At 64.9% G+C, this 110,365-nt stretch carries 111 protein-coding genes and 1 riboswitch (2 of these 112 running past the window's edge); of the genes, 49 read left to right on the top strand and 62 right to left on the bottom strand.

What is annotated here, in order from left to right:
• The 4 genes in view from SxD43FB_RS05085 to SxD43FB_RS05100 are tightly spaced (at most 15 nt apart) and all read left to right on the top strand, a layout consistent with a single transcriptional unit that may run on beyond the window.
• Window positions 1–1,111 carry the 3' portion of a monovalent cation/H+ antiporter subunit D gene (locus tag SxD43FB_RS05085; protein WP_096061258.1) on the top strand. 401 nt of this gene lie to the left of the window's left edge, so the window shows 1,111 of its 1,512 coding nt (coding positions 402–1,512); the start codon falls outside the window, past its left edge; the stop codon is at window positions 1,109–1,111.
• Window positions 1,108–1,596, top strand: coding sequence for a Na+/H+ antiporter subunit E (locus SxD43FB_RS05090; RefSeq protein ID WP_096061259.1), 489 nt, complete (start codon window positions 1,108–1,110; stop codon window positions 1,594–1,596). The genes SxD43FB_RS05085 and SxD43FB_RS05090 overlap by 4 nt, the downstream gene beginning before the upstream one ends.
• The gene (locus SxD43FB_RS05095) at window positions 1,593–1,862 is read left to right on the top strand and encodes a K+/H+ antiporter subunit F (protein ID WP_096061260.1); all 270 of its coding nucleotides are present in this window, start codon (window positions 1,593–1,595) and stop codon (window positions 1,860–1,862) included. Before SxD43FB_RS05090 ends, SxD43FB_RS05095 begins: the two co-directional genes overlap by 4 nt.
• Before the next feature lie 15 nt (window positions 1,863–1,877).
• Window positions 1,878–2,306 carry a Na+/H+ antiporter subunit G gene (locus tag SxD43FB_RS05100; RefSeq protein WP_096061261.1) on the top strand — a complete coding sequence of 143 codons (429 nt, stop codon included), beginning with the start codon at window positions 1,878–1,880 and terminating at the stop codon, window positions 2,304–2,306.
• On the opposite strand, the gene SxD43FB_RS05105 is transcribed toward SxD43FB_RS05100, so the two are convergent.
• The 4 genes from SxD43FB_RS05105 to ruvA form a co-directional block, all read right to left on the bottom strand.
• The gene (locus SxD43FB_RS05105; protein WP_096061262.1) at window positions 2,294–4,036 is read right to left on the bottom strand and encodes an AMP-dependent synthetase/ligase; all 1,743 of its coding nucleotides are present in this window, start codon (window positions 4,034–4,036) and stop codon (window positions 2,294–2,296) included. The genes SxD43FB_RS05100 and SxD43FB_RS05105 overlap by 13 nt on opposite strands.
• A gap of 133 nt (window positions 4,037–4,169) precedes the next feature.
• Complete coding sequence (gene ruvB, locus SxD43FB_RS05110; RefSeq protein ID WP_069065663.1) at window positions 4,170–5,192, bottom strand: Holliday junction branch migration DNA helicase RuvB; 1,023 nt, start codon at window positions 5,190–5,192, stop codon at window positions 4,170–4,172.
• Window positions 5,189–5,569, bottom strand: coding sequence for a hypothetical protein (locus SxD43FB_RS24630; protein WP_141249457.1), 381 nt, complete (start codon window positions 5,567–5,569; stop codon window positions 5,189–5,191). Before SxD43FB_RS24630 ends, ruvB begins: the two co-directional genes overlap by 4 nt.
• Window positions 5,570–5,599: 30 nt before the next feature.
• On the bottom strand, window positions 5,600–6,208 hold the full coding sequence (gene ruvA, locus SxD43FB_RS05115) for a Holliday junction branch migration protein RuvA (protein WP_096061263.1): 609 nt from the start codon (window positions 6,206–6,208) through the stop codon (window positions 5,600–5,602).
• Window positions 6,209–6,347: 139 nt separating this feature from the next.
• Between ruvA and SxD43FB_RS05120 the strand changes: the two genes are divergently transcribed.
• Together SxD43FB_RS05120 and SxD43FB_RS05125 are read left to right on the top strand one after the other, a co-directional pair.
• The gene (locus tag SxD43FB_RS05120; protein ID WP_037478187.1) at window positions 6,348–6,923 is read left to right on the top strand and encodes a hypothetical protein; all 576 of its coding nucleotides are present in this window, start codon (window positions 6,348–6,350) and stop codon (window positions 6,921–6,923) included.
• A gap of 42 nt (window positions 6,924–6,965) precedes the next feature.
• Window positions 6,966–7,601: a DUF1345 domain-containing protein gene (locus SxD43FB_RS05125; protein ID WP_096061264.1), complete on the top strand. Its 636-nt coding sequence runs from the start codon at window positions 6,966–6,968 to the stop codon at window positions 7,599–7,601.
• Between the two features lie 4 nt (window positions 7,602–7,605).
• Here SxD43FB_RS05125 and SxD43FB_RS05130 read toward each other — a convergent pair whose 3' ends face one another.
• On the bottom strand, window positions 7,606–7,935 hold the full coding sequence (locus SxD43FB_RS05130) for a hypothetical protein (protein WP_176482675.1): 330 nt from the start codon (window positions 7,933–7,935) through the stop codon (window positions 7,606–7,608).
• A gap of 153 nt (window positions 7,936–8,088) precedes the next feature.
• Here SxD43FB_RS05130 and SxD43FB_RS05135 point away from each other — a divergent pair, with 153 nt between their 5' ends.
• The gene (locus SxD43FB_RS05135) at window positions 8,089–9,402 is read left to right on the top strand and encodes a DUF1295 domain-containing protein (protein WP_096061265.1); all 1,314 of its coding nucleotides are present in this window, start codon (window positions 8,089–8,091) and stop codon (window positions 9,400–9,402) included.
• On the opposite strand, the gene SxD43FB_RS05140 is transcribed toward SxD43FB_RS05135, so the two are convergent.
• Both SxD43FB_RS05140 and SxD43FB_RS05145 read right to left on the bottom strand, forming a co-directional pair.
• A complete protein-coding gene (locus tag SxD43FB_RS05140; RefSeq protein WP_096061266.1) occupies window positions 9,399–10,772 on the bottom strand; it encodes a glutamate--cysteine ligase in 1,374 nt (457 codons plus the stop codon). The two genes, SxD43FB_RS05135 and SxD43FB_RS05140, sit on opposite strands and share 4 nt — an antisense overlap.
• Before the next feature lie 99 nt (window positions 10,773–10,871).
• Window positions 10,872–11,618, bottom strand: a complete 747-nt coding sequence (locus SxD43FB_RS05145) for a 16S rRNA (uracil(1498)-N(3))-methyltransferase (protein WP_096061267.1) — start codon at window positions 11,616–11,618, stop codon at window positions 10,872–10,874.
• 94 nt (window positions 11,619–11,712) lie between these two features.
• Between SxD43FB_RS05145 and ubiA the strand changes: the two genes are divergently transcribed.
• Window positions 11,713–12,615 carry a 4-hydroxybenzoate octaprenyltransferase gene (gene ubiA / locus SxD43FB_RS05150; protein WP_096061268.1) on the top strand — a complete coding sequence of 301 codons (903 nt, stop codon included), beginning with the start codon at window positions 11,713–11,715 and terminating at the stop codon, window positions 12,613–12,615.
• Window positions 12,612–14,081: a phospholipase D-like domain-containing protein gene (locus SxD43FB_RS05155; protein WP_096061269.1), complete on the top strand. Its 1,470-nt coding sequence runs from the start codon at window positions 12,612–12,614 to the stop codon at window positions 14,079–14,081. The genes ubiA and SxD43FB_RS05155 overlap by 4 nt, the downstream gene beginning before the upstream one ends.
• Before the next feature lie 115 nt (window positions 14,082–14,196).
• Here SxD43FB_RS05155 and SxD43FB_RS05160 read toward each other — a convergent pair whose 3' ends face one another.
• From SxD43FB_RS05160 to SxD43FB_RS05185, 6 genes are all read right to left on the bottom strand, one after another.
• Window positions 14,197–14,478: a BrnA antitoxin family protein gene (locus SxD43FB_RS05160; protein WP_255245603.1), complete on the bottom strand. Its 282-nt coding sequence runs from the start codon at window positions 14,476–14,478 to the stop codon at window positions 14,197–14,199.
• Window positions 14,429–14,710 carry a BrnT family toxin gene (locus SxD43FB_RS05165; RefSeq protein WP_096061271.1) on the bottom strand — a complete coding sequence of 94 codons (282 nt, stop codon included), beginning with the start codon at window positions 14,708–14,710 and terminating at the stop codon, window positions 14,429–14,431. Before SxD43FB_RS05165 ends, SxD43FB_RS05160 begins: the two co-directional genes overlap by 50 nt.
• A 110-nt stretch (window positions 14,711–14,820) precedes the next feature.
• The gene (locus tag SxD43FB_RS05170; RefSeq protein ID WP_096061272.1) at window positions 14,821–18,264 is read right to left on the bottom strand and encodes an AAA family ATPase; all 3,444 of its coding nucleotides are present in this window, start codon (window positions 18,262–18,264) and stop codon (window positions 14,821–14,823) included.
• Between the two features lie 68 nt (window positions 18,265–18,332).
• Window positions 18,333–19,067 (bottom strand): thioredoxin domain-containing protein, encoded by a 735-nt coding sequence (locus SxD43FB_RS05175; protein WP_096061273.1) that lies wholly within the window; start codon window positions 19,065–19,067, stop codon window positions 18,333–18,335.
• A 45-nt stretch (window positions 19,068–19,112) separates the two neighbouring features.
• Window positions 19,113–19,784, bottom strand: coding sequence for a thioredoxin domain-containing protein (locus tag SxD43FB_RS05180; RefSeq protein ID WP_096061274.1), 672 nt, complete (start codon window positions 19,782–19,784; stop codon window positions 19,113–19,115).
• Window positions 19,785–19,831: 47 nt separating this feature from the next.
• A complete protein-coding gene (locus tag SxD43FB_RS05185; protein ID WP_043153727.1) occupies window positions 19,832–20,374 on the bottom strand; it encodes a DUF721 domain-containing protein in 543 nt (180 codons plus the stop codon).
• A 26-nt stretch (window positions 20,375–20,400) separates the two neighbouring features.
• Here SxD43FB_RS05185 and SxD43FB_RS05190 point away from each other — a divergent pair, with 26 nt between their 5' ends.
• Genes SxD43FB_RS05190 through SxD43FB_RS05205 form a run of 4 tightly spaced genes read left to right on the top strand, consistent with a single transcriptional unit; the run spans window position 20,401 to window position 24,557 of the window.
• A complete protein-coding gene (locus SxD43FB_RS05190; protein ID WP_096061275.1) occupies window positions 20,401–21,474 on the top strand; it encodes an A/G-specific adenine glycosylase in 1,074 nt (357 codons plus the stop codon).
• Complete coding sequence (gene nudC / locus SxD43FB_RS05195) at window positions 21,461–22,378, top strand: NAD(+) diphosphatase (protein WP_096061276.1); 918 nt, start codon at window positions 21,461–21,463, stop codon at window positions 22,376–22,378. Before SxD43FB_RS05190 ends, nudC begins: the two co-directional genes overlap by 14 nt.
• 42 nt (window positions 22,379–22,420) lie before the next feature.
• Entirely contained in the window at window positions 22,421–23,767 is a 1,347-nt protein-coding gene (locus SxD43FB_RS05200) for a TldD/PmbA family protein (RefSeq protein ID WP_096061277.1), read from the top strand.
• Window positions 23,754–24,557: a 3'(2'),5'-bisphosphate nucleotidase CysQ gene (locus tag SxD43FB_RS05205; RefSeq protein ID WP_096061278.1), complete on the top strand. Its 804-nt coding sequence runs from the start codon at window positions 23,754–23,756 to the stop codon at window positions 24,555–24,557. The genes SxD43FB_RS05200 and SxD43FB_RS05205 overlap by 14 nt, the downstream gene beginning before the upstream one ends.
• Window positions 24,558–24,567: 10 nt before the next feature.
• Here SxD43FB_RS05205 and SxD43FB_RS05210 read toward each other — a convergent pair whose 3' ends face one another.
• Together SxD43FB_RS05210 and purD are read right to left on the bottom strand one after the other, a co-directional pair.
• Window positions 24,568–25,092, bottom strand: coding sequence for a hypothetical protein (locus SxD43FB_RS05210; protein ID WP_096061279.1), 525 nt, complete (start codon window positions 25,090–25,092; stop codon window positions 24,568–24,570).
• A gap of 61 nt (window positions 25,093–25,153) precedes the next feature.
• On the bottom strand, window positions 25,154–26,431 hold the full coding sequence (purD, locus tag SxD43FB_RS05215; protein ID WP_096061373.1) for a phosphoribosylamine--glycine ligase: 1,278 nt from the start codon (window positions 26,429–26,431) through the stop codon (window positions 25,154–25,156).
• 7 nt (window positions 26,432–26,438) lie between these two features.
• Here purD and xseA point away from each other — a divergent pair, with 7 nt between their 5' ends.
• The 3 genes from xseA to SxD43FB_RS05230 are packed head-to-tail and all read left to right on the top strand — an operon-like array spanning window position 26,439 to window position 29,001.
• Complete coding sequence (gene xseA, locus SxD43FB_RS05220; protein ID WP_096061280.1) at window positions 26,439–27,935, top strand: exodeoxyribonuclease VII large subunit; 1,497 nt, start codon at window positions 26,439–26,441, stop codon at window positions 27,933–27,935.
• Between the two features lie 20 nt (window positions 27,936–27,955).
• Window positions 27,956–28,168, top strand: coding sequence for a DUF2093 domain-containing protein (locus SxD43FB_RS05225; protein WP_069065681.1), 213 nt, complete (start codon window positions 27,956–27,958; stop codon window positions 28,166–28,168).
• A complete protein-coding gene (locus tag SxD43FB_RS05230) occupies window positions 28,165–29,001 on the top strand; it encodes a M23 family metallopeptidase (protein WP_096061281.1) in 837 nt (278 codons plus the stop codon). The genes SxD43FB_RS05225 and SxD43FB_RS05230 overlap by 4 nt, the downstream gene beginning before the upstream one ends.
• A 19-nt stretch (window positions 29,002–29,020) precedes the next feature.
• Here the strand turns inward: SxD43FB_RS05230 and SxD43FB_RS05235 are convergent, their stop codons facing one another.
• The gene (locus SxD43FB_RS05235) at window positions 29,021–29,569 is read right to left on the bottom strand and encodes a hypothetical protein (protein WP_176482676.1); all 549 of its coding nucleotides are present in this window, start codon (window positions 29,567–29,569) and stop codon (window positions 29,021–29,023) included.
• A gap of 393 nt (window positions 29,570–29,962) precedes the next feature.
• Between SxD43FB_RS05235 and SxD43FB_RS05240 the strand changes: the two genes are divergently transcribed.
• Window positions 29,963–32,983, top strand: a complete 3,021-nt coding sequence (locus tag SxD43FB_RS05240; RefSeq protein ID WP_096061282.1) for a TonB-dependent receptor — start codon at window positions 29,963–29,965, stop codon at window positions 32,981–32,983.
• A 108-nt stretch (window positions 32,984–33,091) separates the two neighbouring features.
• Here SxD43FB_RS05240 and SxD43FB_RS05245 read toward each other — a convergent pair whose 3' ends face one another.
• Entirely contained in the window at window positions 33,092–34,132 is a 1,041-nt protein-coding gene (locus tag SxD43FB_RS05245; RefSeq protein WP_255245604.1) for a hypothetical protein, read from the bottom strand.
• Window positions 34,133–34,235: 103 nt separating this feature from the next.
• On the opposite strand from SxD43FB_RS05245, the gene SxD43FB_RS05250 reads away from it, so the two are divergent.
• Window positions 34,236–35,516, top strand: coding sequence for an aspartyl/asparaginyl beta-hydroxylase domain-containing protein (locus SxD43FB_RS05250; protein WP_176482677.1), 1,281 nt, complete (start codon window positions 34,236–34,238; stop codon window positions 35,514–35,516).
• A 65-nt stretch (window positions 35,517–35,581) separates the two neighbouring features.
• On the top strand, window positions 35,582–35,839 hold the full coding sequence (locus tag SxD43FB_RS05255) for a hypothetical protein (protein WP_255245605.1): 258 nt from the start codon (window positions 35,582–35,584) through the stop codon (window positions 35,837–35,839).
• 46 nt (window positions 35,840–35,885) lie between these two features.
• Here SxD43FB_RS05255 and clpB read toward each other — a convergent pair whose 3' ends face one another.
• Both clpB and SxD43FB_RS05265 read right to left on the bottom strand, forming a co-directional pair.
• Window positions 35,886–38,465: an ATP-dependent chaperone ClpB gene (gene clpB, locus SxD43FB_RS05260; protein ID WP_096061285.1), complete on the bottom strand. Its 2,580-nt coding sequence runs from the start codon at window positions 38,463–38,465 to the stop codon at window positions 35,886–35,888.
• Window positions 38,466–38,551: 86 nt separating this feature from the next.
• Window positions 38,552–40,174, bottom strand: a complete 1,623-nt coding sequence (locus tag SxD43FB_RS05265) for a M28 family metallopeptidase (RefSeq protein WP_096061286.1) — start codon at window positions 40,172–40,174, stop codon at window positions 38,552–38,554.
• A gap of 153 nt (window positions 40,175–40,327) precedes the next feature.
• Here SxD43FB_RS05265 and SxD43FB_RS05270 point away from each other — a divergent pair, with 153 nt between their 5' ends.
• From SxD43FB_RS05270 to SxD43FB_RS05280, 3 genes are all read left to right on the top strand, one after another.
• A complete protein-coding gene (locus SxD43FB_RS05270) occupies window positions 40,328–43,195 on the top strand; it encodes a pitrilysin family protein (RefSeq protein WP_096061287.1) in 2,868 nt (955 codons plus the stop codon).
• A 25-nt stretch (window positions 43,196–43,220) separates the two neighbouring features.
• On the top strand, window positions 43,221–43,523 hold the full coding sequence (locus SxD43FB_RS05275) for a hypothetical protein (RefSeq protein WP_037474835.1): 303 nt from the start codon (window positions 43,221–43,223) through the stop codon (window positions 43,521–43,523).
• A 102-nt stretch (window positions 43,524–43,625) separates the two neighbouring features.
• Window positions 43,626–44,078 (top strand): MarR family transcriptional regulator, encoded by a 453-nt coding sequence (locus SxD43FB_RS05280; RefSeq protein WP_096061288.1) that lies wholly within the window; start codon window positions 43,626–43,628, stop codon window positions 44,076–44,078.
• Window positions 44,079–44,537: 459 nt separating this feature from the next.
• Here the strand turns inward: SxD43FB_RS05280 and pal are convergent, their stop codons facing one another.
• From pal to SxD43FB_RS05310, 6 genes are all read right to left on the bottom strand, one after another.
• The gene (gene pal / locus SxD43FB_RS05285) at window positions 44,538–45,050 is read right to left on the bottom strand and encodes a peptidoglycan-associated lipoprotein Pal (RefSeq protein ID WP_096061289.1); all 513 of its coding nucleotides are present in this window, start codon (window positions 45,048–45,050) and stop codon (window positions 44,538–44,540) included.
• Between the two features lie 119 nt (window positions 45,051–45,169).
• On the bottom strand, window positions 45,170–46,504 hold the full coding sequence (gene tolB / locus SxD43FB_RS05290; RefSeq protein WP_096061290.1) for a Tol-Pal system beta propeller repeat protein TolB: 1,335 nt from the start codon (window positions 46,502–46,504) through the stop codon (window positions 45,170–45,172).
• Window positions 46,501–47,487 carry a cell envelope biogenesis protein TolA gene (locus tag SxD43FB_RS05295; RefSeq protein ID WP_096061291.1) on the bottom strand — a complete coding sequence of 329 codons (987 nt, stop codon included), beginning with the start codon at window positions 47,485–47,487 and terminating at the stop codon, window positions 46,501–46,503. The genes tolB and SxD43FB_RS05295 overlap by 4 nt, the downstream gene beginning before the upstream one ends.
• 10 nt (window positions 47,488–47,497) lie before the next feature.
• Complete coding sequence (gene tolR / locus SxD43FB_RS05300; RefSeq protein WP_069065693.1) at window positions 47,498–47,965, bottom strand: protein TolR; 468 nt, start codon at window positions 47,963–47,965, stop codon at window positions 47,498–47,500.
• 106 nt (window positions 47,966–48,071) lie between these two features.
• Window positions 48,072–48,779, bottom strand: a complete 708-nt coding sequence (gene tolQ / locus SxD43FB_RS05305; RefSeq protein ID WP_043152101.1) for a protein TolQ — start codon at window positions 48,777–48,779, stop codon at window positions 48,072–48,074.
• Window positions 48,776–49,246: a YbgC/FadM family acyl-CoA thioesterase gene (locus SxD43FB_RS05310; protein WP_096061292.1), complete on the bottom strand. Its 471-nt coding sequence runs from the start codon at window positions 49,244–49,246 to the stop codon at window positions 48,776–48,778. Before SxD43FB_RS05310 ends, tolQ begins: the two co-directional genes overlap by 4 nt.
• A gap of 170 nt (window positions 49,247–49,416) precedes the next feature.
• Between SxD43FB_RS05310 and SxD43FB_RS05315 the strand changes: the two genes are divergently transcribed.
• A complete protein-coding gene (locus SxD43FB_RS05315) occupies window positions 49,417–50,295 on the top strand; it encodes a 3-hydroxyacyl-CoA dehydrogenase NAD-binding domain-containing protein (protein ID WP_096061293.1) in 879 nt (292 codons plus the stop codon).
• A gap of 197 nt (window positions 50,296–50,492) precedes the next feature.
• Here the strand turns inward: SxD43FB_RS05315 and pspF are convergent, their stop codons facing one another.
• Window positions 50,493–51,515 carry a phage shock protein operon transcriptional activator gene (pspF, locus tag SxD43FB_RS05320; protein WP_037474268.1) on the bottom strand — a complete coding sequence of 341 codons (1,023 nt, stop codon included), beginning with the start codon at window positions 51,513–51,515 and terminating at the stop codon, window positions 50,493–50,495.
• A 185-nt stretch (window positions 51,516–51,700) separates the two neighbouring features.
• Between pspF and SxD43FB_RS25130 the strand changes: the two genes are divergently transcribed.
• The 8 genes from SxD43FB_RS25130 to SxD43FB_RS05360 are packed head-to-tail and all read left to right on the top strand — an operon-like array spanning window position 51,701 to window position 54,450.
• A complete protein-coding gene (locus tag SxD43FB_RS25130; RefSeq protein ID WP_176482678.1) occupies window positions 51,701–51,877 on the top strand; it encodes a hypothetical protein in 177 nt (58 codons plus the stop codon).
• 47 nt (window positions 51,878–51,924) lie between these two features.
• Window positions 51,925–52,593 carry a phage shock protein PspA gene (pspA, locus tag SxD43FB_RS05330; RefSeq protein WP_096061295.1) on the top strand — a complete coding sequence of 223 codons (669 nt, stop codon included), beginning with the start codon at window positions 51,925–51,927 and terminating at the stop codon, window positions 52,591–52,593.
• A 4-nt stretch (window positions 52,594–52,597) separates the two neighbouring features.
• The gene (gene pspB, locus SxD43FB_RS05335; protein WP_037474273.1) at window positions 52,598–52,864 is read left to right on the top strand and encodes an envelope stress response membrane protein PspB; all 267 of its coding nucleotides are present in this window, start codon (window positions 52,598–52,600) and stop codon (window positions 52,862–52,864) included.
• A 1-nt stretch (window position 52,865) separates the two neighbouring features.
• A complete protein-coding gene (gene pspC / locus SxD43FB_RS05340) occupies window positions 52,866–53,246 on the top strand; it encodes an envelope stress response membrane protein PspC (RefSeq protein ID WP_037474275.1) in 381 nt (126 codons plus the stop codon).
• Window positions 53,247–53,276: 30 nt separating this feature from the next.
• Window positions 53,277–53,567: a hypothetical protein gene (locus SxD43FB_RS05345; protein WP_037474277.1), complete on the top strand. Its 291-nt coding sequence runs from the start codon at window positions 53,277–53,279 to the stop codon at window positions 53,565–53,567.
• A gap of 27 nt (window positions 53,568–53,594) precedes the next feature.
• On the top strand, window positions 53,595–53,906 hold the full coding sequence (locus tag SxD43FB_RS05350) for a hypothetical protein (RefSeq protein ID WP_037474280.1): 312 nt from the start codon (window positions 53,595–53,597) through the stop codon (window positions 53,904–53,906).
• 29 nt (window positions 53,907–53,935) lie between these two features.
• The gene (locus SxD43FB_RS05355) at window positions 53,936–54,187 is read left to right on the top strand and encodes a hypothetical protein (RefSeq protein WP_037474283.1); all 252 of its coding nucleotides are present in this window, start codon (window positions 53,936–53,938) and stop codon (window positions 54,185–54,187) included.
• A gap of 29 nt (window positions 54,188–54,216) precedes the next feature.
• The gene (locus SxD43FB_RS05360) at window positions 54,217–54,450 is read left to right on the top strand and encodes a hypothetical protein (protein ID WP_096061296.1); all 234 of its coding nucleotides are present in this window, start codon (window positions 54,217–54,219) and stop codon (window positions 54,448–54,450) included.
• 355 nt (window positions 54,451–54,805) lie between these two features.
• On the opposite strand, the gene SxD43FB_RS05365 is transcribed toward SxD43FB_RS05360, so the two are convergent.
• Window positions 54,806–56,383 carry a peptide chain release factor 3 gene (locus tag SxD43FB_RS05365; protein WP_096061297.1) on the bottom strand — a complete coding sequence of 526 codons (1,578 nt, stop codon included), beginning with the start codon at window positions 56,381–56,383 and terminating at the stop codon, window positions 54,806–54,808.
• 143 nt (window positions 56,384–56,526) lie between these two features.
• Window positions 56,527–57,411 (bottom strand): aldose 1-epimerase family protein, encoded by an 885-nt coding sequence (locus tag SxD43FB_RS05370; protein ID WP_096061376.1) that lies wholly within the window; start codon window positions 57,409–57,411, stop codon window positions 56,527–56,529.
• 121 nt (window positions 57,412–57,532) lie between these two features.
• Here SxD43FB_RS05370 and SxD43FB_RS05375 point away from each other — a divergent pair, with 121 nt between their 5' ends.
• Complete coding sequence (locus tag SxD43FB_RS05375; protein ID WP_096061298.1) at window positions 57,533–58,072, top strand: hypothetical protein; 540 nt, start codon at window positions 57,533–57,535, stop codon at window positions 58,070–58,072.
• 91 nt (window positions 58,073–58,163) lie between these two features.
• Here SxD43FB_RS05375 and pheT read toward each other — a convergent pair whose 3' ends face one another.
• From pheT to rpmI, 6 genes are all read right to left on the bottom strand, one after another.
• Window positions 58,164–60,581, bottom strand: coding sequence for a phenylalanine--tRNA ligase subunit beta (gene pheT, locus SxD43FB_RS05380; protein WP_096061299.1), 2,418 nt, complete (start codon window positions 60,579–60,581; stop codon window positions 58,164–58,166).
• Window positions 60,578–61,669 (bottom strand): phenylalanine--tRNA ligase subunit alpha, encoded by a 1,092-nt coding sequence (gene pheS / locus SxD43FB_RS05385; RefSeq protein WP_096061377.1) that lies wholly within the window; start codon window positions 61,667–61,669, stop codon window positions 60,578–60,580. Before pheS ends, pheT begins: the two co-directional genes overlap by 4 nt.
• 65 nt (window positions 61,670–61,734) lie before the next feature.
• Window positions 61,735–62,061, bottom strand: coding sequence for a GIY-YIG nuclease family protein (locus SxD43FB_RS05390; protein ID WP_096061300.1), 327 nt, complete (start codon window positions 62,059–62,061; stop codon window positions 61,735–61,737).
• A gap of 101 nt (window positions 62,062–62,162) precedes the next feature.
• Window positions 62,163–62,777, bottom strand: a complete 615-nt coding sequence (locus SxD43FB_RS05395; RefSeq protein WP_096061301.1) for a LysE family translocator — start codon at window positions 62,775–62,777, stop codon at window positions 62,163–62,165.
• A 191-nt stretch (window positions 62,778–62,968) separates the two neighbouring features.
• Window positions 62,969–63,331, bottom strand: a complete 363-nt coding sequence (rplT, locus tag SxD43FB_RS05400; RefSeq protein WP_037474806.1) for a 50S ribosomal protein L20 — start codon at window positions 63,329–63,331, stop codon at window positions 62,969–62,971.
• A gap of 13 nt (window positions 63,332–63,344) precedes the next feature.
• On the bottom strand, window positions 63,345–63,548 hold the full coding sequence (gene rpmI, locus SxD43FB_RS05405) for a 50S ribosomal protein L35 (protein ID WP_004208916.1): 204 nt from the start codon (window positions 63,546–63,548) through the stop codon (window positions 63,345–63,347).
• A gap of 177 nt (window positions 63,549–63,725) precedes the next feature.
• On the opposite strand from rpmI, the gene SxD43FB_RS05410 reads away from it, so the two are divergent.
• Window positions 63,726–65,888 (top strand): AsmA family protein, encoded by a 2,163-nt coding sequence (locus tag SxD43FB_RS05410; RefSeq protein WP_096061302.1) that lies wholly within the window; start codon window positions 63,726–63,728, stop codon window positions 65,886–65,888.
• Window positions 65,889–66,143: 255 nt separating this feature from the next.
• On the opposite strand, the gene hisN is transcribed toward SxD43FB_RS05410, so the two are convergent.
• The 9 genes from hisN to SxD43FB_RS05455 are packed head-to-tail and all read right to left on the bottom strand — an operon-like array spanning window position 66,144 to window position 73,545.
• The gene (hisN, locus tag SxD43FB_RS05415; protein WP_037472295.1) at window positions 66,144–66,965 is read right to left on the bottom strand and encodes a histidinol-phosphatase; all 822 of its coding nucleotides are present in this window, start codon (window positions 66,963–66,965) and stop codon (window positions 66,144–66,146) included.
• An 11-nt stretch (window positions 66,966–66,976) separates the two neighbouring features.
• Window positions 66,977–67,528 (bottom strand): bifunctional adenosylcobinamide kinase/adenosylcobinamide-phosphate guanylyltransferase, encoded by a 552-nt coding sequence (cobU, locus tag SxD43FB_RS05420; protein WP_096061303.1) that lies wholly within the window; start codon window positions 67,526–67,528, stop codon window positions 66,977–66,979.
• A gap of 13 nt (window positions 67,529–67,541) precedes the next feature.
• Window positions 67,542–68,480 carry an adenosylcobinamide-phosphate synthase CbiB gene (gene cbiB, locus SxD43FB_RS05425; protein WP_096061378.1) on the bottom strand — a complete coding sequence of 313 codons (939 nt, stop codon included), beginning with the start codon at window positions 68,478–68,480 and terminating at the stop codon, window positions 67,542–67,544.
• Complete coding sequence (locus SxD43FB_RS05430) at window positions 68,473–69,450, bottom strand: threonine-phosphate decarboxylase (protein WP_096061304.1); 978 nt, start codon at window positions 69,448–69,450, stop codon at window positions 68,473–68,475. The genes cbiB and SxD43FB_RS05430 overlap by 8 nt, the downstream gene beginning before the upstream one ends.
• Complete coding sequence (cobS, locus tag SxD43FB_RS05435; RefSeq protein WP_096061305.1) at window positions 69,447–70,151, bottom strand: adenosylcobinamide-GDP ribazoletransferase; 705 nt, start codon at window positions 70,149–70,151, stop codon at window positions 69,447–69,449. Before cobS ends, SxD43FB_RS05430 begins: the two co-directional genes overlap by 4 nt.
• The gene (locus tag SxD43FB_RS05440; protein ID WP_096061306.1) at window positions 70,148–70,717 is read right to left on the bottom strand and encodes a histidine phosphatase family protein; all 570 of its coding nucleotides are present in this window, start codon (window positions 70,715–70,717) and stop codon (window positions 70,148–70,150) included. The genes cobS and SxD43FB_RS05440 overlap by 4 nt, the downstream gene beginning before the upstream one ends.
• Window positions 70,714–71,739 carry a nicotinate-nucleotide--dimethylbenzimidazole phosphoribosyltransferase gene (gene cobT, locus SxD43FB_RS05445; RefSeq protein WP_096061307.1) on the bottom strand — a complete coding sequence of 342 codons (1,026 nt, stop codon included), beginning with the start codon at window positions 71,737–71,739 and terminating at the stop codon, window positions 70,714–70,716. Before cobT ends, SxD43FB_RS05440 begins: the two co-directional genes overlap by 4 nt.
• 1 nt (window position 71,740) lies before the next feature.
• Window positions 71,741–72,538: an ABC transporter ATP-binding protein gene (locus SxD43FB_RS05450; protein WP_096061308.1), complete on the bottom strand. Its 798-nt coding sequence runs from the start codon at window positions 72,536–72,538 to the stop codon at window positions 71,741–71,743.
• Window positions 72,532–73,545 (bottom strand): iron ABC transporter permease, encoded by a 1,014-nt coding sequence (locus tag SxD43FB_RS05455; RefSeq protein WP_096061309.1) that lies wholly within the window; start codon window positions 73,543–73,545, stop codon window positions 72,532–72,534. Before SxD43FB_RS05455 ends, SxD43FB_RS05450 begins: the two co-directional genes overlap by 7 nt.
• A 53-nt stretch (window positions 73,546–73,598) precedes the next feature.
• On the opposite strand from SxD43FB_RS05455, the gene SxD43FB_RS05460 reads away from it, so the two are divergent.
• Window positions 73,599–74,435, top strand: coding sequence for an ABC transporter substrate-binding protein (locus SxD43FB_RS05460; RefSeq protein ID WP_255245606.1), 837 nt, complete (start codon window positions 73,599–73,601; stop codon window positions 74,433–74,435).
• Window positions 74,436–74,511: 76 nt separating this feature from the next.
• Here SxD43FB_RS05460 and SxD43FB_RS05465 read toward each other — a convergent pair whose 3' ends face one another.
• Both SxD43FB_RS05465 and SxD43FB_RS05470 read right to left on the bottom strand, forming a co-directional pair.
• Window positions 74,512–76,389, bottom strand: a complete 1,878-nt coding sequence (locus SxD43FB_RS05465; protein ID WP_096061310.1) for a TonB-dependent receptor — start codon at window positions 76,387–76,389, stop codon at window positions 74,512–74,514.
• Between the two features lie 205 nt (window positions 76,390–76,594).
• Window positions 76,595–76,825: riboswitch (cobalamin riboswitch) on the bottom strand.
• An 88-nt stretch (window positions 76,826–76,913) separates the two neighbouring features.
• The gene (locus SxD43FB_RS05470) at window positions 76,914–77,849 is read right to left on the bottom strand and encodes a ribose-phosphate pyrophosphokinase (RefSeq protein WP_096061311.1); all 936 of its coding nucleotides are present in this window, start codon (window positions 77,847–77,849) and stop codon (window positions 76,914–76,916) included.
• A 134-nt stretch (window positions 77,850–77,983) separates the two neighbouring features.
• Here SxD43FB_RS05470 and SxD43FB_RS05475 point away from each other — a divergent pair, with 134 nt between their 5' ends.
• From SxD43FB_RS05475 to metW, 7 genes are all read left to right on the top strand, one after another.
• On the top strand, window positions 77,984–79,645 hold the full coding sequence (locus SxD43FB_RS05475; protein ID WP_096061312.1) for an NAD+ synthase: 1,662 nt from the start codon (window positions 77,984–77,986) through the stop codon (window positions 79,643–79,645).
• 75 nt (window positions 79,646–79,720) lie between these two features.
• Entirely contained in the window at window positions 79,721–81,049 is a 1,329-nt protein-coding gene (gltX, locus tag SxD43FB_RS05480) for a glutamate--tRNA ligase (protein ID WP_096061313.1), read from the top strand.
• A gap of 88 nt (window positions 81,050–81,137) precedes the next feature.
• Window positions 81,138–81,425: a hypothetical protein gene (locus SxD43FB_RS05485; protein ID WP_096061314.1), complete on the top strand. Its 288-nt coding sequence runs from the start codon at window positions 81,138–81,140 to the stop codon at window positions 81,423–81,425.
• Window positions 81,422–81,736, top strand: a complete 315-nt coding sequence (locus SxD43FB_RS05490) for a type II toxin-antitoxin system RelE/ParE family toxin (protein ID WP_096061315.1) — start codon at window positions 81,422–81,424, stop codon at window positions 81,734–81,736. The genes SxD43FB_RS05485 and SxD43FB_RS05490 overlap by 4 nt, the downstream gene beginning before the upstream one ends.
• An 89-nt stretch (window positions 81,737–81,825) precedes the next feature.
• Window positions 81,826–82,341: a hypothetical protein gene (locus SxD43FB_RS05495; RefSeq protein WP_141249458.1), complete on the top strand. Its 516-nt coding sequence runs from the start codon at window positions 81,826–81,828 to the stop codon at window positions 82,339–82,341.
• A gap of 621 nt (window positions 82,342–82,962) precedes the next feature.
• Window positions 82,963–84,099, top strand: coding sequence for a homoserine O-acetyltransferase (locus SxD43FB_RS05500; RefSeq protein WP_096061317.1), 1,137 nt, complete (start codon window positions 82,963–82,965; stop codon window positions 84,097–84,099).
• On the top strand, window positions 84,096–84,689 hold the full coding sequence (gene metW, locus SxD43FB_RS05505) for a methionine biosynthesis protein MetW (protein WP_043150159.1): 594 nt from the start codon (window positions 84,096–84,098) through the stop codon (window positions 84,687–84,689). Before SxD43FB_RS05500 ends, metW begins: the two co-directional genes overlap by 4 nt.
• Window positions 84,690–84,698: 9 nt before the next feature.
• Here metW and SxD43FB_RS05510 read toward each other — a convergent pair whose 3' ends face one another.
• The 3 genes from SxD43FB_RS05510 to SxD43FB_RS05520 form a co-directional block, all read right to left on the bottom strand.
• Complete coding sequence (locus tag SxD43FB_RS05510; protein ID WP_069065700.1) at window positions 84,699–85,367, bottom strand: hypothetical protein; 669 nt, start codon at window positions 85,365–85,367, stop codon at window positions 84,699–84,701.
• 141 nt (window positions 85,368–85,508) lie between these two features.
• The gene (locus SxD43FB_RS05515; protein ID WP_096061318.1) at window positions 85,509–86,666 is read right to left on the bottom strand and encodes a GGDEF domain-containing protein; all 1,158 of its coding nucleotides are present in this window, start codon (window positions 86,664–86,666) and stop codon (window positions 85,509–85,511) included.
• 86 nt (window positions 86,667–86,752) lie between these two features.
• The gene (locus SxD43FB_RS05520) at window positions 86,753–87,637 is read right to left on the bottom strand and encodes a LysR substrate-binding domain-containing protein (protein ID WP_069065702.1); all 885 of its coding nucleotides are present in this window, start codon (window positions 87,635–87,637) and stop codon (window positions 86,753–86,755) included.
• A gap of 336 nt (window positions 87,638–87,973) precedes the next feature.
• On the opposite strand from SxD43FB_RS05520, the gene SxD43FB_RS05525 reads away from it, so the two are divergent.
• From SxD43FB_RS05525 to SxD43FB_RS05535, 3 genes are all read left to right on the top strand, one after another.
• On the top strand, window positions 87,974–90,265 hold the full coding sequence (locus SxD43FB_RS05525; protein WP_096061319.1) for a CDC48 family AAA ATPase: 2,292 nt from the start codon (window positions 87,974–87,976) through the stop codon (window positions 90,263–90,265).
• Between the two features lie 143 nt (window positions 90,266–90,408).
• The gene (locus tag SxD43FB_RS05530; RefSeq protein ID WP_096061380.1) at window positions 90,409–91,044 is read left to right on the top strand and encodes a methyltransferase; all 636 of its coding nucleotides are present in this window, start codon (window positions 90,409–90,411) and stop codon (window positions 91,042–91,044) included.
• Window positions 91,045–91,117: 73 nt separating this feature from the next.
• Entirely contained in the window at window positions 91,118–92,383 is a 1,266-nt protein-coding gene (locus SxD43FB_RS05535; RefSeq protein WP_096061381.1) for a glutamate-5-semialdehyde dehydrogenase, read from the top strand.
• An 83-nt stretch (window positions 92,384–92,466) separates the two neighbouring features.
• Here SxD43FB_RS05535 and queG read toward each other — a convergent pair whose 3' ends face one another.
• Window positions 92,467–93,606 carry a tRNA epoxyqueuosine(34) reductase QueG gene (queG, locus tag SxD43FB_RS05540; RefSeq protein ID WP_096061382.1) on the bottom strand — a complete coding sequence of 380 codons (1,140 nt, stop codon included), beginning with the start codon at window positions 93,604–93,606 and terminating at the stop codon, window positions 92,467–92,469.
• Between the two features lie 43 nt (window positions 93,607–93,649).
• On the opposite strand from queG, the gene SxD43FB_RS05545 reads away from it, so the two are divergent.
• The 3 genes from SxD43FB_RS05545 to msrB are packed head-to-tail and all read left to right on the top strand — an operon-like array spanning window position 93,650 to window position 96,320.
• A complete protein-coding gene (locus SxD43FB_RS05545) occupies window positions 93,650–94,621 on the top strand; it encodes an ATP-binding cassette domain-containing protein (RefSeq protein ID WP_096061320.1) in 972 nt (323 codons plus the stop codon).
• 13 nt (window positions 94,622–94,634) lie between these two features.
• Entirely contained in the window at window positions 94,635–95,825 is a 1,191-nt protein-coding gene (locus tag SxD43FB_RS05550; protein ID WP_096061321.1) for an ABC transporter permease, read from the top strand.
• 18 nt (window positions 95,826–95,843) lie between these two features.
• Window positions 95,844–96,320, top strand: a complete 477-nt coding sequence (msrB, locus tag SxD43FB_RS05555; RefSeq protein ID WP_096061322.1) for a peptide-methionine (R)-S-oxide reductase MsrB — start codon at window positions 95,844–95,846, stop codon at window positions 96,318–96,320.
• On the opposite strand, the gene SxD43FB_RS05560 is transcribed toward msrB, so the two are convergent.
• The 11 genes from SxD43FB_RS05560 to mgtE form a co-directional block, all read right to left on the bottom strand.
• A complete protein-coding gene (locus tag SxD43FB_RS05560; protein ID WP_176482679.1) occupies window positions 96,307–98,064 on the bottom strand; it encodes a hypothetical protein in 1,758 nt (585 codons plus the stop codon). The two genes, msrB and SxD43FB_RS05560, sit on opposite strands and share 14 nt — an antisense overlap.
• Window positions 98,042–98,449: a GtrA family protein gene (locus tag SxD43FB_RS05565; protein ID WP_176482680.1), complete on the bottom strand. Its 408-nt coding sequence runs from the start codon at window positions 98,447–98,449 to the stop codon at window positions 98,042–98,044. Before SxD43FB_RS05565 ends, SxD43FB_RS05560 begins: the two co-directional genes overlap by 23 nt.
• Window positions 98,450–98,453: 4 nt before the next feature.
• A complete protein-coding gene (locus tag SxD43FB_RS05570) occupies window positions 98,454–99,989 on the bottom strand; it encodes an NAD(P)/FAD-dependent oxidoreductase (protein WP_096061323.1) in 1,536 nt (511 codons plus the stop codon).
• A gap of 177 nt (window positions 99,990–100,166) precedes the next feature.
• Window positions 100,167–100,499, bottom strand: coding sequence for a UrcA family protein (locus tag SxD43FB_RS05575; RefSeq protein WP_096061324.1), 333 nt, complete (start codon window positions 100,497–100,499; stop codon window positions 100,167–100,169).
• A gap of 221 nt (window positions 100,500–100,720) precedes the next feature.
• Entirely contained in the window at window positions 100,721–102,310 is a 1,590-nt protein-coding gene (gene purH / locus SxD43FB_RS05580) for a bifunctional phosphoribosylaminoimidazolecarboxamide formyltransferase/IMP cyclohydrolase (RefSeq protein WP_096061385.1), read from the bottom strand.
• An 80-nt stretch (window positions 102,311–102,390) separates the two neighbouring features.
• Entirely contained in the window at window positions 102,391–103,794 is a 1,404-nt protein-coding gene (locus SxD43FB_RS05585) for a UdgX family uracil-DNA binding protein (RefSeq protein WP_096061325.1), read from the bottom strand.
• Between the two features lie 10 nt (window positions 103,795–103,804).
• The gene (locus SxD43FB_RS05590) at window positions 103,805–104,266 is read right to left on the bottom strand and encodes a hemerythrin domain-containing protein (RefSeq protein WP_069065826.1); all 462 of its coding nucleotides are present in this window, start codon (window positions 104,264–104,266) and stop codon (window positions 103,805–103,807) included.
• Window positions 104,267–104,332: 66 nt separating this feature from the next.
• Window positions 104,333–104,686 (bottom strand): hypothetical protein, encoded by a 354-nt coding sequence (locus tag SxD43FB_RS05595; protein ID WP_037477345.1) that lies wholly within the window; start codon window positions 104,684–104,686, stop codon window positions 104,333–104,335.
• 74 nt (window positions 104,687–104,760) lie between these two features.
• Complete coding sequence (locus tag SxD43FB_RS05600) at window positions 104,761–106,005, bottom strand: putative DNA modification/repair radical SAM protein (protein ID WP_096061326.1); 1,245 nt, start codon at window positions 106,003–106,005, stop codon at window positions 104,761–104,763.
• 58 nt (window positions 106,006–106,063) lie between these two features.
• A complete protein-coding gene (locus SxD43FB_RS05605) occupies window positions 106,064–106,462 on the bottom strand; it encodes a DUF1489 domain-containing protein (RefSeq protein WP_096061327.1) in 399 nt (132 codons plus the stop codon).
• A gap of 31 nt (window positions 106,463–106,493) precedes the next feature.
• Window positions 106,494–107,927 carry a magnesium transporter gene (mgtE, locus tag SxD43FB_RS05610; RefSeq protein WP_096061328.1) on the bottom strand — a complete coding sequence of 478 codons (1,434 nt, stop codon included), beginning with the start codon at window positions 107,925–107,927 and terminating at the stop codon, window positions 106,494–106,496.
• 168 nt (window positions 107,928–108,095) lie between these two features.
• Here mgtE and SxD43FB_RS05615 point away from each other — a divergent pair, with 168 nt between their 5' ends.
• The gene (locus SxD43FB_RS05615) at window positions 108,096–108,548 is read left to right on the top strand and encodes a peptidylprolyl isomerase (RefSeq protein ID WP_043152197.1); all 453 of its coding nucleotides are present in this window, start codon (window positions 108,096–108,098) and stop codon (window positions 108,546–108,548) included.
• A gap of 79 nt (window positions 108,549–108,627) precedes the next feature.
• Here SxD43FB_RS05615 and SxD43FB_RS05620 read toward each other — a convergent pair whose 3' ends face one another.
• Together SxD43FB_RS05620 and SxD43FB_RS05625 are read right to left on the bottom strand one after the other, a co-directional pair.
• Window positions 108,628–109,314: a hypothetical protein gene (locus tag SxD43FB_RS05620; protein ID WP_096061329.1), complete on the bottom strand. Its 687-nt coding sequence runs from the start codon at window positions 109,312–109,314 to the stop codon at window positions 108,628–108,630.
• Window positions 109,314–109,997 (bottom strand): peptidase, encoded by a 684-nt coding sequence (locus SxD43FB_RS05625; protein WP_096061330.1) that lies wholly within the window; start codon window positions 109,995–109,997, stop codon window positions 109,314–109,316. Before SxD43FB_RS05625 ends, SxD43FB_RS05620 begins: the two co-directional genes overlap by 1 nt.
• 314 nt (window positions 109,998–110,311) lie before the next feature.
• Between SxD43FB_RS05625 and SxD43FB_RS05630 the strand changes: the two genes are divergently transcribed.
• A protein-coding gene (locus SxD43FB_RS05630; protein WP_037480083.1) for an outer membrane beta-barrel protein crosses the window boundary here: on the top strand, window positions 110,312–110,365 show its beginning. Its footprint extends 501 nt past the window's final position; 54 of the gene's 555 nt are visible here — the first part of the coding sequence; its start codon is at window positions 110,312–110,314; its stop codon lies off the right edge, out of view.

The following is a 110,365-nucleotide window of genomic DNA, read 5'->3' on the forward strand; positions in this document are numbered from 1 at the left end:
CGTCTTCTTCGAAGTGCTGCTGATCGCCTCCTATGGCCTGATGCTGCACGGGCAGGGCGCGCAGCGGCTTACGGCGGGCGTGCAATATGTGATCGTCAATCTCATTGGCTCCACCCTGTTCCTGATCGCCCTTGGTCTGCTGTATGGGATCACCGGTACGCTCAACATGGCCGACATGGCAGTGCGCGCTGCTGCCTTGCCGCCGGCGGATATGGGGCTGTTGCGCGCGGGCGGGCTGCTGCTGGTCACGGTGTTCGCGCTCAAGGCGGCGCTTGCGCCGTTGCACCTCTGGCTCCCGCGCACCTATGGATCGACAGCCCCCGCCGTCGCCGCGCTGTTCGCGATCATGACCAAGGTCGGCGCCTATGCCATCATCCGCACCGTACCGCTGATCTTTGGCGACTGGGTCGGGCAGTTGCTGCTGCCTGCAGCACTGGTCGCGATGCTGCTCGGATTTGTCGGCTTGCTGGCCGCGCGGGGCTTGCGCGATATGGCGGCGTTCGGCCTGATCGGATCGACCGCCACTCTGCTGGTCGCAATCGCCCAGTTCGATCAGCGCGCCATGGCTGCCGCACTTTTCTACCTGCCGCATACCACTCTGGCCGCTGCGCTGCTGTTCCTGACGATCGATCTCGTTATCCGCTGGCGTCCGGCCGAAGGCGACTCGATTGTGCCGACCTCGGCTTTTGCCGGGCAGGGCAGGCTGTCCCTGCTGTTCCTGGCGGCAGCCGTCGCCCTGGCAGGCCTGCCGCCGCTGTCGGGTTTCATCGGCAAATTGCTCATCCTTCAGGCATCGCTGACATCGCCCTATGTCATCGCCATCTGGGCGCTCGTGCTGGGGACCAGCCTGCTCGCAGTGGTCGGCATGGCACGGGCCGGGACCACCGTGTTCTGGAAACAAGGCAGCTGCCCACCCACGTCCAAGAACCGCACCGCCTTTCGCGCAATCGAAGCATTGCCGGCCTTTTTCCTGCTCGCCATGCTGGGCGTGCTGACCGTGGCCGCTGGCCCGGCCACGGCCTATGCCGACGCCACCAGCCGCCAACTGTTCGACGTGCCCGCTTATGTCCGCGCCGTGCTGGGGTCAGATGCACCGGGAGCCGCCCGATGAAACGCCTGCTGCCCCATCCCGGCCTTACGCTCCTGCTGGTTACCATGTGGATGCTGGTGCTCAACAGCCTCAGCATAGGCGGTTTTCTGCTCGGCCTCTTCTTCGCCATCGTCGTGCCGCTCTTCACCGCGCCCTTCTGGCCGGACCGGCCGCAAATGCGCCTCGGCCTGCCTTTGCTCGGCTATGCCTTTCTGGTGCTGTGGGACATCGTCGTCGCCAATTTCCAAGTTGCGCGGCTGATCCTGTTCCGGCGCAACCGCGATTTCCGCTCCTGCTGGCTCAGCATACCGCTGGAATTGCGCTCGGCCGAGGCCATCACTTTGCTCGCTGGCACGATCAGCCTGACGCCCGGCACCGTCTCCACCGATATTTCGACCGACGGCCGCCATCTGCTGGTCCATGCGCTGGATACCGGCGATGCGGCGGGCGAAATCACGCGCATCAAGACGCGCTATGAACGCCGCCTGCTGGAGATTTTCCGATGATAGAGACCGCTCTGTCGATCGCGATGGGCTGCGTGGCGCTGGCGATGCTGCTCAACCTCTATCGCCTGCTGCGGGGGCCAACCGCGCCGGATCGCATCCTGGCGCTCGATACGATGGTCATCAATGCCATCGCGCTCATCATCCTGTTCGGCATATTGGAAGAAAGCGGCGCCTATTTCGAAGCGGCGCTGTTGCTGGCGATGGTCGGCTTCGTCGGCACGGTCGCCTATACCAAATTCCTGCTGCGCGGCGACATTGTGGAATAGGATGGACCAGCCGGAATGACCGCCTTGATCGACATCTTCATCGCCTTCCTAATCCTGCTCGGCGGTGCCTTCGCGCTGATCGGCAGCTGGGGACTAGCGCGCCTGCCATCGCTGATGACCCGCCTGCACGGCCCGACCAAAGCGACCACGCTGGGCGTTGGCGGCTGCCTGATGGCGTCGATGCTCTATTTCCCGACCCATGGCCTCAGCTGGTCGGCGCATGAACTGCTGATCACGCTCTTCCTGTTCATCACCGCGCCGATTTCGGCCAATATGATCGCCAAAGCCTATATCCATCGGCGGCACAGCGAAACCCGGATGACGGTCGAAACGGCCAGGATGCTGCCCGAATCGCCTGCCGGGGCTGCGGAATGGGCGACATTCGGCGTTGCCGACGCTGATCGGCCGAACCAGCCTTCAGGCGAACCCGCTCAGCCCTTGTAAAGCGCGTCCAACCGGTCGGCATAGCGTTTGCGGATGACATGGCGGCGGATCTTGATTGACGGGGTCATTTCCTCATTCTCGATCGTGAACGGTTCGTCGGCCAGGATGAAGCGACGAACCCGCTCGGTCACCGACAGGTCGCTATTCACCCGGTCCACCGCCGCACGTAGCGCCGCCATATAGGCCGGATCGGCGCGCGCCTCCGCCAGCGTCAAACCCTTGGCCTGCGCCCATTCCAGCGTCCATTCGGCATCCGGCACGATCAGCCCGACCAGATAGGGCCGCCGGTCGCCATGGACCATCGCCTGCCCGATCTCGGCCTGCAGCGTCAGCATCCCCTCGACCTTCTGGGGCGCGACATTGTCGCCCTTGTCGTTGACGATCAGGTCTTTCTTGCGGTCGGTGATGCGGATGCGCCCCTTGGCATCGAATTCGCCGATGTCGCCGGTGTGGAGCCAACCATCCTTCAACACCTTTTCCGTTTCCGCCGGATTGCGCCAATAGCCGTGCATGACCAATTCGCCCCGGACCAGAATTTCGCCATCCTCGGCGATCCGCACTTCCACGCCATCAAGCGGCGGGCCGACCGTGTCCATGGCAATGCCCGCGCGCGGGCGATTGCAGCTCACCACCGGCCCTGCCTCAGTCTGGCCATAGCCCTGAAGCAACGTTAGGCCCATCGCGTCGAAGAACAGGCCGACATCGGGATTGAGCGGCGCGCCGCCCGATACCAGCGCCTTCAACCGGCCGCCGAACCGGGCACGGATCTTGGGAATCAAGGTGCGGGCGAGCAGCGCCTTCATCGGCCGATCGAGCAGGGATTTGCGCCCATGCTGCTCTTTCGCCGCAATGCGCAGCGCCTGCGCCATCAGATAATTGGGAAATTTGCCCTGCTTTTCGATCGACTTCATGATCCGCGCGCGCAGCACTTCGAACAGGCGGGGCACGACCACCATGATGGTCGGCCGCGTTTCCTCGATATTGCTGGCGAGCTTTTCCAGCCCTTCCGAATAATAGATTTGCCCGCCCAGCAGCATCGGCAGAAATTGCCCGCCACTATGTTCATAGGCATGCGACAGCGGCAGGAAGGACAGGAAAACCTCCTCCCCCCAACCAAAATCCTCCGCCACGACCGCGCCTGCCCCTTCGGCATTGAGCAGGATCGCGCCATGATGCTGCATCACCCCGCGCGGCGCGCCGCCGGTGCCGCTGGTGTGGATGATGCAGGCCTGGTCCTGGCGCGTTGCGGTCTGGGCGGCGGCGCAAGTGGCGACATCGACCGGGTGAGCCGCAATCAGCTCATCCCACATATGGCAGGCGATCTGCCCCTGCGTCCCGCGCAACGGCTCCATCCCGACGATGAAGTCGGCCTGCGACCGGACGACAGCCGGCATCAGCACCTGCGCCAGCTTGGCGGTCGAAACGATGACCGCGCGCGCGCCGCTATCGGTCAATATATGCTGATGATCGCGCGTGGTGTTGGTGGTGTAGGTCGGCACGGTGATGCACCCCGCCGCCATGATGGCGAGGTCGGCGATGCAGAATTCCGGGCGATTTTCGCTGACCAACATCACCGGATCGCCCGGCTTCAACCCCTGCGCCCTGAGCGCGGCGGACAGGGCGGCGACCTGCTGCGCCACCATGGTCCAGCTTAACGATTGCCAGGCGCCGTCCTTTTTGCGCCACAGGAACGGCGCGTCGCCCCTCTCGCCCGCACGGGCGAAGAACATGGTCACCAGATTGGGGAATTTTTCGATGGCCCTCAAGGCTCTGCTCCTGCGGTTCCGGCGCGTCTGCTGCGCACCTGCTCATCGTCAGGCTATAGCTCCGCCTTGCCGTAACGGCCATCGACTTTATCAGGTTTCATCCATCGAAAAGCCCGTTCTGCACATCCTGCGGCGGATTGAGGCCCAGATGCTTCCACCCCGGCCCGTTGAGGCATCGGCCGCGCGCCGTGCGGGCGATGAGGCCAAGCTGGATGAGGTAAGGCTCGATCACTTCCTCGATCGTATCGCGCGCTTCGGAAAGCCCCGCCGCCAACGTTTCGACCCCCACCGGCCCACCACGATAAATATCCGCGATCATCATCAGATAGCGCCGGTCCATCAGGTCCAGCCCCAACTCATCGACCTCCAGCCGCCGGAGCGAGGCATCGGCAACCTTAGCGTCCACGGCCGCGACGCCCGCGACATTGGCGAAATCGCGCACCCGGCGCAGCAGCCGCCCGGCAATGCGCGGCGTCCCCCGCGATCGCCGCGCAATCTCCATCGCGCCGTCTGGCGTAATGGCAAGGTCGAGCAATCGCGCCGCGCGCCGCACCACCAGTTCCAGCTCGTCCACCGTGTAGAATTGCAACCGCACGGGAATGCCGAACCGGTCGCGCAGCGGCGTCGTCAGCAAGCCTTGCCGCGTCGTGGCCCCTACCAGCGTGAAAGGCGGCAGGTCGATGCGCACCGATCGCGCCGACGGCCCCTCGCCGATCATCAGGTCGAGCGCGCGGTCCTCCATCGCCGGGTAGAGCACTTCCTCGACCGCCGGATTGAGCCGATGGATTTCATCGACGAACAGCACGTCGCCCTCATCCAGATTGGTGAGCAAAGCCGCCAGATCGCCCGACTTGGCGATGACCGGCCCGGACGTGGCGCGAAAGCCCACGCCCATTTCCTTGGCGACGATCTGCGCGAGCGTCGTCTTGCCAAGGCCGGGCGGCCCGAAAAACAACACATGATCGAGCGCCTCGCCGCGCGCCTTCGCCGCCTCGATAAACACGCGCAAATTCCCGCGCGCTGCTTCCTGCCCGATAAATTCGTCAAGCGACTTGGGACGCAGTGCCGCATCGACATCCTCGACGCGGCGGGCGGGGGTTAGGAGGCGGTCGTCAGTCATGGAGTGCAAAGCTGCTCCCATGTTTTGTCCATTTCACCGGGAGCCATTTCTGATTCCAAAACAGTTATGACATCTCCGGCCGCAATAAATCTCTCATAGCCCCCATAGCCGCCGAAGCCATTTTTAGCATTAACCTTACCGCACGAAACGGGCGTCTTTCCAAAGGCTAGATGAAATTTCACATCCTGAAATTCGGCACTCGTCGGATCTCTCAACTTAGCTTTAATAGCTTCCTTGCCTGCGTCATTCCAAGTAGCTTGCTTACCCAGATCAGCATAAGGGGATGTTGGCTGTCCTGCTTGATCTTCCTCATCAGGACGGTCCCCACATGAAGACAGTAGACATACAATGCTTAAGGCCAGAACTGCATTACGCATGATTTTCTCCCATGGTGAACATCAGCACCATCACTTCGCCGCCTTCCGCAGCGCCAGCCGCACCAGCGCATCCAGGCTGGCGTCGTCACCCAGTTCCGCTTCGGCCGCCGCGACGGCGGTGCTGGCTTCATAGGGTTTGAAGCCCAGATTCTGCAGCGCGGACAGCGCGTCGGCGGCGAAGCTGCCGGTCGGCAGCACGGCCACGCCGCCCGCGCCGATCGGACTGCCGACCGGGGCTGCGCCGATCTTGTCCTTCAATTCATTGACGATGCGCTGGGCCAGCTTGGGGCCAACACCGTTGGCGCGGGCGATCATCGCCTTGTCTCCCATGGCGACGGCCCGGTGCAGTTCCAGCGGTTCGAGCGCCGACAATATCGCCAGCGCCACGCGCGATCCGACGCCCTGCACATGGGTCAGCAACCGATACCAGTCGCGCTCTTCCGCGCGGGCGAACCCGACCAGACGGATCGAGTCTGCCGCCACCAGCATTTCGGTGTGGATCGTCACCGCTTCCCCCACCGGACCCAGAGCCGCCAGCGTGCGCGACGATGCGCCGACCAGATAGCCGACGCCGCCCACATCAATGATGGCATGGTCGATGCCCGCGCTGTCCAGCAGCCCCTTGAGTTTCGCGATCATGCCCGCTGCCCTTTGGTCATGATCTGTTCTTTACAGCCTGTCGCGCGGCGCGCCAGTCAAAAGAATGAGCGCATGAGGCAGCTTTTCCGCGCGCCATGCGTAATGCTGCCCAAACCCATTCCATATCAAGGCGATTATGATGCAAATGACCGCGCCGATGCTCGGCCCCAAGGACTTCGAATATCCCGCGATCATGCTTTCGGGCGTGGTTGACCATGGCATGTATCTTCATTTCAAGAATTGCCTGTCCACCGCGCCGCAGCAGGGGCTGGTGGTGGTGGAAATCTCCACCCTGGGCGGCGACCCCGAAATCGCCCGTCTGATGGGTGAGGATATCCGTTTCCATTCCGATCTCTACCCCGAACGGCGTCTGGTGTTTCTCGGCCGCACGGCGGTTTATTCGGCGGGCGCGACCTTCATGAGCTTCTTCGCAACCGAAAACCGCTATGTCACGCGGGGTACGCGCCTCATGATCCACGAGCGGCTGATCACCAAGACGATCCAGCTCGCGGGGCCACTGTCCACCTGCATCGCTACGCTCAAGGGAACGCTCAACGAAATCCAGTCGTCGATCGCGATTCAGAATGAAGGCTTTCACAATCTGATCCTGGGATCGGATATCACCATGGAAGAGCTGCTCGAAAAAGCGCCAGAAAACTGGTATCTTGAAGCCAATGAAGCGCGCGCACGGGGGCTGATCGCCGCGGTGCTGTGATCGTCCCTTGCGCGGCCCGCTAATTGCGGGTTGATATCCGACATGAACCGCATTCGATCAGGATCGCCGATCTTTCCCTGGCGCTATGGCATGTTCCTGACGTTTCTGGCGACGATCGCGCCGTTGGCTCTGGGGCTCCCGTGGCATCAGGCGGTAATGGCAGGGTTTGATATTGCCGCGGTCGCGTTCATGCTGTCGGTAACGTCGCTCATCCGGGCCGACGCCGCCGCCATGCGGCGCAAGGCGGCGGCGAACGATGCTAATCGCGAGCTGATGCTGCTGATCACCGCGATCGTCAGCCTGGTCGTACTGGTCGCCGTGGGCGTGGCCGTGGGGGAGCAGGGCGGACATAAGGGTGGCACCGTCGCGCTGCTGCTGATCACCTTGCTGGTGGCCTGGCTATTTTCCAACCTCGTCTACGCCATGCACTATGCGCATATCTTCTATCGCGCCGGACCGCAGGGAGAGGATAGCGGCGGCCTCGACTTCCCGGATACGCAGGAGCCGGGTTATTGGGACTTTCTCTATTTTGCTTTCACGCTCGGCATGACGTTCCAGACATCCGACGTATCCGTGACGAGCAGCATCATGCGCCGCACGGCGCTATTTCAGAGCCTCGCCGCATTCCTGTTCAACCTTGGCATATTGGCATTCACGATCAACGTGTTGGGCGGGTAGTGCCTCAAGCGGCGTTGCCCCAGCCGGACCGTTGGCGCTGACGCTGGCTACGCCCTGTTTTGGTCGGACCAACGGCCTTCCCGGCATCCTCCTCCATATAGGCCACCGACCGCCACCATTCCGCTACGACTGGGCGCAAGGCGGACAGGCTACCGGAGCGCGGCATCGCGTACCAGTTTTGGCCATGACGATGAAAGGTCCAGTTGGAATCGCAATTGAGCGGAACGCGCTCGAACCGCGGCGAGGCTGTGGCACCGGGGGAATCGCTGATCTCCCGCAATTGGGCAGGCACATTCTGGATGCTGCCATCGGGAAACCGCACCGCGATCGTCATCTCCTGCCTCCATCATTATCGGTTGATGAGGGGGTAACGCATTGAGATAAAATGGGTTCATGACCTTGCTGCAGGTTAAGCAGTTTGTCTGCAACGGTCCAGCCACCAAAGCCTTCACCGCTTGCTTACCAAATTTTGCTAGGGCTTGCCGCCATGCGCGACTCTGACGATCCCTGCCCCAAATCCGACGTCAGCCATGGCGTCGGCATCGCTGGTTTGGTGGGCCTTGGCCTCTGGACCCTGGTCGCGCGCCATTATGGCATGAACGGTCCCCATGCCGGGCTGGCTGCGGTCGTCGCCTGCGGCGTGCCGATGGTGCTGTGGTCGCTCTTCATCGACAAGGTGCATCGCAATGCCTCGACCGGCATAGACTGGCACGCGCCCGCCCGTCCGGTCCGCAGCGTGCTGGACATCAGCATCGTCAAGATCGCCGGTCTATGGGCGACCTGGCTCGCCATTGCCATCTTCTATTGCGTCGCGCGCTGGTATTGGAGCGGCAATTACCGCTTCTCGATGGACCTGTTCACCAGCGCCGCGCCATGGCTGCTGGCACTTTCCATCCCCTATGTCATCTGGATCGACCGGCGGATGGTCGATCCAAAGGATGCCTCCTACAGCTTTGGCCAATGGGTGATCGGCGGCGCGGCGGGCGCGCCCGACATGGTACAGGTCGCGCATCACGCTCGCGCTTGGGCGGTCAAGGGCTTCTTCCTGGCCTTCATGGTGTCGATCGTACCGGGTAATTTTTCAAGCGTGGTCGAATGGCGGATCGCCGACGCGCTGGCCAATCCGATCGCGCTCGCCGGATTCCTGATCGCGGTCATGTTCATGATCGACGTCTGTCTGGCGACGGTCGGTTATATCCTGACCTTCAAGCCGCTCGATTCGCATATCCGCACCGCCAATCCCTATCTTGCCGGCTGGCTGGCTGCCCTGATCTGCTACCCGCCTTTCGTCCTGATGGGCGGCGGCGGGCCGCTCGATTATCATGCGGGCGGCGCGGAATGGGATTATTGGACGCAAGGATCGACGACGCTGCAATGGCTGCTGGGCGGGTGGCTGGTGCTGCTCACTGCCATCTATGCCTGGGCGACGATGGCGTTCGGCCTGCGCTTTTCCAACCTTACCCATCGCGGCATACTGACCCATGGTCCTTATCGCTGGACCCGGCACCCGGCCTATTTGTCGAAAAACCTCTTCTGGTGGTTTTCAGCGCTGCCCTTCCTCAGCGTCAGCGGGTCGATCACCGACATCGTGCGCAATTGCGCGATGCTGGGCCTCACCAACGCCGTCTATTATTGGCGCGCCCGGACGGAGGAGCAGCATCTGTCCGCCGACCCCGACTATCGCGCCTATAGCGACTGGATGGAACGCAACGCCCCGGTGCCCCGCTTCTTCGCCTGGGTCACCGGGCGCAAGCGGGAAGCGACTGTGGTGGCACAGACGGCGGAGCAGCCCGCCGCCTAGAAGCTTTCCTCGGCATAAACTTTGCTGACATCGCCGCCCCATTCGCCATGATAGCGATCGAGCAGCCGTTCGGCGTGCGTCTTGCCGGATGACACGACCTCTTCCAGATCGGACAGATAGCCCGTTTCATTGTCGCCCGCGGCATTCAACCGACCGCGTGCGGCAAGCCCCGACCGGGCAATGTCCAGCGCTGGCTTGGCAATGTCGCGCAGCGTGCGACCGCCGCCGACCGGTGCGTCCAAGCCGAGCTTGGGCACGGAATCACGCAAAATCTGCCGATCCTCCATGCTCCAGTCCTTGACCAGATCCCACGCCGCATCGAGCGCGCCCTGATCATAAAGCAGGCCGACCCACAAGGCGGGCAGGGCACAGATGCGGCCCCATGGACCGCCATCCGAGCCGCGCATTTCGAGAAAACTCTTCAGCCGCACTTCGGGGAAGGCGGTGGAGAGATGGTCCTCCCAATCCTTCTCGGTCGGCTTTTCACCCGGCAGGACGGACAGTTTGCCGTTGAGGAAATCGCGGAAGCTGAGGCCCGACGCATCGATATATTTGCCGTCGCGAAAGACGAAATACATCGGCACGTCGAGCGCATAGTCGGCGTAACGCTCATAGCCAAAGCCATCCTCGAACACGAAGGGCAGCATCCCCGTGCGCTTGGGGTCGGTATCTGACCAGATATGGCTGCGATAGGACAGGAAGCCATTGGGCTTGCCCTCGGTAAAGGGCGAATTGGCGAACAAAGCCGTGCCAAGCGGCTGTAGCGCCAGCGAGACGCGGAACTTCTTGGCCATGTCGGCTTCGCTGCCATAATCCAGGTTGGTCTGAATGGTGCAGGTGCGCAACATCATGTCCAGGCCCATCGATCCCACGCGGGGCATGTGCCGCAGCATGATCTCGTAACGGCCCTTGGGCATGATCGGCAACTCGGCGCGGGTCTTGTCGGGCCACATGCCAAGACCCAGGAAACCCAAGCCCAGCATGTCGCCGACATGCTTCACCTGTTCAAGATGCCGCCCGGTTTCAGCGCAGGTCTGGTGCAGATTGTCGAGCGGCGCACCCGACAGTTCGAGTTGCCCGGCGGGTTCCAGGCTGATCGTGCCATCGTCCCCCGACAAAGCGATGATATTCTCGCCTTCGAACACTGGCTTCCAGCCATAGCGGGTCAGGCCGATCAACAGCGTGTGGATGCCACCCTTTTCCTCATAGGATGGGGCGTGATGATCCTTGCGGCTGTAGACGAATTTCTCATGTTCGGTGCCGATGCGCCAGCGGTTCTTGGGCTTTTCGCCCTTGGCAAAGGCCGCGATCAGCTGGTCGCGGCTTTCGATGACGGGATCTTGGCCCGCTGAGTCGGTTCTTGTGCTCATGCCCCGCCCTTACTGCTTCCCCTCTGCCCGTCAAACAGCGGCGGGCTTCGGTCAAATAGGCTGTGTTGCTATCGGGTTCAATCCAATAGCGAAATGAAACTATTTCCAGTCGCCATTGATCGTCATCCACGCCGCCGTAGCGGCGATGGCGGCGGTTTCCGCGCGCAGGATGCGGGGGCCAAGAGAGACGGGTACGGCTTGAGGATGCGCGCGGATCGCGTCACGTTCGGCGGGGTCGAATCCGCCCTCCGGCCCGATCAGGAAAGCCGCCGCGCCGGGATGGGTAGCAAAGGCCTCCGTCAATGGCGCACCCCCAGTCTCGTCAGCGAAAAACAGATGCCGCCCCTGCGGCCAATCGCGCAACAGCGTATCCAGCTTCACCATGGCGGCAAGTTCGGGCAGCGCGGTGCGCCCGCATTGTTCAGCAGCCTCGACCAGATGCGCGTGCAGCCGGTCGAGGTTGAGCTTGTCCACCACCGCGCGGCGAGTCAGCACGGGCTGCAACTTCGCCACCCCCAATTCGCAAGCCTTTTCCGCGATCAGATCGATGCGTCCCTTCTTGATCGGCGCGCAGCACAGCCAGAAATCCGGTACCGTCTCCGGCCCCTTGGTCTGCGTCACGCATTCCAGCACCAGATCACGCTTGCGGATGTCGCGCGCGCGCGCGGCCCACTCGCCCGACCGCCCATCGAACAGCAGCACGATATCATCGGGCCTCACCCGCATGACGGCGATCAGATAATGGGCCGGATTGCCGTCGATCGACACCACCACGCCTTCGCCCAACTGGGTTTCGACATGCAGGCGCGGGGCGCTTTGCGGCGGCCAGGCGGGGGTAGCGGTCATTTCGGTCTTTCCGTATGGCGATGCGACCCCTAATGCCGTTCCTGTCGAAGCAAGTCGAGACGCGCCCCTCGATCAGCGGCGAAACGGAGATAGTGTGAGTAGTAGCATCGTCCCCGACACCCAAGCGCGCGGTCTGCTGTCGCGCCTGCCGGATACGCCGCGCGGCCTTGCGCTGCTGGCACGGTTCGACCGGCCGATCGGCTGGTGGCTGCTCTTCTGGCCAGGGGCCTGGGCCGTGGCGCTGGCCGGGGGTGGCTTTGTCCGCTGGCCGCTCATCCTGTGGTTTCTGCTGGGCAGCATCGCGATGCGCGGCGCGGGCTGCGTGTTCAACGATATCGTCGATCGCGATCTCGACGCGAAGGTCGCGCGCACGGCTTCGCGCCCGCTTGCCAGCGGCGCGATCTCGCTCAGAACCGCTTGGCTCTGGCTGTTGGTCCTTTGCGCGGTCGGGCTTGTCGTACTGCTGCAATTGCGGTCCTATGCGCAGGTCGTGGCGCTTGCGTCGCTGGCGTTGGTCGCGGCCTATCCTTTCATGAAGCGGATTACCGGCTGGCCGCAAATCTGGCTGGGCCTCGTCTTTTCCTGGGCCGCCTTGGTCGGATGGAGCGAAGTGGCCGGTACGCTGACCATCCCTGGCCTGTTGCTCTACGCCGGAACCATTTTCTGGGTCGTGGGCTATGACACCATCTACGCGCTGCAGGATCGGGAGGATGACGCGCTGATCGGGATCGGTTCCAGCGCCTTGTCCATGGGACGCCATGTGCGCGCGGGCGTTGCGCTATGCTATGTGCTAGCGCTTGGCCTCTGGGCGACGGCCATCTGGCAGGTGCGGCCCGACAGCCTGGCGCTTGTCGCTCTTTTGCCGATGGCCGCGCATCTGCTGTGGCAGGTTGCGACCTTGCGCGAAGACGGCGTAGATCCGCTCACCAAGTTTCGCGCCAATCGCTTTGCGGGGTTGTTGATGTTCCTGGCTTGTCTGGTAGTAGGCAGCGCATGAGCGCGCATCCCACAGGTCCAGTGCCCGGCGACGATTGCTGGCGCATCGAGACAGCCACCCGCGCCAGCGTCATCATCGACGCGGACACCTATTTCCGCCACGCCCGCGCCGCGATGCTCAAGGCACGCAAGCGGATCATGCTGATCGGCTGGGATTTCGATGCCGCGATCAGCCTGGTGCGCGACGATGAGGTCGGAGACGGCGCACCCGCCGTCATTGGCGATTTCATCAGCTGGCTGGTCAATCGCTCGCCCGACCTCGAAATCTTCCTCCTGCGCTGGGATGTCGGCGCGATGAAGTCGATGGTCAGCCCCGTCAACCTCTTCACCACGCTCAAATGGATGGCGCATCCGCGCGTCACGGTGAAGCTGGACGGGCATCATCCGCCTGCGGCCTCCCACCATCAGAAGATCGTCGTGATCGACGATTGTTTCGCTTTTTGCGGCGGTATCGACATGACCGGCGACCGCTGGGACACCCGCCATCATCGCGACGATGAAGCCGGGCGTCATCATCCCGACGGTTCGCCCTATGGTCCATGGCACGATGCGACCACGGCCTTGGCCGGGCCGGTTGCCGCCGCGCTCGGCGCCCATGCGCGTATGCGCTGGAAGATGGCGGGTGGTGATGATCTAGAGCCGGTGGAAGGCGGCGAGGATTGCTGGCCTGATCGTCTCCCCGTGCAGTTTGAAGGGGTGGATGTCGCCATTTCCCGATCCGCGCCGCAAATGGACGATCAGGATGGCGTGACGGAGATTGAAAATCTCTATTGCCACCAGATCGCTGCCGCAAAACGCTGCATCTATGCCGAGAGCCAATATTTCGCCTCCCGCCGCATCGCCGAGGCCATCGCCAAGCGGCTGGCCGAACCCGATGGCCCGGATATCGTCATCGTCAACCCAGAGCATGCCGATGGCTGGCTGGAACAGCAGGCGATGGATACGGCGCGCGCGCGCCTCTACGAAGCGCTCAAGGCGCGCGATACCCATGGCCGCTTCCGCATCTATCACGCCTTCACCACGCGCGGCGTGCCCATCTACATCCATGCCAAGATCTTGATCGTCGATGATCGGCTGATCCGGGTCGGCTCCTCCAACATGAACAACCGGTCGATGCGGCTCGACACCGAATGCGATGTGACGATCGACACGATCCTGCCCGCCAACGCTGGTCGGCAGGACCGTATATTGGCCATTCGCAACGACCTGATCGCCGAACATCTCGACATGCCGGTCGAGCGCGTCGCCGCCGTGATTGCGGAGCGCGGGCTGGTCGCGGGGATCGAGGAAATGCGCCAGAAGCCGGGGCGGACGCTACGCCCCTATGTCACCCCGGATCTGAACGATGTTCAGACTTGGCTCGCCGATCATGAAGTGCTCGACCCCGAAGGCCCCGAAGAAATGTTCGAATCGATCAGCGAACGAGGCCTGTTCCGCCGGATGAAGGGCTGGTTCGGGCGGGGGTAAGTGCAGCGACTCTGGGGCGCATCACCCAGACCCGTACGTTTCGAGCGAAGTCGAGAAACACCGCGTACTGGCTTCTCGACTTCGCTCGAAACGAACGGGTCAAGGTCAGGTCACTCTACAGGCCAAGCGCCTTGCGCAGTTCGGCGTTGATCCGGCTTTGCCAGCCGGGACCAGTCGCACGGAAGCCGTCCAGAACAGCCGCATCGAGTCGGAGCGTAACCTGCTGCTTGGGATCGTCGGATTTGGGACGGCCGACTTTGGTAAGTGTCCCGGTTGCAGGACGAATAACCTTTCCGCCGATACGAAATTCGGCATGGGCGAAAAAATGCTCGTCCAATTCTGGTGCATCATCCGGATCGACCCAAAGCGGCTTCGTATCGTGATCTTTCCCGGTCATTTGCATGTCTCATCGAAATTATGCGCCGCCCGTCATCGCGCGGCGTCCATACCAAAATCACCGCCCGGCCCTTCAGATAACCATAGGTTACAAAGCGATCCTCGCCATAGTCTCTGCGGTCGTCAGACGCCGTAAGCTCAGGCCCTTCAAACACCTCAAGCGCATCGGCGAAGTCCACGCCACGCTCTTCCAATGCTACCTGCCGTTTAGCCGGGTCAAAACTGATATTCATACGTACGCCACCTTAAAAGCCAGCACGAAAGGCGTCCAAGGTGGAAGAAAACGCCATCGACTATTTCTCATAACTACAGAAGTTCGTCAAGCATTTTTGTAACTACAAAATTACTCCGCCGCCAGCAGGGCCTCCGCGCTCTGGAGGTTGACCGAGACCAGACGGCTGACGCCTTGTTCGACCATGGTGACGCCGAACAGACGGTGCATGCGTGCCATGCTGACGGCATTATGGGTCACGATCAGATAGCGGGTCTGGGTCTGCGCGACCATCGCGTCGAGCAGGTCGCAGAAGCGTTCCACATTGGCGTCGTCCAGCGGTGCATCGACTTCGTCCAGCACGCAGATGGGCGCGGGGTTGGTCAGGAACAGGCCGAAGATCAGCGCCACCGCCGTCAAAGCCTGCTCGCCGCCCGATAGCAAAGTCAGCGCGGCCAGCTTCTTGCCCGGCGGCTGCGCCATGATTTCCAGCCCCGCCTCCAGCGGATCGTCGCTATCGATCAGTTCCAGATGCGCCTGCCCGCCGTTGAACAGCGTGGTGAAAAGGCGACGGAAATGGCCGTCCACTGCCTCGAACGCAGCGAGCAGCCGTTGGCGTCCTTCGCGATTGAGGCTGCCGATCGACCCGCGCAGCCGGTGGATGGCTTGCGTCAATTCTTCGCTCTCCGCGCGGCTGGCCGCTTGGCTGGCTTCCAGCTCGCCCAGTTCCTGCGCCGCAACCAGATTGACCGGACCAATCCGTTCCCGCTCGGCGACGAAGCGGTCATGCTCGGCCTGTTCGGTCTGGGCGATGCGGATGTCGGCGCTGGCAAAACCCAGCTTCTCCGGTAACAGCGGCGGCGGACATTCGAACCGTTCGCCCGACAGCCGATTGGTTTCGATGCGCTTTTCATCGGCGGCTTCCGCGCGGGCGACGGCCGTAGCGCGTGCCTCGCGTGCTGCGGCCAGCACTTCACCCGTCTGCGCTGCACGATGTTCGGCAGTGCGCAGCGTCGCTTCCGCCTCATATTCCGCGCGCCGCGCTGCTTCGGCGGCCTCCGCCAGTGCCGCACCCTGATCATCCAATGCGGCGATGGCCTGCGCCAGGGAATCGGGCTGATCCTCGATCGTCGTGCGTTCGGTAGCGATCGCCTCGCCGCGCGCGACCATCGCCCCAATACGCTTGGCCGCTTCGCCCGCCCGTCCGCGCCAGCTCTTGATCTCCGCCTCGGCCGCCGCCTGCCGTTCGCGGTCGCTCGACAGTGCGCGGTCAGCCAAGGCCTGGTCGGCCTGCAACTGGCTGACGGCCGCGCGTGCCTTCTCGCTCGCCTGCGTCAGCGCAGCAACCAGCGCCCGCGTGTCCGCCCCATCGGGCATCGCCGTGCGCGCGGTCTGTGCCATATCCTGCTCGGTGTGGGCCGAATCGCAATCACGCCGGGCTTCGATCAGCCGCTCCTCTATCCCTTCGCGCCGTCCCGACAGGCGCTCCAGCGCCGTCGTCGCCTCGTCGGCTGTACGTAGCGCGGCGCGCTGCTGCTGCTCCGCCTGGGTCAGTCGCGTGCGTCCCGCCGCCAGGGCATCGCTCGCCGCCTGTTCGGATGCCCGCGCGGCCTGCTCTGCTTCCTGGGCCGCATCCACCTCGGTCGCAATCGCGGGCCGGGCCGCCATGATCGCCTCCAGCCGGTTGAGCCGGATCAAACGTTCGGCCGCCGCCGCGCCGCCTTCGATGGCGACATAGCCGTCCCACCGCCGCATCTGCCCGTCGCGGGTGACCAACCGCTGGCCAACGCGCAACATCTGCCCCGCATCCTGCTCGGTAAAACCAATCTGGGCCAGGCGGCGCGCCAGTTCGGGCGGCGCGCTGATATGGTCGGCAAGTGACTCGCAGCCATCAGGCAGCGCCGGATCATTGGACTGCGCCTGCGCGCCCGCCCAGCGGCGCTTGCCTTCCGTCGCAATGGGGCTTTCCAGATCATCGCCCAAGGCCGCCGCCAAGGCGCGTTCATAACCGGGCGCAGCCTTCACTTGGTCCAGCGCCCGCGCCCGCCCGCCCGAACCACTATCGACGGCACGACGCAACGCTACCGCTTCACTGTCCAGCGCCGCCAGTGCCGCGCGCGCGGATGACAGCGCCGCTTGCGCTAACGCCCGCGCCTCGCTTGCAGACTGACGCGCGGCTTCCGCTTCGCGGATCATCGCCTCGGCCGCATCCCGATCCAGGCTGGCCTGCTGTTGCCGCGCGACCGCCTCGGCGCGCTGCGCCTCCAACGGTGCCGCATCGGGCAGCGCCGCCGCTTCGGCGGCCAGGCGAGACGCCTCGCGCTCCGCCCGCTCCAACCGCGTGCGCGCGGCCACCAGCGCGGCTTCCGCCACCCGCAGTTCAGCCTGCTCGCCCGCCTGCTTCGCCATCGCCTTGGCCAGATCCAACTCGGCATCGCGTGCGCCACTCTCGGCAGCGGCGATCCGTGCCGCAAAATCGGGTCGCAATGTCTCGGTCTCGGCGATCCGCGCCTTGAGCGTACCAATCTCCGCCGTCAGTCGCGCAATCGCCTCGGCCGCGTCATTGGCGAGCGTCCCTTCCCGCGCCCGATCCTCTTCCAGTCGTACGCTTTGCTGTACGAGATCCTGCAAACGTCGCACCACCGCATCGCGCTGCGTCCGCAATGTCTGAAGCCTATGCCCCGCTTCGCTGGCATCCTCGCGCGCCTGCTGCGCGGCAGCACGCTTGTCCGCCAACAGGGCCACCGCTTCCTGCGCCTGGGCTACGGCTGCCACCTGCGCCTGCTGCGCGACGAGCACGCCATGATCGGCCTGTTTCGCGTCGGCGCGGGCGGCTTCCGCGCTGGCATTGGCCTCGCGCCAGCGTGCGAACAAAACGCGCGCCTCGGCCACCCGGATCTGGTCGGACAGGCGGATATAGCGTTCCGCCGCGCGCGCCTGTCGCCGCAGGCTGTTGGCGCGGGCATCCATGTCGATCAATATTTCGTCGAGCCGCGTCAAATTGGCTTCGGCAGCGCGCAATTTCTGTTCGGCGTCCTTCCGACGGACATGCAGGCCCGCAATCCCGGCCGCTTCCTCCAGCATCGCACGCCGCTCCTGCGGCCGCGCGGCGATGACGGCGGCAATCCGCCCCTGGCTGACCAGCGCCGGGCTATGCGGCCCGGTGGCGGCATCGGCGAAGATCAGCGCGACGTCACGCGCGCGGACATCCTTGCCATTGGCGCGATAGGCGCTGCCCGCGCCGCGCTCGATCCGGCGGGTGACTTCCAGTTCGCCATCCGCGCCGACATCGACGGCGCTGAACAATTCGCCCTGTTCCTGCACCGTCAGCAGCGACACTTGCGCGAAATCGCGCTGCGGTCGGGTCGCGGTGCCCGCGAAGATCACATCTTCCATCCCGCCGCCGCGCATCGACCGGGCGCTCGATTCGCCCATCACCCAGCGGATGGCTTCCAGCAGGTTGGATTTGCCACAGCCATTGGGGCCGACGATGCCCGTCAGGCCCGGTTCGATCCGCAATTCGGTCGCATCGACGAAGCTTTTGAAGCCGGAGAGTTTGAGCCGCTTTATCTGCACGGGATCGGACCGGGGCGATGCATCGCTCCGGTTCCTTCAAGCGCCGATGTCCGCCCCCCGGCCGGCAATCAGAGTCCCGCTGCCTTGAGCTTGGGCTGGAGCGAGGCCCAGTTTGCGGCATTGTCGACCAGCACGCCGTTGATCAGGAAGCTTGGCGTTCCGGTAATCTGATACTGGCTGTTGGCCGTCTCTACGCCCTTCGCCAGCTTTTCGGCTGCGGCCGTGTCGGCCAGACACTGCTTGGCCTGATCTGCCGAAATGCCGCGCTGCTGGGCAAATTCGACGAGGCCCAAATCATTTGCCAACTGTCCGAATCGCTGTGCGGGCGGCGCGTTCATCACCGCCTGATAGCGCGCATCGCCCATCGCCTGCGCCTTGTCGAACATCGCGGTCTGATTGGCAAAGAACTGCTCCGACAGCGGATAATAAATATCCTTGCCGCCGCAACGCGCCAGCAAGGCCGTCGAAATGTCGATGGGATCACGCACATAGGGGCGGAACTCGAAGCTCATCTTGCCGGTGTCGACCAGTTTGTTGATTTCTTCCGACGCTTCGGCGGTGAAATCCTTGCAATGGCTGCACGTATAGGAACCGAATTCGACCAGCTTCACCTTCGCGGCGGGATTGCCCATCAGATAATAGCCATCCGGCGTTTCGGCGACCGTCTGCGACCAGCTGGTGCCGGCAGGCGGCGCAACCGCGGCAACCGATTCGCCGGTGGGCGTGGCACCTTCCTCGCTCTTGCCGCACGCGGCGAGGGTCAGGCTGAGAGCGACAAGGGCAAGACCGGAAAAGGCTTTCACGACGGGCAAGGCTCCGATGATGGATGATTGAAAAACAAGTCTAGATCAGCGCGCGGCTGGCGGCAATGCGGCCTGAAGGATGGCCCAGGTCGATCCCTCGACCCGCGTGCCGTTGACGGTAAAACCGGGCGTGCCGGTGATCTTCACCTTGTTCCACGCATCGTCGGTCATCGCCATTACCTGCTTCATCGCCATCGGGCTGGCGATGCAGGCGTCGAGCTGCGCGGGCTTGTAGCCGCGCTTGCCCATCAGCGTGTACAGCCCGGTCTTCTGGCCGATATCGCGCAGCGCGGCGATCTGGTCGGTCGGCTTGGTCGCGTCGCGATCATAGGTTTCGATCTGCGCCATCCAAGCATCCTGATTGGCGAACAGCGCTTCGTGATTGCCCATGAAGCGGGCCGGGCCGCCGCAACGCGCAAGCAGCGCGGCGGTCAGGTCATATTTGTCGCGCACCGCATTGCGCACCTCGACGCTGACCTTGCCGCCCTTCACATAGCCGGTCTTGAGCGGCCCGCTCGCTTGCCCCACGAATTGGGCGCAATGGTTGCAGGTATAGCTCACATATTCGACCAGCTTGGTCGTGGCGGACGGATTGCCCATCACATGCCCGCCGACCGGCGAGATGACGACGCGGTTCACCCAGTTGGTGGCAGGCGCGGCAACCAAGGCAGTGGGCAGGGCGATGAGGGCGAGGGGCAGGAAGCGGGCGATGGTCATGGGGACGGGTTCCTGGCAGATATCGGCTGAACGACAGCGTAACGGCATCAGCCGATCTTGGGCGGGCCGCTGCTGTTGGCAAGCCCCTGTGCCAGCGATTCCAGCACGGTGCGCAATTCGGGATCGCCGATGCCGCGCAACGAATCGCCCAGTTCGACCGGGATCGGTCGCAAATTGCGCGGTGGCGGACGGCGTTCGGCGGTTGCTGGCAGAATATCGCCCTGCCGCATCGCCACCTTGGCGACGGCGGCATAGCCAAAGAAGCGGTTCACCCGCTCGATCATGTCGGGCAGCATATGCTGCACCATTGGTCCATGGCCGCTCATCACCGTCAGTTGCAATGTGCCGCCCGCCTTCTTGCCGACCGGGAAGCGAATCGATTCGGGCGCGGTGATCGCGGCATAATGGCTGCCGACAATCTCGGTCCAGCGGGTGACGATGCTCGACTGAACGAAGCCGAACTTGCGGAACGCCGCGCGGCCGATGTCGGGCATCAGGTCGGCAATCTGGCGGCTCGCACCGATCCGGGGCCGCTCCACGGGCAAGGCGGCGCGGCTTTTCACTTTCGGCACTGGGGGGCGTTCCGTCATCGCCCGCACCATGGCATAGGGCCGCCATGCGCGTCGAGGGTAGAGAGTCAAAAATCGCGAGTGACCTGCTCGCCCATTATGATGTCCATGCCCGTCGCCTGCCCTGGCGCGCGCCGCCGGGGAGCAATGCGACCGATCCCTATCGCGTCTGGCTGTCCGAAGTGATGCTGCAACAGACCACGGTGGCGGCGGTCGGCCCCTATTTCGCGAAGTTCACCGAACGCTGGCCGAACGTAGAGGCGCTGGCGGCTACGCCGGATGCCGATCTGATGGCCGCCTGGGCCGGGCTTGGCTATTATGCCCGCGCCCGCAACCTGCTCGCCTGCGCGCGCGCGGTGGCGACCGAGCATGGCGGCGCGTTTCCCGATACGGAAGAAGGCCTGCGCGCGCTGCCGGGCGTGGGTGCCTATACCGCTGCCGCTGTCGCCGCGATCGCCTTTGGCCGCCGCGCCGTGGTGGTGGATGCCAATGTCGAGCGCGTCGTCGCCCGGCTGTTCGCGATCACCACCCCGCTGCCTGCTGCCCGCCCAGCGATCCGCGAAGCGGCGGACAGAATCACGCCCGATGCCCGTGCCGGGGATTTTGCCCAGGCGATGATGGATCTGGGCGCGACCATCTGCACCTCGCGCAACCCCGCCTGCGGCATCTGCCCCTTGCGCGCCGATTGCGCCGCCGTCCTGACCGCCGACCCTGCCGCCTTTCCGGTAAAGGCCGCGAAAAAGGCCAAGCCGCATCGGCTGGGCCACGCCTTCTGGATCGCGCGGGCGGACGGTCATGTTTGGCTGGTGCGCCGCCCGGACAAGGGATTGCTGGGCGGGATGCGCGGCTTGCTCGGATCAGGGTGGGGCGACGCGCCTGATCCGACCCCGCCCTTCGCCGGACCATGGCGAAGGCTGGAGCCGCCGGTCGCCCATGTCTTCACCCATTTCTCGCTGGCATTGACGGTCCATGCGATCCAGGTGAATCAGGATCATGTGCCGTCAGGTGCAGGCGAATGGTGGCCGATCGATCGACTGGCGGAGGCGGGATTGCCGACGCTGTTCGTGCGCGCGGCTGAAACGGCCATGAAGAAAGAGGATGTCAGCGATGCACGGCACTAATCCGGTCATAAAGAAACTGCCCGGTTTCGCTGGCGGCACGATCGATCGGGTGGACCATATCCGCTCCAACCCGGCCAAGCTGGCGGAAGCCTTTGCTGACCCTGCCGCGCGGCTACTCGTGCTTGACGGTCTGGAGCCGGTCGAGGTGGACGGCCATCTGCTGCTGGAGCCGCTGGCGGCGGACGCGCATGTCGCGGATCATGTGCTGCTCGGCATCGACCCTGCCGGACAGCCGATCTTCGCGCGCTTGGTCGCCGATCTCGGTCCCAACCTCATTCCTACCCCGCGCAGTCGCGCCATCGCCGGGCTGGTGCCAGCGGCGGAGGTCGCGCTCTACGGCACCGCGCGCAGCTTGGTCCATTGGCATGCGCGCCATCGCTTCTGCTCGGTTTGCGGCGGGCCGACCCAGCCGGTGAAGGCAGGCTGGTCGCGGCGTTGCGATCTTTGCGTCGCCGAACATTTCCCGCGCACCGATCCGGTCGTTATCATGCTCGCGGAATATCGGGGCCGGGTGCTGGTCGGGCGGCAACATGCCTGGCCGCAGGGGCGCTATTCGGCGCTGGCGGGCTTTGTCGAACCGGGTGAGACGATCGAGGAAGCCGTAGCGCGCGAACTGTTCGAGGAAGCAGGCATCCGTGTCCGCGACGTGCGCTATGTCATGAGCCAGCCCTGGCCCTTTCCCTCTTCGCTGATGATCGCCTGCATCGCGCAGGCGGAGGACGACGCGCTGACGCTCGATCCGACCGAGATTGAGGATGCCTTCTGGTGCGATGCCGACGCCGTTCGCGCGGCGATAGCGGAGGAGCCCGGCGCACCTTTCCTCGCGCCGCCGAAGATGGCAGTCGCCTGGCACCTGTTCGACCGCTGGCTGGCGGGCGTTGCCCCATCGGATGCAAGCGCGTAAGGCCACAGGCTCCTCTTATCGTTTCGGGAAACCCACGCCTCCATGCTCAGCCTAGAAGAAGCCCAGTCGCGCGCGCAGGATCTGGTCAGCGCCGCGCGCAAGGCAGGGGCGGATGCGGCCGACGCCATCTATGCCTGCAACGCTTCGACCAATGTGTCGGTGCGGCTCGGCCTGCTGGAGGATGTCGAACGGTCGGAGGGCGAGGAGATCGGCCTGCGCGTCTTCATTGGCAGCCGGTCGGCCAGCATTTCGGCGTCAGACATGAACCCCGCGACGCTGGCCACGCTGGTCGATCGCGCCGTTGCCATGGCGCGCGAAGCCCCGGAAGACCCTTATGCGGGTCTCGCACCCGAAGATCGCCTCATGAAGAAGCGCCCCGCTGCGCTCGACCTGACCGATGAGCAAGAGCCCGAACCCGCTGCGCTGCGCGAACGCGCGCTGCTGGCGGAGGAAGCTGCGCGATCGGTGCCTGGCATCACCAACAGCGAAGGCGGCGGCGCGTCGAATGGTCGCAGCCAAGTGGCGCTGGCGACCAGCCATGGCTTTGCCGGTGCCTATGCGGGCACCAATCACTCGACCTGGGCCAGCGTGCTGGCGGGCGCTGGGTCCGACATGCAGCGCGACCATGCCAGCCATAGCATGCGCCATCTGGAGGATCTGGACAATGCCGAGGCGATCGGCATGCGCGCAGGCCAGCGCGCGGTCGCCCGGCTCAATCCGGTGAAGGTGGAAAGTGGCGTCATGCCGGTGATCTTCGATCCGCGTATCGGCTCCAGCCTGCTTGGCCATCTAATCGGCGGCATGGTCGGCCCAGCGATCGCGCGCCGGTCGAGCTTCCTGCTCGAATCGCTGGGCGAAGCGCTGTTCGACGCGGGCGTCACCATCATCGACAATCCGCAGGTGCCACGAGGGCTCCGCTCGCGCCCCTTCGATGGCGAAGGGCTGCCGGTCGCGCCGCGCGCGCTGATCGACCGGGGCGTGTTGACTGGCTGGCTGATGGACAGCGCTTCGGCACGGCAATTGGGCCTGGAACCCACCGGCCATGCGAGCCGGGGCGGCAGCGGCGCACCGGGCGTCAGCATTACCAACGTCCATATGGAGGCGGGCACGGTGTCGCCGGGCGACCTGATGGCCGACGTAAAACGCGGCCTCTATGTCACCGAACTGATCGGCATGGGCGTCAATGGCGTTACCGGCGACTATAGCCGGGGGGCGGCTGGCTTTCTGATCGAAAATGGCGCGGTCGCCCATGCGGTGTCGGAAATCACCATAGCCAGCAATTTGAAGGCTATGTTCCGTGCGCTCATCCCCGCCAATGACCTGCATTTCCGCTATGCCATGAACGTCCCGACGCTGCGCGTGGATGGAATGACCGTTGCCGGGGGCTGAGATAGATCTGCGCGCGATCGTGTCGGCGGTCGCCGATGCGGCCGATCATGCGCTGACCCTCTGGGCGGGCGGCGATACCCGCGTGCGTCAATGGGAAAAAGTGCCGGGCCATCCGGTATGCGAGGCCGATCTGGAAGTCGATGCGCTGTTGCGCGAGCGGCTCGGCCAGATCGACCCGGAAGCGGGCTGGCTGTCGGAGGAGACGGCCGACACGGTCCATCGCCTGGGCGTGCCGCGCGTCTGGGTGGTCGATCCCATCGACGGCACCCGCGATTATCTGCGGGGACGGCCCGGATGGGCGGTCTCGGTCGCGCTGATCGAGGATGGCGCTGTCCGGCTCGGTATATTGGCCGCACCTGCCCGCAATGAACTGTGGATCGCGCAGGCGGATGGCCCCGCGACGCGCAACGGACAGACGCTGCGCGCGGGCGACCGCACGACGCTGCCGGGTGCCCGCGTGCCCGCCGATCAACTGCCGCGCATCGACCGCGATCTGGTGACGGTCGAAAAACCCAACAGCATCGCGCTGCGCATGGCGATGGTGGCCGCCGACGAGGCCGATCTGGTCGCCACGGTGCGCTGGGGCAATGAGTGGGATGTCGCCGCCGCCGCGCTGATCTGTCAGCGGGCCGGGGCGACGGTCACCGACGCCTTGGGTGCGCCCATGCGCTTCAACCGCCCCAAACCGACCGCTTTCGGCCTGCTTTGCGCTGCGCCCGGCATTCATGCTGCTGCGACGGATCGGCTGGCGCCCCGCGCCCGCGAAATATTGGGGGGTGCGCCGGGCTGACGCTCAGGCTTTACAATTTGCCATATTGCGCTTCGAATCCGGCAATATCGCCCGCTGCCAGATATTTCGCCTGATCAACCCACTGGTCGCGGATCGGACGGCCCTTGAAATTGCCCAGCCTTGCGTCGATCGCGGCAATGTCCGTGTCGGTCCAAGCAGCGATCTGCGCAAAGCGGGTGATGCCCAGTTCGTTCAGCAACGCCTTGAGCTTGGGGCCGACCCCTTTCATGCGCAGCAGGTCATCCTCGCCTGCTTCCGATGTCACGGCAGCCACGGGCGCAGGCGCTTTCGCTTCGACCACCGCCACAGGCTCTACCGCAATCGGCTCTACCGCCACGGGTTCGACGGCCACCGGTTCAATCACCACGGGCGGGACGACCGGCACGGCTGCAACTGGGATTGTTTTCACCTCAACGGCAGCAGGCGGCGCAATCTCCTTCGTCTTACCCTTGCCCGACAACAGGAAGACAAGGCCGATGATCACCAGCAGACCGACCAGCAACCACAGCCCATAGTCCATGAAAAATTCCTGCATCACGCGCCTCCCTGAATATCGTGCGGCTATGTAGGGACGCTTTGTCCCGAACGGCAAGCCTTCACGCCTGTTCGCGCTTAACCTCGCGCCAGCCAATGTCGCGACGGCAGAAGCCGGTCGGAAAATCGATCGCATCGACGGCGGCATAGGCGGCCGCCTGCGCTGCGCCGACGCTCTCCCCCGTTGCGGTCACATTGAGAACGCGTCCGCCATTGGCGACCAGCGCGCCACCCTGTTGCGCCGTCCCGGCGTGGAACACCATCGCCCCCTGCGCCTGCGCCGCATCAATCCCCTGTATCGCGCCGCCCTTTTCCGGCGTGCCTGGATAGCCATTGGCGGCCATCACGACGGTCAGCGCCGTCCGCTCGGCCAGTTGCACCGGCCCCTGCTCGGCCAACGTCCCCTGCGCGACGCTCAGCAACAAATCGACCAGGTCGCCATCGAAGCGCATCATCAGCACCTGGCATTCGGGGTCGCCGAAACGGGCATTATATTCGATCAGCTTTGGTCCCTGGTCGGTCAGCATCAGCCCGGCATAAAGGACGCCGGAATAGGGCATCCCTTCCGCCGCCATCGTCGCCACTGTCGGTTTGATGATCGTGTCGATCACCTGGCGCTCCAGTTCGGGCGTCAGCACGCGCGCGGGGCTATAGGCACCCATCCCCCCGGTATTGGGCCCGGTGTCGCCATCGCCCACCCGCTTATGATCCTGCGCCGATCCGAAGGGCAGGATGGCGCTGCCATCGGTCAGCGCAAAGAAGCTGGCCTCCTCGCCGGTCATGAACTCTTCCAGCACCACTTCCTCACCGGCCGCGCCGAACGCGCCGGAGAACATGATGTCGAGCGCATCGAGCGCCGCTTGCCGCGTTTCGGCGATGATGACGCCCTTGCCCGCGGCCAGCCCATCGGCCTTGATCACCACCGGCAGCGTGAAATCGTCGAGCGCGGCGATCGCGCCGTCCTTGGACGTGACGCGCTGATAGGCGGCGGTCGGGATGTTTGCGCGCTGACACAGATCCTTGGTGAACCCTTTGGACCCCTCCAATTGCGCGGCCTTCTTGTTGGGGCCGAACACCGGAACCCCCATGGTGCGCAGATTATCGGCCAGCCCGTCCACCAGCGGCGCTTCGGGACCGATCACCACCAGACCGATCGAATGGCGGATGCAGAAATCCAGCACCGTGCGATGATCCGTCGCGTCGAGGTCGACCAACGTCGCTTGCTCGGCTATGCCGGGGTTGCCCGGCGCGGCGTAGAGCGTATCGAGCCGGGGCGATTGCGCCAGCTTCCACGCCAGCGCATGTTCGCGGCCACCGCCGCCAAGCAAAAGGATATTCATGTCGCCCATGTCCCCGGATTTCGATGCCTATGACAGTATGGGCCGCCTGTTAGCGGAGGAACGCGCAGGGGACAACGCGCCGCCGCTCTCGGTCAGTGAATTGTCAGGGATGCTCAAGCGCACGGTCGAGGACCGCTTCGGCCATGTCCGGTTGCGCGGCGAGATTTCCGGTTTCAAGCGGGCGGCTTCGGGGCATCTCTATCTCGCGCTCAAGGACGATAATGCCGTGCTGGACGGCGTGATGTGGAAGGGCGGGGCGCAACGCCTCGCCTTTTCCCCGCAGGACGGGGTGGAGGTGATCGCCACCGGCAAGCTGACTACTTATCCCGGCCGCTCCAAATATCAGATCGTGATCGAGCGGATGGAACTGGCGGGCGAAGGCGCGCTGATGGCGCTGCTCGAAAAGCTCAAGGCGAAACTCGCTGCCGAAGGCCTGTTCGCAGCCGAGCGCAAGCGGCCTTTGCCCTTTCTGCCTCGCACCATCGGCGTTGTCACCTCGCCCACCGGCGCTGTGATCCGCGACATTCTCCATCGCCTTGCCGACCGCTGCCCCACCAACGTCCTGGTCTGGCCGGTATTGGTGCAGGGCAATGGTGCTGCCGAGCAGATCGCGCGGGCAGTGCGCGGCTTTTCCGCCATGGACGGCAACGGCCCTGTGCCCCGGCCCGACCTCGTCATCGTCGCGCGTGGCGGCGGGTCGATCGAGGATTTGTGGAGTTTCAACGAGGAAATCGTCGTCCGCGCCGTCGCCGATTGCACCATCCCGATCATTTCGGCGGTCGGGCATGAGACCGACACGACGCTGTGCGATCATGCCGCCGATCGCCGTGCGCCTACGCCGACCGCAGCGGCGGAGATGGCGGTACCGGTGCGCGCCGACCTGCTCGCCACCCTCGCTGAAATGGGCCTGCGGGCGGGACGCGCGGTTCGCCGCAACGCCGCGCAGGCGAAAGAGCGCCTCGACATGCAGGCGCGGCTGATGCCCACCCCCGACATGCTGCTTGCGCCGCAGCGTCAGCGGCTCGATCAATTGTCCGAAGCCCTGGCCAGCGGCCTGCGCCACCGGATCGCCGACGCCCGCGCGCAACTGGGGCAGGCGGGCGGTGCGTTGCGACCGGCGCTGCTCCAGCAGCAACTCGCCCGTGCAAGTGAGCGGCTCGAACGGTTGCGGCCGCGTCCCGATTATCTGGCGCGGGTCTTGACCGATCGCGCGACGGCCTTCGACCGGGTGTCGCGTCATTTCACCTCGCTTGATCCCGACCGGCCGCTGGCGCGCGGCTATGCCCGCGTGATGGCAGGGGGGCGGCTCGTCCAATCCGTCGCGGCGGCGCAGGCTGCAGGCGCGGTGACGCTGCATTTCAAGGATGGAACGGTCGATGCGACGGTCGGGCAGGGCGCAGCCTTGCTTGAGAAGCCGGACCCTGCCGCTATATCGTCCACACCACGCCAGTCCCGCAAACCGCGCAGCGCCGACGCACCGCCGCAGCAGGATCTTTTCTCCTGACCTTCTGAAAGGCCCGACCGATGCTCATGTCCAACCGCGACCGGATCGCCCGGCTTCATTATATGCCCTACAGCTTCCGCGTGTTGCAGGCGGGCGATCATGTGCTGTGCGCGGTCACGGGGCAGAAGATCGCGCTCGAAGATCTGCGCTATTGGAGCATCGCCCGCCAGGAACCCTATGCCAGCGCGGAAGCCTCGGTTCAGGCGGAGCGCGCGGCGAAACGCATTCCATGAATCGTCTCGCCTTCCTTCTGTTGCCTGCCGTCTTGGGAACAACGATAGCGGCGGCACCGCCCCTGTCCGACGACCTCCGCCTTACCGGCACGATGACGCAGGGCGGCGTGGTGGCTGGCACCGCGCCTGCCGATACAGTCTCGCTTCGGCTGGGAGAGGAGGTCGTGCCGGTCGATGCCGATGGCCGCTTCCTGATCGCCTTCGACCGCGACGCCGCGCCCACCACCCGACTGACGGCGCAGCTCGCCAACGGGCGGACGATCGAAAAAAGCCTGACCATCGCGCCCCGCCCCTGGCGGATCGAGCGCATCAACGCGCCGATGCGCCCCACCAAAAGCACGGAAGCCTTCCTGGCGCTGCGTCGGCCCGAACTGGCCCAGATCGCTGCCGCCCGTAGGCTCAACACCGATGCCAGGGGCTGGCGGCAACGCTTCATCTGGCCAGCGATGGGGCGTATTTCCGGCCTGTTCGGATCGCAGCGTGTCTATCAGGGGCAGCCGGGCGCCTATCATGGCGGCGTCGATGTGGCGGGCGCGACCGGCACGCCGGTTGTCGCGCCTGCCGATGGCGTGGTGATCCTGGCGGCGGCCAAGCCCTTTACGCTGGAAGGGCATTTGCTGATGATCGACCATGGCCATGGCCTCAACAGCGCCTTCCTGCATCTGTCGCGAATCGATGTGAAGCCCGGCGACACTGTGACCCAGGGGCAACGCATCGGCGCGATTGGCGCGACCGGCCGCGCCACCGGCCCGCATCTTCATTGGGGCATGAAGTGGAACGACGCGCGCATCGACCCGCTGCTGGTCGCGGGGCCGATGCCGCAGGGACGGTGAAGAGGGGCGATGAAGCGGTTTAGCTGACCCGCTTCATCCGCACTGCGCGGCCGCCTTCGACCTTGCCCATGAAACTGCCCATGGCGGCGCGTTTGAGTTCGATCTTCTGTCCGACCTTGGGGTCGCGCGCGCTGATCGCTTCGGTGGTGGCCCACACAGCGCCATCTTCCAGCCCGATCTGCCACTTGCCATAGCCCAGGCTGCGGACCGACGTGATCACCGCCTCGATCTGATCGACGCCGTCCACCTTCGCCTCGCCACTGTCATCCTCTTCGCCGCCACCCAGAAATGGCAGCTTGGGGAAGGAAAAACCGAATAGCGTCTTGCGCGTCTTGTTAAGTTCGCTCTTGTCCAACACCACCACTTCGTCGCGCTGCGCAGCGGCGTCGATCGCGCCGACCTGACGGTCGAAACAGGCCAATCGCTCTGCATCCTGCGTGATGGATCGGCATTGCAGCAGGTCGGTGAAAATCTCCGGCCGGGGCTGCTGACGCTGCGGCGCGGCGCTCGCGCTGACCGTAGTGAGGCACAAAAACACGCCCATCAGTCCGGTGTTCAAGCGCTTCATGCCGTCTCTCCTCTTCAATCGACCCGTCCACGCCCTAGCATGCATCGGCTGAAAACAAGGTCAATATATCGCAGGATCGCCACGGTCAGTCGCGTCTGCGCCATTTTCAGTCGAGCAGGATCGACGCGCAGACATCAATGGATCGCAACAGGGCGCATTCGCGAAATTATGTTACTAATCAGCCGTAAAACAGCTCTAGCACGCGCTTGTTGCATTTATGATACAGCCCCATTCAAAAGCGGTGAATGCCCTTTTCCCGCGCTTTACAGCGCCCTGCTCCCCGCGCAGTTTCGCGGCCATGCATATGGGGGGATCGCTGTCGGGCACCTTATCCCTCCGTAGGTACATAGAGTGGCAGGTCATCTGCCAACCTCCAGAGCAAGGGACTGGACCGTGAAGACATTTTCAAAGAGGGCACTTCTGCGTGCCAGCGCCGCACCGGCGATCCTGGGCGCGTCGCTGATCGCAACCGCCGCATTCGCACAGGAAGCGCCGCAGGCCGCTGGTGCAGAAGCGGGCGACACCATCATCGTTACCGGTTCGTTGATCCGCAATCCGAACCTGGTACGTTCGACCCCGGTAACGGCGACCACCGCCGACCAGATCGAACTGAAGCAGAACAACACCGCTGAAGAAGTTCTCCGCGAAATTCCGGGTATCGTTCCCAGCGTCGGTTCGGCCGTCAACAACGGCAATGGCGGCGCTTCGTTCGTCAACCTTCGCAACCTGGGTGAAAACCGCAACGTCGTGCTGATCGATGGCAACCGTCTGGTTCCCGCCGAACTGAACGGCCTGTTCGATCTTAACAACATCCCGCTGGCCCTGATCGAGCGCGTCGAAGTGCTGACCGGTGGTGCATCGACCACCTATGGCGCGGATGCGATCTCCGGCGTGGTGAACTTCATCACCAAGTCCGACTTTGCCGGCATGGAAGCCAATATTGCCAATCAGATCACCGAACAGGGTGATGGCAATTACGTGCGCGCCGACCTGACCTTGGGTGCGAATTTCGACGATGGCCGCGGCAACGTCGTGTTCTCGGTCGGCTATCAGCAGTCCGACCCAGTCTATCAGGGCGATCGTCCTTTCGCCGTCTCCGCGATCGATTCGTTCAGCGGTGCAAGCGGTGGTTCGGGCACGTCGACCCCTTCGCGTTTCACCAACGTCAACACGACCGGCGCTGATTCGATCACCACGGGTTGCGGTGAAGCAGGCCAGGTTGCGTGTAACGCTGTCCAGGGCAACCGTCAGGTTACTGCCGCTGGTGGCGCGTTCCGTCCGACTTCGGCGTTCGATGCCTACAACTTCAACCCCTTCAACATCTTCCAGACGCCGTTCGAACGTTTCAACATGTACGCTGCGGGTCGCTACGAAGTCAGCGACGCGGTGGAAGTCTACTCGCGCGGTATCTTCTCGAAGAACACCGTCAGCACGATCATTGCCCCGTCCGGTGCCTTCGGCATCGCGGTCGATGTTCCGCTGAGCAATCCTTATCTATCGGCTGCACAGCGTAACGCATTCTGCGCATTCGATACCAATCCCGGTGTCGGTTACACGGCACGCTTCACGCAAGCCCAGTGCGATGCCGCAGCGACGGCTCAGCCGACCCTGGCCGACGGCACGGCTAACCCAGACTATCGCACGGTTTCCACCGTACTGTCGCGTCGCGCGACAGAATTGGGCCCGCGCATTTCGGACTTCACCACCACTTTCTTCGATTACAAGATCGGCGCGCGTGGCGGTATCACCGATTCGATCGATTGGGATGTTTCGGGTGCCTATGGCGAATCCGAAAACGTGCAGACCCAGCAGGGTTACTGGCTGAACTCGCGCGTGCGTCAGGCGGTGCAGGCTACCAATACAACGACCTGCCTTGATGACTCCAACGGTTGCGTCCCGCTCAACATCTTCGGCCCTGACGGTTCGATCACCGACGAACAGAATGCTTTTCTGAACGCGGACAGCCAGATCATCACCAAGACCTCGCTGGCGCAGGTCAAGGGAACCATCAGCGGCGATGTTGGCTTCGCTGCGCCTTGGGCGAGCGATCAGGTCGCCTTCGCGATCGGCGGCGAATATCGCAAATATGGTGCCAGCCAGGTATCCGATCTGCTCTCGCAGTCGGGCGATCTGGGCGGTGCTGGCGGTGCGGCTCCGAACATCGACGGCGGCTACGAAGTCTATGAAGCCTTTGGTGAGTTGATCTTGCCGCTGGTTCAGGACAAGCCGTTCTTCCAGGATCTGACGCTCGAAGCCGGTATCCGCTATTCGGATTACAAGATCGATGCCGCAGGTGCTTCGGGCTACAACACCACGACCTGGAAAGCTGGCGGTAGCTGGACCCCGGTTGATGGTATCAAGATCCGCGGCAACTATGCTCGTGCGGTTCGTGCGCCTAACATTGCCGAATTGTTCGCGCCGTTGAACACGGTTCTCACCAACTTGGACGTCGATCCTTGCGCTGGTTCGGCACCGGCCCAGAATGCGGACCTGCGCGCAGTGTGTATTGCACAAGGCGCTCCTGCCGCACTGATCGGTTCGATCACGAACGATCCTGCTGGTCAGGTGAATACGACGACGGGCGGCAACCTCAACGTTGGTCCTGAAAAGTCGAACAGCTACACCATCGGCGCTGTTCTCCAGCCGACCTTCGCGCCCGGTCTCAGCCTGACGGTCGACTATTACAACATCAAGATCACTGGTGCGATCACCAGCCCGACCCCTGGTGACGTAATCGATGCGTGCTTCGACAATGTCACTGCTGCCAGCGCGACCAGCGAGGCCTGCACGGTCATCCGTCGTAACCCGGCCACGGGTGAACTGTTCGGTGAAGCTGCGACCACGCCCGGCCTGTTCCAGCCCTTGTCGAACCTTGGCAAGCTGGCAACCGACGGCATCGACGTCTCGCTGAACTACAACAAGGACCTGGGCTTCACCAACTGGGCGCTGGCTGCCACCGGCAACTGGACGAACAGCTCGACCTTCCAGGCGACCCCGACCTCGATCAACCGCGAATGCGTTGGCCTCTATTCGGTCAACTGCGCGTCGATCCAGCCGGAATTCTCCTGGTCGGTTCGCAACACCTTCAGCTTCAAGTCGTTCGACTTGTCGGTGCTGTGGCGCTATATCGATGGCGTGAAGTATGAAGACGGCGACGCCTTCGTTGGCACGCTGAACGGCAAGGATGTGGACTTCAACACCATCCCGGCCGAGCATTATTTCGACCTCACCGGTCGTTTCCATGCTTCGGATGAAGTCACGATCACGATGACCGTTCAGAACCTGCTCGACAACCAGCCCAAGGTTGTCGGTAACTCGATCGGCTCGACCAGCTACAACAGCGGCAACGTCTATCCGTCGACCTACGACGCGCTGGGCCGTCGCTTCACCGTGGCTGCCAAGCTGCGCTTCTGATCCTTTTGGATCGAGCATGAAAAGAAAGGGGCCGGTGGCGACACCGGCCCCTTTTCTTATGGGCTGACAACTGTGGTTGACGTGACGATTGATCCGTTCGGTTGATGTCTAGGGAAGCAGCGGCCGTGGCAATGCTTCTGAAATGCCGATATTGTGCGCGATCACGCGCGCCCAATGACCCACTTTTTCAACTTCGTCAGCATATAGGCTGATAGCCTGTTGCGCATCGCGCTGACGTTGCCCGGTGCCAAACTCGCTCCCCGTTTTGGCATCCCGCGTAAATACCGGCCCGCTCACGATCGCGGCGATGGTGTCCGCGTCGATGGCGAGGTCGAACAATTTTGCCAAACTTGCAAGAACGTCCTGCGGCCGTGAGATCAGGACGTCGCTGTTAAGCGTAGCGACCCTGGAACCCAGCTTGTCGCATAAAGACTGAAACTGGAGCTGTTGGGCGAGCCAGCCTGCGGCCGCGACCTGTATATCGGTCAGGCCAAGATAGTCCGTAGGCGCTATCCCCAAGGCTTTGAGCATTCCCTCATTCATCAGCTTGCCGAACAGGTCGCGCACCCAAAGCCGCCCCGCCAGCCCTTTGCGTGCGATCGAAGCGAGATAAGCGTCGAGCGGCGCATGGAGCAGCACTGCGCGCGCGTCAGGCCGTAATGCCATGATCGCCGGGATCAGGGGATTGACGATATTGGACGGCTTGACGACGATCGCCTCGCCCATGGCGAAGGGTCTGGCCAGCAACCGCAGGCTTTCGTCCAGAACGCGCGCGACGTCCGGGCCTTTTGCGCCACGATGTCGCCAGCCGACGATGTCGTTGAGCAGCACCGGTTCCTTCAGGCCCATCGCAATACCCGGCAGGTCTACCGCAGCAGCCAGAAGCGTCGAGCAGCAATAAGCGGAATGGAAGATGAAATGGATCGGGCCCGGTGGCGGCGCGAGCGTCATCGCATCGCTCCGCCGGACGATCAGCGGCGATCCGGCGCTCGGTAGATTGTCATCCGTCAGGAAAGGAATGGCGGCATGATGGGCGCGGGGCACGTCCACGAAATGAAAGGCATCATGGCCCGGATCGTATCGATGGGCCAGCCACTGGGCTGTGGCCATGGCATTGGCCAAGGGCGGAAAAGCGGCGTTCATACGCATCTACTTTCGCATGCGCGCACCAGCCGCACAAGCCGGGCTTATTCCCCTGCTTGCTACTCCCCGGTCTTATGGTAGCCATGGTCAGCAATAGCTGGGGGGCTTTATGGATGAGACGGTCGGACGATTGGTGCAGCAAGCCGGGGACTTGCGGCGGCGAGGGCATGGGGCTGACGCCGCAATATTGCTCGGCCAGGCGCTTGCCCGCCAACCTAGCGATCCCCAGACGCTCAACCTGCTAGGTCTGATCGCGCTCGACCATCGCGACTTTGCCAATGCCGCCACCCATTTTCTGGGCGCTGCGCAGGCCGACCCGAATGAGGCGGCGCTCTGGATGAACCTTGCTTCGGCCCATCGCGGCCTGGACGACGCGCCAGGAGAAAGAGCGGCACTCGACCGCGCACTCGCCATCGATCAGCGCAACCTGATGGCGCAAATCCGCATGGCGCAATTGCAACAGCGACTGGGCGAGGATCAGGATGCTGCGAGCAGTTGGAGCAAAGTCCTGGCGCTCGCCGCCGCATTGACGGACATTCCGGCACCACTGGCTGACACGCTGGCCGATGCGCGCCGCTTCGTGAGCGATCATCAGGCGCGCTTCGCGGCCTATATCGAGGCAGGGGTTGCGGAACCGCTGGGCAGCGCCGATCCGACCGCGCGTCGGCGATTTCAGGCTTGCCTTGACCGTGAGTTCGGACGGCGGATCATTCACCAAAATCATTGTTCGGGCCTGCACTATCCCTTCCTGCCGGCCGACGAATATTTCGATCGCCACCATTTCCCCTGGATGGCGCAGTTGGAGGCGCAAACCGAGGTCATCCGCGCGGAGTTTCTGGCGATGGTGGCGCGCGACGGTGGCAACATCCGTCCCTATGTGCGGCAGGATGCCGGAACGCCCCTGAACAAGTGGACGGCGCTGGACGGTTCGCTCGACTGGGGGGCAGCCTTTCTGTGGGAATATGGGGTCCGTAACGAAGCCGTGTGTGCGGCCTGTCCTCAAACCGTGGCGGCGCTGGAAGCGCTACCCCGCGCCGATATTCCAGGGCGGGCACCGTCGGCTTTCTTTTCCTTGCTGAAGCCCAAAAGCCATATTCCCGCGCATACCGGCGTTACGAATACCCGCGCCATCGTCCACCTGCCGCTGATCGTTCCGCCGGGTTGCTTATTCCGCGTCGGCGACGAAACCAGGGCATGGGAAGAGGGTGTAGCCTTCGCCTTCGACGACACGATTGATCATGAAGCCTGGAATGAATCCGATCATCTGCGCGTGGTGCTGATATTCGACGTGTGGAACCCGCATTTGTCGCTTGCGGAGCAGCAGCTATTAAAGCAATTCTATGCCACAGCCGATGCGAGTAAGGCAGACAAGATGTTGCCCCGTATCTGATGGACGGCATGGCGGATGGCCCATAGTGCAGGGACACCGCCACCGCCTTTTCGAGGAGATTTGCAGTGCGATTTATCAAGGCAATGATGGCGTCGGGCCTGATCGTCATGGCGCTTCCCGCGCTCGCGCAGGAAGCGCCGCAGCTGGACAAAAATGATCCCAACGCTACCCGCTGCCGCAAGTTCGCCGTGACGGGATCGCTGGTGAAGAAGGAGCGGGTTTGCCGCACCAACGCCGAATGGCGCAAGATCAGCGAGCAGCAGAACCGCGACGCAGACGATCTGATTTCGCGCAGCCGGGCGGGCATGAACCCGAACGGCTGATCCGGGTGGGGAAGGGCGTTGCGGTCGATCGCAACGCCCTCGTCCTTTAGCTGACCCCCAGCACCAGCGCGCCATCACCATCTTCGACCCGCACGGTCGATCCGTCGGGCACCTGGCCGCGCAGGATCATGTCGGCCAGGGGGTCTTGCAGATAGCGTTGCACCGCGCGCTTCAACGGCCGCGCGCCATAGACCGGATCATAGCCGACGCGGCCGAGCCAGGCGCGGGCGCCGTCTGTCAGGTCGAGCGTGATCTTGCGGTCCTTGAGCAGCTTGCCGACCCGCGCCACCTGAATGTCCACGATCGGGGCCATATGCGCGGCCCCTAAGCGGTGGAACAGGATGACCTCGTCCAGACGGTTGAGGAATTCAGGCCGAAAATGGCCGCGCACGACCTCCATCACCTGATCCTCGACCTTTTCGACCGGCTCGTCGTCGGCGAGGCCTGCGATATATTGGCTGCCCAGATTCGATGTCAGCACGATGATCGTGTTGGTGAAATCGACCGTGCGGCCCTGCCCATCGGTCAGGCGGCCGTCGTCCAGCACCTGGAGCAGGATGTTGAAGACGTCGCCATGGGCTTTCTCGACCTCATCGAACAGGACGACCTGATAGGGACGACGGCGCACGGCTTCGGTCAGGACGCCGCCTTCCTCATAGCCGACATAGCCCGGAGGCGCGCCGATCAGCCGGGCGACGCTATGCTTCTCCATGAACTCGCTCATGTCGATGCGGACCATCGCATTGTCGTCGTCGAATAGGAAGCCGGCCAGCGCCTTGGTCAGCTCGGTCTTGCCGACGCCCGTGGGGCCGAGGAACAGGAAGCTGCCGAGCGGCCGGTTGGGGTCTTGTAGTCCCGCGCGGGCGCGGCGGACGGCGGTCGATACGGCACGGACGGCATGAGCCTGGCCGATGACGCGCTTGCCCAGCGTCTCCTCCATCGCGAGTAATTTCTCGCGCTCGCCGGTCAGCATCCGTTCGACCGGGATGCCGGTCCAGCGGGCGACGACGCCAGCGATGTCTTCGGCGGTCACTTCCTCGCGCAGCATCGCGCCTTCCGACGCGGTGGCCGCTTCGGCCAGCCGCTTTTCCAGCGCCGGGATGGTGCCATAGGACAGCTCGCTCATCTTCGCGAGATCGCCCGCGCGCTGCGCCTGTTCCAGTTCCAGCCGGGCGGCGTCGAGCTGTTCCTTGATCTTGGCTTCGCCCGCAATCTTGTCCTTTTCCGCCTGCCAACGGCTGGTCAGTTCGCTCGACTGCTGCTCCAGATTGGCAAGGTCGGCTTCCAGCGCGGACAGTCGGTCCTTGGAGGGCTGGTCGCTCTCCTTCTTGAGCGCCTCCCGCTCGATCTTGAGCTGGATGATGCGGCGGTCGAGATTCTCGATCTCTTCGGGCTTGGACTCCACCTCCATGCGCAGGCGCGAGGCGGCCTCGTCCATCAGGTCGATCGCCTTGTCGGGCAGGAAGCGGTCGGTGATGTAGCGGTTGGAGAGCGTTGCCGCCGACACGATCGCACCGTCGGTGATCCGCACGCCATGATGCAGTTCATATTTTTCCTTGAGGCCGCGCAGGATCGAGATGGTGTCCTCGACCGTCGGTTCGCCGACGAATACGGGCTGGAACCGCCGCTGGAGCGCGGGGTCTTTCTCGACATATTTGCGATATTCATCGAGCGTGGTCGCGCCGATGCAGTGCAACTCACCGCGCGCGAGGGCGGGCTTCAAGAGATTGCCCGCGTCCATCGCGCCTTCGGATTTTCCCGCGCCGATCAACTGGTGCATTTCGTCGATGAAGAGGACGACATGGCCCTCGGCGGCCTTCACTTCGTCCAGCACGCCCTTTAGCCGTTCCTCGAACTCGCCGCGATATTTGGCGCCGGCGATCAACGCGCCCATGTCGAGCGCCATCAGCGTGCGGTCCTTGAGCGTGTCGGGCACGTCGCCATTGGCGATGCGCAGCGCCAGCCCTTCGGCGATGGCGGTCTTGCCGACACCCGGTTCGCCGATCAGGACAGGGTTGTTCTTGGTCCGGCGGGCGAGAATCTGGACAGTGCGGCGGATTTCTTCGTCGCGGCCGATAACGGGATCGAGCTTGCCGTCACGCGCGGCTTGCGTCAGGTCGCGGGCGAATTTCTTGAGCGCGTCATAGCGATCCTCCGCGCCCGCCGTGTCGGCGGTGCGGCCCTGGCGCAGGCTGTTGATCGCGGCGTTGAGCGCTTCGGGCTTCACGCCGGCAGCCGCCAACGCCTTGCCCGCCGCCGTGGTGGTGGCCAGCGTGAGCGCGAGGAGCAGCCGCTCGACGGTGACGAAGCTGTCGCCCGCCTTGGCTGCGACCTGTTCGGCCGAGTCCAGCACGCGCACTATGTCATTGTCGAGGCCCGGCGTCTGTTGCGCGCCGCTGCCTGAGACGGCGGGGATTTTCGCCAGCGCCGCGTCGGTTTCGCGCAGCGCCGTGGGCGCGTCGCCGCCAGCCGCCTTGATGAGGCCCGATGCCATGCCCTGCTCATCCTCCAGCAGCGCCTTCAACAGATGGTCCGGGCTGATCCGCTGATGGTTCATGCGGATCGCGACGGTCTGCGCCGATTGCAGGAAGCCTTTGGCGCGGTCGGTGAATTTTTCGAGGTTCATAACATGCCCTTCGTAATGCTGCCCCTCATGTGGTGTTGCCCAAAAACCACACAAGGGGCGATACGCAATTTCCGCAGGCGCGTGACTTATTTGGGCATCGGCGCCTTGGGCTGCTCAGCGGCAAAGGCGTCGCCGAAGAAATCCTGCGCATACCAGCATGGTGCTTCCGGCGCGTCGGCGATCTGGCGGGCGATGGCATAGTTGACGCGGGCGAATTTCGCGGCGGCATCCCAGTTGAAAGGCAGGTCGATCTGGTCGGATGGCTGGTGATATTGGGTCTTGAGGAAATGTTCGAACGCGGCTTTGCCTGGCCCGGCGAAACCGGTCATCAGGAACACGGCGGGCACGCCTTCCTGCACGAAGCGATAATGGTCGGAACGGGTGAAGAGGCCTTCGGCAGGCAGCGGATCGGGCGAGAGGGCGACGCCGACCGATTGGGCGGCGCGGTCGACGATCGGGCCGAGCGTCGAATGTTCCGCGCCAAAGGCCACGACATCCTGAAAATCATAGGTCAGGATCGGCATGTCGAGATTGACGACGCCGACCAGCTTGCCGCCTGCGGGCAGGACCGGATGTTTGGCGAGATATTGCGAGCCGAGCAGGCCGTCCTCTTCCGCGGTGACGGCAGCGAACAGGATCGAGCGTTTGGGCCGTGCGCCGCCTTCGGTAAAGGCCTTCGCCACCGCCAGCATGGTCGCGGTGCCCGATGCATTGTCCATCGCGCCGTTATAGATTTTGTCGTCGCCCTTCGCGCTGTCCTTGACGCCATTATGGTCGAGATGGGCCATCAGCAGCACATATTCATGGGCGAGCGCCGGATCGGAGCCGGGCAGCACGGCCAGCACATTGGCCGAGGGAGCGGTACTGACGGAACTGGCGCGCTCCAGCGTGACGAGCGGCTTGAGGGCAAAGCCCTTGGGGCGGCCGCCCTTCTTGCCCGCCTGCTTCAGGATGGCGGCGAGACTGCCGCGCGATCCGGCGAAGAGCGCGTCGGCGGCCGGGCCATGGACCGTGGCCGTGGCGCGGATGGCAGGCGTGCGGACATAGGGCTGGCCCTGCCCGTCGATCCAGCTGACGACCGGATCGTTGCTGCGCTCGCGCAACTTGTCCCAGGGCATGCGGGCGAGCAGGCTGGGGCTGGGCAGGGTGATGAGGCCGATGGCCCCGGCCTTCTGCGCCGCCAGCGCCTTTTCAGCGGCAAGATGCGCGCCGACTTCGCTCGGCATGCCGACGGGTGAGCCGGAGAGGGCGACGGCGAATTTGCCCTTTAGGTCCAGCCCGGCATAATCGTCGATCTTCTCGCGGTCCGATTGCAGGCCATAGCCGACGAACACGGCCCCGGCGGCGATGCTCTGCTTGGCTTCGCGGCCGAAGCCGCCGATGGCGACATCGGTGCCATTGGCGAAACGCTGGCCGCCAATGGTGAGCGCGGCGGGTGCGCTCTTGTCGAGATCGGCCAATGCCAGCGTGACCGGCTGATACCAGCTATCCTTGACCGCTTGGGTCAGGCCGAGCGCCGCAAAGCGGGCGGCGACGAAGCGGGCGGCGATGTCATAGCCGCGCGTGCCCGCGTCGCGTCCTTCGAGCAGGTCGTCGGCGAGGAATGTCACGTCGGCGCGGATCGCGTCGGGCGAGAAGGTCGGTTCCTGAGCGAAAGCCGGGGCGGCGAGGGCAAGCAGGGAGACGAGGACGGGAAGGCGAAAGCGCATGGGTTACTCTTTTAACGTCGATGATGGAGCGGAACCTATCGTCGCGGTTCGCGCTGTCCAGCCGTATGCGTATTGCGCTGCTAAAACGCCCCGCTATTCTAGCGCCATCCTGCGGGCGGTTTCACCCCGCTGCTTTTGTCAGAAGGCTCCTTCATGATCCTGTCTTCCCTGCCGCGCCGCCTGCCTTTGCTGATCGGTCTGTCCATGCTGGCGATGACGCCCGTAACGCAAGCGGTGGCGCAGGGCGCTGCCGCCGTCGCTGCGCCCGCGCCACTTTCCAGCCTCGTGTCGGCGGTCGACATTCCCTATGAAGAGTTCACGCTGAAGAACGGGTTGCGCGTCATCGTCCATACCGACCGCAAGGCGCCGGTGGTGGCGGTGTCGGTCTGGTATCATGTCGGGTCGCGCTTCGAGCCTGCGGGCAAGACCGGCTTTGCCCATCTGTTCGAACATCTGATGTTCTATGGGTCGGAAAATGCTGACGGGCCGTTCTTCGGGCGACTGGAGGATATTGGCGCGACCGACTGGAACGGGACGACCTGGTTTGATCGCACCAATTATTTCGAGACGGTGCCGACCGGCGCGCTCGACCGGGCACTGTTCCTGGAATCCGACCGGATGGGCCATTTGCTGGGCGCGGTGACGCAGGCGAAGCTGGATACCCAGCGCGGCGTCGTCCAGAATGAAAAGCGGATGGGCGAGAACCAGCCCTATGGCCTGGTCGAATATGCGCAGCTCGCCGCGCTGCTGCCCGAAGGCCATCCCTATCGCCACTCCACCATCGGGTCGATGGCGGACCTGAATGCCGCGAGCCTGGCCGATGTGCAGATGTGGTTCAAGACGCATTATGGCCCGAACAATGCGGTGCTGGTGCTGGCGGGCGATATCGACATGGCGACCGCGAAGAAGAAGGTGGAACGCTGGTTCGGCAACATCCCCGCCGGGCCGCCGCCGCAGGATGTGGACGCGACCGTCCCGACGCTCGACAAGGATGTCGAGAAGCTGATGAAGGATAATGTCGCGGCGACCCGGCTCTATCGCAACTGGGTGGTGCCGGGCGTCAATGGCGCGGACCTGCCTGCGCTTGATCTCGCCTTGTCCGTATTTGGCGGGCTGGGATCGTCGCGGCTCTATACGACGCTGGTGCGCGACGAGAAGGTGGCGGTGGGCGTCAAGGCCAATGTCCAGCCGTTCGAAAAGCTGAGCATCGCCGAGATCACGGTGGACGTGAAGCCGGGCGAAGATGCGGTGGCCGTGGGCAAGCGGCTCGACCAACTGCTGGCCGATTATCTGGCCAAGGGGCCAAGCGCCGACGAGGTGCAGCGCGCCGCGACCCAGCGGGTGGCGGGGACGATTTCGGGCCTGGAGCAAGTCGGCGGCTTTTCCGGCAAGGCGGTGACGCTGGCCGAGGGGGCGGTCTATTCGGATGACCCGGCGACCTACAAGAAGGATCTGGCCGCCTATGCCGCTGCGACCCCGGCACAGGTGACGGAAGCCGCGCGCAAATGGCTGGGACGGCCCGTGTTCCGCCTGACGGTGGCACCGGGCGAGCGGACGGCGGCGGATAATGCGCTGGCGGGCAATGCGACGATGCAACCCGCTTATTTCCGCGATCCCGATGCGCCTGCGCCCACGGCCGCAACGCCGCCCAAGCCGACCAAGATTGCCGAGCCGCCAATCGAGCCGGTCGCTGACCTCGACTTTCCGCCGGTCGAACATGCCAAGCTCAGCAACGGCATCCCGGTCGTCTTCGCGCGCCGCGCCACGGTGCCGACGGTGCGGGTGTCGGTGGCGTTCGATGCGGGCAATGCCGCCGATGACCGGACGAAGCTGGGCACGGCGGCGCTGACCACGGCGTTGCTGGACGAAGGGACCAAGACCCGCAGTTCGCTCACCATCGCGCAGGAGCAGGAGCGGCTGGGCGCGGCGGTGAGCGCGGGCAACAGCATGGACCGCACGACGGTCGGCCTGTTCGCGCTCAAGCCCAATCTGGATGCGTCGCTTGGCCTGCTGGCCGATGTGGTGCGCAATCCGGCCTTTGCCCCGGCGGAGGTCGAGCGGCTGCGCGGGCAGATGCTGACCCGGATCGCGGCGGAGAAGACCGAGCCGATGGCGATCGCCCAGCGTATGCTGCCGCCCTTGCTCTATGGCACGGCGCATCCCTATGGCATTCCGTTCACCGGGTCGGGCACCGAGAGCGGGGTCAAGGCGGTGACGCGGGCCGATCTGGTCGCCTTTCATGACGGCTGGCTGCGGCCCGACAATGCCAAGATTTTCGTGACCGGCGACACGACTCTGACCGAATTGCTGCCCTTGCTGGAAAAACGCTTTGGCGACTGGAAGGCCCCGGCGGCGGCGAAGGGGACCAAGCTGTTCCGCATGGACCGGATGGCACGCCCGGCGCGGATCATCCTGATCGACAAGCCGCAAAGCCCGCAGTCGATGATCCTGGCGGGTGTGCTGACCGCCAAGAAGGGCACCGACAATCCGGTCACGCTCCAGTCCGCCAATGAGGTGCTGGGCGGCAGCACGACGTCGCGGCTGACCATGGATCTGCGCGAGACCAAGGGTTGGGCCTATGGCGCGGGGACGGCACTGCCCGGCGTCAAGGACACGATCCCGCTGCTGGTCTATGCGCCGGTGCAGAGCGACAAGACGGGCGAGTCGATCATCGCGGCGCGGCAGGACATCAAGGATTTCCTGACGACCAAGGGCACGACCAAGGCCGAGCGCGACCAGACGATCAATGGCCAGATCCTGTCCTTGCCGGGCAGTTTCGAAACCTCGTCGGACCTGCTGGGGGCGATGATGCGCAACGACCTGATCGGGCGGGCGGATGATTTTTATGAGACGCTGCCCAAAATCTACCGGGCGATGACGGCGGCCGATTTCGACAAGGCGGCGCGCGAGGCGATCAATGCCGACGGGCTGATCTGGGTCGTGGTGGGCGATGCGAAACTGGTGCGGCCACAGCTTGACGCGGTCGGCTTGCCGGTCGAAAACGGCACCCTGGCTGACTGAGAAAAAACCTAAAGGAGTGAATAAGATGGCAACTGTCGATGGCGCTTATGATTGCGTGGCCAAGACGCCGATGGGCGACCAGAATGGCGTCTTCACCGTGATCAGCAATGGCGACCGGTTCAACGGCACCTTTGCCGGGATGATGGGGTCGCTGGACGTGGTCGATGGCAAGGTCGCGGGCGACGTGCTGACCTGGAAGATGGAAATGACCATGCCGATGCCGATGACGCTGGAATGCGAAGCGACGGTCAGTGGCGATGCGATTACCGGCACGATGCAGCTGGGCGCGTTCGGGGCTTCGGCCTTTACGGGGACGCGGCGGGCCTGAGGGGTTTGGGGGTTCGGGTGCTGCCCGAACCCCCAAAGCGGACAGCGAAGGAGACATAGGTTGCGACTTGTGCCAATTTAATTAGTTAGCTATCTAACTATTATGGCGGACGCGGAACAGGAATTGGCTTTATTGCATTTGCTGGCTCCGGTCGCGCGCGGCTGGCGGCAGATGGGGGATGCGGCGCTGGCGCAGTTCGGCGTGTCGAGCAGCGCGGGATGGTGCCTGGTGCATCTCGACCAGCTTGGGGAGCCGCCGCGACAGGCGGAACTGGCGCTGTTGCTGGATATCAGCCCACCGTCGCTGGTGCGGACGCTGGACCAGTTGCAGGTCGCCGGGTGGATCGAGCGGATTGCCGATCCCGATGATAAACGGTCCAATCGGTTGGCGCTGACGGAGGCGGGCAAGGCGCTGGCTGAGAAGATCGCGGCGCGGCTGGCGGAAGTGCGTGCGGGATTGCTCAGCGGACTGCCCGATGGTGCGGTGGAGGTTGGGGTCGAGTTGCTGGGATTGCTGAGTTTGCGGATGGCGGAGCAGCGGGCTGGGGTGGAGTGACCTCACCGTCTCGCCGGGGTTTTGGGTTGGGAGATGGGTTCCCGCCTTCGCGGGAATGACGGGATTTTACTTCGTCATGCTGAACTTGTTTCAGCATCCATCGTGCCCCGAAAACGGCGGCTCGTGGGGAGAGATGGACCCTGAAACAAGTTCAGGGTGACGACTTTGGATAGGTTGGGTGCCATATGCAATTACCCTACCCTTGGAGGGTAGGGGCCTAGAGCATGATGACTCTAAGTCGCATCACTCCGTTCGCCCTGAGTAGGGGCTGAGCTTGTCGAAGACCCGTATCGAAGGGTCGGCTGCGCTTTATATCCTTCGATACGCCATTTCGACTTCGCTCAATGGCTACTCAGGACGAACGGTTCTGAGTAAAGTCATCACGCTCTAGCGTTCCTCCCACAAAAAGGCCCGCCGGTCGGGGGACGGGCGGGCCTTTCTATCAGCGCGTAAGGGCGATCAATATTGGATCGTTACCGTTACTGCGCGGCGGTTTTGCGCCCAGGAGGCTTCGTCCGAGCCGAGGGCGGCGGGGCGTTCCTTGCCGTAGCTGACGGTGGTGATGCGGCCCGAATCGATGCCCAGTGAGGCGAGATAGTTTTTCGCGGCGTTGGCGCGGCGTTCGCCGAGCGCGATATTATAGTCGCGGGTGCCGCGTTCGTCGGCATGACCCTCGATCGTGACGCGGACAGCGGGGTTCTGCTGGAGCCAGGCGGCCTGGCTCTGGAGCGTTGCCTGATCCTGCGCGTCGATGTCATATTCATTGAGCGCGAAGAAGATGCGGTCGGAGGAGACCGAGGCGACGAAATCTTCCTGGCTGCCCTTGACCGGGCCGGTTGGCGTCATCGGGCCGCTGGGCATGCTGGTGTCGGTGCCGCCGGGGGCGGGGGGGAGTTCGGCCGGCGGCTTTTTCGAGCAGGCGGCGAGTGCGATGATGGCGGTGGCCATCAGAAGGGTGCGGGACAATGTCATTGCGTGTCTCCTTGTTTCAGCGCTGCCTGCGCTCGGATCGGGACGCAGGCAGGCTCCGTGAAGTTCGTTACGCTGTCAAGACGAATGGGTTCCGTAGCGACAGGCGGGAAGGGCGATAATCAGGGCAGCAACGGTCCCCAGGCGGGATCGGAGCCGCTCAAGGGCGTGGGGATGCGGCGTTCGTTGACGCCGGTCAGGTCGACTTGCCACACCTGGCTCGCGCCCTGGCGGCCCGGCGTAGTGCGGAAGAATTGCAGCACGCGGCCATTGGGCGACCAGGTGGGCTGTTCATCCTGCCAGCCATTGGTCAGGATACGCTCATTGTCGCCGGTGGGCGTCATCACCGCGATCTTGAAGTCGCCCGACATTTTGGTGAAGGCGATGAGATCGCCGCGCGGGCTCCATTCGGGCGTCGCATAGCGGCCGCCGCCATGGCTGATGCGGCGCTGGTTCGAGCCGTCGGCGTTCATGATATAGAGTTGCTGCCCGCCCGACCGATCGCTTTCGAAGACGATCTGGCTGCCGTCCGGCGAATAGCTGCCGCCGACATCGATGCCGGGCGACGTGGTGAGGCGCACCGGCGTTCCGCCATTGGCCCCGATGCGATAAATGTCGGTATTGCCCGCCACTGCCATCGAGAAGAGGATGTTGCGGCCATCGGGCGACCAGCGCGGGGCGAAGGTGGGGTTGTTGCTTTCGGTCACCAGACGCTGCTGCCCGGCACCGATGTCATAGACATAGAGGCGGACCCGGCTGCCCAGATAACTGACATAGAGGATCGATTTATAGTCGGGCGAGAAGCGCGGGGTGAGCGCCATCGACTGGCCATTGGTGATGAAGCGGTGGTTCGCGCCATCGCTGTCCATGATGGCGAGACGCTTGACGCGCGCGCCCTTGGGGCCGCTTTCGGCGATATAGGCGATGCGGCTGTCGAAGAAGGGGCTTTCGCCCGACAGGCGGGCATAGATGGCGTCGGCGCATTTATGCGCGGCACGCCGCCAGTCGCGCGGTGCAACTACGAAGCCCTGGCGGGTGAGTTCCTGCTTGAGCGCGACGTCGTAGAGATAGCAGCCGACGGTGATGTCGGATTCGCCGCCGCTGGTGCGGACGAAGCCCTGAACCAGCGCCTGATAGGCGCCCCATTTGTCGAATTGGGGGAAGGTGACTTCGGCAAAGGGAATGACCGGCAGGCCGCCCGGACCCGACGGGTCGAACAGGCCCGAGCCCTTGAGGTCGGCCGCGATGACTTCGGCGATCTTGCGGCCAAGCTCGGTCGCGGACCCGGCGGGGGTCGCGACCTCCTGCTGCGCGGGCAAGGGCGGGACCGCGACCTTGACATTGCTGTCGATCTCGCCGGTGACATCGACGGATAGCTGGGCCTGGGCAGGCAGGGCGGTGAAGGCGAGCAGCGCGGCGGTCGCCAGCTGCAGGCGGCGGAGCAGGGTGGGTTTCATCGGTTCAGCCTCGCGTCAAAGCGGAGTGGCCGGAGCCATTTCCATTGGTCGTAAAATTCGGGTGGCATGTTGCGGAACGGGGAAGCGAGCTTCACCGCCTGGATCGCGCGTTCGGCATGGAGCTTGGCCTGTGGCCGGTTGCTGGCGGTGACGCCGAGCTGGTCGATCACCTGCGGCGTGCCGATGACCGCGCCGCTCTTGTCGAGCCGTACTTCGAGCAGAGTGACGAGCTTGTCGGCGTCCGCCCCGGAAGGCGGACGCCAGTGCGGCTTCAACTGGCGGCGCAATTCGGCGTCGAGCGCCGATTTCTGCGCCGGACCCATGGCGGCGGCAGGCGCGGGGGCGGGCGGGCGACGCGGCGCGTCGGCATTGGTGTCGATCCCCTTGAGGAAATCCTTGCCGAGCAGCGAGCCTTTGGGCTTGTCCGCCTTGCCCTGGCCGGAGGCGCGCGCGGGGGCGTCGGCCTTGGGCTTGGCGGTCGATTTGGTCGATGCCTTGGCAGCGGGCTTCGCGTCTGCCTTCGCCTTTGTGTCCGTCTTGGCTTTGGCCGGGCTGGGCTTGGCGGGGGCGGGCTTGGCCTTGGGCGTCGGCTTTTCGGGCGCGGGCTTGGGTTTCGCCTTGGCCACTTCCTTCTTGGCGGGCGCAGGCTTTTTCGGGGCAGGCTGGGGCTTGGCAGGCGCGGGTTTCGCGACCTCCTTGGGTGTCGGCTGCGGCGTCGGTTCGGGCGCGGGTTCCGGTTCCGGCGCGGGCGCGGCATCCTCAGTTGGTCCCTGCTCCGGCGCGATGCTGGGCGGGGGCGGGGCGGTCGAGATTTGCGGCGCGGTCGATTGCAGCGCGACTTCGTCCACCATCGAGACTTCCATCGGCGGGGTCTTGAGCTTCAACGGGTTGGGGGTCGCCAGGAATCCGGCCGACAACAGCCCGAACAACAGGACATGCCCCGCCGTCGCGACGCCCAAACCAATCTTTTCCGCGCGCTCCATCCGGCTTGCCCTACGGCCTCTCGCCTGAACCGTCGCTGGCTGCATCGTCGGGCGACGAGACCAGCGACACTTTGTTCAGGCCGGCGCGGTTGAGTTCGGCCATGACGCGCATGACCCGGCCATAATCCAGCCCTTTGTCGGCGCGCAGGAAGATTTGCGGCGCTTCGGGCTTGCCCGCATTGGCGGCGACGATTTCGGCGAGGCGGTCGGGCAGGTCGATATCCGCCACGGCATCCTCATCGACATAGGTCGCGCCGTCGCGGTCGATGGAGACGACAGTGGGCTTGGCGTCCTGATCCAGCCCCTTGGCGCGGGTTTCGGGCAGGTTGACTGGCACGCCGGTCACCAGCAGCGGGGCGGTGACCATGAAGATGATCAGCAGCACCAGCATGACGTCGACCAGCGGCGTGACGTTGATGTCGGCCATGGGCGCGCGGCCGCGACCCCGGCGGGCGGAGGGAGGGCCGGACATGGCCATTAGCGGGGGGCTCGCTTGGTCGTCATGCCAGCGCAGGCTGGCATCTTGAGCGTTGGCGCGCGGAAGAAAAGGGAGATCCCAGCGTTCGCTGGGATGACGGAAGCACTCATCGCTGGGCCTCCAGTTCGCGGCTCAGGGTCGCGTAGAAGCTGTCGGCGAAGCGGGTGAGGGCGGATTCGAGGCGGTTTATGCCGTGGCTGAAGCGGTTATAGGCGATGACCGCCGGGATGGCCGCAAAAAGCCCGATGGCGGTGGCGAACAAGGCCTCGGCAATGCCCGGCGCGACGACGGCGAGCGAGCTATTCTGTTCGGCCGCAATCGCGGTGAAGGCGCGCATGATGCCCCAGACGGTGCCGAACAGACCGACGAAGGGCGCGACCGAGCCGACCGTCGCCAATATGTTGAGCCGGTCGGACAGCCGGTCGATTTCGGCGGCGATGGTGCTGGACATGGCGGTGGCGAGCCGGTCGCGCGTGCCGTCGCGATCGACCACCTTCTGCGCGGTCGAGCGCCGCCATTCGGTGACGCCCGCCGCCATCACCTTGGCCGCGGGATGCTCCACCTTGCCACGGGTTTCGTAGAAACGGTCGATATCCTCCGCCTTCCAGAAATCGGCCTCGAACTTGCGGCTTTCCTTGCTGGCGCGGCGCAGGCTGACCGAAAAGCCGATGATGATCGCCCAGGTCCAGATGCTGGCCAGCAACAGGCCCAGCATCACCCCCTTCACGACGATGTCGGCCTGAAGGAACAGGGCCAGCGGGGAAATGGTGGCGGCGTCGGCCACCGCGGCGACGTCTGGCAGGTTGAGGGTCATGGGTGGAGGTCTTCCCCTTGGCAAAGGCGGCTGAAAATGTCGGTCCAGGCTTTGGGTTGCCGTTGCGGGCGGCCCTGTAGCGTCAGCCATGCAACGCAAATGCTGGCGTCGGTCAACTGTTCGTCGCCGCGCATGACTGACTGATGAATGGTGCAGGTCGCTGCGCTCACCTGAGCCACGCGGCTGACCACCATCAGGTCGTCATCCAGCCGGGCGGGGCGGCGATAGCGGATCTGCAGGTCGGTGACGGCATAGACGCCGGTGCCGCCTTCATGCGCGGCGCGCTGGTCGATCTGTGCCAGGCGCAGCATGTCGGACCGGGCGCGCTCCATATAACGCAGATAATTGGCGTGATAGACGAGGCCCGACAGGTCGGTATCCTCGAAATAGATGCGCAGCGGGAAATGATGCACGGCCGCGATGAAGCGTCCGGTCGCGGGAGAGGGCATCATTTCGGCAACAATCATGGCGGGCTTTTAACCATGGCGCGCGGTCGAGGCAAAGGCCGAAACGTCCTTCCCCCGCGCAACAGGCGCATTTTGTCGCCTGCGCTTTTTGCGGAGTGGGCCGCTCTGGCCCCCGGCGGGGCGGGGCGCTAGGATGAGGAGGACGAGTTGAGCCACGGAGAGAGAGCAACATGACGGATATTCGCACGGTAGGCGTGATCGGCGCGGGACAGATGGGCGCTGGCATCGCGCAGGTGGCGGCGCAGGCGGGCTATGACGTGATCCTGTCGGACATCGACCTGCCCCGCGCGGAAAAGGGGCTGGCGGGGATCGCCAAGCTGCTGGCGCGGGCGGTCGAGAAGGAGAAGATCAGCAAGGCCGATGCCGATGCGGCATTGGCGCGCATCCGGCCGGTGGGCGAGATCGCGCCGCTGGCCGACGCGCAGCTGGTGATCGAGGCGGCGACCGAGCGCGAGGAAGTGAAGCGCGCGATCTTCGCCAATGTCGGGCCGTTGCTGGCCGAGGATGCGATATTGGCGACCAATACATCGTCCATTCCGATTACCCGGCTGGCGCAGGCCGCACCCGATGCGGGGCGCTTTGTCGGTGTGCATTTCTTCAATCCGGTGCCGGTGATGGTGTTGGTCGAGGTCATTCGCGGCCTCGCCACCACGCCGGAGACGGTGACGGCGGTCGAAGGCTTTGCCGGGCGGATCGGCAAGACGGTGGTGCAGGCGTTCGACGCGCCGGGCTTCGTCGTCAACCGCATCCTGCTGCCGATGCTGAACGAAGCGGTGTTTGTGCTGGGCGAGGGCGTGGGTAGCGTGGTCGATATCGACATGGGCTGCAAGCTGGGGCTCAATCACCCGATGGGGCCGCTGACGCTGCTCGATTTCGTCGGGCTGGATACGGCGCTGGAAATTCTCAACGTGTTCCTCAGCACCACGGGCGACCCCAAATATCGCCCCGCCCCGCTGCTGGTGAAATATGTCGAGGCGGGCTGGTATGGCCGCAAGACGGGGCGGGGCTTCTACGATTATTCGGGCGCGGAGCCTGTGCCGACGCGGTGAGGGGGGGGTTTCACCGTCATCCCAGCGGAAGCTGAGATCCATGGGCGCAACCTTAGGGGCGTCGAGGCGACGTAGCGGCTAATGGATCCTGACTTTCGTCAGGATGACGGGTGAGGGGTGGGCGAGGATATGCGCCCTGTTGCACGCCCCCTCCACCACCGCTGCGCGGCGGTCCCCCTCCCCGTGCCGGGGAGGATTTAGCCTGCGCTCAGGCTATGCTTCTTCATGCAGTGGCGCAGTTGGTCGTAGGTGAGGCCGAGGCCCTTGGCGGTGGCGCGTTGGTTGAAGCGGTAGCGGTCGAGGGCGGCGGTGATGATCGCGGATTCATAGGCGTCGACGGCGGCGCGCAGGTCGCAAATATCGTCGACCGACGCGGCGGCGGCTTGGGCGGTCGGCACGGGCGGGTCGCAGGGGTCGGCGGCGCGGGGCATGAGCGGCTTGGGCTTCCAGGGCGAGGCGAAGGGGTCGAAGGTGATGCGGCTGATCGGGCGGGTCGGCGCATCCCAGCGATAGACGGCGCGCTCGATCACGTTGCGCAATTCGCGGACATTGCCGGGCCAGGCATAGGCTTCGAGTTCCGCCAGCGTCGCCGCGTCGAAGCCCGGCCATTGCGGCCAGGCGAGTTCGGCGGCCATGCGCCGCCCGAAATGATCGACCAGCACCGGCACATCGCCCTCGCGCGCGCGCAGCGGCGGCAGGGTGATGACTTCGAAGCTCAACCGGTCGAGGAGATCGGGGCGGAAGCGCCCGGCATCGGCGGCGGCGGGCAGATCGTCATTGGTCGCTGCGACGATGCGGACATCGACGCGCAGCGGTTTTGATGCGCCGATGCGGGTGACTTCGCCATATTCGACGACGCGCAACAGCCGTTCCTGCGCCGCCATCGACAGGGTGCCGAGTTCATCGAGGAACAGCGTGCCGCCATCGGCTTCCTCGAACCGGCCGGGCCGCGCGCGGTTGGCGCCGGTGAAGGCACCCTGTTCATGGCCAAACAATTCAGCTTCGATCAGGGTTTCGGGCAGCGCGGCGCAGTTCATGACGATCAAGGGTTCGCCCCAGCGCGGGGAGAGGTGATGCAGCCGCTCGGCGATCAGCTCCTTGCCGGTCCCGCGCTCGCCGATCACCAGCACCGGGCGGTTGAGTTCGGCCGCGCGCCCCGCCAGTTCGACGGCGTCGAGAAAGGCCAATGACTGGCCGACGAAATGGGTCGTTTTCTCCATACACCAACTTATGGTGAAATTTCCCACCTTGTCGCAAGCGAAATTCCACGCTCGACCGAAATGAACGAGCAAAAATGGCGGAAATCCGTGTCTTTCGGCAATTTGGCACGGCCCCTGCAATGCTATGGGCAATCCGCAAATAATCGCGGAAATCGATGAAGGCCAAGGTTCAGGGAGTGTATAAAATGGAAGACAACAGCAACAGCGTTCGCGAAATCGGCCAACTGATGTCGGTCGCCGTCGCCGCCCTGCTGGTAGGATCGACCCTGATCCTGGCAGCTGTCGGCCCGGCCCGCGCCAGCGAAATCCCGATCCTCGCCAGCGAAACCCACAATCCGGCAACCCCGCGCTATCTGGCGTAAGCCGACGGGGTTGTCCGAAAATAGCCAAGACCAGGAGTGACGTTAAAATGGGTATTTTTTCCCGCACCCGCGACATCATCGCCGCCAATGTGACCGACCTGCTCGACAAGGCGGAAGATCCGGCGAAGATGATCCGCATGATCATCCTCGAAATGGAGGAAACCCTGGTCGAAGTGCGCGCGTCCGCCGCCCGCACCATCGCCGACCAGAAGGAAATGCGCCGCCACATCGCCAAGCTGACCGCGTTGCAGGACAGCTGGACCGAAAAGGCGCAGCTTGCGCTTTCCAAGGATCGCGAAGACCTGGCCAAGGCGGCGCTCGTCGAACGGCAGAAGGCGACCGACATGGCCGAGCATCTGACCCATGAGATCGAGACGCTGGACGAAGCGCTGCGCGCCGCCGAAGAGGATATCGCCAAGCTGCAGGCGAAGCTCCGCGAAGCCCGCGTGCGCCAGAACAGCCTGGTCACCCGGATGCAGAGCGCGGAAAACCGCCTGCGCGTGCGCGAAGCCTATGCCGGCGAGAAGGTCAATGAGGCGTTTGCGCGTTTCGACCTGCTGGAACGCCGGGTCGACATGGCCGAAGGCCGCGCCGACGCGATGGACCTGGGCAGCGCGCCCAAGACGCTGGAAGAAGAGATTGCCGAGTTGCGCTCCGCCGACAAGGTGGATGCCGACCTCGCCGCGCTCAAGGCCAGCATGAACAAGGGGGACTGATCCGATGGAAGAGATTTTTCTGCCCATCATCGTCTGCGGCATGTTGTTCATCGGCATGCCGTGGCTGATCTTCCACTATGTCACCAAGTGGAAGCAGGCCCCCAAGATCACCGACGAGGATGAGAAGCTGCTGGATGAACTCCACCTTCTCGCCCGTCGGATGGAAGAGCGGCTGCAGACGGTCGAACGGATCGTCGCCGCCGACAACCCCGATTTCCGCCCGCATCGTCCGCAGGAGCCGGGCGAATTCACCTTCGACCGGAGAAACTGACATGACCGCCCGCCGCACCAAATTCTACCTCAACAAGGCCGACGGCAAATGGATGGGCGTCTGTTCCGGCATTGCCGACTATAGCGGGATCGACGTCGTGTGGGTCCGCGTCGGCGCGGTGCTGGTGACGCTGATGGGGGCCTTCCCCTGGACGCTGATCGCCTATTTCGCCGCTGCCTATTTCGCCGACAACAAGCCATCGGGCCTCTATGCCGATCGCGATGACGAGAAATTCTGGCAGGGCGTGCGGACCAATCCGACCCGCTCCACCCGCGACGTCCGGTCCAAGTTCCGCGATATCGATCGCCGCCTCGCGGACATCGAAATCTATTATACCAGCCGCAACACGCGCCTGGCCGATGAAATCGATCGTCTGCGCTAAGCAGCCTGGGGCAAAACAGGGAGACTAATCATGAATGTCGGTGGACCTTTCTTTGTTCTGGCGATCATCGCGATGTCGACTTTGGGCTGGATGTTCACCACCTGGGTCCGTGCCCGGCACGGCTATCCGGTGGAAAATGAATGGACCGGCACCGTTGATCGAACGGACGCCGCCGCTGGTCGAAAAATCGACCTTCTGTCGCGCGAAAACGAAAAGCTGGTGGGCAAGATCAGCCGCCTGGAGGAACGCATCGCCGTGCTGGAGCGGATCGCCACCGATCCCGCCACCCGCACAGCGCGCGAAATCGAGGCGCTGCGCTGAGGCGCAGCCGGCAAGGGAGTAGAGACGATGTTTCCATTTGAAGATTTTGCGCAAGTCGGAATGATCCTGGGCGCGCTTGCTATTGGCGGCTGGATATTCACCACCTGGTTGCGGGTGAAAAATGGCTACCCGCTGGAAAATAGCTGGGGCAAGCCGATCTATCCGCAAAAAAACGAGGAAATGGTCGAGCGCATCAAATTGCTGAGCCAGGAAAATGCCCAGCTGCGCGCCGAGATCGGGTCGATGAAGGACCGGCTAGCCGTGGTCGAGCGGATCGTCACCGACGAAAGCCACCAGCTGACCCGCGAGATCGAGCAGCTGCGCGGCGTCGCCAACTGATCCCGGCATAAGAACAGGGAGTTAAGGGAATGGGACCGTTTGAAATGGTCGTCGCCATCGTCGCGATCACCGCCATCGCCAGCGTCATCCGCGCGCGTTACGGCGTGGTCCGGCACGACAAGGGCGAAACGCTGGTCGCACGCGGGCCGGACCCCGACACCGAAAGGCTGCGCGCCGAGGTCAAGGGGCTGAAAGAGCGGGTCGCGGTGCTGGAACGGCTGGCGACCGATGGCTCCACTGCGCTGGAGCGGGAATTCGAAAAGCTGCGGGACCGCGACTAAGCGCGGTTCGCGTCGACAGGGAGGCACATATGCAGGACCCTTATCTTTATCTGGCCATGGCGCTCACCACCCTGGCGGGCGTGGCGATCATCGCGGTGGCGGCCTTGCGCGGCTGGGACGGTTGGCTGGCCTTGAAGCGCGCCGAACTGACCCGTGCGACCGATGACGCCGCGCCGCCATCGGCGGTCGCGCGGATCGAAGTCGCCGACCTCAAGGAACGCATCCGCAAGCTGGAGGCGATCGCGGCGGGGGTTGATTTGTGAGGCGCACTGGGCGGGCTTAGAGTGTGATGACTTTACTCAGAACCGTTCGTCCTGAGTAGCCCCTTCGACTGCCTGCCAAGGCAGGCGCTCAGGACAGGCATTGAGCGAAGTCGAAATGGCGTATCGAAGGATATAAAGCGCAGCCGACCCTTCGATACGGGTCTTCGACAAGCTCAGCCCCTACTCAGGGCGAACGGAGTGATGCGACTTAAAGTCATCATGCTCTAGGTCGAAAAACGTCAAGTAGAATATGGGCTTAGCGTTCCCTGGCGAAGGCCGGGGTCAGTCCCACGCCCTGAACTGGGCCCCGGCCTCCGCCGGGGAACAATGGCAGGACGAACGGGTCGAGGGTGCCTTACCGTTCGCGCGTGGCGCTGAAGGTGACTTTGGGGTGGCGTTCCTGCTGGTAGCCGATATCCCAGGCGCTTCGGGCCATGAAGACGAGATTATCGTCGCGATCCTTGGCCATGTTGGCATTGTTGTAGGAGACCATCTCCTTGATCGCCGCGTCGTCGCCGCCGATCCAGCGGGCGGTGTCGAAGGGTGAGGCTTCCAGCACGGCGGCGACCTTATATTCGGCATCAAGCCGCGAGATCAGCACTTCGAGCTGGAGCTGGCCGACGACGCCGACGATCCATTGGCTGCCGATTTCGGGATAGAAGACCTGGATCACGCCCTCTTCGGACAGGTCGTCCAGCGCCTTGCGCAACTGCTTGGTCTTGGTCGGGTCTTTCAATTGTACACGGCGCAGGATTTCGGGCGCGAAATTGGGCAGGCCGGTGAAGCGCAGGCCGGGCTTCTCCGACAGCGTATCACCGACGCGCAGCGCGCCATGATTGGGGATGCCGATGATATCGCCGGGGAAGGCCTCGTCCGCCAGTTCGCGATCCTGCGCGAAGAACAGGATCGGCGAATGGACCGCGAGCGGCTTGCCGGAGCCTGACGGCGTCAGTTTCATGCCGCGTTTGAACTTGCCTGAGACGAGGCGCATGAAGGCGATGCGGTCGCGATGCTGCGGGTCCATATTGGCCTGCACCTTGAAGATGAAGCCGGTGACTTCGCTGGCGTCGGGTTCGACCGCGGCGGGGTCGGCCGGTTGCGCGCGCGGCGGCGGCGCATGAGCGGCGAGCGCGTCGATCAATTCGGTGACGCCGAACAATTTGAGCGCCGAGCCGAAATAGACCGGGGTCAGGTCGCCCTGCCGATAGCGGTCGAGGTCGAAGCTGGCATAGCCGCCCTGCGACAGTTCCGCTTCCTCGCGCAGCCGTTCGAGCGCGCGGGGGGAGAGGAATTCGCCGAGTTTGGGATCATCGAGGCCGGTAAACTGATGGCGGGTGCCGTCAAATTCCTTGGACGGGCCGGTCGGCTGCATCAGGCGGTTGGTGGCGAAGTCGTAAATGCCTTCGAACTCGCCGCCCATGCCGACCGGCCAGCTCATCGGGCAGACGTCGAGCTGCAACTGGTCGGCAACCTCGTCGAGCAGGCCGAAGGTTTCGCGGCCTTCGCGATCGACCTTGTTGACGAAGGTGATGATGGGCAGGTTGCGCAGGCGGCAAACCTCGAACAATTTGCGGGTCTGCGGCTCGATGCCCTTGGCCGCGTCGATCACCATGACGGCGCTGTCGACGGCGGTCAGGGTGCGATAGGTATCTTCGGAGAAATCCTCATGCCCCGGCGTGTCGAGCAGGTTGAAGGTGATGGTTTCGCCATCGCGCGTCCGCTCGAACGTCATGACCGAGGAGGTGACGGAAATGCCGCGCTGCTGCTCGATCTTCATCCAGTCCGACCGGGCGCGGCGGTTCGCCCCGCGCGCCTTGACCTCACCCGCCAGATGGATCGCGCCGCCTTCCAGCAGCAGCTTTTCCGTCAGCGTGGTCTTGCCGGCGTCAGGGTGGGAAATGATCGCGAAGGTGCGGCGGGATGGGGTGGTCATGATGATTTTCTGGGTCGGGAGTAACTAAACCCGTTCACCCTGAGCGAAGTCGAAGGGCCATGCCGAGCGGAGGCGAGGCACTTCACTGCGTTCAGTGGAAGGCTTCGACTTAGCTCAGCCCGAACGGAAACTGAGTTGCGCCGTTACACGTCCACAAGGCTGACGTCCATGCGGAAGCTGCGGGCGTTGCCGGGGGGGAGCGCCATGATGCCCTGCTTGGCCCAGACGTCGCCCTCGAACCCGACCAGGTCCGCCATCCCGGCCCAGGGTTCGACGCAGAGATAATGCGCGCCGGGCTTTTGCCACAGGCCGAGCCAGGGCGTGTCGGGAAAGTCGATCCGCAGCCGGGGTTGGCCGGGGACGCCCCAGAGGAGCGATCGGCTGGCCAGGTCGTCCCAGATCAGCGCGTCGCCCGCGAACATATCATGGGTGGGGGCGAGGCTGTCGCCCGTAACCGGGGAGGGCGCATGTTCGTGGGCGATGAGGCCGGGTTCGTCGCCGACCGTGCGGATCGGCGCGGGTTCGGGCGCTTCAAAGATGATGCGATGATCCTCCGCGCGGCCGCCATAGGGCAGCGGCCAGGCGAAGGCGGGGTGATAGCCAAAGGCGAAGGGCATGACTGTGTCGCCCCGATTGGCGACGGTGGCGGTCATATGCAGCGTGGCGTCGGTCAGCGCGAACGCCATGTCGAGGCGGAAGTCGAAGGGGTAGATGGCGCGACTGGCGTCGTCCGCCTCCAGCCGGAATAGCGCGCTGTCGTCGCCCTGCTCCACGACCGCGAAGGCGCTGCGGCGGGCAAAGCCATGTTGCGGCATGGGATAGTACTGCCCGTCCAGCCGATAGACATCGCCGCGCGACCGGCCGACGAACGGGAAGAGTAGCGGCGCGTGGCCGGTCCACCAGCGCGGATCGGCATCGGTCATCAGGTCGCGGCCTTGCGTGTCCCGAAGCGACCAGAGTTCGGCCCCCAGCGGATTGATGGTGGCGGACAAAGCGGGCGAGGCGATGGCGATAAGGGCGTCGGACAAGGGCGGCTCCTGGGCTGTCCCGCCCCCCATAGCGTCGCGGCATGGGCCTGTCTGCCCCGGCAATCGTTTCGTCTGGGAACTGAAACCCCTGGTCGCTGGTTTGGCGATCGGGAGAAATATCATGAAATCATTTATCGCTGCTGCCACCCTGTCCCTGCTGTTGTCGGGGACCGCGCTGGCGCAGGACAAGGACAAGCCAAGGGACGATACGCTGGACCGGGCGGGCGAGATCGCCAGCCAGCCGGTGCGCGACATCGGGCTTGAGAAGGACGAAATTCCGCCGGTGCTGCTCAAGGCGGTCGAGAATCCCTATGCGTCGCCGCCGTCGCGCACCTGCACCGGGTTGAACCGGGGGCTGGGCGAGTTGAACGCGGTGCTGGGCGATGATTTCGTCGCGGGCAAGGATGCGAACGAAAATCGCACCGGCAAGATCGCGTCGGCGGTCGGCAAGACCGTGGTCAATTCGCTGATCCCGTTTCGCGGGCTGGTGCGGGAGATCAGCGGCGCGGCTCCGGCCGAGCGGCGCTTGCAGGCGGCGGTGACGGCGGGAATCGCGCGGCGCGGCTATCTGCGCGGGCTGGCTTCGGCCAAGGGCTGCAAGATCGCCCCGATCGTGCCGCCGGTGGTGGCGAAGCCCAAGAAGGACGATGATAAGAAATAAGCCGTTTCGAGCCTGTTCCCCGACGAAGGTCGGGGTCCAGTTCAGAGCGTGGAACTGGACCCCGGCCTCCGCCGGGGAACAGGCTGGCTATTTACCTCCGCAGGATGCCGCCCAGCTTCTGGGCGGCTTTCACGATAGCGGCGCTGATCGCGTCGAGATCGTCCTGGGTGAAGCTTTTGTCGCCGGGTTGGAGCGTGACTTCGATGGCGAGGCTCTTATGGCCGTCCTCGACGCCCGGTCCGGTGAAGACATCGAACAAGCGGGCGTCGACGATCGCCTTCTTGTCCGCGCCTTTTACCGCGCGGACCAGCGCGTCGGCTTCCTGTTGCTCCGGCACGACGAAGGCGAAGTCGCGCTTCACTGCCTGGAGCGCAGGCGGCGCGTAGGGCGCGCGCATGAAGCCCGATTTGCGCTTGCCCGGAATGGCATCCAGGAAGATTTCGCCCGCGACGATCGTGCCGCTCAGGCCGAACTGCTTGGCGAGGGCTGGGTGCAGCACGCCATATTCGGCGAGGATCACCTTGGGGCCAAGGCGCAGCGTGCCTGACTGGCCGGGATGATAAGCGCCAGACGCATCGCCGAAATTCTGCAGATTGGCGACCGGTGCGCCCGCCGCTGCGAGCAGGGCGACGACTTCGCCCTTGGCGTCGAAGGCGGAGAAAGCCTGCGCCTTGCCGGTTTGCCAGCCGCGCGGGGATTGATCGCCCGCCAGCACGAAGCCGACGGTCGCGCGCTCGTCCTGTTTGAAATAGCGTCGGCCAAGCTCGAACAAGCGCACCGAAGAGGCGCCGCGATCCATGTTGCGGCGGGTTGCGGACAGTAGACCCGGCAGCAGCGAGGGGCGCATGACCTTGAGGTCTTCGGAGATCGGGTTGGCCAGCACCCAGTCGCCGCCGCCGACCGATGCGGCTTCCTTTTCGGAGAGGAAGGACCAGTTGATCGCTTCGGACAGGCCGCGCGCAGCCGCCGTGCGGCGCACGCGCCGTTCGACCAATTGTTCGGGCGTGGCGGTGGGGCGGGCGACGCCCGGCACACGCGGCAGCGGGGTCGAGGGCACATGGTCCAGGCCGACGATGCGCACCACTTCCTCGACTAGATCGGGCCAGCCATCGACGTCGCGGCGCCAGCTGGGCACGGTGACGGCCCAATGGCCGGGCAGGCTGACGGGCATGCCATCCTGATAATCGAAGCTCGCCGCCTCGCCGGTGACGGTGAAGCCCAGATTGGTCAGGATGCGCTTCTGTTCGTCGGCGGGGACATCGACACCGGCCAGCGCCAGGCACTGGTCGGGATCATAGTCGATGATCTTGGGGGTGAGTGGCGGGCTGCCCGCGCGCGTCGGTTCGCTGGCGGTGCCGCCGCACAGATGGATGACCAGGCTGGTGGCGATCGACAGGCCATCGTCGAGGAAGGCGGGATCGACCCCGCGTTCGAAGCGGCCGCGCGCGTCGGAGGTGAGGCTCAGCTTCTGCCCCGTCATCGCAATCCGTTCGGGCGTGAAATAGGCGCATTCGATCAGCACGTCGGTCGTGCCATCCTGCGCGCCCGAATGTTCGCCGCCCATGATGCCGCCAATATCGTGGACCGCTTCCTCGTCGGCGATGACGGTCATCGTGTCATCGACGGTGTAGGTCTTGCCATTGAGCGCCAGCACCTGTTCGCCCGGCTTGCCCTTGCGCGCGACCAGGCCGCCCGTGAGGCTCGCCATGTCATAGACGTGCAGCGGGCGGCCGAGGTCGATCATGATATAGTTGGTGATGTCGACCAGGGTGCTGATCGGCTTTTGGCCAATGGCCTTCAACCGGCGCGCCATCCATTCGGGCGAAGCGCCATTGGTCACGCCGCGCACGGTGCGGGCATAGAAGGCGGGGCAGCCTTCGGCATCGTCGGTGCGCACGTCCGGGCCGGGGCCGACGCCGGTGATCGGCGGCACGATCAGCGCGTTGAGCGTGCCAAGGCCAGCGGCGGCGAGATCGCGCGCGATGCCGCGCACGCCCATGCAATCCTGGCGATTGGGGGTGATCGACACGTCGATGACCGGGTCGTTGAGGCCCGCCCAGTCGGCATAGGCCTGTCCCACCGGCGCGTCGCCGGGCAGTTCGATGATGCCGTCATGATCGTCGCCCAGTTCCAGCTCACGCGAGGAACACATCATGCCGTTGGAATCGACGCCGCGAATCGCCGTCTTTTTCAGCACCAAGCCGTTGGAGGGCACGACCGCGCCCTCCGTCCCGAACACGCCGAGCAAGCCTGCGCGGGCGTTGGGGGCACCGCAGACAACCTGCAACGGGGTGCCGTCGCCATGGTCTACGGTCAGCACTTGCAGCTTGTCCGCCTGCGGATGGGGATCGGCGGTCAGCACGCGCGCGATTTTGAACGCGGCGAGCTTTTCGGCGGGGTTGTCGACGCCGTCCACCTCCAGGCCGATGGCGTTGAGCTTCTTGAGGATCGTCGCCAGGTCGGCATCGGTGGCGAGATGCGTCTTGAGCCAGCTGAGCGTGAACTTCATGCGCCTACTCCTCCGCTGAGCGTGGGCACGTCGAGCGCGGAGAAGCCATAATGTTTGAGCCAGCGCAGGTCGCCGTCGAAGAAGGCACGCAAGTCGTTCATCCCATATTTGAGCATGGCGAGCCGATCGACCCCGGTGCCAAAGGCGAAGCCCTGCCATTCGTCGGGGTTCAGGCCACAGCTTTCGATCACGCGGCGATTGACCATGCCGCTGCCCAGCACTTCGAGCCAGCCGCCATCGGGCGCATCGCCGTCGCCGCCGATGACGCGCTGGCCATTGGCGAGCGTATAGCCGACGTCGACCTCGACCGAGGGTTCGGTGAAGGGGAAGTAGCTGGGGCGCAGGCGCAGGACGATATCCTCGCGCTCGAAAAAGGCCTTGAGGAAGGTTTCCAGCGTCCATTTCAGGTGACCGAGCGTGATGCCCTTGTCGATGACGAGGCCCTCGATCTGGTGGAACATCGGCGTGTGGGTCGCGTCGCTATCGCTGCGATAGACGCGGCCGGGCGCGATGATGCGGATCGGCGGGGGGGTCGTCATCATCGTGCGGATCTGCACCGGGGAGGTATGGGTGCGCAGCAGCATCCGCTTCTGCCCCTCCGCGTCGGGGAAGTAGAAGGTGTCGTGCATCGCCCGCGCGGGGTGCGTCTCGGGAATGTTGAGCGCGGTGAAATTATGCCAGTCATCCTCAATCTCCGGCCCGGTGGCGACGGAGAAGCCCAGATCGGCGAAGATTTCGGCCAGTTCGTCCATGACTTGGGCGACCGGGTGGACGCTACCCTGCGGGGCCGGATCGGCGGGCAGGGTCATGTCGATCTTTTCCGACGCCAGGCGCGCATCGAGCGCGGCGCTTTCGAGCGCAGCCTTGCGCGCGGCGATGGCGGCGGTGACGGATTCGCGCAGATCCTGAATCGGCGGGCCTTGCTCCAGCCGCTCTTGCGGCGACATCGGGCCGAGCGTCTTGAGCAGGCCGGTAATGACCCCATTCTTGCCCAACGCCCCCACCCGCAACGCCTCCACCGCGTCCGGCGTGTCGGCGGCGTCGATGTCGGCGATCAGCCCGGCTTTCAATGCGCTAATGTCTGTCATCATTGTCTTGTCACCACCATCTCGTCATTCCCGCGAAGGCGGGAACCCATCTCCCGACCTGTCGGTCAGTCGCAGCGCAGAGTAGGCAAAGGTTCATAGCCAAAGCCCAGCGCCAGATCGTCCCAGTCGGGATTACCGGCTTCGATAAGCGCGATCTTCCACGGCCTGTTCCATTTCTTGATCCGCTTCCCCCGCAGGATGGCGCTGTCCATACTGTCATGCGGTTCGAACCAGACCAGGCGCTTGACGCCGTAGTCTTTGGTGAAGCCTTCGATCAAGCCGTTTCGGTGTTCATAGAGTCGCTTTACGAGGTCGGATGTGACCCCGATGTAGAGCGTCCCGTTCCTGCGACTGGCCAGAAGATAGACGGTTGGGCTGATCTCGCGCTTCATACAGGCCCCCGGAGATGGGTCCCCGCCTTCGCGGGGATGACGGAAATAGAGAGCGGGAATGACAAAGTGAGAGGCGGGGATGACGGACTATGCTCTTTAACCTACGCCCGCGCCCCCAGCAACGCGCCGCCGAAGCCGATGAACATGACGCCGGTCGCGCGGTTGAAGAGGCGTTGGCGGTTGGTGGGCGCGAGCCAGCGGGCGAGGCGCAGGCCGCCCAGCGCATAGACGCTGTACCAGAAGCTTTCGATCACCACGAAGGTCAGCACCAGGATGGCGAGCTGGACGCCGAAGGGGCGGTCGGTGTCGATGAACTGGGGGAAGAGCGCGGCGGCGAAGATGATGAGCTTGGGATTGGAGAGGCCCGTGAGCAGGCCCGTGGCAAAGAGGGCGTGGTGCGAACGGGCGGGTGCGGCGACGGCGGCTGCGCCAACCGGTGCGCGCCAGGCCTTTATCCCCAGCCAGACGAGATAGGCGACGCCTGCATAGCGCAGCACATCGAACAGCCGCGGCGAGGTTTTGAGCAGCGCGCCAAGGCCGAGCGCCGAAGCCGCGAGGCACAGCAGCACCGCGCTCATCAGGCCCGCCATCGTCGCCATCGCCTTGCGCGGGCCGTGCTGGATGCTCTGCGTCATCACATGCAGCATGTTCGGCCCCGGCGTGGCGGAGATGAGGAAGACGGCGGTGACATAGAGCCACCAGAGATGCAGCGACATGGGGTGGTCCTCACGCTGGCGGGTCATCACATCCGTTCGCCCTGAGCCTGTCGAAGGGCCGCTTTTTCTTCAAGAAAGTGCGGGGCTTCGACAAGCTCAGCCCGAACGGGGATTGGGGTGGTGGGAAAACAAAAAGGGCGCCGGAAGCATCTGCCCCGGCGCCCTTTTGACGATCTTGCGACCGATCGGCCTTAGGCTGCGGGCAGGGCAGCCTTGGCCTGGGCGATGATGGCGCTGAACGCCTCGCCTTCGTGCATCGCGATGTCGGCCAGAACCTTGCGGTCCAACTGCACACCGGCGAGCTTCAAGCCATGCATGAACTGCGAATAGGTCAGGCCTTCAGCGCGGACACCCGCGTTGATGCGCTGAATCCACAGGCCACGGAAGCTGCGCTTCTTGACCTTGCGATCGCGGTAAGCGTACTGGCCGGCCTTTTCGACGGCCTGACGGGCGATACGGATGGTATTTTTGCGACGGCCATAATAGCCCTTCGCCTGTACCAGAAGCCGCTTATGCTTGGCGCGGGTGGTTACACCCCGTTTTACGCGTGCCATATGTCCCTAATCCTTACTTGAGGCCGTAGGGCGCCCAGAGGCGGACGTGAGCCACGTCGGCATCGGACAGCACGGAAGTACCACGGTTCTGGCGAATATATTTGGCGTTGTGGCTGATCAGACGGTGACGCTTGCCAGCGACGCCGTGCTTGACCTTGCCGGAAGCGGTGAACTTGAAGCGCTTCTTCACACCGCTCTTGGTCTTGAGCTTGGGCATTTTCGTCTCCTTTGCGTAGCGCGACGATTACAGACAGCCCCGGCAGCCCTAGTTAGCCGGGCGGTCCCACTGAATATCGCGAAGGGCGCGCCATAAGGGGCGGCCGGGGAAAAGGCAAGCGATTCGCGTTTTGGGGGGCGCGGGAGCCATTTGACGCGCTGGCGCGTTGAGCGCGCGATGGTCGATGCTGAGCCCGAAATGACAGAGCAGCCGACGGCCGGGCGCGGCGCGGCCGTGCGTCATCATGCGACGCGTGTGCGCGAGCGGTGGCGCAAATTGCCGCTGCCGGTGAAAATCCTGCTTGGCATCCTGGGCTTCCTCTTTGCCATCTGGCTGATCCTGTTCATCACCAAGGGCCGTTTCCTCAAACGGCCGTTCGAGCAGATCGTCGGCAGCCAGTTGGAGCGCGACGTGCGCGTGGGGGGCGATTTCCAGCTCTATTTCGCGCCCTTCTCCATCAAGCTGCTGGCAGAAAAAGCACGCATCGCCAACCTGCCCTGGGCGAGCCAGCCCGACCTGTTCCGCGCCGACCTGATCGATGCGCGGATCGCGCCGTTCAGCCTGATCTTCGGCGACCGGGCGCGCCTGTCCTGGCTGGAACTGCGTAATGGCGCAGTGGACCTGGAATGGTCGCGCGATCACAAGCAGAATACCTGGACGCTGGGCGACCCGAACTCGGATGGCGAGCCGATGACATGGCCGCTGATCCGGCAGGCGCGGCTGGTAGGGACGACGCTGCGCTATCGCGATCCGCAGATGCAGTTGAACGCCGATATCGGGTTCGAGACGGTAAGGGCAAAGGACACCCGTTTTGCCAGCGACGTGCGGCTGTCGGGCACGGGCAGCATGCGGGGCAAGCCCTTCGACCTCAAGGGCAGTTTGTTGTCCCCCAACGCCACGGTGTCGGGCGGCAAGAACAGCCTGGTGCTGCGCGCGGAAGCGGGTGCGACGGTGGTCGATGTCACCGGCACGCTGCGCGGCGCGACCGAGTTGGAGGGCAGCGACCTGCAACTGGTGACGCGCGGGCCGAACCTCAGCTTGCTCTTCGATTTCCTGGGCGCGGCGATCCCCGATACGCGCCGCTATCGCTTTACGTCGGCCTTGACCAAGGTGGGCGACGAGTGGCGCTTCACCCGGTTGAAGGGGCGGTTTGGCGATAGCGACCTGACCGGGCGCTTCACCGCTTCGCTGCCCAATGACCGGCTGCTGCTGACGGCGGACCTCGCGACCCAGACGCTCGACATCATCGATGTCGCGCCCTTCTTTGGCTATGATCCGGCCAAGATCGAGCAGCAGGGCGCGGCTGGCGCGATCGAGACGGTGCAGGGCACCCCGCGCGTCCTCCCAGATACGCCGTTGCGGGTCGAGGCGATCCGCAATTTCGATGCGAAGGTGCAATATAAGGTCAAGCGGGTGCGGGCGGACTATGTCCCGATCTCGGATATCGACCTGTCCCTGAAGCTGGATCGCAGCGTGCTGACGCTGTCGCCGCTGACGTTCGCCATGTCGGGTGGGCAGGTCGCGTCGGATATCGAGATCAACGCGCGCGGCGCGCCGGTGCGGACAACTTACGATATTCGCTTGGCCCCGACGCCGATGGGCACGCTGCTGGCGCGCTGGGGGGTGGAGCAATCGGGCACCACCGGTACGATCAAGGGCCGGATACAGATGACGGGCCTTGGCGATACGCTGCATGATTCGCTCGCGACATCGAACGGGCGGATCGCGGTGATATTGCCAGCCGGAACGATGTGGGCGCGCAATGTGCAATTGTCGGAACTCGACATCGGCACCTTTGCGACCAAGATGTTCGCGGGCAAGCTCAAGGAACCGGTGCAGATTAATTGCGGCCTGATCGCCTTTACCGTGCGCAATGGCGTGGCGGCGGCGGACCCGATCCTCATCGATACGAAGAAGAATGTGATGATCGGGCGCGGCGGCTTTTCGTTCCGCAACGAGCGGCTGGACATCGCCTTCCGCGCCGACAGCAAGAAGATCAGCCTCTTTTCCGGCCAGTCGCCGATCGGCATCAACGGCTATTTCGCTCGGCCCGGCATGGCGGTCGTCAGCCCGGAACTGATGGCGCGCGGCGGGGCGGCCTTGGGACTGGCCGTGGTCGGCACGCCGCTGGCGGCGGTGCTGGCCTTTGCCGATGTGGGCGATGCCAAGGGCGCGGCCTGCGGCCCGATCCTGTCCGGGGCCAATGCGGTGGCGCAGCGCACCAAGCGCGGCAATGCGCGCGACGATGTCGGCCAGGGCACGACCGCGAAGGACGAAAAGGGCGAGGGCAGCAAGAGCGAGCAGAAGAGCCAGAAGAAGAAGTTTCTGGGGATTTTCTAAGCGGGCTGGGAGGGGCGTTGTGCCCAGTCCCTATCATACCGTTCGTCCTGAGTAGCCATTGAGCGAAGTCGAAATGGCGTATCGAAGGATCAGACGCTGGGCATGATGCTTCGATACGGGTCTTCGACTTCGCTCAGCCCCTACTCAGCACGAACGGAGTGGTTATACGGGCATAGTCAATGGGCTGGGCAACTGCCCCAGCGCGGACGCTCGGCTGCACCTCGCTCCCCCTCCCCACCGGGGAAGGAGGCAAATTTAATGGTCGTGATCGTGACCATGATCATGCGCGGCGCTGGCGAGTGCTTCCAGCACATCTTCCAGTCGGGCGGGGTCGCCCAAGGCCAGGACATGGCCGTCGCTGTCCGCCGTCAGCGGTTCGCCATTCCAGTCGCACATCAGCCCGCCTGCACCTTCGACCACCGGCACCAACGCGGCGAAATCATAGCTTTGCAGGCCCGATTCGATGACGATGTCGAGGAAGCCCGACGCGAGCAGGCCGTAATTATAGCAATCGCCGCCATAGACCGGCCCCTGACGCGGGGCACCGCCGGAGACGGCCGCGACCAGCGCCATATAATGGGGCACGTCGCCATCGGCGAAGAGGTGCGGGCTGGTGGTGGCGATGCCTGCGCCCTCCAGCGCGCGGCAGGCGCGGGTGCGGATCGGCTGGCCGTTGAAGGTCGTGGGCTGGCCCGACATGCCCGCCCAGCGTTCGCGCGCGATCGGCTGGTCGATGAGGCCGACGGTCGGCCAGCCCCCTTGCGTCAACGCGATCAGCGTGCCGAAGATCGGCCGCCCGGCGATGAAGCTGCGGGTGCCGTCGATCGGGTCGAGAATCCAGACCCGCTCGGCATCCTCGCGCACGGATCCATATTCCTCGCCGATGATGCCGTCGCCGGGCCGTTCCTTTTCCAGAATCGCGCGGATCGCGGCTTCGGCGGCGCGGTCGGCCTCTGTCACGGGCGACTTGTCGGCCTTCAACTCCATATCGTAGCGGGCGCGAAAGAAGGGGCGGATGGCTTCGCCCGCCGCATCGGCAAGGCGGTTGGCGAGGGTCAGGTCGTCACGGGTTGTCATGGCATGATCGCCTAGCCGGTTGCGCCCGGCTGCGCCAGAGGGGCAGCGCCCTTGAGCGCCAGCGGCAGGCCTGCGGCGAGGAACTGGACTTCGCGCACGGCGGCGGCGACCCGCTGGTTGAGCAGCCCGGCCGCATCGCGGAAGCGACGGGCGAGCGCATTGTCGGGCACGATGCCGAGCCCCACTTCATTGGCGACGAGGATGATCGGGCCGGGCGCGGCGACGATGGCGGCGACCAGATCATCGGTCGCGGCGTCGATGTCCCGGTCCGCCAGCAGCAGGTTGGAGGTCCAGAGCGTGAGGCAATCAATGAGCAGCACGCGGCCCGGCGCGGCGTGGATGTGGATTGCCTGCGCCAATGCCATCGGCGCTTCGACCGTCTGCCACAGGGCATCGCGATCCTGTTGGTGGCGGGTGATGCGGTCCTGCATCTCGTCATCAAAGGCCTGCGCCGTGGCGATGAAGCAGCGGTCGGGGCCGGTCGTTTCGGCGCGCGCCTGCGCATAGCAGCTCTTGCCCGATCGCGCGCCGCCCAGTACCAGCAGGCTGTGATTTGCAGTCATGTTCCTCTTCCCTTCATGCCAGCCATGCCCATAGCCCCGCAATCAGCCAAAGCAGCAGGCAGGCGCGGATCGTGAGACGCAGCGCCCGGTCTATGTCTCCCGCATCGGCCTGCGCCCTGCCATCGCCGATCCAGGGCTTCGGGCAGGCGACGCCATCATAAGCGATCGGCCCGGCGAGGCGTAGGCGCAAGGCACCCGCCATCGCCGCTTCGGTCCAGCCCGCATTGGGAGAGGCATGCGCGCGCGCGTCGCGCCGCAGGATGCGCCATCCGCCGCCGCCCGCGATACAGATCAGCGCGCCGCCGATCCGCGCGGGCAGCAGGTTGAGCAGATCGTCACTGCGCGCCGCCGCCCAGCCAAAGGCGCGCCAGCGCGGCTCGCGATGGCCGATCAGGCTGTCGGCGGTGTTGATCGCCTTATAGGCCCAGACGCCGGGCAGGCCGAGCAGCAGCAGCCAGAAGAGCGGGGCGGCGATGCCGTCGCAGAAGCTTTCGGCCAGGCTTTCGATCGCAGCGCGGGCGACGCCGCTGGCATCGAGCGCATCGGTATCGCGGCCGACGATGCGGGCGACCTGCTGGCGGGCAAGGGGCAGGTCGTTTGCGGCCAACGCCTGCGCCACGGTGCGGACATGGTCGAACAGGCTGCGCTGGGCGAGCGCGGGAAAGGCGAGCAGGGCAAGGAGCGGCCAGCCATAGGGGCCGCACAGATGCAGTATAACGGTCTGGATGATCCAGCCGCCGCCCGCCGCGACGATCAGCAGCAGCAGGACTGTGGCGATGCCGAGTGTGCGGCGGGTGGCGTCGCTTCCGTGCGGGCGGTTCCAGCGCGACTCGCAAGTGTCAATGAGGCGCGCGAACAGGCCGACCGGGTGGCCGATCCGCGCATAAAGCCAGGCGGGCCAGCCAATCGCGGCGTCGAGCATCAGCGCGACGAGCGCGACCGGCTCAGCCATGGCGCAGCGCCGCTTCGAGCCGGTCGCAGGCAGCGGCATCGGCGGGCAGGCCGATGCGCAGCCAATGGGGCTGTTCGAGGAACGGGCGGGTCAGGATGGCGCGGCGCGCGAGACGGTCGAACAATGCGGGGGCGTCGTCGGCTTCGATCAGGCGGAACAGCGGGCAGTTGCCGACCGGGCTGTAGCCGCAGCGGGTCAGCAGCGCGTCTAGGGCGGATGCCTGTTGCCCAAGCCGCTGGCGGGTGGCGGCGATCCAGAGCTGGTCGCGATAAGCGGCCGTGCCGATGGCGATGGCCGGGGCGGAGAGTGGCCAGGCCCCCAGCTTGCGGCGGACGGCGGCGAGGATGGCGGGCGGGGCGATCAGGAAGCCGAGCCGCACGCCCGCTGCCCCAAAAAATTTGCCGAAGGAGCGGAATACCAGCAGGCGGCAGTCGTCGCTCACCTGATCGGCAAAGCTGAACGTCGGGTCGGTGTCGGCAAAGGCTTCGTCAATGACCAGCCAGCCTTCGCCGCGCCGCGCGAGCAGGTCGTGGAGGGTGGGGTGGTCGAAGCGATGGCCGTCGGGATTGTTGGGGTTGGCGAGGATCAGTGTCTGGTCGTCGGCCTCGGCAAGGTGGGCGCGGCCAAGTGGGATGCTGCCGTCGATCATCTCGCCATGGGTGCGATAGGCGGGGGTGATGTAGCAGGCGGGACCGGGCAACAGGTCGCCGATCAGGCGCAGGCCGATCTCGGTGCCGGGCAGGGCGCAGACCGTGGCGGGATCGACGCCGACATGCGCGGCGGCGGCGGCTTCGAGCGCGCGCAGGGCCGCGTCATCGGGCAGGCGCGCCCAGTCGATCGCCAGCGGCGGGATGGGCCAGGGCTGCGGGTTGATGCCGGTCGACAGGTCGATCCAGGGCGCATCGACCTCCCCGAAATAGGCGCGCGCCGCACCCAGCCCGCCGCCATGCCAGTGCCAGCGGTCGATCATAGCAGTACCGCCAGCAGCAGGCCGCTTTCGACAAGTTCGATGCCCGCGCCATGGCCATCGCCCGAAATACCGCCGATCCGGTGCCGCAGCCACAGGCCCCAGCCGAGCATCAGCACCGGCGCGGCGAGCAGGCCAGGCACCCACCAGCAGGCGAGCAGCCAGACGGCGGCCCAAAGCGCGAGATCGACCGGGCGGATCGCGCCGCGAAAGGCGGTGCCGAGCCCCTCGTGCAGCGGCGGGAGAAGGCGGGTCCACCAGAGCGGCGCGATCCGCGCGGTAAAGGGGATCAGGATCAGCGCGGCGAGAGGCGCGCGATCGATGAGGGCATGGAGCAGGACCAGCTTGGCGATCAACTGGAGCACGATCGCGACGACACCGAAACTGCCGACATGGGGGTCGGACAAGACGGCGCGCAGGCGATCCCTGTCCTTATGCGCGGCCCCTGAAGCATCGGCGATGTCGCCCAGGCCGTCGAGATGCAGCGCGCCGGTCAGCCCGACCCAGGCGATGAGGCCGAGCAATGCGCCAACCCAGGGGTCGATCCGCGCCCCCGCCCCGCAAGCGACGGCGATCAGCGCGCCGAGGATCAGGCCGACGGCGGGGAACCAGCGCATCGACCGGGCGAAATCCTGCGCCGTGGCGGTGACGCGCGGCATCGGCAGGCGGGTGAGGAACTGGAGCGCGATGACCAGCCCCTTCATGGATGCAGGCCGATGATCTGCGCGGCAGGCTGCGGGCCGGGCCACAGGCGCAACGACAGCAAAGACGCATAGGGCAAGTCGAACGCCCAGCTTTGCGCGGGCGTCAGGCCGCAATGATAGGCGATGGCCGCGCGCATCGCCCCGCCATGGGTGAGGATAAGGGTGGAGTCGGCGGTCAGTGCAGCGGTGGCGGCGGCGACGCGATCGACCAGCATCGACCAGCGCTCGCCGCCCGGTGGCGGGCTGGCGTCGGGATCGGCATGGAAGCGGGCAAAGGCCTGCGCGGGGACGTCGGCGGGGGCGAGGCCATCCCAGGCGCCGAAATCCAGTTCGCGCCAGCGCGGGTCGAGCAGCACGGGCAGGCCATGGTCACGGCCGATCGCGTCGGCGGCGGCGCTGGCGCGGGTCAGGTCGGAACTGATGATGGCGTTCATGCCAAGGCCGTTGGCACGGGCGCGGCAGGCGTCGATCCCCGCAAGCGTCGGTGCGCCATCGGTGCGGCCCATCAGCAAACCGGGCGTGTCGGGCGCGCCATGGCGCAGCAGATGGAGCAGCCGGGGCGTCATGCCGCGCCCGACACGCCGGCCTGCGCGAAGGTCGCCATCTGCGCATGGACGGTGAGCGCGGACCGGACGATATTGGCCGCCACCGCCGCGCCGCTGCCTTCTCCAAGGCGCATGCCAAGGCGCAGCAGCGGATCGAGCCCAAGCTGGCGGAGCAGCCGGTCATGGCCGGGTTCGGCCGAACAATGGCCCGCGATGCAATGATCGGTGATGGCGGGATGGGCGGCGGCGAGCGGGGCGATGGCCGCGCCGCTGATGAACCCATCGAGCATCACCGGGATGCGCAATTGCCGCGCCCGCAGCGCCGCGCCCGCCATCGCCGCGATCTCCCGCCCGCCCACACGCCGCAGCGTTTCGAACGGGGTCAGCGGCGCGTCGGCATGGAAGGCCAGCGCCCGGTCGATCACCGCGATCTTGCGGGCGATGCCGTCGGCATCGACGCCGGTGCCCGGCCCGACCCATTCCGCCGCGCTGCCGCCCAGGCTGCGCGCGGCGAGGGCGGCGGCGGCGGTCGAATTGCCGATGCCCATTTCGCCCAGCAGCACCAGGTCGAGGCCCGGCTCCACCGCCGCCGCGCCGATCGCCAGCGCCGCGAGGCACTCCGCTTCGCTCATGGCCGCGCCTTGCGTGAAATCGTCCGTCGGGCGGTCAAGGTCGATCGGCACGACGCGCAGGTCGAGGCCCGCAGCACCGGCCAGCGCGTTGATCGCCGCGCCGCCCGCATTGAAATTGGCGACCATCTGCGCAGTGACGGCGGCGGGAAAGGCGCTGACGCCATGGACGGTGACGCCATGATTGCCCGCGAAGATCAGCACCCGGCCCTGGTCGAGCGCGGGAATCGCGCGCCCCTGCCAGCCGGCAAAGAACAGCGCGAGTTGTTCCAGCCGGGCGAGTGATCCGGCGGGCTTGGTCAATTGCGCCTGCCGCGCGGCGGCGGCGGCGATGGCGTCGGTGTCGGGACCGGGCAGCGCACGCAGCGCCGCGTCGAAGTCGGCGGCGCTGGACCAGAAGGGGGCAGGCGGCATCTTATTCTCCATGGTCAGGGTCGGCGGTCCAGCGGTCGAGCGGGGCGACCAGCGGCGGCGTGGCGGCAAGGTCGATGCGGCTGGTGATGCCATAGACGGCGCGCAACCGGTCCTGCGTCAGCACCGCGTCCGGCGGGCCGTCGGCGACCAGCCTGCCGCGATCGAGCAGCAGCAGCCGGTCGCAATAGCGCGCCGCCATGGACAGGTCGTGCAGCACGGCGATGACCAGCCCGCCCGCCTGCGCCTCCCGCGCGAGCAATTGCATGACGTCGATCTGATGACCGGGGTCGAGCGCGGCGAGCGGTTCGTCCACCGCAAGGCCGGGCGCGCCGACCGCCAGCGCGCGGGCGAGCATGACACGGGCGCGCTCGCCGCCCGACAATTCGGTGGCGATGCGGTCGGCGAGGTGGGCGACGTCGGTGCGGGCCATGGCCGCGACGATGGCGTCATGGTCCGCCGCGCCGATGCGCGACATCGGGCCAAGATGGGGCAGGCGGCCAAGCGCGACCAGCCGCTCGACGCTGAGCGGCCAGTGCAGCGTCTGACCCTGCGGCAGATAGGCGATGGCGCGGGCGCGGTCGCGCGGCGGCAGGGTGGCGATGGCGCGGCCGTCGATCGTCACGCTGCCGTGGGTCGTATCGATCAGACCGAGCATGGCCCGCACCAGCGTCGATTTGCCCGCGCCATTGGGACCGATGATGCCGATCAGCGCGCCGGGCGCCAGCGTCGCATCGATATCGTGCAGCACGGCGCGGCGGCCAAGCCGGGCGCATAGCCCTTCGACACGGATCGTCACCATGTCCGCCGCTCCCGCAACAGATGGAGCAGGAAGATGGGGACGCCGAGGAAGGCAGTGACCACGCCGAGCTTCAACTCGCTGCTGGTCGGGATCAGGCGGACGAGGATGTCGGCTGCGACCAGCAGGATCGCGCCGCCCAGCAGCGAGGGGAGCAGGATGGCGGACGGGCTGCGATCGGTGAGCGGGCGGACGAGATGGGGCACGATGAGGCCGATGAAGCCGATCGAGCCGGACACCGACACCGCCCCGCCCACGCCGATCGCGACGCCGAGCAACAGGCGGGTGCGGGTGCGGCGCAGATCGACGCCGAGCGACCGCGCGCCGTCCTCGCCCAGCGTCAGCGCGTCGAGCGCGCGCCGGTCGATCAGCAGAAGCGCGCCGCCCAAGATCACGCAGGGCAGGACGATCCAGACATGATCGATCGACCTATTTTCGATCGACCCCATCAGCCAGGTCATGATCTCCATCGCCGCGAAGGGATTGGGCGAGAGGTTGAGCGCCAGGCTGATCCCCGCCCCGGCCAGCGTCGACACGGCGATGCCCGCCAGGATCAGCGTCAAGGCGCTTTCGGCGCGTCCGGCCAGGGTGAAGAGCAGCAGCAGCGCGACCAGCCCGGTGGCGATCGAGAGCAGGGGCAGCATCGCGGGATGCCAGCCCGCCACGCCGAAATAAATGGCCGCGACCGCGCCCAGGGCGGCGGCATTGGACGCGCCCAGCACCGAGGGTTCGGCCAGCGGATTGCGCAAATAACCCTGCAACACCGCGCCCGCCAGCCCCAGCATCGCGCCGACCAGCAGGCCGATGAGCGTGCGCGGCAGGCGCAGGTCGAGCAATATGGTGGTCGCGACCGGATCGCCATGACCCATGACGACGGCCAGCAGCCGGTCGAGCGAAAGCGTGACCGGGCCAAGCCGCAGCGAGGCGACCGCGACGATCACTACCCCGGCGATCAGCAGCGGCATCAGCGCATAATGGCGCGGCGCGGGCGGTTCATGGGTCAGGCGCATGGGGTCCGATCGGGCTTGCTTGTGTCACGGCACCGGGGCGTTATGGAAGCGCGATGATGAAATTGCGCTCGCTTGCCCTTGCCACTGGCCTGTTGTGCCTTGCCCTGCCCGGCGCGGCGGCCGAGCGGGGCGGCGCTGCGCCCCAGCGGGCGCAGCGTATCGTGTCGCTCAACCTCTGTTCCGATCAACTGGTGCTGGCGCTGGCCGACCGGGGGCAGATTGCCGGGCTGACCAGCAATGTGCGTGACCCCGACATGTCGGCGGCCGTAGAGGCGGCGCGCGGCCTGCCGATGTTGCGCGGCACGTCGGAGGAAGTGCTGGCGGCGCGGCCCGATCTGGTGATCGGCCTGCCCGCGCGCGGGCATCCGGCGCTCGCCCCGTTCAAGACCCTGCCCTTCCGCACGCTCGACCTGCAATCGGCGGAAAATTACGCCAGCATCCTGGCCTCGATCCGGCAGGTGGCGCAGGCGGTCGGGCATCCCGCGCGCGGCGAGGCGCTGATCGCGCGGATGGAGGCGGATCTGGCGCGACTGCCCCGTCCCGCGCGCGCGCCGGTCGCGGCCTATTATCAGCGGCGCGGCTATCTGACCGGATCGGGCACGCTGATCGACGATCTGCTGGTGCGCACGGGCGTCAGCAATCTCGCGACCCGCTTGGGCAAGCCCGCTCTGTCGCAGATGAGTTTGGAGGAAATGGTGGCGTCGCGGCCCGATTATCTGATCATCGAAAGCGCGACGCAGACGGTGACCGACCAGGGCACCGAAATGCTGCACCATCCCGCGCTGCGCAGCATCCCGCGCATCGCCATTCCGCAGGCGTGGACGGTGTGCGGCGGCCCCGCTTATGTGCAGGCCGCGCAGGCGATCGCCCGCGCGGTCAAGCCGCGCTGACCCTTCCCCGCCAACGACCCGGCCTTGGCCATGCGCAGCCTGCCTAACGGGGTCTGATGGCGGGGACGGGATCATATCAGAAGCTCAGGCGCACGCCGCCATAGGCCGACAGGCCGAGCGTCTGGGTGCCGTAGCTGACCTGATACCATTTATCGAACAGGTTGATGACGCGGCCATACAGTTCGACCCGGTCGGTGATGCCGTAGGAGGCGAGCAGGTCGACCACCGTATAGGCCTTGGTCGCGCCGCCAAAGCCCGACGAGTCGCCATCATGATAGCGGACCCGCGCGGTCATCGATGCGCGTTCGGCCGGGGTCAGGATGACCGATGTCGTGCCGGTGTAGCGCGGGCGGCCGCTGTTGACGTAAACACCGTCCATGTCGCGATCGATTTCATGGTCGGTATAGCCATAGGTCTGGCTGATACCGAGCCAGGGCAGCGGCTGGGCGGTGACGCCGATCTCTATCCCCTCCGCGCGGGTGCGGCCGAACTGGCCATAGCCGCCAAAGGGCGGACGGCTGCCGTCGAAGTTGATCTCGTTGGTCTTGCGGGTGAAGAAATAGCTGACCTGCGCGGTCAGCCCTTCGGCCAGCGCCAGGTCGAAGCCGACATCGCCGCCCCGGCTGGTTTCGACCTCAAGGTCTGGATTGCCATAAGTGGGGTCGAACAATTGGTAGAGGCCCGGTGCCTTGGCCCCGGTGCCATAGCTGGCGCGCAGCTTGAGCGCGCCGAGCGCATAGGCCAGCGTGCCGCGATAGGTGTCGAACGTGCCGAAGCGGCTGTTGTCATCGACCCGCGCCGCGCCAGTCAGGGTGAGGCCCGCGACCGGCCGCAGCGCGATTTCGGCATAGGCCGACCGCGTGTTGACGCGGGCGGGGAAATTGCCGGAGAAGCTGGTGATCTGCGTCGTCTTCTCCCGCTCATAATTGCCGCCCGCGGCCAGGCTGACGGGGCCGGTGCCGCCATAAGCGAGCGCCAGCGTCAACTCGTCCTTGGTGCCACGGAACAGGTCGCCCTCGGCCCGGTTCCAGGTGCCGAAATAGCGGCGGCGCGCGGCATAGCGGCTGGCGGTCAGGTCGGCGGTGAACTGGCCGTCCAGGCTTTTGTAGCTGGCCTGGCCCGCGGCGGCATAGTCGCGCGTCTTGGCGGTATCGTCGCTGTCGGACGTCGTATTGTCGAGATCGCTGAAGGCATCGAACCAATAGCCGATCGCCTGCAGCGACAAGGTTTCGGTCGCCTGATAGCCGACCCGGCCGCTAAAGCCGTAACGGCGATATTCGTCCTTTTCGGTGGCCGACCCTGCGGGGCTGGCGGTGCGGGGATCGGCGAGCGAGGGGCCGTCATGGCGATAGCCGGTCGCGCTCAGGCGGAAATCGAGCGCGCCGCTCTTGCCCAGCACCGATGCGCCGCCGCTGCGCATGCCATAGGAACCGGCTTCGGCCTCGGCATTGACTTGCAGCCCCTCTTCGGTCGCGCGCTGGGTGATGATGTTGATGACGCCGCCGACCGCGTCGGAGCCATAAAGCGAGCTTTGGTTGCCGCGCAGGATTTCGACCCGGTCGATGTCGCGGCTGGTCAGATGATCGGCCTGGAACTGGGTGCTGATCGCGCTGGGATCACCCAGCTCGATACCGTCGATCAGCCAGAGAATCTCATTATTGTTCGATCCCCGGATGCGGACGCTGGTCAGCTGGCCGGGCCGGTCGGCCGTCGTCTGCACGCCGGGCGCGTCCTGCAATATGTCCTTCAAGAAGAGGATCTGGTTACGCTGAATATCGGCGCGGGTGATGATCGACACCGCGCTGCCGATCTCGCGCGCTTCGCTGGTCACGCGCGAGGCGGTGACGATGATGGGGGTGCTGTTGCCGCTCAGGTCCGAAATCTGTTCGGGTGCCTGGGCGAAAACGGGGCTGGCAGCGCTGAGCGCCAGCAGGGATATGCCGTACTTAATCATATATAGTCTCCTCCCGCGCCGAGCGATATCGGGCGGTGGAGCATGTCGATGATAGGGCCTTGGCCTTGCGCATCGACGGCCGACGCAGGGCGACGAACCGGCGCATATATAGCCCAGCGTCCCACGACGGTTGCGGCCCCGGCCGCCTTCCTGTCGTCGCTCAGACGGAGAGTTACCGTGCCGCGGCCATCCCCTGGACCAAGGCAAGAGCGACCAGAACGCCGGCAGGTCTCCTGGCTCACGGGTCATGGCGTCATGTACGACCTTCCCAGACGTTTGACGGTCCAGTGGCTGCTTCCTTCGAAGAGGAAGCTTTGTACATCACGCTCACCGCTTACAGTTGCAGGGACAGCTGCGGCTTTGGATGGTGTGACCCATCCGCACCGCCTTCCCTTTTAAGCCTCGATCAAGAGGCACCGGCGCGATCTTGCCCGTTGCGCTCAACCGAGCGCTACGGACGGCAGCCCGATAGCGGGCGGCACGGCATCACGCAAGGCGGCAATTGCCGCCCCGGCTTCATGCTGTCAGTCGAACAGGCTGGAGACCGAGCTTTCATCGGCAATGCGCTTGATCGCCTCACCCAGCAGCGGGGCGATGGGCAGGTGGCGGACCTTCTTGGCGGTGTTGACCGCCTCGGTCCCCTGGATCGTGTCGGTAATCACCAGTTCCAGCAGGTCGGACGCATCGACCCGCGCGACCGCGCCGCCCGACAGCACGCCATGGCTGACATAGGCGACGACATCTTCGGCCCCCGCCGCCTTGAGCGCGGAGGCCGCGTTGCACAGCGTCCCCGCCGAATCGACGATATCGTCGATCAGGACGCAGAAACGCCCGGCGACATCGCCAATGATGTTCATCACTTCCGATTCGCCCGCGCGCTCACGGCGCTTGTCGACGATGGCGAGCGGCGCGTTGTCGAGCCGCTTGGCCAGCGCCCGCGCACGCACCACGCCGCCGACGTCGGGCGACACGACCATCAGGTTGCGGTCACCAAAGCGCGCCTGGATATCCGCCGACATGACCGGCGCACCGAACAGATTGTCGGTCGGAATGTCGAAGAAGCCCTGGATCTGGCCTGCGTGCAGATCGACCGAAAGGACGCGGTCGGCGCCGGCCTTGGTGATCAGGTTGGCGACCAGCTTGGCGCTGATCGGGGTGCGGGGGCCGGGCTTCCGGTCTTGCCGCGCATAGCCGAAATAGGGGACGACGGCAGTGATTCGCTTGGCCGACGCGCGTTTCAGCGCATCGATCATGATCAGCAATTCCATCAGATTGTCGTTGGTGGGATAGCTGGTCGATTGCAGCACGAACACATCTTCGCCCCGGACATTTTCGTGGATTTCCACGAACACTTCCTCATCGGCGAAGCGGCGGACGCTGGCGTCGGTCAGGGGAATTTCGATATAGTCGGCGATGGCGGCCGCGAGCGGCTTGTTCGAATTGCCGGTCATGAGCTTCATGGCCAAAACCCCCTGAAATGAAAAGGCGTGACGAATTGATGACGCTGGGTGAAACGCCGCCCCTGTAGCGGCGCGGGGTCGCGGTGGAAAGGCGCTTTTGCGCCAGCCGGAAAAATGCATTAGGGGCCGCGTCCATGACCGACAAACTCGTGATCGCCCTTGCCCAGATGACCCAGTCGGTGGGCGACCTCGCCGCCAATGCCGACGCGATGCTGGAATGGCGGGCGCGGGCGATGGATGCGGACCTGATCGTTTATCCCGAATTGCAGCTGATCGGCTATCCGCCCGAAGATCTGGTGCTGAAGCCCGCGCTGGTCGAACGCGCCAATCAGGAACTGGACAGGCTGGCGCAGGCGACCGGCGATGGCGGCCCGGCGATGCTGGTCGGCACCGTGGTCGCGGCGCAGGGTGTATTGTTCAACGTCGTCGCGCTGCTGGAAGGCGGCGCGGTCACCGCCATCCGCCAGAAGCGCGAGCTGCCCAATTACGGCACGTTCGATGAAAAGCGCCTGTTCGCGCCCGGCCCCCTGCCTGCACCCATCGACTTCAAGGGCGTCAAGATCGGCGTGCCGATCTGCGAGGATATCTGGTTCCCCTTCGTCACCGCGCATCTGAAGGCGCAGGGCGCGGACCTATTGATCAGCCCCAATGGCAGCCCGTATGAGGTCGACAAGGATGACCGCCGCACCAATGGCGTCGCGGGGACGCGGGTGCGCGAGACCAACCTGCCGCTTGCCTATCTCAACCGCGTCGGCGGGCAGGATGAGCTGGTGTTCGACGGCGCATCGTTCGTGATGAACGCCGACCTGTCGATCGCGCATCAGATGCCCGATTGGGACGAGGCGCTGGTGCTGACGATATGGGAGAAGCAGGCAGGGCAGTGGGTCTGCCTGCCCGGCGCGCGCCATGAACTGGATGACCGGCCCGCCGACATCTATAATGCGATGCTGCTAGGCCTGCGCGATTATGTGAACCGCAACCGCTTTCCGGGCGTCGTGCTGGGCCTGTCGGGTGGGATAGATTCCGCCTTGTCGGCGGCGGTCGCGGTCGATGCACTGGGCGCGGACCGGGTATGGTGCGTGATGATGCCGTCGCGCTTCACCAGCCAGGAGAGCCTGGACGATGCGGTCGAATGTGCGCGGTTGCTGGGCGTGCGATACGATACCATCCCGATCGAACCGGCGGTCGGTGCGTTCGACACGATGCTGGGTGATGTGTTTGCCGAGCGGCAACGCGACCTGACCGAAGAGAATATCCAGTCGCGTATTCGCGGCGTGACGCTGATGGCGCTGTCCAACAAGTTCGGCCACATGCTGCTGACCACCGGCAACAAGAGCGAGATGTCGGTGGGTTATGCCACCATCTATGGCGACATGGCGGGCGGCTATTCGGTGTTGAAGGATGCCTATAAGACCACCGTCTTCGACCTCTGCCGCTGGCGCAACGAGAATGTCCCGACGCTGGGCGAGGGGTTTGGGCCGACCGGGCCGGTCATGCCGGAACGGGTGATCACCAAGCCGCCCAGCGCCGAATTGCGCCCCGATCAGCGCGATGACGACAGCCTGCCCCCCTATGAGGTGCTGGACCCCATCCTCTACGGCCTGGTCGAGGAAGAATTGTCGGTCGAGCAACTGGTAGCGCGCGGGTTCGAGCGCGAGACCGTCGCCCGGATCGAGCGCTTGCTTTATGTCGCCGAATATAAACGCCGCCAGTCCCCGCCCGGCGTCAAGCTCGGCACCCGCAACTTCGGCCGCGACCGGCGCTATCCCATCACCAATGCGTTTCGCACCCTGTAACAACCTCCGTTCGGTTCGAGCTTGTCGAGAACTGTTCTCGACAAGCTCGAACCGAACGGGGCATGAGTGACCATCATGACCGTCATCACCCGTTTCGCCCCTTCGCCCACTGGCCATCTCCATGTCGGCAATATCCGCGCCGCGCTGCATAACTGGCTGTTCGCGCAAAAGTCCGGCGGGCAATTCCTGCTGCGGCTGGACGATACCGACCTCGAACGCTCGCGCCCCGAATATGCCGATGCGATCCGCGCCGACCTGCAATGGCTCGGCCTGAGCTGGGACGCGGAGGCCAAACAGTCCGAACGCTTCGCGCTGTATGAAAGCCGGTTCGAAGCGCTGCGCGCGGCGGGCCAGGTCTATCCTGCCTATGAGACGCAGCAGGAACTGGAATTGCGGCGCAAGGTGCTGTTGGGGCGCGGATTGCCGCCGGTCTATGATCGCGGCGCGCTGAGCCTGACGCCGGACCAGATCGCGGCCTATGAAGCCGAAGGCCGCCGCCCGCATTGGCGCTTCAAGCTGGACCATGACCAGCCGATCGTCTGGACCGACCTCATTCGCGGCGAACAGCGCTTCGACCCCAAATTGCTGTCCGATCCGGTGATCCGCCGCGCCGATGGCAGTTGGCTCTACATGCTCCCGTCGGTGATCGATGACATCGACATGGGCATCACCCACGTTCTGCGCGGCGAGGATCATGTGTCCAACACCGCGACCCAGATCCAGATGCTCGCGGCAATGGGCGCGCCGCTGCCCGCCTTCGCGCATGAAGCGCTGCTGACCGGGGCGGAGGGCAAGTTGTCGAAGCGGTTGGGGTCGCTCGGCGTCGCCCATTTCCGCGAACTGGGGCTGGAACCCATGGCGATCGCGTCGCTGCTCGCGCGGCTCGGCAGCAGCCAGTCGGTCGAGCCGTTCGCGGACATGGAGCCGCTGATCGACAGTTTCGATTTCGCCCATTTCGGCCGCGCCCCCGCGCGCTTCGATGAGGCGGAACTGGCGGGGCTGAACCAGAAGATCGTCCATCTCCTGCCCTATGACGCAGTCGCCGCGCGGCTGCCGGGCGGCATGGACGCCCCGGCATGGGAAGCGATCCGCCCCAATCTGGAGACGGTGGCAGGTGCAGCTGACTGGTGGCGGATCGTCACCGGCCCCGTCGATGCCCCCGCGCCGGACGCCGAAGACCATGACTTCCTGGCCGCCGCACACCGCCTGCTGGCCGACCTACCCTTCGACACGGCTATCTGGCGCACGCTGACAGAGACGCTCAAGGGCGAGACGGGCCGCAAGGGCAAGACCCTCTTCCTCCCCCTGCGCCGCGCGCTGACAGGCCTCGATCACGGCCCGGACATGAGCCTGCTGCTGCCATTGATCGGCCAGGACGAAGCGCTGCGCCGCCTTCAGTCCTGAGGGGCGTTGGGATTCGGATATAAAATCCTCCCCTACAACGGGAGTTATGTTACCATGTACTAACCTTGTAACACATGGAGATGGCGGCATGGGCGAGTCCACCTTTACCTTCCGGGTCGATGATGCCCTCAAAAGCGCCTTTGCCGACGCTGCGAAGGCGCATGATCGAACCGGAGCACAACTCATCCGCGATTTCATGCGCGACTATGTGTCGGGCGAACGCCAGGCGGCTGACCATGACGCATGGTTCCGGCAGCAGGTGCAGGTCGGGCTGGATTCGGCCAATGCCGGACGTCTGGTCTCTGACGATGACGTCGAACAGGAAGCGGAGGCATGGCGGGACGAGACGCGGGCTAGGATGGCTGGCGGGGCGTGAAGCTCGCATGGACGCTGGAGGCGCGCCAAGACCGGCGGCACATACGCACCTACATCGCCAAGGAAAATCCAGCGGCCGCGCTGACGCTGGATGCATTGTTCACGCAGAAGGCGCGCAATCTGGTCAATCACCCCGCAATCGCACGCCCAGGTCGTGTGACAGGGACATACGAGCTAGTGGTGCATCGCAACTATATCCTGGTTTACGATGTCGCCGACGATCTGGTGCGCATCCTGCGCTTGCTCCATGCGCGCCGCCAGTGGCCGCCGATCGCTGCCATCGCGGATCAAGCGGAAACCCCGAATGAATGAGCGGATTTCACCTGATTTTCGTCGCACCGCCGATATCTTAAGAAAATGCCGTCACAATGACGGGTCGGGAAGAACGGAAACGGGCGGACATGGCTGACATAGAATTACCACGACCGTTCGCGTTCGACGAATTTTACGCGATGCTCAAAAAGTATGTGAACGATCCCAAGGCACGGGAAGCACTCGCGAACTACGACGCCGAAGCTATCGAAGGCAGAGGACAACTCAATGACTCATCGACGTCATCGGAATCGGCTTATAACGCTGACGGCATATTCCAACAGATTGGTTGGTCAATCTTGGTTAGTCATGGTTGGCCTATCTACTATGATATGATTCAGTCAACAGGCCAAAATCACGAATTTCAGATGGAGTTACTTTCAATAGCCGCAAACTTCAGAAGTATAGCAAAGCTGCTAATTCGCGGGTGCAAGGAAGATGATCTTCCGCGATGGTTGAGAGAGGGAGATACGTTTCCGGACAAGGACTTCGACATCTACGATCCCGCAAGCGTGCTTCGCCTTCTGCGAATGTGGTCCGAAAAGCATCCAAGACATCAACCCTATACTCTGACGGCATCTGAAAGCGCACAATCACCAGACTGACATAAACCACATGATAGGCGTCAGGAAGCGATGAAAATTCCCGTTAATTGCGCCAATCTCCAGATTGCGCGGCCCTTCATCCTACTCACTTGTCCGAGAAACACTGCCGGATGGTAAAAATGCTCCGGAAACCCGAAAGCATGGTTTTCCGTCACCATAGCACCTCCACTATCGGCCTATGCCTGTTCGAAACCCGATATTCCGCAAACGACCCATTTAATGCGAAACCTATCTGATCCGATGCGCGCGCCCAATCCTATTCCCCTTCCAAAATAGGATTTCCTCTGATCTATCCTTGTCGATGGACCTGCCCGCCCTTCGCCTTCCCCCACCGATTGCTCTCACAGTGACCGGCCTGTCGCGTCACCGTCGCATAGGCGGCGCGTCGCTGTGACTTTAGCGGCGCGTCGGGGGTGCTTGGGTGGTACGCCCCGGTGGCGATTACAGCGAAAACGCTCGGAAAAACACTGCCTGCAACGGTGTGAACTTGCGCGCTGTGACCCTGCCGCTCGTTTGGCGGCGCGGCGATGGGCCACGCACCGACCCGAAGCCGCCCCGCCCCGCCGCCACCGCCCGCTGGCGATTGACAGGAACAGGTGGCGGTCCTAGCGCGGCGGCATCATGGCCAGCATCATCGCGACTGAAGACAGCCGTTTCGGCCTGCGCCGCCAGGTCCGCCTGACCGGACCGCTCAACCTGTCGAGCGGGGCGACGCTGGGACCGGTCGATATCGCTTATGAAACCTATGGGCAGTTGGATGCCGACGGGTCCAACGCCATCCTGATCTGCCATGCGCTGACCGGCGACCAATATGTTGCGTCGGAGCATCCGGGCACGGGCAAGCCCGGCTGGTGGTGGCGGATGGTGGGCGAGGGCAAGCCGGTCGACCCGGCGCGCCATTTCATCGTCTGCGCCAATGTCATCGGCAGCTGCATGGGGTCGAGCGGCCCGGCCAGTATCGATCCTGTGACGGGCGACCCCTATGCGATGCGCTTTCCGGTGCTGACCATCGCCGACATGGTGCGGGCGCAGGCGTTGCTGCTCGACCATCTGGGCGTTGCGCGGCTGTCGGCGGTGATCGGCGGGTCGATGGGGGGCATGCAGGCGCTGACCTGGCCGACCCTCTTCCCCGACCGGGTCGAAAGCTGCGTCGTCATTGCCTCGACCGCACGGCACAGCGCACAGAATATCGCCTTTCATGAAGTCGGGCGCCAGGCGATCATGGCCGATCCGCAATGGCGTGGCGGCGACTATTATGCCGATGGGGGGGTGCCGAGCGCGGGCCTCGCCGTCGCGCGGATGGCGGCGCATATCACCTATTTGTCCGAAGCCGGGCTGACCGAGAAATTCGGGCGGCGCTTGCAGGGGCGGGACGCCAAGACCTTCGGCTTCGACGCGGATTTCCAGGTGGAAAGCTATTTGCGGCATCAGGGATTGAGTTTCGTCGATCGGTTCGACGCCAACTCCTATCTCTACATCACCCGCGCGATGGACTATTATGACATTGCCGAGGATCATGGCGGGTCGCTGGCCCATGCCTTCACCGCGAGCAAGGCGCGCTTCTGCCTCGTCAGCTTCGACACCGACTGGCTTTATCCCACCACCGAATCGCGGATCATCGTCCATGCGCTCAACGCCAGCGGCGCGCAGGCGAGCTTCGTCGAACTGTCCAGCCCGTTCGGCCATGACGCCTTCCTGCTGGAATGTCCCGAACTCAACCGGGTGGTCGACGGCTTCCTGAAGGGCGGGCGGGCATGAGCGCGGCGTTACGTCCCGACCTGGCGCTGATCGCGCGGACGGTGCGGCAGGGCGCGCGGGTACTGGACGTCGGCTGTGGCGAGGGCGCGCTGATGGCGGCGCTGCGCGACAATGCCGGGGTCGATGCGCGCGGGCTGGAGATTGACGGATCGAACGTCGCGGCGGCGGTGGCGCGCGGCCTGTCGGTGGTGCAGGGGGATGCGGACACGGACCTGCGTTACTATCCCGACGCCAGTTTCGACTATGCGATATTGAGCCAGACGCTCCAGACGACCCGGCGGCCCGACCTGGTGGTGGAGGAATTGCTGCGCATCGGCGGGCAGGCCTTCGTGTCCTTCCCCAATTTCGCCCATTGGCGCGGGCGGCTGTCGCTGCTGTGGGGCGGGCGGATGCCGGTAACGCGGCTGTTGCCCGACACCTGGTACGACACGCTCAACATCCACCATGTCACCGTCGATGATTTCCGCGCCCTGGTGAAGGAGCGCGGCTGGACCATCGACGGACAATGGTTTTTGAAGGGCGACAAGGAAACCACCCACGCGAACGCCAATCTGTTCGCCGAACATGCGGTGTTTTTGCTGCGCAAATAGCTGCGCGGCTTATTCGACCCACATGTCCCGATTGCTGATGTAGAGCGTCGTCTTGCCGCAGAAGTCGAGCATCCGCGTCAGGCTGGCCCCGCTGCTGAAGGTGACGCGCAGGTTGCGGCTGCACGCGGCATTGGTGAAGGTGAAGGTGTGAAAGGCCGAGGGCGCGATCGCCTTTTGCGTCAGCCAGTTGGCACCCACGCTGCCATTGGTGGCGATCGTGTTCATGGAGCCGACCGGCACGGTGGCGGAGTTGAACACTTTGAGCTTGAGCGTCAGCGGGCCGGTGGCAGTGCTGCCCTTCTGCACGGCGGCGGCCTTGGCGCGGGCGGCCGCGCGCGGGTCGAGCGGCGCGGCGGCGGTTGCGGCCGGGCGGGGCGCGGCGGCCTTGGGTTGCAGCGCGCGCAGTTCGATCGCCAGCGTGCGCATTTCCTTGCGCGTGTCCCGGCTCAGCGTGTCGAGCAGCTGCGACACCTCGGCAACGCTGGCACCACCCGCATCTTTCTCGATCGAGCGGCGCACGGCCAGCTCATCGGCGGCGCAGGCGCGCATCGCCTGGTCGGCGATGGTGTCGGCGGTCGCGGTGCCACGCACCAATGTCTCGACCCGCGTGGTCAGGCATGTGGTCCATGCGTCGGCAGGCGTCGTACTGGCCGCAGCGGCCATCAAATACAGGATCATGCAGTCCCCCCCCCCAATGTATCGTAGAGCCGGAAACTGCGCCGGGTTCGCCATGCGTATCGACGCTGGGGTCGATCATTATGGGGGCGTTGTCAACGACGAAGCCCGCCTCTTGTACAGGGGCGGGACAGGGACGGGGGATCAGTCGGTTTCGGCGGCGAGATAGACGCGGTTGCGGCCATGTTCCTTGGCCAGATAGAGCGCGCGGTCGGCGGCCTTGAGCGCGGCGCGGGCGTCTTCATAGGCCAGCACATTGGCGACCCCGGCGGAAAAGCTGACCCGATCCATCCGCTCGCCGGTGGCGCGGTTGACGAGGCTGCGGTTGGCCAGATCCTCGCGCACGCCGTCCACCACTTCGCCTGCTTCGCCCGGCCCCTTGCCGCGGAACAGCATGACGAATTCCTCGCCGCCATGACGGGCGACATGGCAGCGGTCGTTGGACGCTTTGGCCAAGAGGCCAGCCACGAATTTCAACACCCGGTCGCCCGTGTCATGGCCGTGGGTGTCGTTGACATGCTTGAAATGGTCGATGTCGCAAAAGGCGACCGAGAGCTGTTCGCCCTGCGCCTGCGCCAGCGCGACTTCCTCGCGCAGCACCGTTTCGAAGGCCCGGCGGTTGGGCAGGCCGGTCAGATGGTCATGCTCGGCGGCGCGACGGGCGGTTTCGAGGCTGGATTTGAGCGCCTTGGTCTGCTTCTGATTTTCGCGCAGCTGGGTTTCGACGAGGCGGGTCTTTTCGACCATCGAGCGGGTGAGGCCGACGAGGCGCGCCAGCACCGGCTCGCTATCGCCGCCTTCGACCAGATCCTTGGCCTGTTCCTGCAGCGCCGCGCCATAATCCTTCGCCGAATTGCGCGATTCATGCATCAGGCCGGTGAACTGGGTGAGATTTTCCTCGACCTTGTCGAGCATGGTCGCGAGCGAATCGGGGGTCACTTCATCGGCGCGCTGTTCGGCCGCGATCGTCTCGATCCAGCCATTGGTGATCTTGCCGCGCTCCATCATGACCGCGCGGATCGCCTTTTCCACGCCGATATTCGCGCCGGTCAGATAATCCAGCGCGACGCTGAAATTGATGGGCGTGAGGTCGAGGTCATGGGCGAAGAGAAAATCACCAATATCTTCATAGAGCTGACGGCGGCGGTTGATCTCGCGGCTGGACGATGATCCGGCGCGGGGCCGGGCTTCGACTTCCGCGCTTTCCTCCTCCGCCTTGCCCGACAGACCCTTGGCCCAGCGCGTCAGCCGATCGGTAAGCCCATGTTGCGAGCCTGCGGAAGAAGAGGATGCCCCGGTCATGACCCTCATAACGGCAGAGGTGGAACAGGGTTAAGAGCATAGCGGGAAAGAATCGATCCGTCTCCCCTTCCCGGTCGCGCGCGCGGTCAGATGTCGGCGGCGACCAGCCAGTCGCGGAAGATGCGGACCGCACGCGTCTGGAGCGCGCGGGGGCGGCAGACGAAGAAATAGCGATAGGGGCTGTCGACATGCGTGTCGGGGAAGAGCCGCACCAGCCGGGTATCACCCGACTGGTTGAAATGGCTGGCATGCATGACGGCCACGCCCAGCCCCTGCGCCGCGGCCTCCAGCATCAACTGGCCCGAATCATAATTGTCGATCGCCAGCGGTTGCAGGTCGGGCAGGCCGACCGCTTCCTTCCAGGCGTCGAAGGATTGGGCCATGTCGCGGTGGATGAGGACGGTATGGTTCGCCAGCTCCTGCGGCGCGGTCAGCGCATGGGGCGCTTCGAGCAGTTCGCGCCGCCCGATCAGATAGACTTCGTCATGGTCCAGCTCATGCGCATAGAGCGCCGGATCGATATCCTTGGCCAGCAGCACGATCGCCGCGTCCAGCCCTTCGCCCAGCCGCGCCACCGCATGGGGCGTCGTTTCGATGTCGATATGCAGCTGGGGGTGGAGCGCGCGCAGGGCACCCAGATGCGGGAAGAGACGCTGGGTCGCGAACAGCGGCAGCACCGCCAGCCGCAGCCGCAATTGATTGCCGCCGCTCTGGATATTTTCCAGCGCTTGCGCCAGCGAATCGAGGGCGGGCGCGATGTCGTCGAGCAGCCTTTGCCCCTCGGCATTGATTTCCAGCGCCTGATGCTTGCGGTCGAACAGGGGGCGGCCGATGAAGCGTTCCAGCGCCTGAACCCGGCGGCTGAGCGCAGGAGTCGAGAGCGCAAGCTCTTCCGCCGCCGCCTTGACCGAGCCGAGGCGTGCGACCTGCACAAAGGCCTCCAGGGCCGTAAGGGGCGGTAATCTCCGCATGATCTTTCACTATTCCATCGCCGGTGCGCTGCGCCGCGTCATCGCCTGTTATCGAGTGGGCAGCTTCCGGTCTCAAGCATCCTCGCCCTACAGAGCAGGAAAATCAGGCGAATGGCAAGATGCATTTTTTGCAACCGGAACTTTTGCGTTCGCACTTGCAATATCGCGTTTAGCGCTACATATAGAGCAGGCCTTTCAGGCATCCTCTCCTAAAACTTTACGGGCTGACCCTTGTGGTCGGCCCTTTTTTTATGCCCAGCGCGCGGCACATGGCCCCCTTTTCGCGGCGGCCGACGTTTCCTATCTCGTTACGGAACAAGAAGGACGGGGTGCCCGATGGCCGATGAGGAAATGACTGGACGCCGCATCCAGGTCGCCAATGCGCGGCCCGAAGATGCAGGACGCGGGCTTGCGCGGCTGCCCTTGACGGTGATGGCCGAATTGCAGCTGAGCGAAGGCGATGTGATCGAGATCGTCGGCAAGCGATCGACGCCTGCGCGCGTGGTGCGTCCGTACAAGGAAGATGAAGGGTTGGACGTGCTGCGCCTCGATGGCTTGCAGCGCGCCAATGCCGGGGCCGGGTCGGGCGATTTCGTCCATATCGAGAAGGTCGAGCCGCGCCCGGCGCAGCGGGTCGTGTTCGCGCCTGCACAAAATAATTTACGGCTTCAGGGCCATCCCGAAGCGCTCAAGCGGGTCTTCTTCCAGCGGCCGTTGACCGCGGGTGATGTCGTCGCGACCGCGGGCCAACAGCAGGTGCCGACCGGTGACATGCCGCCGCAATTGCGCCAGATGCTGGCCGCGCCCGCCTATGCCTTGCAGGAAATCCGGCTGGTCGTGGTCTCGACCGTGCCCAAAGGTGTGGTGCAGATCGACGCCGAAACCGAAGTCGAGCTGCGCCCCGAATATGAGGAGCCCAAGGAAGCGCGGCGTGCCGATGTCACCTATGACGATGTCGGCGGCATGGCCGATACGATCGACCAGTTGCGCGAAATGGTCGAGCTGCCGCTGCGCTACCCCGAACTGTTCCAGCGGCTGGGCGTCGATCCGCCGCGCGGCGTGCTGCTCCATGGCCCGCCGGGCACTGGCAAGACGCGGCTGGCCCGCGCCGTCGCCAACGAATCGGAAGCCGAATTCTTCCTGATCAACGGGCCGGAGATCATGGGGTCGGCCTATGGCGAATCCGAAAAACAGTTGCGCGAGATATTCGAGGCAGCGGCCAAGGCTGCGCCCTCGATCCTGTTCATCGACGAGATCGATTCGATCGCGCCCAAGCGCGGGCAGGTGACCGGCGAGACCGAAAAGCGGCTGGTCGCGCAATTGCTGACGCTGATGGACGGGCTGGAGCCGCGCACCAATCTGGTGGTGATCGCTGCGACCAACCGCCCGGAGGCGATTGACGAGGCGCTGCGGCGACCGGGGCGCTTCGACCGCGAGATCGTGGTCGGGGTGCCCGACGAGCGCGGTCGGCGCGAGATATTGGGCATCCACACGCGCGGCATGCCGCTGGGCGACAAGGTGGACCTCTCCGAACTGGCGCGCACGACCTATGGCTTTGTCGGCGCGGATCTGGCGGCGCTTTGCCGCGAGGCGGCGATCGAGACGGTGCGCCGCTTCATGCCGCGCCTCAACCTGGAGGACGGAACGATCCCGGCCGACGTGCTGGAAGAATTGTGCGTCACGCGCGAGGATTTCATGTCTGCGATCAAGCGGGTGCAGCCATCCGCCATGCGCGAGGTGATGGTGCAGGCGCCCAATATCGGCTGGTCCGACATTGGCGGGCTGGACGATGCGCAGATGCGGTTGAAGGAAGGGGTCGAACTGCCGCTCAAAAACCCCGACGCCTTCCGCCGGATCGGCATCCGCCCGGCCAAGGGCTTCCTGCTCTATGGCCCGCCCGGCACCGGCAAGACGCTATTGGCGAAGGCCGTCGCACGTGAGGCGCAGGCGAACTTCATCGCTACCAAATCGAGCGACCTCTTGTCCAAATGGTATGGCGAAAGCGAGCAGCAGATCGCCCGGCTGTTCGCCCGCGCGCGGCAAGTGGCCCCGACGGTCATCTTCATCGACGAACTGGACAGCCTGGTCCCCGCGCGTGTCGGCGGGCTTGGCGAACCGGCGGTGACGGAGCGGGTGGTCAACACCATCCTGGCCGAGATGGACGGGCTGGAGGAACTGCAATCGGTCGTCGTGATCGGCGCAACCAACCGGCCGACCCTGGTCGATCCCGCGCTGTTGCGGCCCGGCCGGTTCGACGAGCTTATCTATGTCCCCGTGCCGGACGAGGCGGGGCGCGCGCGCATCCTGTCGATCCATACCGGCAAGATGCCGCTGGCCGAGGATGTCGATCTCGCCTCGCTGGCGGCGCGGACGCAGCGCTTTACCGGCGCGGATCTGGAAGATCTGTCGCGTCGCGCGGGCCTGTTCGCGCTGCGCCAGTCGATGACGGTCGAGAAGGTGACGATGGCCCATTTCGAGGCCGCGCTGCTGGAAACCCGCGCATCGGTGACGCCCGACATGGAGCGGGAATATGAGCAGATCCAGGCGACGTTGAAGCAAAGCGCGATGCAGATCGACCCGATCGGCTTCGTGTCACCGGGCATGGTGCGCGGGCGCGACCGGGCCTGATCGAGCCTCACCGCTAGGGTGACGCGCAGGCGGCGGGGAAACCAATCGCCGCCTGCGCGTTCCTGCCCGATGCGCGCAATGCGGCTTGCAAGGCTTGCCGATTTTTGCGACGCCCGACCGTAATGACAAACAGGCGGATATTGATGGCCTCCATTCCCTTGAAAAAGAACGACAATCGCGCTCGCAAGGGCGCGTTCCTGAGCCAATGGAGGCTGTTTTTCCGGCAATTCGTTAAGCATCCCGGCATGATCGGGTCGATTATTCCCTCGTCCGCGACGCTGGTGAAGCGCATGCTCGACCCCGTCGATTGGCAGCGCACGCGCCTGTTCGTGGAATATGGGCCAGGTGTCGGCACCTTCACCCAGGCGATTCTCGACCGGATGCACCCCGATGCCACGCTGCTGGCGATCGACCTCAATGTCGATTTCGTTGCCTATCTGGAGGCGCAGATCGATGATCCCCGGCTGCGGGTCGTGCATGGATCGGCCGCCGACGTGCGCCGCTTCATTCGGGAAGCGGGCCATGTTCAGGCCGACTATATCCTGTCCGGCATCCCTTTCTCCACCCTGCCCGACGGTGTGGGCGAGGGCATTGCGGCGGAGACGCTTGGCGCGCTGCGGCCCGGCGGGGCCTTCCTCGTCTATCAATATTCGCGCTTGGTGCGCCGCCTGATCGATCCCCTGTTCGGGCAGGTGCAGGATGCGCTGGAATGGCGCAATATTCCGCCCTGCCGCCTGTTTCGCGCGGTCAAGGATGAGGGGCTGGCCAAGGCGGCCTGACGCCGGTCCTATCGCCTTCGCAACGGTCGGCTTTCATGCTAAGCCGCCGCGCATCCGAATGGCGAGAGTGATGATGAACGACCTGACCCAGACCCCCGAAATGCTGATCGCGACGATGGGCGCGCGCGCGCGCCGCGCCGCCGCCGTGATCGCGCAGGCGAGCGACGCGCAAAAGGCCGATGCGCTGCGCCGCGCGGCTCAGGCATTGCGGGACCAGGCACCGGCGATCATCGCCGCCAATGCGCGCGACATGGACAATGCGGTGGCGAACGGCCTGTCGCCCGCTTTGCTCGACCGGCTGCGGCTGGACGCGGGCCGGGTAGAGGCGACGGCGGCGGGCGTCGAACAGGTCGCAGGGCTGCCCAATCCGCTGGGCAGCGTGATCGACCAGAGCGTGCGCCCCAATGGGCTGGACCTGCGCCGGGTGCGGGTGCCGCTGGGCGTGATCGGCATCATCTATGAAAGCCGCCCCAATGTGACCGCCGACGCGGCGGCGCTCTGCCTGCGCGCGGGCAATGCGGTGATCCTGCGCGGCGGCAGCGAGGCGAAGGAGAGCAACCGCGCGATCCACGCCGCGATCGTCGAGGGGATCGTCGCGGCTGGCCTGCCCGCCGATGTCGTGCAACTGGTGCCCACCACCGATCGCGCGGCGGTCGGCGCGCTGCTCAAGGCGGCCGAATTTGTCGACCTGATCGTGCCGCGCGGCGGCAAGAGCCTGGTCGCGCGCGTGCAGGACGAAGCGCGCGTGCCGGTCCTGGCGCATCTCGACGGCATCAACCACAGCTATGTCGATGGCGCGGCGGACCCGACGATGGCGCAGCAATTGGTGGTCAATGCCAAGATGCGCCGCACGGGCATTTGCGGCGCGACCGAAACGGTGCTGATCGACCGCGCCTATGCTTATGCGCCCGCGCTGGTCAGGGCGCTGCTCGACGCGCAATGCGAAGTGCGCGGCGACGAAGCGGTGCAGGCGATGGACGCGCGGGTGAAGCCCGCCGACGAGGCCGATTGGGACACCGAATATCTCGACGCGATCGTGTCGATCCGGCTGGTCGATGGCGTGGAGGAAGCGATCGCCCATATCGCCGCCCATGCCAGCCACCATACCGACGCGATCATCACCGACGATGCCGCCACCGCCGAGCGCTTCCTCAACGCGGTGGATAGCGCCATCGTGATGTGGAACGCCTCGACCCAGTTCGCCGATGGCGGCGAATTCGGGCTGGGCGCGGAAATCGGTATTTCCACGGGGCGGTTGCACGCGCGCGGTCCAGTCGCGTTGGAGGGGCTGACGACCTATAAGTGGATCGTGCGGGGGACGGGCCAGGTTCGGCTCTGACCGCATAAAGGGCGACGCAAGGGCGACCTTCACACCTCTCCCGCCTTCGCGGGAGAGACTATGAAGACTTGGCAGCTTGCTGCCTAGTCGCATTCGGTGAGGGTCTTTCTTGCAGCGTTAGACAGACCCTCACCCTCCCACGCCTTCGGCGCGGGCCCCTCCCTCTCCCGCGAAGGCGGGAGAGGGCCAAGGGGGGCGGCGCTCGACAGTTTTTCGATCGCCCACGCTGCCGCTTCCGCCACCACGGGATCATCATCCGCGACCAGCGCTTCCAGCCGCCCCCGCAGTCGCGCGTCGCCGCTATTGCCCGCCGCAATCGCGGCGTTGCGGACCAGGCGGTTGCGGCCGATGCGTTTGATGGGGGAGCCGGAGAAGAGTTCGCGGAAGTCGGCATCGTTAAGCGCCAGCAGGTCGGCGAGTTCCGGGGCGGCGAGTTCGGCGCGGCTGAGGAAGGCGCGGTTGGCGGCGGCGGCGTCGGCAAATTTGTTCCAGGGGCAGACCGCCAGGCAATCGTCGCAGCCATAAATGCGGTTGCCCATCCCGGCGCGCAATTCGTGCGGGATCGGCCCTTTATGTTCGATCGTCAGATAGGAGATGCAGCGGCGCGCATCGACGACATAGGGCGCGGGGAAGGCGTCGGTCGGGCAGGCGGTCAGGCAGGCGGTGCAACTGCCGCAATGGTCGCGTTCCGCGCCGTCGGGAGCCAGCGTCAGCTCAGTGTATATGGCGCCCAGGAACAGCCAGCTGCCATGGTCGCGGCTGACGAGATTGCTATGCTTGCCCTGCCAGCCAAGGCCTGCGCCCTGCGCCAGCGGCTTTTCCATCACCGGCGCTGTATCCACGAAGACCTTGAGCGCGCCGGGCTGTTGATCGACCAGCCAGCGGGCCAGCGCCTTGAGAGCCTTCTTCACGACGTCGTGATAATCCTTACCCTGCGCGTAGACCGAGATGCGCGCGCGGTCGGGCACATCGGCGAGCGCCAGCGGGTCGCGCCCCGGCGCATAGCTCATGCCCAGCATGATGACGCTGCGAACGTCCGGCCACAGCCCCTGGGGCGAACCACGCTGGTCGGCGCGTTCCTCCATCCACAGCATGTCGCCATGATGGCCGGCGTCGAGCCATTGGCGCAGCCGCTCGGCGCTTTGCGGGCCGGTATCGGCGGGGGCGATGCGGCAGATGGCGAAGCCCAATTGCGCGGCCTGTCCTTTCAGGCGCTGCTCCAAGGTTTCGGTTTGCACGGCCACGGGTCCAGACTATCACAAGGGCATGAACGGCGACACTCCGGGCCTTGCTCCCGCTCCAGCCTATGCCCTGGAAGGCCATGGCCTTGTCAAGACTTTCGGCAGCTTCCGCGCGGTCGATGGGGTCGACATCGCCGTGCCTGCGGGCACCATCTATGGCGTGCTTGGTCCCAATGGCGCGGGCAAGACGACGCTGTTGCGCACCTTGCTCGGCATTATCGATCCTGATGAGGGGCATCGCCGCCTGCTGGGCGCGGAGCAGCCGCTGCGCATGGCGCGGCAGGTCGGCTATCTGCCGGAGGAACGCGGGCTGTACCCCTCGATGAAAGCCTATGAGGCGATTGCCTTCATGGGCGCGCTGCGCGGGCTGCCGCTGCGGCAGGGGCGGGTGCGGGCGCGCGAAATGCTGGAGGGGCATGGCATGGGCGCGGCGATCAACAAGCCGATCCGGCAATTGTCCAAGGGGATGGCGCAGACGGTGCAATTGTTCGGCACGATCATCCACGAGCCGCGGCTGATCGTGCTGGACGAGCCCTTTTCGGGGCTGGACGCGATCAATCAGGAGAAGTTGGAGCGGCTGATCCGCGAACAGGCGCAGCGGGGCGTCACCGTGCTGTTTTCCACCCATGTCATCGCCCATGCCGAACGATTGTGCGAGCGGGTGGCGATCGTGGCCGGCGGGCGCATCCGGTTCGAGGGCACGGTGGACGATGCGCGCGCACAGTTGCGGTCGCAGGTGCGGTTGCGCACGCGGGCGAGCGAGGGCGCGTGGCGGGCGGCGTTGCCCGGCGATGCGACCCAGGAAGAAGGGGCGTGGCATTTCGCATTGCCCGATGGCGGGATCGAGCCGTTGCTCCGCGCCTTGCTGGATGGCGATGCGGGGATTGAGAGCCTGTCGATCGAGCGGCCGGGCCTGCATGATGCGTTCGTGGCGATTGCGGGCGCGGCGGCGGCGCAGCAGATGCGCGATGATGCCGAGCGGGAGGCCTTAGTATGAAGAAGGTTGGGGCATGAGGGAAATGTGGCGCGCTGCCTTGGTGATCGCGCGGCGGGATTTCACCGCGGTCGTGCTGTCCCGCACCTTCATCCTGTTCCTGTTGGGGCCGTTGCTGCCGATCCTGATCGGCATGGTCTTTGCCGGGTTCACCGACAAGATTTCCAGCACCGATTTGCGGCCTGTGGTCGGCATTGCCATGCCCGCGAACGAAGCGGTTCGGCTGGAGCGGGCGCATGGGCGGCTGACCGAGCGGATGGGGGATCAGGCGCTGGTGCGGATGCGGCGGGTGCCGGTGACGCCCGCGCCGCGCGTGCAACTGGCGCGGGCGGATTCGGCGGTGGTGGCGATCCTGTCGGGCACGGTCGCGCGGCCGGTGTTGACTGGCAAGGCGGAGGATCTGGACCGGCTGCAGGGCGACCTCAGCCTGATCGCCAGTGCGGCGCAGGCGGAAAATACGCTGCGCATGGTGCAGGTGCAGCGCGAGGAAGTCGCCACCAGCAACGGGGCGCAGGCGCAGGGGCGATTGCAGATCGGCCGGGTGGCGCAGATCGTGATGTTTTTCCTCACCATCCTGCTGGCGGGCATGATCCTGTCCAATCTGGTCGAGGAAAAGACCAACAAGATCATCGAGATATTGGCAGCGGCGGTGCCGATCGACGCGATTTTCTTAGGGAAACTGATGGCGATGCTGGCGATGAGCTTTGTCGGTATCGCCTTCTGGGGCGGGACGGCCTTTGCGATCTTCCTGGCGCTGGGCGGCAATGGCGCGGCGGTGCCGGTGCCAGCGGTCGGCTGGCCGGTGTTCCTGGCTCTAGCGGTCATCTATTTTGCGATGGCCTATACGTTGCTCGGCTCGCTATTCTTAGGCATCGGCGCGCAGGCGGCGACGGTGCGCGAGGTGCAGACGCTCAACATGCCCGTCACCATGGGGCAGATGATGATCTTCTTCTTCGCCAGCTACGCGATCGACCATATGGGCAAGGCACCGGAGATTGCTGCGGCGATCTTCCCGTTCAGCTCCCCCTTCACCATGATCGCGCGGGCGGCGCAGGATGATGCGCTATGGCCGCATCTGCTGGCGATCGTCTGGCAGGCGCTCTTCGTGGGGTTGATCATCCGCGTCGGCGTGCTGCTGTTCCGCCGCCATGTGATGCAGTCGGGCGGGCGCTGGTGGAAACAGTTGTTCAGGGCTTCGACAGGCTAGGGCGGATAGGATCGTGCGATGAACAGACGACATCTTCTTGCCGGCATGGCGACCGGCGCGGTGGCCTTGGGCTTCTGGCGATTGGGCGTCGGCGAAGCCGAAGCGGCCTATCCCTTTGCCCTGACCGATGCGCAATGGCGCCAGCGCTTGTCGCCGCTTGCCTATAATGTCTTGCGCAAACAGGCGACCGAGCATCCCTTCACCAGTCCGTTGGACAAGGAAAAGCGCGCGGGTATTTTCGCCTGTGCGGGTTGCGACCAGAAATTGTTCAGCTCGAAAACCAAGTTCGACAGCCGCACCGGCTGGCCGAGCTTCTACGCGCCCCTGCCCAAGGCGGTCGGCACCAGCCGCGACTTTGATCTCGGCTATCCGCGCACCGAAGTCCATTGCGCGCGCTGCGGCGGGCATCTGGGCCATGTGTTCGATGATGGGCCAAGGCCGACAGGCAAGCGCTATTGCATGAACGGCGTGGCGATGCGCTTCATTCCGGCCTGATGCGGTAGAGGCGCAGCGGTTCCTTGGTGGGGAGCTGTTCGAGCCAGGCGGGCGGCTTGCCCTTTGCCAGCAAGGCGGCAAGGCCCGCCGGGTTGGTTTTGGCGTAGAGCCGCAGTTCGTTGAGGCCGCCGCAGGTGACGAGATAGGTTGCGCGCGTCCGGCCGATCGTGGCGTGCGCCTGATTAGGCCGATCGACAAACCCCTGAATGACGGTGGTGATCCCGACGGCATTGCGATGATGCGCCGTGCCGATGACGCTATGGCCGGTGCGTGCGAGAATGTCCGGGCCAAGGTCGAGCGGCGCGAACAGGGTGGCAGGCGGCAGCGCGCGGAGCGGCGCAAGCATGCTGGCCGACCGGCAATCACCCCCTTTTTGCGCGGCTGGTTCGGGCGGGCTGGCCAGCGCCGTCCACAGGGCGCTTAGCCCCACCGGGGTCAGGAGCGCCAGCGCGACCGACCCGCTGACCCGCACCAACGCGGCGCGCGCGCTCTGGATGCGGCGGAACAGGGCGATCAACAACCAGGCGATGCCGGGCAGGGCCAGGACATGCGCGACCGATAGCGCGCGCATCACCAGCATCGCCACGCCGGTCGCGCCGAGCAGCAACAGGGCGAGCAAAAGCCAGCGCATGCGCGCTTCGCCCTGCGTCGTGTGCGCCGCCAGCAGTGCGGAACCAAGGCCAAGCAGAGGCGGCAACAGGATGACGCCGCGCATCGACAGGCTCTGTTCCCAGATCGGGCGGCCCTCCATCACCTGAAGATACCAGAGCTTATAGGCGAGCGGCCCAAGCGCCGCGAAGGGGTCGCCCGACAGACAGGGACCGCCGGTCAGGGCAAAGGTCGCCAACGCCGCGCCGCTGCCGATCATGGTGATGGCCAGGCGGCGTGGCGCGGTAGCGGTGCCGATCAGGCGTGCGGCGGCGAGTGTGGCGATCGCGAGCGCAATCAGCGGCCAGACATAGACATAGGATAGCGCGTCGCAATGGCTGGCCATCGCGGCATTCGGCCCGCGCAACAGCGCGAGCAAGAAGAGAGCGGCGCCGCCCAGGGTGAGCGCAAAAGCGATGAAGCGTGGCGCTTGATCGCGCGCGATCCAGTGGCGCAGCGCGAAGGCCGCGCCGAACAGCGCGACATAGGGCAGGCTCTCACTCGAAATCTGGAGCCAGAGCGCCAAGGCCAAAGCAGCGATGATGCCGCCGCGCGCCGGCCTGTCGTCGGTCGCGCCGCACAGGGCGATCGCGGCCAGCAAAATCTGCCAGCCATGATGGTCGATGCGCAAGGGGGTGAATTGCACCAATATACTGGGTGTCGTCAGCAGCAGGACGACGCTCAGCAAGGCGACGATAGGCCCGGCGATCCGGCGCGCGGCGATGAATAAGGCGGCCGTCAGCCCGCCGAGCAGCAGCAGCGGCACGATCACGCAGGCTAATATTTCTGCCTGGGTCGCGCCCAAGAGCGGCGTGAACAACAGGATCAATGCCGCCACCGGCATGTCGACGATGCGCGACCAATGCATCGGGCCGCCCAGCGGCGGGTTCACCCGATGTTGCGACACGTCCCAAAAGGCCTGTCCGCCGATCCAGTCGCGGATCTGCACCAGCCGCATCGCATCGTCGGGATCGCGAAAGCCGAGCGTCGCGATATCGGCGCGGAACAGTGCCAGCATCACCGTGCTACACAGCAGCCAGCCAAGCAGCGCCAGCAGCGCCGCCCGGTTGCGCTCAGGAGCGGGCAAAGACGGCATGGCGGCGGATCGCATAGACGGTGAGGAAACTCACCGGGATGGAAACGAGCTTGGCAAGCGCCGGGGCGAGGCCAAGCGCGCTCAAACCACCGACGAGGAGCAAGGTCAGGCCCATGCCGAGCAGGGCGCTCGCGACGAAGCCTGCGCGCTGGGCATGGGTCGGTCCCGTGCCGGTGTCGAAAACGAAGCGGATGCTGATGATCCAATGGACCAGCAGCCCCCCGGCATAGCCGCCAAAGGCTGCAAGCAAAGGCGGCGCCCCCCCTTGGTCCAGCGCCAGAAACAGCGCCATGTCGCTCGCCAGCGCGCAGATACTGGCGAGCAGATAGCGGGCAAAGGTGGCGCGCGCGACCAGCATGGCCAGCACGCGCAGCCGCTCAATCATCGGATCAGGCAGCCTTCAGCCGCGAGGGCACGGCGCGGCTACTGGCAAGCGCGGCCTGCGTGTCGGCATCCGTCCCATCCATCTGGCCCTCATCGCCCGCCTCATGATATTCGGCGTCTTCATTGACCGACCAGACGTCATGGACGCGCGCGCCCGCGACGATGTTGCGGACGGTCAGCATCGCCGTCATCATCGCATGATCCTGATTATTATAGCGGTGCATGCCATTGCGCCCGACCATGTGCAGCGTGGGATAGCGCGCTTCGAGTTCGCTCCGCATCGCCAGCACATTGGCGGCATAGGCGTCGTCATAGACGGGATAGGCCTTTTCCTGCCGCACCACCGCACCGCCCACGACATCGTCGGGGTTGCAGAGGCCAAGCAGCGCCATTTCCCGCGTCGCCAGCGCGATCAGATCGGCGTCGGTCGACGACCAGAGGCCGTCGCCTTCGAAACAGAAATATTCAAGGCCGACGCAGGCCAGCGTCGGGTCCGGCACCATTTCGGGCGACCAGCTGCGGAAATTCTGGATGCGGCCGACCTGTACCTTGCTGTCGTGGATGTAGATCCAGTTATCGGGGAAGATATCCTTCCCCTTCACCATCAGGGCGACGGTCAGGAAGTCGCGATATTTAAGGTCCATCGCTTCGGGCAGCGTCGCAGGCAGCGGATGGATGCGGGCGGCCAGTTCGCGCATCGGCGCGGAGGAAATGACATGGGCGGCGGTGATCACGACATCGCCCTGCGGTCCTTCGGCCACCAGTCGCCAGCCGTCGCTGCCCGGTTCCTGTTCCAGCCGCTTGAAGCTGTACGCCATCAGCACCTGATTGCCGCCTTCGACCACGCGGTCGCGCGCGGCTTCCCACATCATGCCGGGGCCAAGGCGCGGATAGCGGAAGGTTTCGAGCAGCGTCTTGGTCGCCATGCCGTCATTGGGCTTCTTGTTGAGGCCGAGCGAGCGTTTGAGGCCATCGACCACCGCGCCCCACAAAGACAGACCCTTGATCCGCTGCGCCGCCCAGTCGGCCGACATTTCGTCGCACGGCATGCCCCACACTTTTTCAGTGTAGGTCTTGAAGAAGATGGAGAAGAGCTTGTGGCCAAAGGCGTTGACGGTCCAATCCTGAAAGGAGCGGACGTTGCGATTGGGGAAGAGCCGCGCCTTGGCGAAGCTCGCCATGCACAGGGTCGAACGCCAGACGCCCAGGTTCCACAGCGCTTCAAAGGCGCGCAGCGGATAGCTGTAGAATTTGCCTTCATAATAGATGCGGCTCATCCGAGGACGCTGGATGAAATCATCGGGCAATATCTCATTCCACAGGTCGACCACCTGCTGCGATTTGGAGAAGAAGCGATGCCCGCCAATGTCGAAACGGAAGCCGTCCAGTTCGACCGTGCGGCTGATGCCACCGACATAGACGGGGTCTTTTTCGATCACCGTCACGCTATAGCCCTGCTTGGTCAGCAGATAGGCAGCGGTCAATCCGGCCGGGCCAGCGCCGATGATGGCGACGTCCACATGTTGGTCGGTACGCGGCATGGCAGGCTATTCCCCCGATGGTCTTTCGTCGCTTCGGGAGTGAAGGAAATCTTCTAAGGACTGGTTAATGGCGCGTAAGCAAAGCGCCCATGCGCTGCTGCCCATGACAAAGGGCCGCCCCGCTGATGCGGAACGGCCCCCTGCAGTCCCCTTCGTGGGGGAGGGCGAAAGCGGCAATCAGATCTGGCGCTGGGCCATATTGCTGAGGTCGCTGCGCGCACCGTCCATGGCCTGGCCAAAGCAGGTGCGATAATCGTCGGTCACGGGCAGGATCGAGCCGTTGACGAAACCGCACACCTGCTTGGCCGCGCGGGTCACGCGCGAATCGGCGCGACGCATGTCGCGGCTCTTGGCCAGGTTGAGGTCCGCCACGGATACGGCGACCGAGCGGGTTTCGGTTCCCGCATGGCCATCGACGATCACATCCATGTCATTGCTGCCGGCGCTCGCCATAGTGGGCAGCGCAAGGGCCATAGTGGCGGCGAATGCCACCAGCATCTTCTTGTTCATCCTATTCTCCTGTCGAACATTTTGTTTTTTTCAGCCCCACATCTGCGTGGAAATAGGGTCACGCTGTAAATAAGCCTCGCAAGAGCCTTTGAAAAGGGGCCAGTTGACAAAAAGTGGCGGAAAACCGTTATTTTGCGGGTGCGAAGGGAATGTCTTCGCACCCGTGTCATAGCTTTGTGAACAGGCTTGGCCTGTTCGTGCCGCACCGGCCTCTTTGACAATTAATGCCGGAAGTGGCGCATGCCGGTGAAGACCATGGCGAGGCCTGCTTGATCGGCGGCGGCGATCACCTCGTCGTCGCGGATCGATCCACCCGGCTGGATGACGGCGGTCGCCCCGGCTTCGACCGCTGCCAGCAGGCCATCGGCGAAGGGGAAGAAGGCGTCGGAGGCTACGGCCGAGCCGATCGTACGTGGTTCGCTCCAGCCGGCCTTTTCCGCAGCGTCCTTCGCCTTCCACGCGGCGATGCGCGCGGATTCGAGACGGTTCATCTGGCCCGCGCCGACGCCTGCGGTGCTGCCGCCCTTGGCATAGACGATGGCGTTGGACTTCACATGTTTGGCGACGGTCCAGGCGAAGAGGCAGTCGGCCAGTTCCTGTTCCGTGGGTTCGCGCTTGGTCACGACCTTGAGCGCGTCGCGCGTGACCTGGCCATTGTCGCGGCTCTGCACCAACAGGCCGCCCGCTATGCTCTTGATTTGCAAGCCGGTCCGGGCCGGATTGGGCAGGTCACCGGTCAGCAGCAAGCGGAGATTCTTTTTCTTGGCGAAGATCGCGCGGGCCGCATCATCGGCACCGGGCGCGGCGACGACTTCGGTGAAGATGCCGCTGATCGCCTCGGCAGTGGGGCCATCGAGCGGGCGGTTGACCGCGATGATGCCGCCAAAGGCCGACACGCTGTCGCAGGCCAGCGCCGCTTCATAGGCTTCGATCAGGGTCGCGCCGGTCGCGACGCCGCAGGGGTTGGCATGCTTGACGATGACCACGGTCGGCGGGCCGTCGCGAAATTCGCTGACCAGCTCCAGCGCGGCATCGGCGTCATTATAATTATTGTAGGACAGTTCCTTGCCCTGGATCTGGGTCGCCTGGGCAATGCCGTTCGCCGACGGGCTGGTGGGCAGATAGAGGGCGGCCGACTGGTGCGGGTTTTCGCCGTAGCGCAGCGTGGTGCCAAGCGTGCTGGCGACCGCGAGCGTTTCGGGGAAGGTGACGCCCTGGTCGGCGAAGGCGAACCAGCTGGCGATCATCGAGTCATAGGCAGCGGTTGCAGCATAGGCCTTGGCGGCGAGCATCCGGCGGAAATCATAGCTGGTCGCGCCGCCCTTTTCGTCCATTTCGGCGATCAGGCGGGCATAGTCGGCAGGATCAGTGACGATCGCGACGCTTTCATGATTCTTGGCCGCCGAACGCACCATTGAGGGGCCGCCAATGTCGATATTCTCGATGATCTCGTCGCGCGCGGCGCCCTTGGCCACGGTCGCGGCGAAGGGGTAGAGGTTGACGACGACCAGGTCGATCGCGCCGATGGCATGCTCGTCCATCGACGCGACATGCGCCGGGTTGTTGCGCACTGCGAGCAGGCCGCCATGCACCTTGGGGTGCAGCGTCTTGACGCGGCCGTCCATCATTTCAGGAAAGCCGGTCAGGTCGGAAATATCCATGACGGTCAGGCCCGCGTCGCGCAGCGCCTTGGCCGTGCCGCCGGTCGAGACCAGTTCGACGCCATGCTTGCCCAGCGCCTGTCCCAATTCGATGAGCCCCGCTTTGTCCGACACGGACAGGAGGGCGCGCTTGATGGGATAGTCGGTCATGGCGGGGCTTTCTAGGTTGCGGGTCGGACGGAAGCGTTCGCGCAAGGCCTTTAGGCGTGCGGCCCACAAAAATACAGGGTTTAGTCGGCGGTCAAGACGCGCAGCCGATCGCCGATCATCGCCAGGTCCGCGACGAAGCGCGCTTGCTCTTCCGCCCGCCGGTCTTCGTCGGGCAGGCGCAACAAATAGCTGGGATGGACCGTCACCCAACCTTCCGCGCCGTCTTCCAGCGGGATGGCGGCACCGCGCGTCCCGCTGATCGTCACTGCCTTGCCCAGCATCGCGCGCGCGGCGGTCGCGCCCAGCGCGACGATGATGCGCGGCCGCAGGATCGCGCGCTCCTGGTCCAGCCACCAGCGGCAGGCCTGCACTTCGCCTGCCACCGGGGTCTGGTGGATGCGGCGCTTGCCGCGCTGTTCATATTTGAAATGTTTGACCGCATTGGTGACATAGGCCTGGGCACGATCGACGCCCGCCTGCGCCAGCGCCGCGTCGAACAAGTGCCCGGCCGGGCCGACAAAGGGGCGACCGGCCAGATCCTCCTGATCGCCCGGCTGTTCGCCGATGAACATCAGCGGCGCGGCCAGCGGGCCTTCGCCGAACACCGTCTGGCTCGCATGTTGATGCAGCGGGCAGCGGGTGCAGGTCATGGCCTCGGCGCGCAGGCTGGCCCAGGCGGTCGCGGCATTGCTTGCGCGCTTGGGCGGGGTCGGAGCGGTGGCGATCATCATCGCCTCGCGCTGTTGCGCCCCGGCGATCAGGTCGGGGATGAGCGATGCTTCGGGCAGGTTCTTCCAGTATTTTTTTGGCATTTCCGACAGCATCGCCCCGGTCTTGAGCCGGGCCGGGTTGAAGATGGCGGCATAATAGCCCTTCCACAGCGCCTCGACAGGGTCGCCCTGCGGCGCGTCGGCGCGGCTGGCGCCGGGGCCCTCGCGCAAGGTCGCTCCATCCCAATGAATGCTGACATTGGGCGTCAGGATCGACCAGTGCATGGTGGCGAAGCGGCGCATGAAGAAACCGGCATTGGCGCGCACGATATGATGGTCCGGCTCGAACCAGGCGACGAAGCGTGGGCCGTCGCCATCCTCCATTTCGCGGAAGCGGACGAAGGCGCGCATCTTGTGGATGTCGCGCCGCACTGATTTGGCCAGCGCCTGCACTCGCGCCAGCATCGGATCGGCGCTGTCCTCCATCGTGCCGGGCCGCGCGCGCACGCGGCACAGCAGGGCGTAGAGAAAGGCGAAGCGGCTGGGGTCGCTGTGCAGGATCGCGCTTTCCGCCAGCGAGACGAAGCTGCGCGGCACGGAAAAAGCGCTGCTTGTGTCTTCGGGCGGGAGCGGGGCGTCGCCGAACAGGTCGCCCGGCGCATCGCCCACTTGCCAGACCACATCGGCCGGATCGACGCCCGCCATTGCCAGCCGCCGCGCCGCCGACCGCCAACCGTCCATATCATCGGGCGCGGTCAGGGCGACGCGGTGCATGGTGTCTTGCTTAATCCTCTGCCTGGGCGCGTTCCAGTTCGGCGGGCTTGCGCTTGGCGAACAGCGCGCCGAGCTTCTTCTCTTCGTCCGCCGTCAGATCCTTGGCGGCGGTCGGGAACATCTCTTCCTCTTCCTCCTCGATATGATGGAGGTAGCGCTTCTTCATCTCGGCAAATTTCTTGCGCCAGGCTTCGCCGTTGAATTTCAGCCCGTCCAGCTCTTCGAGATAATCGTCGATTTCCTTATGTTCGGACACGCTATGCTGCGCATCTTCGCGCAGGTCCGGGCGCGACAACATGGTGGCGTAGAGGGTTTCCTCCTCGGCGGCGGCGTGGGCGGTCACTTCGACGGCGAATTGCGCGAACAATTTTTCGAGCTGGTCGTCGCTTTCCGCCTTGGCCATCTTCTCGAAAAGCTGGCGATGCGCGTCATGATCCTGTTTCAGGCGATCGAAAATAGTGATGTCGGCCATGCTGGTTCCTCCCTGGTTCGAAGGATCACAACGACGCGAACGACAATTGGCTCCCGCCAATCGCCTTCAACCGAACAGGGCGCGGAAGATGATGGCGACGGGAATCCACAGTGCCGCGCCGATCAGGCTGGCGGCCCAGAGTTGCACCACGTCGCGGCGGAAGCGGAGCGCCAGGCCGCTGCGCGACAGGCTGCTGTGGTCGAGCATCTGCCAGCGCCGCTCCAGTCCGCGCGCAGCAATCGCATAGCCGCCGATCGCGACGATGACGCCCAGGTGCAGGACGAGCGATCCGCCCATCTTCGCGACGATGAAAATCTGCAACAGGCAGAAAACCACCAGCGCCGCCGCCAGATGGCTGCTGATCCGCTTCGCAAAGCCGCCGCTGCGGCCCATTGCCTGATTGTCGAACATCGTCGCCAAGACCCGACCCCCTGAATGACGGAAAGCCAAAGAATTCCACGATCGCGACTCGGAAGCAACCGGAAAAGTCGCGGCTACACAAAGAGTTCGAGCTGGCTGGCAGGCGGCGTCATGCGCGCCCGCAGATCGGCCCGGTCGATCAGCGCAACGGGGCGCCAATCCGCCGCCACCAGAAAGGGCCGCAGCTTCTTGATAGAGGTCGTCATTCGCGCAACATCGTCGAGCCGCAGGCGGCGATGACGGCGGCTGGCGAGGATGCGATCGACCGCCTTGACGCCCAAGCCGGGCACCCGCAGCAGCGCCTCGCGCGGGGCGCGATTGACGTCGACCGGAAAGATGGCGCGATGGTTGAGCGCCCAGGCGAGCTTGGGATCGATGTCGAGCGGCAGGTGGCCGGTTTCCGCGTCAGTCGCCGCCGCCACTTCGCTCGCGTCATAGCCATAGAAACGCATCATCCAGTCGGACTGGTAGAGCCGATGTTCGCGCATCAACGGCGGGCGCTTGAGCGGCAGCACGGCGCTGGGCGAGGGGATGGGGGAGAAAGCGCTGTAATAGACGCGGCGCAACCGGTGGCGGTCATAGAGGCTGCTCGCCCGCGTGATGATCGCCCGGTCGTCGGCGGCGTCCGCGCCGACGATCATCTGGGTGGACTGGCCCGCAGGCGCAAAGCGCGGCGCATGGCGATATTTGCGCCGCGCGTCGCCGCTATCCTCCATCTCGGTCCGCATCTGGCCCATCGCCCCTTCGATCCGGGTGCCGTCTTTCTCCGGCGCCAACCGCTTGAGGCCGCTTTCGGTCGGCAGTTCGACATTGATCGACAGCCGGTCGGCATGCAGCCCCGCCTGCCGCATTAGGCCGGGATCGGCATCGGGGATGGTCTTCAAATGGATATAGCCGCGAAAATCATGATCCTCGCGCAGCGACCGGGCCACCTCGACCATCTGTTCCATCGTATAGTCGGACGATCGGATGATGCCGGAGGAGAGGAACAGCCCCTCGATATAATTGCGGCGGTAGAAGCTGAGCGTCAGGTCCACCACTTCCTTGGCGGTGAAGCGCGCGCGGCGCACGTCGCTCGACTTGCGGTTGATGCAATAATGACAGTCGAAGATGCAGCTGTTGGTCAGCAAGATCTTGAGCAGCGAGATGCAGCGGCCATCGGGCGCATAAGCATGGCAAATGCCCATGCCCTCGGTCGAGCCGATGCCCTTGCCGCCGCGCGAATCCCGCTTCGACGTGCCCGACGACGCGCAGGAGGCGTCATATTTGGCGGCATCGGCCAGGATTTCGAGCTTCTGACGAGTGGACATCTGAACCATAGCGTTCGTGCTATGTTCTTTCTAGCAACAAGTCCAGCGTTTCAAATGCTTATGCCCTTTAGACCAGACCGAGCTTCGCCAGTTCGTGCAGCAGGGCAGGGGGCATGGCGTCGCGGGCATCTACCTCGCCATCGGCCAGGTCCGGCGGCGCGTCCTTGTCCTCCAGATAGCGCCAGCCCTGATGCGCGCGCTTGGGCGCGGCGCGCACCGGGATCAGCCGGGGTTCGAGCCGAACCCAGTGGCGGCCTTGCCCCGTTTCCTCGAACCCCAGGATCGGGCTGCGGCCGACGATCATATGGGCGTGAATCCAGTAAAGCGATCCGTCCGCCATTTCCTCGACCCGCTTGGGCAGATAGCGGGTGGTGATCCGCGCTTCGCCGGGCTGGCTTTCCAGCCAGGCGCGCAGGGTGGCGGGGCTTTCGCTGCGAAAAGCGATCTTGGTGATGTGCAGCGGCATGGGCGCGATTTGGGGACGGACCAGCGCGGCTTCAACGCAGGAAGAGCGTGGCCAGCCCCAGGAAGGTGAAAAAGCCGAGCGAATCCGTCATCATCGTCACGAATACGGCAGAAGAGACCGCCGGATCGACATTATTGCGTTCCAGCGTGACCGGCACCAAAACCCCGGCCAGCCCCGCGACCATATTGTTGGTCAGGATCGCCGCGCCGAACACCAGCGACAGGTCGAGCCGCCCATAAATCACATAGGAGCCGATCGCGATCAGCGTGCCGAGCGTGGCGCCATTGGTCGCAGCGATGCGGAATTCGCGGCCGATCATCCGCGCGGTGTTGGAACTGGTGAGCTGGTTGGTGGCAAGCGCACGCACGACCACGGCGAGCGTCTGCGTCCCCGCATTGCCGCCCATGCCCGACACGATGCCCATCAGCGCGGCGAGCATGGCGAACCGCTCGATCGTTCCTTCGAACAGGCCGACGACCGACGCGGCCAGCATCGCCGTGCCAAGGTTCACGACCAGCCAGATCAGGCGCGCGCGCACCGTCATCAGGATCGGTTCGTTGATGTCGCCTTCGCCTGCGCCCGACAGGCGCAAAATATCCTCGCCCGCTTCCTCGGCAATGATGTGGACGACGTCGTCGACCGTGACCATACCGACCAGCCGCCCGCTCGAATCAACGACGGCGGCGGAGATGAGCGCATATTTCTGGAAGCGCAGCGCGACTTCCTCCTGGTCCATGTCGACCGGGATCAGCGTCTGCTCGCGCTTCATCAGGTCGGCCATCGCGACCGAACGGGGGCAGGTGAGAATCCAGCTTAGCTGGCAATAGCCGACCGGCCGGTGCATCGCATCGACGACGTAGATTTCCCAGAAATCGGCGGTCAGGTCGCCATGATCGCGCAGATAGTCGATCACCTGGCCGACCGTCATATGTTCGGGCACCGCGACCAGATCGCGCTGCATCAGGCGCCCGGCGGATTCCTCCGGGTAGGACAGCGCGCTTTCGATCGCCGCGCGATCTTCGGGGTCGAGGGCATCGAGGACGGCCTGCTGGTCGGCATCGTCCATATCCTCGATCATCGCGACGGCATCGTCGGTGTCGAGTTCGGCCGCGAATCCCGCCACCTGTTCCGGCGCCAGGTCGCCGATCAGGTCGTCGCGAACATAGTCGTTGAGTTCGGACAGCACTTCCGCGCCGACCAGATCGCCAAGCGCCGCCGCCACCGCGCCACGCCGGTCGGCGGGCGTGAGTTCGAGCAGATCGGCAATGTCGGCAGGGTGCAGCGGCGAAACAAGATCGCGCGCCCGCTCGGCATCGCCATCCTCCACCGCGTCCAGCACGGCGTTCACATATTCGGGTCTCAGCCGGTCATCCTCGTCATGACGGGATTCGGCCTGATCGATCGCGCTCGCGTCGATCAGCTCTTCATCGGGCCGGGCATTGGCCTTGTCGCCGCGATCGCTCATGGCGCGCGCTACTGTCCGGTTCCTGTAACATGGGGGTGCTTTCGCCTATGCTCGGCCTAATTGCAATGGGGCGGCGGCAATGAACGGCTCAACCACAACAATCTTCCATCCCCTTTGATAGCCTCTATATGGGGGCCACTACCCCTTCCCCGGCAAGAGAGGATCATCATGGCCGAAGAAACACTTACCCTCGCCCTCGACAGTGGCGGCGACGTCGTCATCAAGCTGCGCCCTGACCTGGCCCCCGGCCATGTCGAGCGCATCACCACGCTCGCCAAGGACGGCTTTTACGACGGCGTCGTGTTCCACCGCGTCATCGCGGGTTTCATGGCGCAGGGCGGCGATCCGACCGGCACCGGCATGGGCGGGTCCAAGCTGCCCGACATCAAGGCTGAGTTCAGCCGCCAGCCGCACGTCCGCGGCGTCTGCTCGATGGCGCGCTCGTCCAACCCGAACAGCGCCAACAGCCAGTTCTTCATCTGCTTCGACGATGCGACCTTCCTCGACGGCCAATATACCGTCTGGGGCGAAGTGACGTCGGGCATGGAACATGTCGACGCCCTGCCCAAGGGCGAGCCGCCGCGCACGCCGGGCAAGATCGTCACGGCGACCGTCGCCTGATCTGACCATCACCGTCCGCTTCGGGAAGTCGAACCGCCTGCCTTGCGGCGGCGTTCGCCCTTCTCGAAGCGGATGGCGCTTATTTCTTGCTCTTGCCCGCCATGCCGTCGGTCATGGAGATGGCTTCCATCGCATTGCTGGCATCGGCCGCCTGGATGGGCGGCGCATAGGCACCGATCCTTTCGATATGCCAGCGCCGTTGTTCGGCGGTCGATCCGGGCACGTCGTTGACGCGGTGCAAGGTCACTTGGCGCAAGGCGTAGAAGGGTTTGCCGTTCGCGGCGATCCGGCCATAAAGCTGGACTGGCACGATGACATAGAGCGAGCCCGCCGCGCCTTCCGGCTCGGATGGCGCGCCGACATTGGCGTGGATTTCACTGAAACCCCGGAAACGCGCCGCGAAATGCGCGTCATCCTGCGTCCCGATTTGGCCGCGCGGATTCCACAGCGCCTGCGCATCTTCGAACCGCTTTTCCTCCAGCAGGCCATAATAGCCCTGCACGACCTGCGCCGCGCCCTGTGCGCTGTCGGGATCGATCGATCCTTCGGCCAGCGGGGCCGGGTCGATCGGCAGGCCGCCCGGCGTGCCGGGCGCTGGCGGATCGAGCGGTTCCATCACCGCCATCGCCTCGGCCCGGAAGCTGTTTTCCACCTGGGCCACATTCGCGCCATTGGCGAGATTGTCGATCGCGCTTTCCTCCCGCCCGTCGCAGGCGGCGACGAGCAGGAGGGGTGTCAGTAAGAGTGCCTTCATCTGTCCCCGCATCAGTCTGGGCGTGTCCGCATGGCTGGGCCACGGCTGTTGGTGCGCGCCGGTCGATCGGCGCGGATACTGGGGGCGGGGCGATTGCCAACGCTGCGCTGCGGCCGGGGCTGGCTCGCCTGCGGACGATCCGGCCGGGCCTGCGGTGTCGGGCGCACGGCATTATTGCCCTGCCAGCGACCCCGGCCACGGTCACCCTCTACCCCCGGCTGCGGTCGAGGACGGGTATAGCGACCATCGCCTGGCCGACCATCATTGCCGCGTCCACGCCATTCGCCCCGTCCATCGCCGCGCCCGTCATTATCGCGCCCGCGCCAATCGGGCCGCCCGTCGGGTCGTCCGTCGCGATCCCGGTCACGCCAGCGATTGTCGCCGCGGTCCGCGCGGCGGCCTTCCCAATAGCGGCGCTGGCCATCATTCCAGCGGTGACGACGTCCGCCCCGGTCGTAGACATAATAGCCGTTACCGGGATAATAATAATTATTGTACCAGCCGCCAAAGGCGCCCGGCTGATAATAGCCTGCGGGACCATAATAGCCGTCGCCATAATAGCCACCACCGCCATAATAGCCCGTGCCGACGTTTACGCCGCCATAGCCATAGCCGTCATCATAGGCGCAGCCCCCCAATGCCAGCGCGCCAATCAGGCCCATCGTAGCCAGTAACCGATGTCGGATGCCCGTCATCGCCTTTCTCCTCATCTTTATCTGTCACTGACGTAACGCGGGCCGGTTGAATTGGTTGTGAATGAAAATGGGGTGCGCCGTCCAGCGTTTATCTGCCGTTCAGATAAGGGGTGTTTCGTTCATCTGGGCGACAGAAACCGTGTTTTTTCCGTCACATAAATGTCATTCGTCCGGTTTTTATCGTTCGTTCAGGAAACCTTCGGGCGGGTCTGGTCATTTTGTGTCGTGTCTGGTGCAGCAGCTTGGAGCGCTCGCGCCGACCCGGCGGGTCCACACCGCTGCTTATCCTCAACAATAGAAAAAGGGTTACCCCCATGAAGACACTGCTTTTCACAGCGGCTGCCGCTGCGTCCTTCATTCCCGCCGTC

Origin of the sequence: Sphingobium sp. D43FB, assembly GCF_002312805.1 — a bacterium.
Taxonomy (GTDB): Bacteria; Pseudomonadota; Alphaproteobacteria; order Sphingomonadales; family Sphingomonadaceae; genus Sphingobium.

Bases quoted from the DNA above. Each gene is read 5' to 3' on its own strand.
- SxD43FB_RS05090 (WP_096061259.1), top strand. From the start codon at position 1,108: ATGAAACGCCTGCTGCCCCATCCCGGCCTTACGCTCCTGCTGGTTACC.
- SxD43FB_RS05095 (WP_096061260.1), top strand. From the start codon at position 1,593: ATGATAGAGACCGCTCTGTCGATCGCGATGGGCTGCGTGGCGCTGGCG.
- SxD43FB_RS05100 (WP_096061261.1), top strand. From the start codon at position 1,878: ATGACCGCCTTGATCGACATCTTCATCGCCTTCCTAATCCTGCTCGGC.
- SxD43FB_RS05105 (WP_096061262.1), bottom strand. From the start codon at position 4,036: ATGTTCTTCGCCCGTGCGGGCGAGAGGGGCGACGCGCCGTTCCTGTGG.
- ruvB (WP_069065663.1), bottom strand. From the start codon at position 5,192: ATGACTGACGACCGCCTCCTAACCCCCGCCCGCCGCGTCGAGGATGTC.
- SxD43FB_RS24630 (WP_141249457.1), bottom strand. From the start codon at position 5,569: ATGCGTAATGCAGTTCTGGCCTTAAGCATTGTATGTCTACTGTCTTCA.
- ruvA (WP_096061263.1), bottom strand. From the start codon at position 6,208: ATGATCGCGAAACTCAAGGGGCTGCTGGACAGCGCGGGCATCGACCAT.
- SxD43FB_RS05120 (WP_037478187.1), top strand. From the start codon at position 6,348: ATGCAAATGACCGCGCCGATGCTCGGCCCCAAGGACTTCGAATATCCC.
- SxD43FB_RS05125 (WP_096061264.1), top strand. From the start codon at position 6,966: ATGAACCGCATTCGATCAGGATCGCCGATCTTTCCCTGGCGCTATGGC.
- SxD43FB_RS05130 (WP_176482675.1), bottom strand. From the start codon at position 7,935: ATGACGATCGCGGTGCGGTTTCCCGATGGCAGCATCCAGAATGTGCCT.
- SxD43FB_RS05135 (WP_096061265.1), top strand. From the start codon at position 8,089: ATGCGCGACTCTGACGATCCCTGCCCCAAATCCGACGTCAGCCATGGC.
- SxD43FB_RS05140 (WP_096061266.1), bottom strand. From the start codon at position 10,772: ATGAGCACAAGAACCGACTCAGCGGGCCAAGATCCCGTCATCGAAAGC.
- SxD43FB_RS05145 (WP_096061267.1), bottom strand. From the start codon at position 11,618: ATGACCGCTACCCCCGCCTGGCCGCCGCAAAGCGCCCCGCGCCTGCAT.
- SxD43FB_RS05155 (WP_096061269.1), top strand. From the start codon at position 12,612: ATGAGCGCGCATCCCACAGGTCCAGTGCCCGGCGACGATTGCTGGCGC.
- SxD43FB_RS05160 (WP_255245603.1), bottom strand. From the start codon at position 14,478: ATGACCGGGAAAGATCACGATACGAAGCCGCTTTGGGTCGATCCGGAT.
- SxD43FB_RS05165 (WP_096061271.1), bottom strand. From the start codon at position 14,710: ATGAATATCAGTTTTGACCCGGCTAAACGGCAGGTAGCATTGGAAGAG.
- SxD43FB_RS05180 (WP_096061274.1), bottom strand. From the start codon at position 19,784: ATGACCATCGCCCGCTTCCTGCCCCTCGCCCTCATCGCCCTGCCCACT.
- SxD43FB_RS05185 (WP_043153727.1), bottom strand. From the start codon at position 20,374: ATGACGGAACGCCCCCCAGTGCCGAAAGTGAAAAGCCGCGCCGCCTTG.
- SxD43FB_RS05190 (WP_096061275.1), top strand. From the start codon at position 20,401: ATGCGCGTCGAGGGTAGAGAGTCAAAAATCGCGAGTGACCTGCTCGCC.
- nudC (WP_096061276.1), top strand. From the start codon at position 21,461: ATGCACGGCACTAATCCGGTCATAAAGAAACTGCCCGGTTTCGCTGGC.
- SxD43FB_RS05200 (WP_096061277.1), top strand. From the start codon at position 22,421: ATGCTCAGCCTAGAAGAAGCCCAGTCGCGCGCGCAGGATCTGGTCAGC.
- SxD43FB_RS05210 (WP_096061279.1), bottom strand. From the start codon at position 25,092: ATGCAGGAATTTTTCATGGACTATGGGCTGTGGTTGCTGGTCGGTCTG.
- purD (WP_096061373.1), bottom strand. From the start codon at position 26,431: ATGAATATCCTTTTGCTTGGCGGCGGTGGCCGCGAACATGCGCTGGCG.
- xseA (WP_096061280.1), top strand. From the start codon at position 26,439: ATGTCCCCGGATTTCGATGCCTATGACAGTATGGGCCGCCTGTTAGCG.
- SxD43FB_RS05225 (WP_069065681.1), top strand. From the start codon at position 27,956: ATGCTCATGTCCAACCGCGACCGGATCGCCCGGCTTCATTATATGCCC.
- SxD43FB_RS05230 (WP_096061281.1), top strand. From the start codon at position 28,165: ATGAATCGTCTCGCCTTCCTTCTGTTGCCTGCCGTCTTGGGAACAACG.
- SxD43FB_RS05235 (WP_176482676.1), bottom strand. From the start codon at position 29,569: ATGAAGCGCTTGAACACCGGACTGATGGGCGTGTTTTTGTGCCTCACT.
- SxD43FB_RS05245 (WP_255245604.1), bottom strand. From the start codon at position 34,132: ATGCGTATGAACGCCGCTTTTCCGCCCTTGGCCAATGCCATGGCCACA.
- SxD43FB_RS05250 (WP_176482677.1), top strand. From the start codon at position 34,236: ATGGATGAGACGGTCGGACGATTGGTGCAGCAAGCCGGGGACTTGCGG.
- clpB (WP_096061285.1), bottom strand. From the start codon at position 38,465: ATGAACCTCGAAAAATTCACCGACCGCGCCAAAGGCTTCCTGCAATCG.
- SxD43FB_RS05265 (WP_096061286.1), bottom strand. From the start codon at position 40,174: ATGCGCTTTCGCCTTCCCGTCCTCGTCTCCCTGCTTGCCCTCGCCGCC.
- SxD43FB_RS05270 (WP_096061287.1), top strand. From the start codon at position 40,328: ATGATCCTGTCTTCCCTGCCGCGCCGCCTGCCTTTGCTGATCGGTCTG.
- SxD43FB_RS05275 (WP_037474835.1), top strand. From the start codon at position 43,221: ATGGCAACTGTCGATGGCGCTTATGATTGCGTGGCCAAGACGCCGATG.
- SxD43FB_RS05280 (WP_096061288.1), top strand. From the start codon at position 43,626: ATGGCGGACGCGGAACAGGAATTGGCTTTATTGCATTTGCTGGCTCCG.
- pal (WP_096061289.1), bottom strand. From the start codon at position 45,050: ATGACATTGTCCCGCACCCTTCTGATGGCCACCGCCATCATCGCACTC.
- tolB (WP_096061290.1), bottom strand. From the start codon at position 46,504: ATGAAACCCACCCTGCTCCGCCGCCTGCAGCTGGCGACCGCCGCGCTG.
- SxD43FB_RS05295 (WP_096061291.1), bottom strand. From the start codon at position 47,487: ATGGAGCGCGCGGAAAAGATTGGTTTGGGCGTCGCGACGGCGGGGCAT.
- tolR (WP_069065693.1), bottom strand. From the start codon at position 47,965: ATGGCCATGTCCGGCCCTCCCTCCGCCCGCCGGGGTCGCGGCCGCGCG.
- tolQ (WP_043152101.1), bottom strand. From the start codon at position 48,779: ATGACCCTCAACCTGCCAGACGTCGCCGCGGTGGCCGACGCCGCCACC.
- SxD43FB_RS05310 (WP_096061292.1), bottom strand. From the start codon at position 49,246: ATGATTGTTGCCGAAATGATGCCCTCTCCCGCGACCGGACGCTTCATC.
- SxD43FB_RS05315 (WP_096061293.1), top strand. From the start codon at position 49,417: ATGACGGATATTCGCACGGTAGGCGTGATCGGCGCGGGACAGATGGGC.
- pspF (WP_037474268.1), bottom strand. From the start codon at position 51,515: ATGGAGAAAACGACCCATTTCGTCGGCCAGTCATTGGCCTTTCTCGAC.
- SxD43FB_RS25130 (WP_176482678.1), top strand. From the start codon at position 51,701: ATGGAAGACAACAGCAACAGCGTTCGCGAAATCGGCCAACTGATGTCG.
- pspA (WP_096061295.1), top strand. From the start codon at position 51,925: ATGGGTATTTTTTCCCGCACCCGCGACATCATCGCCGCCAATGTGACC.
- pspB (WP_037474273.1), top strand. From the start codon at position 52,598: ATGGAAGAGATTTTTCTGCCCATCATCGTCTGCGGCATGTTGTTCATC.
- pspC (WP_037474275.1), top strand. From the start codon at position 52,866: ATGACCGCCCGCCGCACCAAATTCTACCTCAACAAGGCCGACGGCAAA.
- SxD43FB_RS05345 (WP_037474277.1), top strand. From the start codon at position 53,277: ATGAATGTCGGTGGACCTTTCTTTGTTCTGGCGATCATCGCGATGTCG.
- SxD43FB_RS05350 (WP_037474280.1), top strand. From the start codon at position 53,595: ATGTTTCCATTTGAAGATTTTGCGCAAGTCGGAATGATCCTGGGCGCG.
- SxD43FB_RS05355 (WP_037474283.1), top strand. From the start codon at position 53,936: ATGGGACCGTTTGAAATGGTCGTCGCCATCGTCGCGATCACCGCCATC.
- SxD43FB_RS05360 (WP_096061296.1), top strand. From the start codon at position 54,217: ATGCAGGACCCTTATCTTTATCTGGCCATGGCGCTCACCACCCTGGCG.
- SxD43FB_RS05365 (WP_096061297.1), bottom strand. From the start codon at position 56,383: ATGACCACCCCATCCCGCCGCACCTTCGCGATCATTTCCCACCCTGAC.
- SxD43FB_RS05375 (WP_096061298.1), top strand. From the start codon at position 57,533: ATGAAATCATTTATCGCTGCTGCCACCCTGTCCCTGCTGTTGTCGGGG.
- pheT (WP_096061299.1), bottom strand. From the start codon at position 60,581: ATGAAGTTCACGCTCAGCTGGCTCAAGACGCATCTCGCCACCGATGCC.
- pheS (WP_096061377.1), bottom strand. From the start codon at position 61,669: ATGACAGACATTAGCGCATTGAAAGCCGGGCTGATCGCCGACATCGAC.
- SxD43FB_RS05390 (WP_096061300.1), bottom strand. From the start codon at position 62,061: ATGAAGCGCGAGATCAGCCCAACCGTCTATCTTCTGGCCAGTCGCAGG.
- SxD43FB_RS05395 (WP_096061301.1), bottom strand. From the start codon at position 62,777: ATGTCGCTGCATCTCTGGTGGCTCTATGTCACCGCCGTCTTCCTCATC.
- rplT (WP_037474806.1), bottom strand. From the start codon at position 63,331: ATGGCACGCGTAAAACGGGGTGTAACCACCCGCGCCAAGCATAAGCGG.
- rpmI (WP_004208916.1), bottom strand. From the start codon at position 63,548: ATGCCCAAGCTCAAGACCAAGAGCGGTGTGAAGAAGCGCTTCAAGTTC.
- SxD43FB_RS05410 (WP_096061302.1), top strand. From the start codon at position 63,726: ATGGTCGATGCTGAGCCCGAAATGACAGAGCAGCCGACGGCCGGGCGC.
- hisN (WP_037472295.1), bottom strand. From the start codon at position 66,965: ATGACAACCCGTGACGACCTGACCCTCGCCAACCGCCTTGCCGATGCG.
- cobU (WP_096061303.1), bottom strand. From the start codon at position 67,528: ATGACTGCAAATCACAGCCTGCTGGTACTGGGCGGCGCGCGATCGGGC.
- cbiB (WP_096061378.1), bottom strand. From the start codon at position 68,480: ATGGCTGAGCCGGTCGCGCTCGTCGCGCTGATGCTCGACGCCGCGATT.
- SxD43FB_RS05430 (WP_096061304.1), bottom strand. From the start codon at position 69,450: ATGATCGACCGCTGGCACTGGCATGGCGGCGGGCTGGGTGCGGCGCGC.
- cobS (WP_096061305.1), bottom strand. From the start codon at position 70,151: ATGAAGGGGCTGGTCATCGCGCTCCAGTTCCTCACCCGCCTGCCGATG.
- SxD43FB_RS05440 (WP_096061306.1), bottom strand. From the start codon at position 70,717: ATGACGCCCCGGCTGCTCCATCTGCTGCGCCATGGCGCGCCCGACACG.
- cobT (WP_096061307.1), bottom strand. From the start codon at position 71,739: ATGCCGCCTGCCCCCTTCTGGTCCAGCGCCGCCGACTTCGACGCGGCG.
- SxD43FB_RS05450 (WP_096061308.1), bottom strand. From the start codon at position 72,538: ATGGTGACGATCCGTGTCGAAGGGCTATGCGCCCGGCTTGGCCGCCGC.
- SxD43FB_RS05455 (WP_096061309.1), bottom strand. From the start codon at position 73,545: ATGCGCCTGACCCATGAACCGCCCGCGCCGCGCCATTATGCGCTGATG.
- SxD43FB_RS05460 (WP_255245606.1), top strand. From the start codon at position 73,599: ATGATGAAATTGCGCTCGCTTGCCCTTGCCACTGGCCTGTTGTGCCTT.
- SxD43FB_RS05465 (WP_096061310.1), bottom strand. From the start codon at position 76,389: ATGATTAAGTACGGCATATCCCTGCTGGCGCTCAGCGCTGCCAGCCCC.
- SxD43FB_RS05470 (WP_096061311.1), bottom strand. From the start codon at position 77,849: ATGAAGCTCATGACCGGCAATTCGAACAAGCCGCTCGCGGCCGCCATC.
- SxD43FB_RS05475 (WP_096061312.1), top strand. From the start codon at position 77,984: ATGACCGACAAACTCGTGATCGCCCTTGCCCAGATGACCCAGTCGGTG.
- gltX (WP_096061313.1), top strand. From the start codon at position 79,721: ATGACCGTCATCACCCGTTTCGCCCCTTCGCCCACTGGCCATCTCCAT.
- SxD43FB_RS05485 (WP_096061314.1), top strand. From the start codon at position 81,138: ATGGGCGAGTCCACCTTTACCTTCCGGGTCGATGATGCCCTCAAAAGC.
- SxD43FB_RS05495 (WP_141249458.1), top strand. From the start codon at position 81,826: ATGGCTGACATAGAATTACCACGACCGTTCGCGTTCGACGAATTTTAC.
- SxD43FB_RS05500 (WP_096061317.1), top strand. From the start codon at position 82,963: ATGGCCAGCATCATCGCGACTGAAGACAGCCGTTTCGGCCTGCGCCGC.
- metW (WP_043150159.1), top strand. From the start codon at position 84,096: ATGAGCGCGGCGTTACGTCCCGACCTGGCGCTGATCGCGCGGACGGTG.
- SxD43FB_RS05510 (WP_069065700.1), bottom strand. From the start codon at position 85,367: ATGATCCTGTATTTGATGGCCGCTGCGGCCAGTACGACGCCTGCCGAC.
- SxD43FB_RS05515 (WP_096061318.1), bottom strand. From the start codon at position 86,666: ATGACCGGGGCATCCTCTTCTTCCGCAGGCTCGCAACATGGGCTTACC.
- SxD43FB_RS05520 (WP_069065702.1), bottom strand. From the start codon at position 87,637: ATGCGGAGATTACCGCCCCTTACGGCCCTGGAGGCCTTTGTGCAGGTC.
- SxD43FB_RS05525 (WP_096061319.1), top strand. From the start codon at position 87,974: ATGGCCGATGAGGAAATGACTGGACGCCGCATCCAGGTCGCCAATGCG.
- SxD43FB_RS05530 (WP_096061380.1), top strand. From the start codon at position 90,409: ATGGCCTCCATTCCCTTGAAAAAGAACGACAATCGCGCTCGCAAGGGC.
- SxD43FB_RS05535 (WP_096061381.1), top strand. From the start codon at position 91,118: ATGAACGACCTGACCCAGACCCCCGAAATGCTGATCGCGACGATGGGC.
- SxD43FB_RS05545 (WP_096061320.1), top strand. From the start codon at position 93,650: ATGAACGGCGACACTCCGGGCCTTGCTCCCGCTCCAGCCTATGCCCTG.
- SxD43FB_RS05550 (WP_096061321.1), top strand. From the start codon at position 94,635: ATGAGGGAAATGTGGCGCGCTGCCTTGGTGATCGCGCGGCGGGATTTC.
- msrB (WP_096061322.1), top strand. From the start codon at position 95,844: ATGAACAGACGACATCTTCTTGCCGGCATGGCGACCGGCGCGGTGGCC.
- SxD43FB_RS05560 (WP_176482679.1), bottom strand. From the start codon at position 98,064: ATGCCGTCTTTGCCCGCTCCTGAGCGCAACCGGGCGGCGCTGCTGGCG.
- SxD43FB_RS05565 (WP_176482680.1), bottom strand. From the start codon at position 98,449: ATGATTGAGCGGCTGCGCGTGCTGGCCATGCTGGTCGCGCGCGCCACC.
- SxD43FB_RS05570 (WP_096061323.1), bottom strand. From the start codon at position 99,989: ATGCCGCGTACCGACCAACATGTGGACGTCGCCATCATCGGCGCTGGC.
- SxD43FB_RS05575 (WP_096061324.1), bottom strand. From the start codon at position 100,499: ATGAACAAGAAGATGCTGGTGGCATTCGCCGCCACTATGGCCCTTGCG.
- purH (WP_096061385.1), bottom strand. From the start codon at position 102,310: ATGACCGACTATCCCATCAAGCGCGCCCTCCTGTCCGTGTCGGACAAA.
- SxD43FB_RS05585 (WP_096061325.1), bottom strand. From the start codon at position 103,794: ATGCACCGCGTCGCCCTGACCGCGCCCGATGATATGGACGGTTGGCGG.
- SxD43FB_RS05590 (WP_069065826.1), bottom strand. From the start codon at position 104,266: ATGGCCGACATCACTATTTTCGATCGCCTGAAACAGGATCATGACGCG.
- SxD43FB_RS05600 (WP_096061326.1), bottom strand. From the start codon at position 106,005: ATGGTTCAGATGTCCACTCGTCAGAAGCTCGAAATCCTGGCCGATGCC.
- SxD43FB_RS05605 (WP_096061327.1), bottom strand. From the start codon at position 106,462: ATGCCGCTGCACATCACCAAGATCGCTTTTCGCAGCGAAAGCCCCGCC.
- mgtE (WP_096061328.1), bottom strand. From the start codon at position 107,927: ATGAGCGATCGCGGCGACAAGGCCAATGCCCGGCCCGATGAAGAGCTG.
- SxD43FB_RS05615 (WP_043152197.1), top strand. From the start codon at position 108,096: ATGGCCGAAGAAACACTTACCCTCGCCCTCGACAGTGGCGGCGACGTC.
- SxD43FB_RS05620 (WP_096061329.1), bottom strand. From the start codon at position 109,314: ATGCGGGGACAGATGAAGGCACTCTTACTGACACCCCTCCTGCTCGTC.
- SxD43FB_RS05625 (WP_096061330.1), bottom strand. From the start codon at position 109,997: ATGACGGGCATCCGACATCGGTTACTGGCTACGATGGGCCTGATTGGC.